The organism is Sphingopyxis selenitireducens, assembly GCF_051550705.1.
Classification (GTDB): domain Bacteria; phylum Pseudomonadota; class Alphaproteobacteria; order Sphingomonadales; family Sphingomonadaceae; genus Sphingopyxis.
On sequence record NZ_JBPULG010000002.1, the window covers coordinates 795,535 to 879,879 of the forward strand.

At 62.3% G+C, this 84,345-nt stretch carries 80 protein-coding genes and 3 tRNA genes (1 of these 83 only partly in view); 27 read left to right on the forward strand and 56 right to left on the reverse strand.

From position 1 onward, the window contains the following. The 5 genes in view from ACSYDV_RS09620 to ACSYDV_RS09640 are tightly spaced (at most 48 nt apart) and all read left to right on the forward strand, a layout consistent with a single transcriptional unit that may run on beyond the window. Nucleotides 1-123 carry the final stretch of an aspartyl protease family protein gene (locus ACSYDV_RS09620; protein WP_438323572.1) on the forward strand. The gene continues 849 nt to the left of window position 1, outside the view, so only the last 123 of its 972 coding nucleotides appear in the window; its start codon lies beyond the left edge, outside the window; the stop codon is at nt 121-123. Between the two features lie 15 nt (nt 124-138). Further along, nucleotides 139-1,293, forward strand: coding sequence for a hypothetical protein (locus ACSYDV_RS09625; protein ID WP_438323573.1), 1,155 nt, complete (start codon nt 139-141; stop codon nt 1,291-1,293). Nucleotides 1,294-1,321: 28 nt separating this feature from the next. Then, nucleotides 1,322-2,176, forward strand: a complete 855-nt coding sequence (locus ACSYDV_RS09630; protein ID WP_438323574.1) for a hypothetical protein — start codon at nt 1,322-1,324, stop codon at nt 2,174-2,176. Beyond that, nucleotides 2,176-4,095: a TonB-dependent receptor domain-containing protein gene (locus ACSYDV_RS09635; protein ID WP_438323575.1), complete on the forward strand. Its 1,920-nt coding sequence runs from the start codon at nt 2,176-2,178 to the stop codon at nt 4,093-4,095. The genes ACSYDV_RS09630 and ACSYDV_RS09635 overlap by 1 nt, the downstream gene beginning before the upstream one ends. A 48-nt stretch (nt 4,096-4,143) precedes the next feature. After that, entirely contained in the window at nt 4,144-4,794 is a 651-nt protein-coding gene (locus ACSYDV_RS09640; RefSeq protein ID WP_438323576.1) for a hypothetical protein, read from the forward strand. 170 nt (nt 4,795-4,964) lie between these two features. Here the strand turns inward: ACSYDV_RS09640 and ACSYDV_RS09645 are convergent, their stop codons facing one another. Then, on the reverse strand, nt 4,965-5,651 hold the full coding sequence (locus ACSYDV_RS09645; RefSeq protein ID WP_438323577.1) for an MgtC/SapB family protein: 687 nt from the start codon (nt 5,649-5,651) through the stop codon (nt 4,965-4,967). A gap of 198 nt (nt 5,652-5,849) precedes the next feature. Continuing rightward, entirely contained in the window at nt 5,850-6,911 is a 1,062-nt protein-coding gene (locus tag ACSYDV_RS09650) for a L,D-transpeptidase family protein (protein ID WP_438323663.1), read from the reverse strand. A gap of 370 nt (nt 6,912-7,281) precedes the next feature. On the opposite strand from ACSYDV_RS09650, the gene ACSYDV_RS09655 reads away from it, so the two are divergent. Continuing rightward, complete coding sequence (locus ACSYDV_RS09655) at nt 7,282-7,695, forward strand: hypothetical protein (protein ID WP_438323578.1); 414 nt, start codon at nt 7,282-7,284, stop codon at nt 7,693-7,695. On the opposite strand, the gene ACSYDV_RS09660 is transcribed toward ACSYDV_RS09655, so the two are convergent. The 4 genes from ACSYDV_RS09660 to ACSYDV_RS09675 all read right to left on the reverse strand — a co-directional run bounded on the left by ACSYDV_RS09660 (nt 7,696) and on the right by ACSYDV_RS09675 (nt 12,521). Continuing rightward, nucleotides 7,696-8,616, reverse strand: a complete 921-nt coding sequence (locus tag ACSYDV_RS09660; protein WP_438323579.1) for a hypothetical protein — start codon at nt 8,614-8,616, stop codon at nt 7,696-7,698. 19 nt (nt 8,617-8,635) lie between these two features. After that, entirely contained in the window at nt 8,636-10,948 is a 2,313-nt protein-coding gene (locus ACSYDV_RS09665; RefSeq protein WP_438323580.1) for a fimbria/pilus outer membrane usher protein, read from the reverse strand. Between the two features lie 148 nt (nt 10,949-11,096). Then, complete coding sequence (locus ACSYDV_RS09670; RefSeq protein ID WP_438323581.1) at nt 11,097-11,831, reverse strand: fimbria/pilus periplasmic chaperone; 735 nt, start codon at nt 11,829-11,831, stop codon at nt 11,097-11,099. 135 nt (nt 11,832-11,966) lie between these two features. Further along, on the reverse strand, nt 11,967-12,521 hold the full coding sequence (locus tag ACSYDV_RS09675) for a hypothetical protein (RefSeq protein ID WP_438323582.1): 555 nt from the start codon (nt 12,519-12,521) through the stop codon (nt 11,967-11,969). A gap of 455 nt (nt 12,522-12,976) precedes the next feature. Here ACSYDV_RS09675 and ACSYDV_RS09680 point away from each other — a divergent pair, with 455 nt between their 5' ends. Both ACSYDV_RS09680 and mazG read left to right on the forward strand, forming a co-directional pair. Continuing rightward, on the forward strand, nt 12,977-13,561 hold the full coding sequence (locus tag ACSYDV_RS09680) for a helix-turn-helix transcriptional regulator (protein ID WP_438323583.1): 585 nt from the start codon (nt 12,977-12,979) through the stop codon (nt 13,559-13,561). Nucleotides 13,562-13,774: 213 nt separating this feature from the next. After that, on the forward strand, nt 13,775-14,548 hold the full coding sequence (gene mazG, locus ACSYDV_RS09685) for a nucleoside triphosphate pyrophosphohydrolase (protein WP_438323584.1): 774 nt from the start codon (nt 13,775-13,777) through the stop codon (nt 14,546-14,548). On the opposite strand, the gene hflX is transcribed toward mazG, so the two are convergent. The 7 genes from hflX to dusB all read right to left on the reverse strand — a co-directional run bounded on the left by hflX (nt 14,526) and on the right by dusB (nt 23,791). Beyond that, nucleotides 14,526-15,872, reverse strand: coding sequence for a GTPase HflX (gene hflX, locus ACSYDV_RS09690; RefSeq protein WP_438323585.1), 1,347 nt, complete (start codon nt 15,870-15,872; stop codon nt 14,526-14,528). The two genes, mazG and hflX, sit on opposite strands and share 23 nt — an antisense overlap. After that, complete coding sequence (hfq, locus tag ACSYDV_RS09695) at nt 15,862-16,392, reverse strand: RNA chaperone Hfq (protein WP_438323586.1); 531 nt, start codon at nt 16,390-16,392, stop codon at nt 15,862-15,864. Before hfq ends, hflX begins: the two co-directional genes overlap by 11 nt. Before the next feature lie 117 nt (nt 16,393-16,509). After that, complete coding sequence (gene ntrX, locus ACSYDV_RS09700; protein WP_438323587.1) at nt 16,510-17,889, reverse strand: nitrogen assimilation response regulator NtrX; 1,380 nt, start codon at nt 17,887-17,889, stop codon at nt 16,510-16,512. After that, nucleotides 17,879-20,170 carry a sensor histidine kinase gene (locus tag ACSYDV_RS09705; protein WP_438323588.1) on the reverse strand — a complete coding sequence of 764 codons (2,292 nt, stop codon included), beginning with the start codon at nt 20,168-20,170 and terminating at the stop codon, nt 17,879-17,881. The genes ntrX and ACSYDV_RS09705 overlap by 11 nt, the downstream gene beginning before the upstream one ends. A 104-nt stretch (nt 20,171-20,274) precedes the next feature. Next, entirely contained in the window at nt 20,275-21,696 is a 1,422-nt protein-coding gene (locus ACSYDV_RS09710; RefSeq protein WP_438323589.1) for a sigma 54-interacting transcriptional regulator, read from the reverse strand. A 5-nt stretch (nt 21,697-21,701) separates the two neighbouring features. Further along, the gene (locus tag ACSYDV_RS09715) at nt 21,702-22,796 is read right to left on the reverse strand and encodes a two-component system sensor histidine kinase NtrB (RefSeq protein WP_438323590.1); all 1,095 of its coding nucleotides are present in this window, start codon (nt 22,794-22,796) and stop codon (nt 21,702-21,704) included. Next, entirely contained in the window at nt 22,793-23,791 is a 999-nt protein-coding gene (gene dusB / locus ACSYDV_RS09720) for a tRNA dihydrouridine synthase DusB (RefSeq protein ID WP_438323591.1), read from the reverse strand. Before dusB ends, ACSYDV_RS09715 begins: the two co-directional genes overlap by 4 nt. Before the next feature lie 98 nt (nt 23,792-23,889). Here dusB and ACSYDV_RS09725 point away from each other — a divergent pair, with 98 nt between their 5' ends. Together ACSYDV_RS09725 and ACSYDV_RS09730 are read left to right on the forward strand one after the other, a co-directional pair. Beyond that, complete coding sequence (locus tag ACSYDV_RS09725; protein ID WP_438323592.1) at nt 23,890-25,071, forward strand: bifunctional 2-C-methyl-D-erythritol 4-phosphate cytidylyltransferase/2-C-methyl-D-erythritol 2,4-cyclodiphosphate synthase; 1,182 nt, start codon at nt 23,890-23,892, stop codon at nt 25,069-25,071. A 3-nt stretch (nt 25,072-25,074) separates the two neighbouring features. Continuing rightward, on the forward strand, nt 25,075-25,632 hold the full coding sequence (locus tag ACSYDV_RS09730; protein ID WP_438323593.1) for a CinA family protein: 558 nt from the start codon (nt 25,075-25,077) through the stop codon (nt 25,630-25,632). Here ACSYDV_RS09730 and ACSYDV_RS09735 read toward each other — a convergent pair. Both ACSYDV_RS09735 and lipA read right to left on the reverse strand, forming a co-directional pair. Next, entirely contained in the window at nt 25,575-26,054 is a 480-nt protein-coding gene (locus ACSYDV_RS09735) for a type II toxin-antitoxin system RatA family toxin (protein WP_438323594.1), read from the reverse strand. The genes ACSYDV_RS09730 and ACSYDV_RS09735 overlap by 58 nt on opposite strands. Before the next feature lie 7 nt (nt 26,055-26,061). Next, nucleotides 26,062-27,006 carry a lipoyl synthase gene (gene lipA, locus ACSYDV_RS09740; RefSeq protein WP_438323664.1) on the reverse strand — a complete coding sequence of 315 codons (945 nt, stop codon included), beginning with the start codon at nt 27,004-27,006 and terminating at the stop codon, nt 26,062-26,064. Between the two features lie 62 nt (nt 27,007-27,068). On the opposite strand from lipA, the gene ACSYDV_RS09745 reads away from it, so the two are divergent. The 3 genes from ACSYDV_RS09745 (at nt 27,069) to ACSYDV_RS09755 (ending at nt 29,119) form a co-directional block, all read left to right on the forward strand. Then, nucleotides 27,069-27,707, forward strand: a complete 639-nt coding sequence (locus ACSYDV_RS09745) for a carbonic anhydrase (protein ID WP_438323595.1) — start codon at nt 27,069-27,071, stop codon at nt 27,705-27,707. A 14-nt stretch (nt 27,708-27,721) separates the two neighbouring features. After that, nucleotides 27,722-28,303: a DUF2846 domain-containing protein gene (locus tag ACSYDV_RS09750; protein WP_438323596.1), complete on the forward strand. Its 582-nt coding sequence runs from the start codon at nt 27,722-27,724 to the stop codon at nt 28,301-28,303. A gap of 102 nt (nt 28,304-28,405) precedes the next feature. Next, nucleotides 28,406-29,119 (forward strand): DUF899 family protein, encoded by a 714-nt coding sequence (locus tag ACSYDV_RS09755; protein WP_438323597.1) that lies wholly within the window; start codon nt 28,406-28,408, stop codon nt 29,117-29,119. Here ACSYDV_RS09755 and ACSYDV_RS09760 read toward each other — a convergent pair. Then, nucleotides 29,104-29,433 carry a PaaI family thioesterase gene (locus ACSYDV_RS09760; RefSeq protein ID WP_438323598.1) on the reverse strand — a complete coding sequence of 110 codons (330 nt, stop codon included), beginning with the start codon at nt 29,431-29,433 and terminating at the stop codon, nt 29,104-29,106. The two genes, ACSYDV_RS09755 and ACSYDV_RS09760, sit on opposite strands and share 16 nt — an antisense overlap. Nucleotides 29,434-29,567: 134 nt before the next feature. Further along, nucleotides 29,568-31,247, reverse strand: coding sequence for an energy-dependent translational throttle protein EttA (gene ettA / locus ACSYDV_RS09765; protein ID WP_438323599.1), 1,680 nt, complete (start codon nt 31,245-31,247; stop codon nt 29,568-29,570). A gap of 524 nt (nt 31,248-31,771) precedes the next feature. On the opposite strand from ettA, the gene ACSYDV_RS09770 reads away from it, so the two are divergent. Next, a complete protein-coding gene (locus ACSYDV_RS09770) occupies nt 31,772-32,029 on the forward strand; it encodes a hypothetical protein (protein ID WP_438323600.1) in 258 nt (85 codons plus the stop codon). A 132-nt stretch (nt 32,030-32,161) separates the two neighbouring features. Next, nucleotides 32,162-32,238 (forward strand) — tRNA-Pro (locus ACSYDV_RS09775). 63 nt (nt 32,239-32,301) lie between these two features. Here the strand turns inward: ACSYDV_RS09775 and ACSYDV_RS09780 are convergent. The 4 genes from ACSYDV_RS09780 to ACSYDV_RS09795 all read right to left on the reverse strand — a co-directional run bounded on the left by ACSYDV_RS09780 (nt 32,302) and on the right by ACSYDV_RS09795 (nt 36,706). After that, on the reverse strand, nt 32,302-33,777 hold the full coding sequence (locus ACSYDV_RS09780; protein ID WP_438323601.1) for a M20 family peptidase: 1,476 nt from the start codon (nt 33,775-33,777) through the stop codon (nt 32,302-32,304). A 60-nt stretch (nt 33,778-33,837) separates the two neighbouring features. Next, nucleotides 33,838-33,913, reverse strand: a tRNA-Ile gene (locus tag ACSYDV_RS09785). Between the two features lie 55 nt (nt 33,914-33,968). Further along, nucleotides 33,969-35,021: a polysaccharide deacetylase family protein gene (locus ACSYDV_RS09790; protein WP_438323602.1), complete on the reverse strand. Its 1,053-nt coding sequence runs from the start codon at nt 35,019-35,021 to the stop codon at nt 33,969-33,971. Between the two features lie 8 nt (nt 35,022-35,029). After that, complete coding sequence (locus tag ACSYDV_RS09795) at nt 35,030-36,706, reverse strand: histidine kinase dimerization/phospho-acceptor domain-containing protein (RefSeq protein ID WP_438323603.1); 1,677 nt, start codon at nt 36,704-36,706, stop codon at nt 35,030-35,032. A gap of 169 nt (nt 36,707-36,875) precedes the next feature. Here ACSYDV_RS09795 and ACSYDV_RS09800 point away from each other — a divergent pair, with 169 nt between their 5' ends. Beyond that, entirely contained in the window at nt 36,876-37,349 is a 474-nt protein-coding gene (locus ACSYDV_RS09800) for an Lrp/AsnC family transcriptional regulator (protein WP_088470710.1), read from the forward strand. Between the two features lie 74 nt (nt 37,350-37,423). Here the strand turns inward: ACSYDV_RS09800 and ACSYDV_RS09805 are convergent, their stop codons facing one another. Further along, the gene (locus ACSYDV_RS09805; RefSeq protein WP_438323604.1) at nt 37,424-38,710 is read right to left on the reverse strand and encodes a tetratricopeptide repeat protein; all 1,287 of its coding nucleotides are present in this window, start codon (nt 38,708-38,710) and stop codon (nt 37,424-37,426) included. Between the two features lie 164 nt (nt 38,711-38,874). Then, complete coding sequence (locus ACSYDV_RS09810; protein ID WP_438323605.1) at nt 38,875-39,084, reverse strand: hypothetical protein; 210 nt, start codon at nt 39,082-39,084, stop codon at nt 38,875-38,877. 155 nt (nt 39,085-39,239) lie between these two features. Between ACSYDV_RS09810 and ACSYDV_RS09815 the strand changes: the two genes are divergently transcribed. Then, nucleotides 39,240-41,606, forward strand: a complete 2,367-nt coding sequence (locus tag ACSYDV_RS09815) for a hypothetical protein (protein WP_438323606.1) — start codon at nt 39,240-39,242, stop codon at nt 41,604-41,606. Between the two features lie 486 nt (nt 41,607-42,092). On the opposite strand, the gene ACSYDV_RS09820 is transcribed toward ACSYDV_RS09815, so the two are convergent. Genes ACSYDV_RS09820 through ACSYDV_RS09915 form a run of 20 tightly spaced genes read right to left on the reverse strand, consistent with a single transcriptional unit; the run spans nt 42,093 to nt 60,337 of the window. Then, nucleotides 42,093-42,353: a DUF1467 family protein gene (locus ACSYDV_RS09820; protein WP_438323607.1), complete on the reverse strand. Its 261-nt coding sequence runs from the start codon at nt 42,351-42,353 to the stop codon at nt 42,093-42,095. A gap of 11 nt (nt 42,354-42,364) precedes the next feature. After that, a complete protein-coding gene (locus ACSYDV_RS09825) occupies nt 42,365-43,999 on the reverse strand; it encodes a ribonuclease J (RefSeq protein ID WP_438323608.1) in 1,635 nt (544 codons plus the stop codon). Further along, nucleotides 43,996-44,781 carry a type III pantothenate kinase gene (locus ACSYDV_RS09830; protein WP_438323609.1) on the reverse strand — a complete coding sequence of 262 codons (786 nt, stop codon included), beginning with the start codon at nt 44,779-44,781 and terminating at the stop codon, nt 43,996-43,998. Before ACSYDV_RS09830 ends, ACSYDV_RS09825 begins: the two co-directional genes overlap by 4 nt. A 2-nt stretch (nt 44,782-44,783) precedes the next feature. After that, on the reverse strand, nt 44,784-45,587 hold the full coding sequence (locus ACSYDV_RS09835; protein WP_438323610.1) for a biotin--[acetyl-CoA-carboxylase] ligase: 804 nt from the start codon (nt 45,585-45,587) through the stop codon (nt 44,784-44,786). Next, entirely contained in the window at nt 45,509-46,942 is a 1,434-nt protein-coding gene (nuoN, locus tag ACSYDV_RS09840) for an NADH-quinone oxidoreductase subunit NuoN (RefSeq protein WP_438323611.1), read from the reverse strand. The genes ACSYDV_RS09835 and nuoN overlap by 79 nt, the downstream gene beginning before the upstream one ends. After that, nucleotides 46,939-48,486: an NADH-quinone oxidoreductase subunit M gene (locus ACSYDV_RS09845; protein WP_438323612.1), complete on the reverse strand. Its 1,548-nt coding sequence runs from the start codon at nt 48,484-48,486 to the stop codon at nt 46,939-46,941. Before ACSYDV_RS09845 ends, nuoN begins: the two co-directional genes overlap by 4 nt. Then, the gene (gene nuoL, locus ACSYDV_RS09850; RefSeq protein WP_438323613.1) at nt 48,483-50,540 is read right to left on the reverse strand and encodes an NADH-quinone oxidoreductase subunit L; all 2,058 of its coding nucleotides are present in this window, start codon (nt 50,538-50,540) and stop codon (nt 48,483-48,485) included. Before nuoL ends, ACSYDV_RS09845 begins: the two co-directional genes overlap by 4 nt. Before the next feature lie 4 nt (nt 50,541-50,544). Then, nucleotides 50,545-50,850: an NADH-quinone oxidoreductase subunit NuoK gene (gene nuoK, locus ACSYDV_RS09855; protein WP_088470721.1), complete on the reverse strand. Its 306-nt coding sequence runs from the start codon at nt 50,848-50,850 to the stop codon at nt 50,545-50,547. Further along, nucleotides 50,847-51,458 carry an NADH-quinone oxidoreductase subunit J gene (locus ACSYDV_RS09860; protein WP_438323614.1) on the reverse strand — a complete coding sequence of 204 codons (612 nt, stop codon included), beginning with the start codon at nt 51,456-51,458 and terminating at the stop codon, nt 50,847-50,849. The genes nuoK and ACSYDV_RS09860 overlap by 4 nt, the downstream gene beginning before the upstream one ends. Before the next feature lie 12 nt (nt 51,459-51,470). Further along, on the reverse strand, nt 51,471-51,959 hold the full coding sequence (nuoI, locus tag ACSYDV_RS09865) for an NADH-quinone oxidoreductase subunit NuoI (protein WP_093511087.1): 489 nt from the start codon (nt 51,957-51,959) through the stop codon (nt 51,471-51,473). Next, nucleotides 51,956-52,999 carry an NADH-quinone oxidoreductase subunit NuoH gene (gene nuoH, locus ACSYDV_RS09870; protein WP_438323615.1) on the reverse strand — a complete coding sequence of 348 codons (1,044 nt, stop codon included), beginning with the start codon at nt 52,997-52,999 and terminating at the stop codon, nt 51,956-51,958. Before nuoH ends, nuoI begins: the two co-directional genes overlap by 4 nt. Then, nucleotides 52,996-53,133 (reverse strand): hypothetical protein, encoded by a 138-nt coding sequence (locus ACSYDV_RS09875; protein WP_438323616.1) that lies wholly within the window; start codon nt 53,131-53,133, stop codon nt 52,996-52,998. The genes nuoH and ACSYDV_RS09875 overlap by 4 nt, the downstream gene beginning before the upstream one ends. Beyond that, entirely contained in the window at nt 53,130-55,142 is a 2,013-nt protein-coding gene (gene nuoG, locus ACSYDV_RS09880; protein WP_438323617.1) for an NADH-quinone oxidoreductase subunit NuoG, read from the reverse strand. The genes ACSYDV_RS09875 and nuoG overlap by 4 nt, the downstream gene beginning before the upstream one ends. Further along, nucleotides 55,142-56,431 carry an NADH-quinone oxidoreductase subunit NuoF gene (gene nuoF, locus ACSYDV_RS09885; protein ID WP_438323618.1) on the reverse strand — a complete coding sequence of 430 codons (1,290 nt, stop codon included), beginning with the start codon at nt 56,429-56,431 and terminating at the stop codon, nt 55,142-55,144. The genes nuoG and nuoF overlap by 1 nt, the downstream gene beginning before the upstream one ends. 3 nt (nt 56,432-56,434) lie before the next feature. Next, nucleotides 56,435-57,103 (reverse strand): complex I 24 kDa subunit family protein, encoded by a 669-nt coding sequence (locus tag ACSYDV_RS09890; protein WP_438323619.1) that lies wholly within the window; start codon nt 57,101-57,103, stop codon nt 56,435-56,437. Further along, nucleotides 57,096-57,275 (reverse strand): hypothetical protein, encoded by a 180-nt coding sequence (locus ACSYDV_RS09895; RefSeq protein ID WP_438323620.1) that lies wholly within the window; start codon nt 57,273-57,275, stop codon nt 57,096-57,098. Before ACSYDV_RS09895 ends, ACSYDV_RS09890 begins: the two co-directional genes overlap by 8 nt. After that, entirely contained in the window at nt 57,275-58,492 is a 1,218-nt protein-coding gene (locus tag ACSYDV_RS09900; RefSeq protein ID WP_438323666.1) for an NADH-quinone oxidoreductase subunit D, read from the reverse strand. The genes ACSYDV_RS09895 and ACSYDV_RS09900 overlap by 1 nt, the downstream gene beginning before the upstream one ends. A gap of 35 nt (nt 58,493-58,527) precedes the next feature. Continuing rightward, nucleotides 58,528-59,379: an NADH-quinone oxidoreductase subunit C gene (locus ACSYDV_RS09905; protein ID WP_438323621.1), complete on the reverse strand. Its 852-nt coding sequence runs from the start codon at nt 59,377-59,379 to the stop codon at nt 58,528-58,530. After that, a complete protein-coding gene (locus ACSYDV_RS09910) occupies nt 59,379-59,933 on the reverse strand; it encodes a NuoB/complex I 20 kDa subunit family protein (RefSeq protein ID WP_438323667.1) in 555 nt (184 codons plus the stop codon). The genes ACSYDV_RS09905 and ACSYDV_RS09910 overlap by 1 nt, the downstream gene beginning before the upstream one ends. A 29-nt stretch (nt 59,934-59,962) precedes the next feature. Continuing rightward, the gene (locus ACSYDV_RS09915) at nt 59,963-60,337 is read right to left on the reverse strand and encodes an NADH-quinone oxidoreductase subunit A (protein ID WP_438323622.1); all 375 of its coding nucleotides are present in this window, start codon (nt 60,335-60,337) and stop codon (nt 59,963-59,965) included. Nucleotides 60,338-60,554: 217 nt separating this feature from the next. On the opposite strand from ACSYDV_RS09915, the gene ACSYDV_RS09920 reads away from it, so the two are divergent. Next, nucleotides 60,555-61,046 carry a YbjN domain-containing protein gene (locus ACSYDV_RS09920; RefSeq protein ID WP_438323623.1) on the forward strand — a complete coding sequence of 164 codons (492 nt, stop codon included), beginning with the start codon at nt 60,555-60,557 and terminating at the stop codon, nt 61,044-61,046. Nucleotides 61,047-61,085: 39 nt separating this feature from the next. On the opposite strand, the gene ACSYDV_RS09925 is transcribed toward ACSYDV_RS09920, so the two are convergent. From ACSYDV_RS09925 to thiE, 5 genes are all read right to left on the reverse strand, one after another. After that, nucleotides 61,086-61,904 carry an inositol monophosphatase family protein gene (locus ACSYDV_RS09925; RefSeq protein WP_438323624.1) on the reverse strand — a complete coding sequence of 273 codons (819 nt, stop codon included), beginning with the start codon at nt 61,902-61,904 and terminating at the stop codon, nt 61,086-61,088. Nucleotides 61,905-61,906: 2 nt separating this feature from the next. Next, nucleotides 61,907-62,365 carry a GNAT family N-acetyltransferase gene (locus tag ACSYDV_RS09930; RefSeq protein WP_438323625.1) on the reverse strand — a complete coding sequence of 153 codons (459 nt, stop codon included), beginning with the start codon at nt 62,363-62,365 and terminating at the stop codon, nt 61,907-61,909. Nucleotides 62,366-62,368: 3 nt separating this feature from the next. Further along, nucleotides 62,369-62,932 (reverse strand): elongation factor P, encoded by a 564-nt coding sequence (efp, locus tag ACSYDV_RS09935; protein ID WP_438323626.1) that lies wholly within the window; start codon nt 62,930-62,932, stop codon nt 62,369-62,371. Nucleotides 62,933-63,041: 109 nt separating this feature from the next. Beyond that, nucleotides 63,042-65,000, reverse strand: a complete 1,959-nt coding sequence (locus ACSYDV_RS09940; RefSeq protein ID WP_438323627.1) for an OPT family oligopeptide transporter — start codon at nt 64,998-65,000, stop codon at nt 63,042-63,044. A 283-nt stretch (nt 65,001-65,283) separates the two neighbouring features. Beyond that, nucleotides 65,284-65,922, reverse strand: a complete 639-nt coding sequence (gene thiE, locus ACSYDV_RS09945; RefSeq protein ID WP_438323628.1) for a thiamine phosphate synthase — start codon at nt 65,920-65,922, stop codon at nt 65,284-65,286. A gap of 35 nt (nt 65,923-65,957) precedes the next feature. On the opposite strand from thiE, the gene ACSYDV_RS09950 reads away from it, so the two are divergent. Further along, entirely contained in the window at nt 65,958-66,362 is a 405-nt protein-coding gene (locus ACSYDV_RS09950) for a hypothetical protein (protein ID WP_438323629.1), read from the forward strand. 52 nt (nt 66,363-66,414) lie between these two features. On the opposite strand, the gene ACSYDV_RS09955 is transcribed toward ACSYDV_RS09950, so the two are convergent. The 5 genes from ACSYDV_RS09955 to tkt form a co-directional block, all read right to left on the reverse strand. After that, nucleotides 66,415-67,071, reverse strand: a complete 657-nt coding sequence (locus ACSYDV_RS09955) for an O-methyltransferase (protein ID WP_438323630.1) — start codon at nt 67,069-67,071, stop codon at nt 66,415-66,417. Then, the gene (locus tag ACSYDV_RS09960; RefSeq protein ID WP_438323631.1) at nt 67,071-67,961 is read right to left on the reverse strand and encodes a fructose bisphosphate aldolase; all 891 of its coding nucleotides are present in this window, start codon (nt 67,959-67,961) and stop codon (nt 67,071-67,073) included. Before ACSYDV_RS09960 ends, ACSYDV_RS09955 begins: the two co-directional genes overlap by 1 nt. A 78-nt stretch (nt 67,962-68,039) precedes the next feature. Beyond that, nucleotides 68,040-69,236: a phosphoglycerate kinase gene (locus ACSYDV_RS09965; RefSeq protein ID WP_438323632.1), complete on the reverse strand. Its 1,197-nt coding sequence runs from the start codon at nt 69,234-69,236 to the stop codon at nt 68,040-68,042. A gap of 16 nt (nt 69,237-69,252) precedes the next feature. Beyond that, nucleotides 69,253-70,260, reverse strand: coding sequence for a type I glyceraldehyde-3-phosphate dehydrogenase (gene gap, locus ACSYDV_RS09970; protein ID WP_438323633.1), 1,008 nt, complete (start codon nt 70,258-70,260; stop codon nt 69,253-69,255). A gap of 36 nt (nt 70,261-70,296) precedes the next feature. Beyond that, entirely contained in the window at nt 70,297-72,264 is a 1,968-nt protein-coding gene (tkt, locus tag ACSYDV_RS09975) for a transketolase (RefSeq protein WP_438323634.1), read from the reverse strand. Nucleotides 72,265-72,444: 180 nt separating this feature from the next. On the opposite strand from tkt, the gene ACSYDV_RS09980 reads away from it, so the two are divergent. From ACSYDV_RS09980 to ACSYDV_RS09995, 4 genes are all read left to right on the forward strand, one after another. After that, the gene (locus ACSYDV_RS09980) at nt 72,445-72,651 is read left to right on the forward strand and encodes a hypothetical protein (protein WP_438323635.1); all 207 of its coding nucleotides are present in this window, start codon (nt 72,445-72,447) and stop codon (nt 72,649-72,651) included. Then, entirely contained in the window at nt 72,644-73,090 is a 447-nt protein-coding gene (locus tag ACSYDV_RS09985) for a cell division protein ZapA (protein ID WP_438323636.1), read from the forward strand. The genes ACSYDV_RS09980 and ACSYDV_RS09985 overlap by 8 nt, the downstream gene beginning before the upstream one ends. 262 nt (nt 73,091-73,352) lie before the next feature. After that, on the forward strand, nt 73,353-73,946 hold the full coding sequence (locus ACSYDV_RS09990; protein WP_438323637.1) for a 5-formyltetrahydrofolate cyclo-ligase: 594 nt from the start codon (nt 73,353-73,355) through the stop codon (nt 73,944-73,946). Next, nucleotides 73,943-74,173, forward strand: a complete 231-nt coding sequence (locus ACSYDV_RS09995; protein WP_438323638.1) for a DUF2842 domain-containing protein — start codon at nt 73,943-73,945, stop codon at nt 74,171-74,173. Before ACSYDV_RS09990 ends, ACSYDV_RS09995 begins: the two co-directional genes overlap by 4 nt. Nucleotides 74,174-74,371: 198 nt before the next feature. On the opposite strand, the gene ACSYDV_RS10000 is transcribed toward ACSYDV_RS09995, so the two are convergent. Next, nucleotides 74,372-74,448, reverse strand: a tRNA-Asp gene (locus ACSYDV_RS10000). Nucleotides 74,449-74,491: 43 nt separating this feature from the next. Then, entirely contained in the window at nt 74,492-75,691 is a 1,200-nt protein-coding gene (locus ACSYDV_RS10005) for an AI-2E family transporter (RefSeq protein ID WP_438323639.1), read from the reverse strand. A 198-nt stretch (nt 75,692-75,889) separates the two neighbouring features. On the opposite strand from ACSYDV_RS10005, the gene ACSYDV_RS10010 reads away from it, so the two are divergent. The 4 genes from ACSYDV_RS10010 (at nt 75,890) to ACSYDV_RS10025 (ending at nt 83,676) form a co-directional block, all read left to right on the forward strand. Continuing rightward, a complete protein-coding gene (locus ACSYDV_RS10010) occupies nt 75,890-76,912 on the forward strand; it encodes a hypothetical protein (RefSeq protein ID WP_438323640.1) in 1,023 nt (340 codons plus the stop codon). Between the two features lie 11 nt (nt 76,913-76,923). Then, the gene (locus ACSYDV_RS10015; protein WP_438323641.1) at nt 76,924-77,388 is read left to right on the forward strand and encodes a hypothetical protein; all 465 of its coding nucleotides are present in this window, start codon (nt 76,924-76,926) and stop codon (nt 77,386-77,388) included. Nucleotides 77,389-77,462: 74 nt separating this feature from the next. After that, a complete protein-coding gene (locus ACSYDV_RS10020) occupies nt 77,463-78,518 on the forward strand; it encodes a hypothetical protein (RefSeq protein WP_438323642.1) in 1,056 nt (351 codons plus the stop codon). A gap of 70 nt (nt 78,519-78,588) precedes the next feature. Beyond that, on the forward strand, nt 78,589-83,676 hold the full coding sequence (locus tag ACSYDV_RS10025) for a hypothetical protein (protein WP_438323643.1): 5,088 nt from the start codon (nt 78,589-78,591) through the stop codon (nt 83,674-83,676). 89 nt (nt 83,677-83,765) lie between these two features. On the opposite strand, the gene ACSYDV_RS10030 is transcribed toward ACSYDV_RS10025, so the two are convergent. Next, nucleotides 83,766-84,345: dihydrolipoamide acetyltransferase family protein (locus tag ACSYDV_RS10030; protein ID WP_438323644.1), on the reverse strand; the 580-nt coding region annotated here is incomplete at its 5' end.

Here is an 84,345-nt window from a genome sequence, read left to right on the forward strand (position 1 = left end):
ATCGACCAGCCTGCGGCAATCCTCGGAATCGACATGTTCGCCGACCGGCGCTTCGTCATCGATCATCCGGGGCTGCGTCTGCACATCTCCCCGCCGGTCAGCCCGGCACCGAAGCAGCCATAAGAGGGAATTCGTACCATGAAGACGATGATGACCGGCGGGCTCACTGTGAGCGCGCTCGCCCTTGCGACCGCCGCCTTTGCCCAGCAGGCCCCGAAGCCCAGGATCGAAGCCGTTTACTGGCTGTCCGCCGAAACCGTGTCGGGCATGGCAACCGGCCAGCCCGCAGGCGTCGAGAAAAACCTGTCGCTCCAGCTCGGATCGACACGCCCCAATTCCGCGCCGGTCGCCGAACATCTGCCGCCACAGGCATTGCGCGCGGGCGACCGTCTGCCACTTGTTTCGCCTCGGGGGGCGGCGCCGAAGGAAGACGGCAAGCCCGACTACCGGCCCGGCCCTGCGGACGCCCCCAAGGGACGGATCGAACTTTATTGGGGTTGTGGTGAAAATGCGCCCGCAGGCCAGCCGGTCATCATCGATCTTGCGACGATGAAGCCCGGTGGGGCGTCACCCTTTGGCACGATCCCCAATGTGAAAGCGATGGTGCCGCCGTCGGCAGGGCGCCACGCGACCTATGGCGAATGGCCCGGGGGGAAGAATGGGACGCGGGTACCGCGCGCGGCATCGCTCGTCGGCGATCATGTCGTGCAGGGCAATTATTCGCCTGAGATGCGTTTCGCCGTTGCCGGCGGGAATGACTTCCTCGCGCCGCTCGCCCCGCGCAGCGCCGATCTCGCGTCGGGGGCGGTCAAGGTCAGCTGGCCGGCGCTCGCCAATGCCCGAGGCTATATCATGACCGTGACCGGCGCGCGCGAGAACGGCACCATCGTCATGTGGACGTCAAGCGCGGTGCGCATGCCCGGCATGGCGCTGCCAGACTATCTGGAGCAATTCGACATCGCGCGGCTTGTGCAACAGCGCATCCTTCTCACCCCCGAATCCACCGAATGCATCGTCCCGTCGGCGGTCGGCAAGGCATCGGAATCGGCGATGCTGATGATGACGGCCTATGGCCCCGAGACAAATTACGGGTCGCCGCGCGAAGCGCCCGCCGGATGGGGGGTCAAGCTGCGCACCAAGGCAACGCACATGGGCATGCTGGGCGTCGATCTCGCGTCGCTGATGAGCGGAGCGGACACCGATTCCGACGCGCCTGCGGCCGATGCCAAACCGAAGAAGAAGCGCGGCCTGCTGCGCGGAATCGTTGGCGGCGCGCTTGGCTTGCCCGGCTGACTTTGACCCCATCCAGAAAGCCAATCTCATGAAACAATCGCTGTCCAAACTCGCCATGCTGGGCCTTTTTGTCGCAACGCCGACCATTCCCGCTGCGCTGGCCGCACCCGGTGACAGTCGCGCCCCGAAGAAACTGATGGAGCGTTGGGCCACCGGTACGCCGGGGCCGGGTGCCGGCCTGCCCGGCTGGTATTCCAAAACACCCGACATCCATGTTCATCAGCCGAACAACCTCGCCCGCATCCCGGTTGCCGAAATCGATTTGCTCCGCCGCCGTGCGATGGTCGTTTTCGATGCACTGATGCAGCAGCCTTCGCTGCGCGACGTGCGCGGCACCAGCCTTCAAGCCGACATCAACATTTCGGTCGTTCCAACGCTCGAAGATGTCCGGCTGGTGGGCGCTACCTTCAGCATCATCGCAAAAAGCGTTGTCGAGGGCAGGGCGGGAACGATTTTGCGCGACGGTCGGCATATTACGCCATCGGAAGAAGGGGCCGTCCTGCGCGTCTTCCTGAACCCTTATGACATGATGGCGCGCCGACAGGTGCAGGCCGAGGGCGTACAGGGCGGCGGTTTCCAGATCCGCACCGGGGCGGCCTATGGACTCTATGTCGCCGACCAGCTTCCCGCATATGACGCCGATTCCGAATATGCCTGGGTCCCGCGACCACTCGCGCTGGAGTTGCAGCACGATCGCAGCTGGTATCAGCCGGGTGCGAAGGGCGTGCATCCGCTTCTCGTCCACATGTCGAGCTATTCGCAGGAGAATGACAATCTGCGCGGCGACCGGCTCGATCCCGAGCGTCCCGCAGCGCGTCTTGCCGCAGCGATGTTCATGACCGACTGGGAAGATGTCCGCCGTCGTATGAAGGCGGTGATCTGATGCGCCGTGCCTCCATCACTGCGCTCGCGCTGACGCTTGCCGTCGCGCCGAACGCCGCCTCCGCCCAGCGCGCCGACGATAATGCGACCACGAGCGCCGAGGACGCCTTTGGCACTTCGATCGGCGGCGAGCAGATCGGTATCTATAACCCCAATTATGTCCGCGGTTTCTCGGCTGCAGAGGCGGGCAATATCCGTCTCGATGGCCTCTATATCGACCAGCAGGGTAGTTTCACCGACCGGCTGATCAGCAGCTTGCAGATGCGCGTCGGACTTTCGGCGCAAAGCTATCCTTTTCCTGCGCCGACGGGCATCGCGGACTATGGCCTGCGCACCCCGGGCGGCAAATCACTCGTCAGTCTCGGCGCGCGGCTGGGTCCGCTGGGGTCGGCGGCGCTGGAGGTCGATGCGCAGCTTCCGGTCACCGACCGTCTCGCGGTCGGCGCGGGGCTGGGATTGATCGCCGACAGGACGCATACCGGCGGGCGCGCGGACTATCGCACCGCCGCACTCATCGCGCGCTGGGCGCCGGTCGACGGTGTTACGATCACCCCTTTTTGGAGCCGCACCGGAATTTCTGACGAAGAAAGCCAGCCCTTGTTGCTGACGGGTGGCGATTATTTGCCCCCGCGGATCGAGCGCGTGAAGCGGCTCGGCCAGAAATGGGCAACGAACGATGGTCAAACGGTCAATACCGGCGTGATCGCATCGGCGGTGATGGGCGATTGGACACTGAAGGCAGGTGCTCTTCGCTCGATCCTCGACCTCGACCGTTCGCACACCCAGCTTTTCCTCCAAGTGGGGGAGGATGGTACAGCCGATGAACTGGTGATCGCGGAACCGGGCCGCCGTTCGGCGTCGACAAGCGGGGAAGTCCGGTTGTCGCGGCGCTTTTCCGAAGGGCCGCGACTGCACGCGCTGCACCTCTCCTTCAAAGGCCGCAATCGTGTGCGCAGTTATGGCGGCGATACCGCGATCTTCGTCGGCAATCATCCACTCGCGGAACCGGTCGTCTTTCCCGAACCCGTGTCGGTCTTTGGCGTGCAGACGCGCGACACCGTGCGTCAATGGACTGCGGGAATTGCTTATGAGGGCAGGTGGAAAGACGTCGGTGAGATCAGTCTTGGCCTCCAGAAGACAGATTATCGCAAGCGCGTACTCGATCCCGATGCCCCGGTGATCAGGACGACCGACGATCCGCTGCTCTTCAACGCCACCGCCGCATTCCATGCCTCGCCCTCGCTCGCATTCTATGCTGGCTATACCCAGGGTCTCGAAGAAAGCCCGGTCGCCCCCGGCGTCGCGGTCAACCGGGACGACGCGCCCCCTGCCATCCGTACACGCCAGATCGACGGCGGCGTTCGCTGGTCGATCACGCCCGACATCCGTGTCGTGGCCGGCTTGTTCGACGTGACAAAGCCCTTCTATTCGCTGGATGCCGCGCGGGTTTTTCGCCAGCTGGGCGACGTGCGCCACCGCGGCGCGGAATTCTCGCTTTCGGGCCAACTTGCACCGGGGCTTACCGCCATTGCCGGGACGGCGTTGATCGACGCCAAACTGTCGGGCGACGCCGTCGACAGCGGGCTGGTCGGGCGCAAACCGCTGGCGAGTTTCGGCCGGCTTTCGACTGCCGTTCTTGACTACCGACCGACTTTCGCCCCCGATTTTTCGATCGACCTCGTGGTCGAAAGCACGTCCGACCGCATCGCCAGCACCGATGGCAAGCTTGTCATCCCGGCGCGCGCGATCGCATCGGTCGGCGGGCGCTATCGTTTCCACATTGGCAAGGGGCCGGCCACGCTTCGGGTCCAGCTGGCGAACATCGGTAACAAGTTCGGTTGGGCGAACGGCTCGTCGGGGGTCTATCTTTATAATTTCCCGCGGCGGCTCACCGCGACACTGACCACCGATTTCGGCTGACTTTTTGCTGTATCCTAAAGAAATCAGGAATTCATCATGCAATATATCTTGCGCGCCGCCGCCGCCGCTACTGCTCTTCTGGCCTTCGCCAATGGAGCGCAGGCCCAGGGGTTTTTGAAACGCCTCGCCGATCGCGCGGTCGAAAAGGTCGAACGAACCGCAGAGAATATCGTGGAGGATGCGGTCAATGATGCGGTCGCTCCACACCCGGACGGGGAAACGAGCGAGGAAGTTTCGCGTCCCCCTCAGGATGCGCAGGCGACGGCGCCCGCCTCGGCCAGCTCCGCGCCGCCGACGGCGGCCAAGGTTCGCTATATCGACGACCTCAAAACGCCCCCCGATGTCGAGGCAAAAAAGGCCGAATATAACAAGTTCGGCGAAGTCAGTTGCAATGATTGCGAAGGCGGGATCGCGCTCGATGGCCGGCCCACTTTCCCCTTCGACGAGTTTAGTGGGCGATATAACGAGCGGGCCAAGCGTGCGGGCAGTTGGCCGGTTGGCCACATGCATCGCTGGCAGGGAAAGGCCTCCAAGGGCACGTTGACTGTGACGTCTGAAGAGCGCGTTGACGGCTTTCAGTGTCGACGATTGGAATATCGGCTTGAGCGGCTCGGCACCTCCGTCGCTCGGCCGGGCTTGATCTGCCTGGGATTGGCAAATAGCTCGTCGGAAGTCGAAAACTGGCATGAGATATATTGAGTGCCGGCGATTTTCGCTTTTTGGGCCGAAAAAGGTAAGCCCCGTTACATCGCTGCAACGGGGCTTTCCTAAAGTCCGTCCGAAGACGGTACTTAAATTCTGCCATTCCGTCGAATGGACAGATATATGAAACGCGCACGGCCGCTATTGGTTCCCTAAGGCAGAGCGCATTACGCCTGTTGCGGACGGATTTCGAAGCCGGTGACCGCGGGGTCGGCTGTCCAACTCGCCGCGAGACGCTCGCCTCGCTCCTCCTCATAGCCATGCGCAGTTGCGCCATATTCCATGATATCGTCGACCAGTTGCTGGTCGATCGTAATCGCGTCGAGGCCGTGCGCCGTGAGCGTCGCGCCAAATGCCGACAACGACGTACCAGCCGACCTGCGATAGCGCGCCTTGAGATGCACGACCCGGCGCTGCGGCGCGCGCGTTTCCGTGATGGCCACGGCAGCCAGAACCAGAAGCGATGCCAGCGCGCCAAAAATCGCCAGCTCGTAGAAACCGATTCCGAACAAGATACCAAGCGTAGCGGTCGTCCAGAGCGACGCAGCCGTGGTGAGCCCGCGGACATTGAAACCTTCGCGAAAGATCACCCCGCCGCACAAAAAGCCAACGCCGGTCAATATCCCATGCGCCATGCGCACCGGATCAATCCGGATAACCTCAGGCGGCGCATCATTGAGCCATGCCATCTGATGCACCGCCGACAGCATCAGCAGGCAGCAGGAGAGGGCGACCAGAATGTGGGTACGCAGTCCCGCGGGACTGGCGCGATACTCGCGTTCGGCACCCAATATACCTCCCGCGACAATCGCGCCGAAGATTGGCCATAAAAGATCGGGACTGAACAGCTGCATATCATCTCTTCCTGAAACGCCGGGCCGACGGGATCGGAAAGCTCTTGTCGCGAGAAACCGAGGTCTCGCAGGAGATGAACCCGCGAATGGGGCGTCCGGTTTCGCCGATGACCGGGCGAAAGGGCGGGGTGGAGCGAAAACGCGCGTCGATATGGTTTAATTACGGCAACGCGGCCCGGAGTCCTTCCCTCAGCTAGGCTAATCCTGGAATATCGCGGGCGTACCTGGCTTGACCATCTGCGCGAGCCGGGCCGCGTCCCAATTTGTCAGCCGGACACAGCCATGGCTCTCGGCACGGCCGATCGTATGCGGCTCGCTCGTTCCATGAATGCCATAGTGCGGCTTGTTGAGATCGAGCCACACGACGCCGACCGGGCTGTTCGGGCCGGGCTGCAGCAAAACAGCTTCTTTGCTGTTGCTGACGTCCCAGAAGAGCTTGGGATTATAATGAAAATCGGGATTACGGCTGACGCCCTGGATCTTCCACGTCCCGATCGGAAGCGGGTCGCGGCTGCTTCCCATGGTGGCCGGGAACTGCGCGACGAGTTTATCGTCCGCATCATAGACTTTCAGCACGCCCTCGGATTTATCGACGACGACCTTTGCGGCGGCGGGTTGCGTGGGCGCGACACCCAGCCGTTCGAGCGTCGCGTTCCAGCCCCGCGCATCCTCGCCCAGCGTCGCACGGTCGATGTCGGGAATATTGGGAACGCGGAAGGGGAGGCCCGCGCCAACAAGGGTCGACGGGCTGTTCAGGGCAACCAAGGTTTCGGGCGTGGTATGGAAACGTTCGGCCAGCGCTTCGGTCAGATTGCGATAGCCAAGCGCGGGCAATTTGGCCTGCTCGGCAGCGTCTTTTGGGAAGGCCGGCACGAAGGGCCCCTTGGCGAAGCCGGCAGGAATGATCACGAGCCGCGTTGCGGGTATCTGGCGCCAGCGTTGCAACGCCTGTTCGGTTGCTGCGTCGAGTTTCCCGGTCTCATCGAGGCCATGAGCCGTCTGGAATCCCCGAAGTGCCCCGACATAGGATGCGCCTTCCTTTCCGTCGATCACGCCGGGCGAGAAGCCGAGATGGTCGAGCAGGACCTGCGCGCGCAGGACGGGGGATGCATTGAAACCGGTCGCATCATCCTTGGCAGCGATGAATGCGAGGCTATCGCTATCCTGAGCGACGTTGACCGGCGCCGATGTGTCGGCCTTTTCGTCTGATGGCGGATTGCAGCCTGCCAGCAAAAGCGCACCAGCAAAATAATATGGAATTTTCACGTGTTGGTCCTTCCGGTTGAGAAGGATTAACGCCTGTCCGTGTCAAAGGATGCGAGTTGGACGAAGCCATTGGTGTCATGCGGGGGGCCGCGTCCATGGTGGAGAAACAGTCAGCCGATCGCTCCACTTCCCATACTAATTTAACATAATATATATTATCGGATAATTGCAGCTTGATCGGATCCTCGAAATCGCGTGTGATGGATTATCGATTTTCTCCGACGCTCTCCCCCGACCGCTGATGACACGTCCTCTAACAGCCGATCCAGATCGTCTCCCTGTTGAGAGACCCGAATTCGCCATCCATCAATTTTTAATCCATCCCTCGTAGAGCGGAGCGCATCAACCGGCCGGAAGGATATACATGCGTCCGCTATCTTCAATGATCGCCATCCTCGCCTCCCTCACGCCGGCAGGGTTTGCTTACGCGCAAGATAATTCCCGCGGCAACATGCGCATTTCGGTCAATGTTCCCGAGTCTTGCCATATGCAGGCCAACACGATCGCAATCGCTCCCGGCCACAGCCCCATTTTGGCGACGATCACGGAGGCCTGCAACAGCGGGCGGGGCTTCCGCGTAATGGCCTCGCATCGTCCACTCCTTTCTGATGAACGGGTCGAAGTGATCTATGCAGGGAACGCGGTGATGCTTGCCTCGTCAGGCGTAAGCGATATCGTATTTCGGTCGGGGCCTTCGTTCGAGCACGTAGCGGTGGCGGTAAATGTCGCTGAACTGCGGTCAGCATTGTCCATCAGCTTCGGGATGACCGCAATCTAACTAAATAGCAGTAACCTGAACGGTGACCCGATCCCGGTAAAGACCGGCAGCAGGCTTGGCGTTTGTCGCCGGCACGATCACTTGCAAGGGCCGTACGTCACCCGAGGCCGGTGTGTGAGACGGCTCCGGGAAAAAATTGGCGCCTTTCAGATCAACCAGCTTTCCCTCGTAGAAGAGACGATAAGGAATGCTGCCAGAACCATTCACATTGAGAAGCGCCCCGGAGTTTTCTGACCGGAATGATACGCCGTAGGCCGTTGTGCTCAAAATGCGCGCGCCGAAAGGCTGCGAACGCATATCCTGTGTCGATGATATATTTCCCAGATCGATTCTGGCACCGCCGCCGCCCCTGCTCCCTACCGCCCCGACGATACGGATTGATACGGCAGCCGGGATATTGATCGCCACATTAGCCGTCGCCTGATCCCGCAGCGTCCCGCTCTCATCGTACAACGATAACAAAAGCTGTTCGCTATAGAATCCGGACTTCAAACCCCATTCGGTCGGAACGATGATTTGCAAAGGAACGGCGCGCCCCTGTCGCCCAGCCGGTAAACCGCCCAGGATGATATCGCTCCGGCTGGTTTTCCCTAGGGAGGTAGTCGCCAGAATCTCCACGTCGGGATTGGCGGGCGCGCGCAGCTGATAGGTGGGAAAGCCAGGCAGGGTCATGGCATCCGGTCGCGATATGCGAAGCACGGCAGCACAGTTCCCCGCATTTTCAGCTGGCGTGCGGCTGACATCGGTGCCGTTCAGCACGCGCAGCTGAAGATTCTCGACGGCAACCGATCGAGCGTCAATTTCGACTGCGCGAACCGTTACCGAATAGGACCGCTCCGCAAACGTCGGGTTGCATTCGCGAGCATCTACCTCGTGCTGCGTAACCAAGGCCAATGCCAGGAAAGTGATGATGTAACGCATAATCCCCGCCCTTCTTCTGTTATTTGCTGACCGAGATGCGATCGAGGCGCAACAATCCCCGATTATCTTCGGGAACTTCGAGGTTGAATACGCCTCCCCCGTTCAGGGTTACGACGTAATGTTTGCCAGGAGCCAACCCGATGATGCCAAATCGTCCGCTCGAGTTGGTAAAGAACAGCTGCGAGACGAAACCGTCATCGGTTTGCGATGTTATCCTTCCGGATACAAGCGAAGCTGGCGCCCCGTTTATTTCCAAGAAACCCACCGCGCTGACGAACCGGTCATTACCCACCTCGATCGAATAACCTGCCCTGTAAGGTGGAATGACGCGCTCGACACCCGATCCAATATCGTAACCCGTGGCACCATTTTTGAGGTCGTATTGAATCTCCTGAGGACTGTAGGAGACCAGGCGATTGACGACCGCCGCACCGAAAATTCCGCTGGATGCCTCATACTCGTTGGAGCTCAGGTTGCGTCCTGCGATTACCTCGGACTCCACGGTCTTGTGCGCACGGACAACCGCAAAAGCGTCGTTGATTGGCCGACCGACCCCCAATATTCCATCGGCGAACGCGATCGATGTACCGACCTGCAATCGGCCCACCTGACGATTGGTTATATTCCCCAAGCCGTCGCCCTCGCTCGCAACGGAAAGGCGCGCGTCAAAACGATTGCCAATATAATCGAACGATCCGTCAACTGAATTTATGCCAAGTGAGCGCTGGACCCCAACGGAATAGCCAAAAGCTCCGGCATGATTGTCCGTCGCCTTCGAATAAGTCGCCCGGGCATAGTCCCGCCTGCTCTGATAGGAAGCGTCGACGCGCTGTTGACCGCCCAGCGCCATCGTCAGCCCCAGCCGAATGCCGAAACTTCTACCGAAAATGGAGCCAGTTCCATACTCAGCCCCGCCTGTCAGGTTAACCGTCGGCGTCAGCCTGCGGGTTACGTCGGCGTAAATGGTTGACTGGTCGCTTCGCCCACGGATTTTGCTGTACGCTGCGCCCACGGACATGAACGTCCGCGTCGTAAAGGATTGGGAGTAGCTCGCAGTCGCGGTGAGACGCCCGACTGTCGCCAGGTCGAAATCAGCCAAGGAACGAAATCCGTCGCTTTGGTAGTCGACCGTGATACTGGCGACTTTTCGCGTTTCCGCCCTCCCGCCATACCATCGATAACCGGCGGAGAGAGCGACGCCCTCGCCCTTTCCGACACTCGCTGCAGCGGCAAGCTGGAAACTACCGGGAATAAGCTGCGGGACAATCTGGCTCTCGAAGGACAGAAGTTGGACGTCCTTCGACAACTGAACGCCCCCTCCCAGCAGCAATGTCCCACTCAATGCTCGGCGATAATTGAACATGGCAACCGGATCATTCGAATATTTGGGCTGAAAATCGATCTCGTCGGAGCGCACACCGACTGCCGCGGAATATTCATCCTCGCCCGCAATCAGGTCCAGAGGGTCAAAGAATGTCGAAAAGTCGCTTACCTGCCGACGCCCTGCAGCGTCGCGAACAACCATCTGGATGTCGTTTGCGCCAAACTCCACAGGAAGATCCGAAATGTCATATCGGCCCGGCTGCAGATCGACCGAGCGGTACGGCGCACCGTTGACCAAAATATCGACCGTCGACGGACTGGTAAGGGTGATCTGCCGTCCCCCCAATACGCCTGTCGGATAATATGGATCAAAAACGCGCCGGGATTTCTGAACGGCCGCCCCGGCAATCAAGGGCGCCGCCAGCAACTGCGTTCCGGGAAGCCTGAGATCGCCCACGCTCCACCTCCGGTGAGCCTCTGGCTCATCATAAATGGCGCGGACCGCTTGGCGATAGAAGCGGTAGTTGTCGTCGAAACTGTCCGAGAACCCCGCCTCCGCTTCGACCACAATGCGGCCGTATCTTGCCGCACCGGAAAGATACAACTCCGGTGAGAGGGATTTCTGATCCTCCCGGTAAACCAGTCCGAGATTGGTGTTGAGATAAGCGCTGAAGCGAGCAGGATTGATCGTGGGCGGAAGTCGATCTGGTCGATTCGCCAATCCATCAAAAGACTGAACGGGCACCAGATCGGGATCTACCTCTTCGGCAACCAGCTCCAGCCGGTTCAGATTGAACGAGAATCGGAAGCCGGTATCCTTCATCTGTTCGGGCGTTACAAAAAGCTTGCCGGCCAAAACATCCGCCAATCGGCGTTGGCCCAATTCGTTCAGAACCGGACGCAACTCCGCCTCGAGCGACTTGGCTTCAATTTCGTACTCGCCCTCCGGGCTGGCGCGAATGTAAATGTCATTCAGGGCGCGATTGCGCCAGATCAGCGGCACGGTCATTGGCTGAAAGCTGTCGGAAACCGGACCCACCAATGGCGTTTGAGCGACGCCCGGCGCAGGCAAGATCGCGCCGTATAATATGGTCGCTGCGGCCAACCGGTAACTGAGGCGGGAGGCGCCGCGTTTAATTCTGCATGCTTTGCGCATATTATAATACTGGCGCTGCGCTTATCGTGGCTGGCTCTAAAACCTGATCGAAAGGAATGAAGAAACGGCGAGATTTGTCCGGTGCTACCACGCCGACACCCACGGCCTTGGCCATTTCTTCAGGAGTGCGGCGAACCTTCACCGCGACGCCTTCGACTGTACGACCGGCTATGTCCCACGCGATATTGCCAGCCAGAAAAAAGCGGGTTCCTCGATTGGTGACGCGAACGTCGATACCGGGCTTGCCTTCACGTGTCACAGGACCAATGATCTCGACAATCGGTTCCGCGCGCGTGTTTTCAGGAACCACGTTCACAAGGACATTGAAATTCACAACGACCTGAACCTGAGATTCTCCCGGTTCAAATTCCACGGGCAGTTGGCGGACGGCGGCGTAGTAGATTTGTGATTTTGCCAGATCGGCATCGCCCACATATTGGACGCGAAGCACTTGCTGGCTTCGTGGTTTCACGACGATTTGCGCAGGAAATACCAGAAAATCCTGATCTGCGGGGGTCATCGTCAGTTCCCCCTCCTCGCTGATGTCGCCCCGCATCATCATGACTTCGACCGGGAATTCGCGATCGGCAGGGTTGGCCAGTTCGATCCGGGCAATCGACCCGCGACCGGACGGCGTGACGTTCACTACCATGGGCGACACTCTCGCGGCTTCTGCCTGGACAGGAAGGGCGACGAAGAACAGCACCGCAAGTGCGGTCAGCAGGTTTCGAAACATCTAAAAAGCCCCCCGGCCCAAACGCGGATGATCGCGCAGGATGATTCAACCAGTCGGCTTGCGAAGGTTGAGCAATTGGATCAAGAAAAAGGAGGGAGTCTCCTCCCCCCTTTTCCCTTCATTCAGTCGACGCGATCAGAGTGCGCCGAGCGTAACCGTTGCAACAGCGGTATACTGGCCGGCAACCGGACGCTTGGGATTGTCGCCCGGAGCAATCACGACGTTCAGCTTCGCTTGATCATGGAAAGCGCCGACAGCATTGCCCGAGGTAGTGTTCGAGGCGTTCTTCGTGTTCATCGTAACCTGCGGGATCGGACCACCAGCTGCGCCGGGTTCGAGCTTGATGAAATAGTTGATGACGTTCGTGAAGTCATTCGGATCATTCGCCGCAGCCGCTGCGCCGCCGGCGTTGGTCAGCTTGGTACCCGAAACGGTGAGGGTCGTTGCATAGTTGCAGCTGACCCAGATGCGCTGCTGATCCGAAGAATTCGCGTTGATCAAAAGAGCGTTGGCGCCCGAATCTTCGTTGATGTTGATGTTGAACGTAACGTCCTTGGGATCATCGATGCTGCACTCATTCTGGACATTGCCAGTGATGTTGAAGCTGTCCGAAGCCGTGGCGCTCTGCGCATACGCCGGAGTTGCAAGGACGGTGGTGGCAGCAAGCGCTGCGATGGCAAATTTTTTCATTAATTTTCCCCATATTCGTTCGAATTGACGAGTGGCTGCGTTGCAATCACGCAACACCAGCCGCCCTGGGGGAACATGCGACCCTCGATTCGCCCCCCAGTGGTAAGCAAATTCTTAATGGCCGGGCCGGGCTAACACGTCCCCAAGGTTGGGGATGTAAGATTTATTAATTTTGATTAACCATCGCCGGGGGCCGCCGAGCGTCCCTTTGGAACGATTTTGCGCCACCGCCCGCGGTGCGCTTCTCCACCATGTGTCATAGTGGGACAGTTGAAAATTGTTCAATTAATATAAGGCAGTGGCGGCTGAATTTATTTTGTTAATTTCCGAGCGTTAAGTGATTACCAGGGCTGCAGCGGCAGCACATCGAACAGCCAATCCGCAAATGTTCGTTCGCAAAAACTGGCATTTCCTTAACTTAGACAAACCCTTTGCGGCAGAGTCACGGCAAAATTATGGATTTTACAAATATTAGCTCGAAGAACATCGAGCTAGCAGTCAAATTTTTGTATAATGACAGGCTGCCACGCTTGTTTGTTAGCCATGATTTGCGCGTAATATGGGAAAATCGTAGCGCAATTGAACTAATTTCTTCAATTAATCAAATAAACATATCCGATGGAAATTTAACTCTGTCAAACAAGCAAGATCAGAATTCACTCATATCTCTTCTAAACAATAGCGATCTCGAAAAAAAGATACCCATGCTTCCCATATCGGTCCAGGATGGTCATTTGCTAATTTCTATCGACCCTATGGATCTCAGTTCACCTGCCCCCATTTATTCACTGTCTTTAGTTTCGACAGAATTCTCTCAGGCGACCACCTATCCGCATCTCGAAGAGATTTTCGGCCTCACCGCAGCCGAATATCGTACTCTCGCGCGGATGCTCGATGGCGCTACGGCAGATATGCTCGCGGAACGGGGCGGCGTGTCAGTGGAAACCGTGAGAACGCATATCCGCCGAATATATACGAAGCTTGGCGTATCGTCGCGCGAAGGTCTTTTTTCCAGGATCCGGCCATATTTGATCTCTTAACTTAATCCGCCGCCTGATCAGCGCCGCCTGACGTGCGCTCGCTGCCCGTCATCCGTTTGCGGATTGCCCGATCCCTCCCCAGGAGTTCGCGTTGCGCTATGGCGGTATCGACGCTCCGGCCCCAGTTCTTCGCGAGGGCCGCATGGGCTATATGTTAGAGTCTCATTTCGAATATGCTCAAAAGACTCTCTTTTCAAAGTTGGCTTGACACACATGACCTCCAGCACTTCGCCCTCTCCCATTGACCGGCTGCGTGCCATCATGCGCCAATTGCGCAATCCCGATGGCGGCTGTGAATGGGATCTCGCGCAGGATTTTGAATCGATCGCCCCCTATACAATCGAGGAAGCCTATGAGGTTGCCGACGCCATCGCCAGCGGGCAGCCCGACGCCATTTGCGACGAACTTGGCGACCTGTTGCTCCAGGTCGTCTTTCACAGCCAGATCGCGACCGATCGCGGCCTATTTGGGTTCGACGATGTCGCCACCGCGATCAGCGACAAAATGGAACGGCGACATCCGCATATCTTTGGCGATGCCAAGACGGACGACGTTCGCCAGCAATGGGAACAAATCAAGGCCGCCGAACGCGATGCCGATGGTCCGACGAGCGCGCTTGCCGGCGTCGCGCTATCGCTGCCGGCTTTGCTGCGTGCGCAGAAATTGCAATCCCGCGCGGCGCGGGTTGGTTTCGACTGGCCCGATGTTGAAGGGCCGCGGGGCAAGATCATCGAGGAACTGGCAGAGGTCGAGGCTGCGACCAGCGAACTGGAGCGCGCCGAAGAGATCGGCGACCTGCTGTTTGCTGTGGTCAATTACGCGCGGCACCTTGGCGTCGATTCCGAAGGCGCGCTCCGCGCAGCGAACGACAAGTTCGCGCGCCGTTTCGCCGGGATTGAAGATCGCGTCGGTGGAAACCTGTCCGGCCTGTCGCTCGATACGCTCGAAGCGCATTGGCAGGCAGTCAAGGCGTCGGAGCGGCTTTAGCCGTCGGCCAAAGCCGTTCGAAACGCGCACGGTCGGCCGGGTCGAGCCGGACGGTCAGCCAATGGCCGTCATCAACGGGTTCATCGGTCAGCACTTCGCCGCGCGCATGCAGCCAAGCCATCGCCTCACCCTGGCTATAGTTCAGAAATATCCGCTGCGTTTCGTGGAGCGCGGTCAATTGCGCCGCCATCAAGACCCGCGCCGCCTCCACACCTTCGCCTGTCACTGCCGATATGAGCGCGACGTCGGGGCGCCGCGCCGCCATTTCCTCGATCGCGTCGCGACGTTCGGAATACGCGGTATCAATCTTGTTCCAGATTTCGATTTGCGGAATGGCGGCAGGGGTGTCGCGATCCCCTTCCCCGTCCTGCGGTCCGTTGACACCCAAGGAGTCGAGGATCGCACGCACATCGTCATATTGCGCATCAGTGTCCGGATGGACGATGTCGCGGACATGGACGATCAGATCGGCGGTCGTCACTTCCTCAAGCGTCGCCCTGAAGGCCGCGACGAGTTCGGTCGGCAAGTCGGACACGAAACCGACGGTGTCGGACAGGATAGCCTTGTCGATGCCGGGTAGACGAATTTCGCGCATCGTCGGGTCGAGGGTGGCGAAGAGCATATCTTCCGCCATGACGTCACTACCCGTCAGGCGATTGAAAAAGGTTGATTTCCCAGCATTGGTATAGCCGACAAGCGCCACCACGGGCCAGGGTGCGCGTTGCCGCTTCGCACGTTGAAGTTGCCGCGTTCGCCGGGCATCTTCCAGGCTTCTCCGGATGCGTGCCATACGATCACGGATCATCCGACGATCGGCCTCGATCTGGGTTTCGCCGGGACCGCCGAGAAAGCCAAAGCCGCCGCGCTGGCGCTCGAGATGGGTCCAGCTGCGCACCAGCCGTCCCGCCTGATAGTCGAGATGGGCAAGTTCAACTTGCAACCGCCCCTCGGCGGTGGCGGCACGCTCGCCGAAAATTTCAAGGATCAGACCCGTGCGATCGATCACCTTCGTCTCGAACGCGGTTTCCAGATTGCGTTGCTGGATCGCGGTCAGTGCCGCGTCGACGATCACCAGTTGAACATTTTTCGCCGCGATATCTGGCTTGATTGCTTCAATCTGGCCAACGCCCAGCAAGGTCGCGGCGCGCGTCTGCCGCAAGCGTAGCGGGTGCACCGCAACGACATTTAGCCCGATCGCGACGGCGAGCCCCCTTGCCTCTTCGGCGCGCGCATCCAGATCGCGCGAGAGGCGCTGGCCGCGCCATTCGGGCACGACCAGCAACGCGGCGGCGCCCCGCGTGACCTCTTCTACGCTATCCGTCATCTTGGGGGTCAGGGGATCGATCAGGCGTCGTCGCTTCGCCATCTTCACCACTGTCGGTGAGATTGATCGGACCGTTCGGCTGCACCGTCGAAATCGCGTGCTTATAGACGAGTTGCACTTGCCGCTCGCGCTCGAGCAACATGCAGAACAAGTCGAATGCCACGATATCGCCCTGCAGCATCACGCCGTTAACGAGAAACATCGTCACCGATTCGTCCGACCGCCGCACAGCATTCAGGAAGACGTCCTGCAACGCCTTGCCTTTCGTGGCAGGGACTTCGCGGATGTTGTTGCCAAGCAACGACAGGTCAAAGTCATGCGACGGCATCACCGTCGAAATCGCATGCTTATAGACCAGCTGCGACTGACCATCGCGGCGGAGGAGAAGCGAGAAATTGTCGAACCAGGTAATAATGCCCTGGAGCTTGACGCCCTTGACCAAAAACATCGTCACCGGTGTTTTGCTGCGGCGCAGGGCGTTGAGGAAAAGATCTTGGAGATTTTGATTTTTATCGGACACATTGGTCTCCTGTTCTTGGCGGCAAAGCCGCATTGCGATTCCGGTTGATCCGGTGTCTTTGATCTTCGTGACGGCAGCAATATGGGACAAAGCTGGTCACAGGTCTAGGGGCAGTCTTTACCCCTCTCCCTCCGAACTCTCGGTAAGCCCCAAAAGTTTCAGTTTGCGGTGCAGTGCCGACCTTTCCATGCCGATAAAGGTCGCCGTGCGCGAAATATTGCCAGAAAAACGGTTGATCTGAATACGCAGATATTCGCGTTCAAAATTCTCGCGCGCTTCCTTCAGCGGGATGGCAGTGATCGATTCGCTGTTGGGCAATATATCGGTTCCGCCGCGAACCAGCTCGGCTGGCAGCATGTCGGCGTCGATCCGCGCCAACCGGTCGCTCGGCGCCAGAATCATCACGCGCTCTATGACATTGCGCAGTTCGCGCACATTTCCTGGCCATTCATGCGCCTGCAGCGCCGCCATCGCGTCGGAACTGACCTCGGGCGGCGGGACACGGCGATCGGCGGCATAGCGGCGGATGAAATGATCGCAGAGGCTGGCTACATCATCGCGGCGCTCGCGCAGCGGCGGGATATGAACCGGGACGACGTTGAGCCGGTAATAGAGATCCTCGCGGAACCGGTTTTCGGCGATTTCGGTAACAAGGTCGCGCGCCGAGCCCGAAATGATGCGCACATCGACGCGGATCATCGTGCGGCCGCCGACGCGGTTGAAACTCTGATCGGTCAGTACCCGCAATATCTTGCCCTGCGTCGTCAACGGCATATCGGCCACCTCGTCGAGGAACAAGGTGCCACCGTGTGCCTGTTCGAGCAGACCGACGCGGATCGACCCGTCCTCGGCTTCCGATCCGAACAATTCGATCTCGACCGTCTCCGGATCCATGCGCGCTGACGAAATGACGCGAAACGGCGCATTTTGTCGTCCGCTCCAGCCGTGCAACACACGCGCCGCGACCTCCTTGCCGACCCCCGGCGCACCGGTAATCAATACCCGGCTCCCGGTGCCGGCGACGCGCTTCAGCGTCGCGCGGACATTGTTGATTGCGGCGCTGGTGCCGGTGAGTTCATCCGACCGGCCCGACTTTTCCCGCAACTGTTCATATTCGAATTTCAGCCGTTCATTTTCGGTAGCGCGGGCGACGAGGTGAAGCAGGCGTTCGGCCTCGAACGGCTTTTCGATAAAGTCGAAAGCACCGCGACGGATTGCTGCGACCGCGGTGTCGATCCCGCCATGCCCCGAGATGACGATGATCGGCAGGGTCGGATCGAACGCCTTGATCGCCTCCACCAGCCCCAGCCCGTCGAGCCGAGACCCCTGAAGCCAGACGTCGATCAGCGCCAAAGAAGGGCGCCGCTGACGAATAGCCTCCAGCGCGGCGTCGCTATCGGACGCCGTGCGCGCTTCATAACCTTCGTCCTCCATGACGCCGGCTACCAGTTCGCAAATGTCCCGTTCGTCGTCGACGATCAAAATATCAAGCGCCATAATCTTCTCTATCCTGCCGGTTCCTGATCCGCCCCGGTACGGATTCCATCTGTCCTGTCGTCATATCCCCGCCCTTGCCCGCAAGCGGACGCAGCCGGTCGGGGTGCAGGATCAGCGTTACGCATGTCCCCTGCCCCGTCGGATTGTCAGCGAAATCCAGTTCGCCATAATGCTGCTCGACGATCTTCTTCACGATTGCGAGGCCAAGCCCGGTGCCGCCCTGCCGGGTCGTCATATAGGGTTCGGCGATCGCTTCGCGTGCTTCGGGCAAGCCGATTCCGTCGTCGCTAACGCGGATGACCATTTCACCACCCGATGCCAGAACCAGTTCGGCATGGATACGGCCGACTGGCACTTCATCCGGATTTTTTGGCTTTTCTTCAATGGCTTCTACCGAATTTTTTACAATGTTCGTCAAGGCCTGTGACAAAAGTCGGCGGTCGCAGACCAAAGGTTCGATTTCGTCCGCCATGCTGATGCTGAACGCGATGTCGGGCTTGGCGACCTCGAACAGGAACACGGCCTGCCGCAAGATGTCGCGGACATCCTCGACCCCGAAGGTAGGCTTGGGCATGCGTGCGAAGCTGGAAAATTCGTCGACCATTCGCCGCATATCATGGACCTGGCGGATCACCGTATCGGTCAGGCGGCGGAAGGTCGCCTGATCGCCCTCGACCTTGTCGCCGAAGCGCCGCTGCAGTCGTTCGGCAGCCAGCTGGATCGGCGTCAGCGGATTTTTGATTTCGTGCGCAATCCGCCGCGCGACGTCGGACCAGGCGGCACGGCGCTGGTCGAGCAATTGCTGGGTGATATCCTCGAAGCTGAGAACGAAGCCGTCTCCCTGCACAACCGTCTTGGCTGCGAGCGTCGCGGGTTCTGCATCCTTACGCGCCAGCTGCACGATCGCCTCGCGCTCGTCACCGGTCAGCAGTTGGGCGAGCTCGGGTGCAACGTCAGCGAGCGATTGGCCGGTCAGCGTCTCCGCCGATTGGCCGATCAGCCGCTCTGCCGCCGCGTTGACCAGCAGGATGCGGTGATCCGTATCGACCGAAACGACCGCCGAGGATACGCCGCTCAGCACCGCTTCGATGAAACTGCGCCGGGCTTCCAGCTGCTCGTTCACGTTGACCAGTGCGCCGGTCTGTCCCTGCAACTGTTCGGTCATGCGGTTGAAAGCACGCGTCAGCACAGAGATTTCGTCATTACTGGCGGGCGGGGTCACGCGCACCGACAGATCGCCGCCCGCAGCGGTACGCGTCGCGCCGATCAAAGTGCCAAGCGGACGGACGATGCGATCGGCGACAACGATCGCTGCGACGACAGCAAGCGCCAGAAGCAGGAGCGAGCCGAGATAGAGCGCGCCGTTGAACTGCAACTGCAATTGCTGCGACCGCTGAAACAGCCCGTTGTAATCGGCAAGCACGGTGCGCGCGCGTTCGAACTGCTGAAGCCCCAGCACGTTGGCGTCGCGCGATGCATAAAGATAGGCACGGCGCGGACCGGGAAGCCGCGTGGCGGCCTCGATCCGGTCAGACTGGCGCGCCACCACCACCGCTTCACCCGCGTCCAGGCGGCTCACCATCGACGGCGAAATGCGACTTTCGGCGGCGCGATTGTCGGGATCGATCATCGCCGGCGTGCGTGCGACCCCGTCGCTGCCAATCTCGATGATGGCCGATTCATTCAGATTCCGGACGACCACCTGCTGAAGATAATAGTTCGAGAAATCGGGATCGTCGATCGGCACCCGCGACAGAAAACTGCCCAGATCCTTTGCCATGGCGATCGTGTTGGCGCCGACTTCGCGTTGATTTTCCTGGTAATAGCCCTGCGCGAGGCTGGCGGCGTTTTCGAACATGCCACGCGACCGGTCGGAAAACCAGAAGTCCACGCCATATTGGAACAGCAGCGAGGCAAAGATCACGACCAACAGCGTGGGCGCAGCAGCGATAAGCGAAAACAGCGCGACGAGCCGGACGTGCAGACGGCCGTTGCCCCCGGCCATCGACCGCACCGCGCGGGCGCGGGCGACGCGGCTGCCGACAAGGACGATCAACGCCATGGCGGGAACGAGATTGGCAACCATGATGGCTGCAACCAGCGCCGGCGTGAGCAACCGCTCGCTCTGCGCATCCCCGGTAACGAAAATATAGGTCGCGATCGCAACGCTGACGATGACTGCCAGCGTATAATATTCCGGCGCAGCGAACTGCCAGCCATTGGAATGCGCGTCCTGCTCATCGGAATCGCGGTCAATGGGCAAGGGGGCTAGAGACGCCATTGTTGCTTCGTTACGACAATCCTGTTGCATAGAAAACACACAAAGTGCGTTTCCGTCACGCATCGGCGCAAATTATGATCGGCCGATCGCCTTGCGCCGCTTTGTCAGGGGTTGGCGGGGTCGATATCGAGCTGACCAAGCCGCTTGCGCAACGTGTTGCGATTGATCCCGAGCCGCCGGGCGGCCTCGAGCTGATTGCCACGCACGTCGATGAGGATACGGCGGAACAGCGCCGCTTCCACAATAGCCTCGAGCTGACTGTGGATCTCGCCGTCGGATTCGGCGCCCGCGAGCTGCTCGCGCGCCCAATCGTCGACGGCGCGACTGATGCTATCGGCCGGCGCGGGGGGCAGCCCCCCTTCCCCGCTGGCGGTCAACACGGCCTCCACGTCGCCCGCGCTCACAATGGTATCGCGCGACAGGACCGCCAGACGCTGAACAACATTGCCAAGCTCGCGAACATTGCCCGGCCAGTCGTGGCGCTCGAGCAACTGCATCGCGGAAGGCGCGAACTGACGATCGGGAAGTCCCGAACGGCGCCCCGCATCGACAAAGTGCCGAACCAGCGCGGCAATATCGCTGCGGCGATCGCGCAGTGGCGGCAGCGTGACGGGAATGACATTGAGGCGGTAGAAAAGATCTTCGCGGAACCGGCCATCGGCGACCAGCGTGCGCATGTCCCGGTGGGTCGCCGCGATGACGCGGACATTGGCCTTCAGCGCCTGACTGCCACCTACGGTCGAATATTCGTTGCTTTGCAGCACCCGCAGCAGCCGCGTCTGCGCCTCCAGCGGCATGTCGCCGATTTCGTCGAGGAACAAAGAGCCGCCAGCGGCCTGCTCGAAGCGCCCTGCGTTGCGGCTATGTGCGCCGGTGAAGGCGCCCTTCTCGTGCCCGAACAACTCGGCTTCGATCAATTCGCGCGGGATCGCGGCCATATTGATCGCGACAAACGGCCCCGTCCGCCGGAGCCCTGTTGCGTGGATCGCCCGCGCGACGACCTCCTTGCCCGTCCCCGACTCGCCCAGAATGAGGACAGCCAGATCGTTCGACGCGAGGCGGGCGATGGTGCGATAAACCGCCTGCATCGCGGGCGCGCGGCCAACGAGCCCGTGGCTATCGGCCTGTCCCGGGTCGGTCTTCGCTGCGGGTTCTGCGCGCACGCGTTGCAACGCAGCGCGCACGCTGGTCGTCAGTTCTTCCAAGTCAAAGGGCTTGGGCAGATAATCATAGCTGCCGATGCCCGTCGCACGCACTGCTGTGTCGAGCGTGTTCTGCGCAGACAGCACGATCACCGGGGTGTCGGGATCAACCCCGGCGCCAAGCAATGAATCGATCCCGTCGCCGTCAGGCAGAACGACGTCCGTGATAATCAGATCGGGAAGGTGGTCGACCAGCCAGGCATTCCGCTCGGCAACGCTCGCGACCGCAGCGAAGATCGCGCATTCATCGACCAGCGTCTCGCGGATGATCATTGTGATCGTCGGGTCATCCTCGACCAGCAGGATCGTCTTGCCGTCGCTCACCCAGGTTACTCCTTCGCCGCCGAGCCGCGCGCAGCGGGCAGATGAACGCGAAAGCGCGTCCAGTCATCGTCGCGCATATGCTGGACCGTCCCGCCCATGTCGCGGGCCAGCTTGGCGACAAGCGCAAGGCCAAGCCCCCGCCCGTCGCGCTTGGTCGTCACGAACGGATCGAACAGGTCGCCCCGAATGTCGGCGGGAACCCCCGGGCCATTATCGCTGACGCTGACCTCGATCGGCAGCGCAATACGCCCGCGCCCGTCGCCATTGTCGATCGACAGTCCGTGGCGATAGGCGGTCGCGATCCGTACTATCCCGTCGTCGCGAGCTGCCAGCACTTCGCAGGCATTGGTGACAAAATTGAGCAAAATCTGCACCATGGCGTCATGATTGCCATGGACCAGTGGCAACGAAGGATCGAAGTCCTCTGCAAATCGAATGCCTGGCAGCTGGCGGGCGCGCACGGCCTCCATCGCCTGATGGATCGGCGGATAGAGGTTGATCGGGGTGCAGGCGATCGGCTGGCCGCGTGAGAAATGCTCCATCTGGTCGATCAGCGTCGTGATGCGATCGACCTCGGCGCAGATCAATGTCGTGAAGCGTTCGCCGTTCGCATCGCCATTGCGCGCGAGGAGCTGCGCCGCGCCCTTGATCCCGGCGAGCGGGTTCTTGATTTCATGCGCCAGCATCGACGCAGCCGCGCCTGCGGCGCGCCCCGACCGGCCGATCGCGCCGCCCATCAACTCGGCTTCGCTTTGCGACGGCAACAGCGCAAGGATGCGGTGGCCGCTTTGGCCATAGGGCACCATCTGCATGTCGACGAAGATGGATTTCCGCCCGCCGATCGTGATTTCAGCACGGTGCGCGAACAAAGCCGATGTTTCGGGATCGTTCATCCGCTGGCGATAGCTGCGATCCATGCCGATTACGTCATAGACGACGCGCCCGACCATCGCCGACCGGCTTACATTGCAAAGCTGTTCGGCGGCGGAGTTCACGAACAGGACGACACCGCCCTTGTCGATCAATAATGTTGCAACGGGATGCGACTGGATCAACTCGTCATGGTCGAACATCGGGATGCTCGACGTCGGCGTGGTCACGCAGCAGCCTTGCTGAGGACCGGGCCGTAAAATTCTTCGAGCGCGGCGAGCACGGCCTTGCTGTCGGGGATCTGGTTGACCCGGTTGCGGAACTCGGCCGACCCGTGGATGCCCTTAACGTACCAACCTAGGTGCTTGCGCGCCATATTGACGCCGGTCAGCTCTCCATAATGTTCGATCATCGCGCGATAGTGCGTTGTGATAACGTCATATTGTTCGTCAATGCCAGGGTTGGGGCGATCGGCCTCGCCGCGCAGCGCCGCCATCACCTGACCCAACAGCCAGGGGCGGCCATAGGCGCCGCGACCGATCATGACGCCATCGGCGCCGCTCTGCGCGAGAGCCGTGCGGGCATCGTCTGCCGAACAAATATCACCATTGGCGATCACCGGAATCGACACCGCATCCTTGACCTTGCGAATGAAGCTCCAGTCCGCCTCACCGCGGTACATCTGGTTGCGGGTGCGGCCGTGGACAGTAACGAGCTTTGCGCCCAGATCCTCGGCAATATGTGCGAGTTCCGGCGCGTTCAGACTGTCATGGCACCAGCCCATACGCATCTTGACGGTCACGGGCACGCTCACCGCTTCGACGCAGGCCTTGATCAGTGCCGCCGCCAGATCGAGGTCGCGCATCAGCGCCGATCCGGCGTCGCCATTGGTGACCTTGCGCACCGGGCAACCCATATTGATGTCGATGATTGCCGCGCCGCGGTCCTCGTTGAGCTTCGCCGCCTCGCCCATTTCATAGGGAGTACAGCCGACCAGCTGCATCGACACCGGCTCTTCGACCGGATCCCACGCCGCTTTCTGGATCGACTGGCGCGTTTCCCGGATCGCGGCCTGACTCGCGATCATTTCCGTGACATTCAGCCCCGAACCATAATGGCGCACAATCTTGCGGAACGGCAGATCGGTGACGCCCGTCATCGGCGCGAGGATCACCGGATCCGCGATGCGGATGTTGCCAATCTGAATGGGCCGCAGCGGCGCCATGGCGAGCGTCTTTCCGAAAATTGCCTAAAAAATGAGCAGCGCCCCTACACGTTAAGCGGCTTTCCCGCAAGCCGCGGCTGCGCTAACCGGCGCGCACGATGACCGAGTCTGCCATCCCTTCGGCCCCGCGTGTGGCCGTGCTGCTGCTCGCTGGCGGCCTCGGGACGCGCGCCGGCTTTGAAATCCCCAAGCAACTTGCGATGCTCGGCGGCAAGCCGGTGCTACGCTGGAGCATCGAAGCCTTTGCTGCGCATGACGCCATATCGGGCGGCATACTGGCGGCAAGCAACGATGTCGCAGCAAAAAACGGCGATTTGCCGGCTGGTTGGACCTATGCCGCCGCAGGAGCCGAACGCCAGCAATCGGTCGTGAACGCCCTCGCCCGCCTGACGAATTGGGACGATGACGCCATGGTGCTGGTGCATGACGCCGCACGCCCAGGCGTAACGGCGGCGGTGATCGACCGGCTGATCGCGGCTTTGCAAGACGGCGCCAAGGCGGCGATCCCGACGCTCCCCGTGCCCGACACGCTGATCGAACAAGCCGGCAGTAAGGCTGGTGAAGTCGTCGATCGCAGCGCCTTGGCGCGGGTTCAGACACCGCAGGCGTTTCATTTGGGGACATTGCGGCGCGCTCATGCCGCTGCCGACGGCGCGACGGCCACCGACGATGCGCAACTCGTGCGTCGATTGGGCCTGAGTGTCACCGCCGTTGAAGGCGAAGCCCGGCTCCACAAACTGACATATGCTGAGGATATGGACATACTCTCGGCACTCTTGGGGACAAAGGCGATGACACGAACAGCTGTCGGCATGGGCTATGATGTCCATCGGCTTGTCGCCGACAAACCGCTGTGGATCGGCGGCATAGAAATCCCCTATAGTCATGGGCTTGAAGGACATAGTGACGCCGACGTCGCACTTCATGCCCTGACCGACGCGATTCTGGGCGCGCTCGCCGACGGCGATATCGGCGATCATTTCCCGCCGAGCGATCCTCAATGGCGCGGCGCGGCGTCGCACCGCTTCCTCGCCTTTGCCGCCGACCGCGTGGCATCGCAGGGAGGACGGATCGAGCATGTCGACCTCACGATCATCGCCGAAGCGCCGAAGATCGGACCACACCGCCCCGCCATTCGCGCGCGCATCGCGGAAATCCTTGCGATCCCCGTGACAAAGGTTAGTGTGAAGGCCACAACGACAGAACGGCTGGGTTTCACCGGCCGTCGCGAAGGGATCGCTGCGCAGGCCGTTGCGACCCTGCAACTTCCGGAGATTTGAACCGTGCCGTCCAACGATGAAACGCGCCTTGCCGCGCGCGACGATCTTGCCACGAGCGTACTCGCCAACAACCGGGCTGCGGGTCGCCGCGTTGCCGTCGCTGAAAGCTGCACCGGCGGCATGGTCAGTGCGGCGCTGACCGACATTGCGGGCAGCTCCGACGTGTTTTCGGCGGGCTTCATCACCTACTCAGGCCACGCCAAGCAATCGCAGCTAGACGTCAGCAGTGAAATTCTCGAAACCTTTGGCGAAGTCTCGCTCGCGACCGCCTGGGCGATGGCCGCAGGCGCACTTACGAACAGCGACGCCGATGTGGCGGTCGCGATCACGGGGATTGCCGGGCCGGGCGGCGGCTCGGAGAAGAAGCCTGTCGGCATGGTTGTCTTCGCCCGTGCATTGCGCGGCCAGGATCCCGACGATTATTTCAGCCAGCGGGTGCAGTTCGAATCGACCGATCGCGCTGCGATCCGTCATCATGCCACGCTGTTCGCGCTCGACCTGCTTCAGCCCGACAAAGATTCGCTGCGGCCGTCGGAGGATATCACCCTCCCGGCGCCATAAAGTTCGTCGGCGCGCGTCTCGAACGCTGCGATCATCTTGCGCAGCGCCTTGTCGAACATCTGCCCCGCCAGCGCTTCGAACATGCGGCTGCGAAACGAGAAATCGACCATGAAGTCGACGCGGCAGCCGCCGCCCTCGGCTGGCTCGAAATGCCATTCATTGCTGAGGTGGCGCATCGGGCCGTCGATATAGCTCACGGAAACTTCGCTCGGTCGCTGTTTGTGAACACGGCACGAAAAGCTTTCGCGCAATCCCTTAAAGCCCACGATCATGTCGGCAACCGCCTCATGCTCGTTGTCGCTGCGCAGACGCAGCGCGATCACCCACGGCAGAAATTCGGGATAGCGCGCGATATCGGCCACCAGCGCGAACATCTGTTCGTCGCTGTACGGCATGACGCGGGTTTCGTGGTGCCGTGGCAAGAAGGCGTCAGCCCGCCGCGCGCGCCAATTTCGCCTCACGCGCGGCGCGCATGCGTTCGAAATCGTCGCCGGCGTGATAGCTCGACCGGGTCAGGGGCGACGAAGCGACTTGCAGGAACCCCTTGGCGCGCGCGATCTGCGCATAAGCGTCGAACGCCTGCGGGGTCACGAAATCGATCACCTTCGCATGCTTCGGTGTCGGCTGGAGATATTGGCCCATCGTCATGAAGTCGATGTCGGCGCTGCGCATATCGTCCATCACCTGATGCACCTCCATCCGCTCCTCCCCAAGGCCGAGCATCACGCCCGACTTGGTGAAAATTGACGGATCGCGGCGCTTGACGCTTTCGAGCAGGCGGAGCGACGCATAGTAGCGCGCGCCCGGACGGATCGTGGGATAGAGGCGCGGGACGGTCTCGAGGTTATGATTATAGACGTCGGGCCGCGCATCGACGATCGCTGCGATCGCGCTTTCGGGCTTGTTGCGAAAGTCGGGAGTCAGAATTTCGATCGTCGTCGTCGGCGTTTCACGGCGCAACGCCTGAATGACTTTCACAAACTGGCTCGCGCCGCCGTCGGGAAGGTCGTCGCGATCGACCGAGGTGATCACGATATGGCTCAGCCCCATCTTTGCTGCGGCAATCGCGGTATGTTCGGGTTCGAGCGGGTCAACCGCGCGCGGCATCCCGGTCTTGACGTTGCAAAAGGCGCAGGCTCGGGTGCAGGTGTCGCCCAGGATCATCACCGTCGCATGCTTTTTCGTCCAGCATTCGCCAATGTTCGGGCACGCGGCTTCCTCACACACCGTGTTGAGGTTGAGCTCGCGCATCAATTTGCGCGTTTCGGCATAGCCGGGACTGGTCGGCGCCTTCACGCGAATCCAGTCGGGTTTGCGGGCGCGTTGGCTTGGTGTGGTGGCGGTGGCCTGCTGAGGCTGGGCGGGAGCGTTCATCCCGCCCACATAGTCGTGCACGCGCCTCTTCTCAACCCGCGATCCTGTGCTAAAGCGCGCGCATGACTCACTTTGCCGACCTGATCGAGGGCTATCGCCGTTTCCGCGCCACCGGCTGGAAGCAGCAGCGAGAACGATGGGAGCAATTGGCCGAGGGCCAATCGCCCCGGGTCATGGTCATCGCCTGTTCCGACAGCCGTTCCGAGCCGGCGGATATTTTCGACACACATCCCGGCGAGATCTTCGTCGTCCGCAACGTCGCCGCCCTCGTGCCTCCTTTCGAAACGACGCCGGGGCGCCACGGCGTTTCGGCGGCGCTCGAATTTGCGGTCCAGTTCCTCAAGGTCGACGAGGTCGTCGTGATGGGTCATGGCATGTGCGGTGGCTGCCACGCCGCGCTGCACCGCTCGATGGTGGGCGCCGAGCCCGGTCGCGGCGGCTTCATTGCCGACTGGATTGCGATGCTCGACGATGCGAGCGCCGAAGTGCGCGCGTCGCACAGCGAAATCGACAACCGCGACGCCGGGCGCGCGATGGAAATGGCGGCCGTGCGCGTCAGCATTGCGAACCTGCGCACCTTCCCCTGCATTCAGGAGAAGGAAAAGCGCGGAAAGTTGAAACTGCGCGGCGCCTTTTTCGCGATCAACGATGGAATTCTCCATATATTGGACGAGGCGACTGGAGAGTTTTCTCCGGCCTGAAATAGGAACCCGCGATGAGCAAAAATGCGCTGTGGCTGACGCTGATTTTCGCGGCGGCCATTTTCGGCGCCCTGATGGGGCCGTCGCTCGCCAGTCTGATGTCGCCCGACAAATCGCTGATCCTCGCCGTCCTGCTGATCGGCGGCATTATCATCTTCATTTTCTGGGCACTGTCGAGCAACAAGGGCGGCGCAAAGGCCGATCCGGCAGCGCTCGCCGCGGCCCGCGCAATGCGGGCACCTGCGGACAAGGCACGGATATATGTCACCCGCCGCGGCTTTGTCGCGGCGCTGCAGGGCATGGATGTGACTCTCGACGGCACGGCAAAAGGCCAGATCAAATCGGGCCAGATGCTGCTCGCCGACGTCGCGCCGGGGGTACATCATATCCATGTCGCCACCGCCAAGGCGAAGCTCGCCCGCCCCGCCGAGCTGGAGATTGACGTTGGCGCGGGCGGCGTGGTCGTCATCGATGCGATGATCGAAATGGGCGCGCTCAAAGGCAGCGTCAAACTGACCCGGCTCGACAGCGCAAAGGCGCGTGAGGATGTTCACGCCACCAAGCTGATCCTGTGGGAACTCCCGCCCGTCAGCTGAACCCGACGCCGCGCGACCAACGGACGCATGGTTGCGAGCAACCGTGAAACGGTCCGGCAACAATGGCGTTAACGACACGTTCTCCCCCGAAAGGAGAATTTGATGGCTGTTCGCCAAACCCTGTCGGCTGCGCCGGCGCTTGCTTCCCGCCGCCGCGCGTTTCCCGGCGAAGATGAAAATTACGCCAAGGCCCGAAAATCCCTGCTTGCCGAAGAGATCGACCTGCGCCGCAAGATCGCGCGGGTGGCCGCGCAGCGCCGCGCGCTTCCGCCGGGACCGATAATGGCGGACTACCGCTTCCAGGATGCCGACGGTTCCGAGCGGAGTCTTTCCGAACTGTTCGGCAATCACGACGTGCTCGTCACCTATTTCTGGATGTATGGCCCCGAACGCGAACGTCCCTGCCCGATGTGCACCAACTGGCTCGGCGCGGTGAACGGCAATGCGAATGACATCAAGCAGCGCGTCGCGCTCAAAATCGTCGGCCGCAGCCCGGTTGCGCGGCAACAGGCCTTTGCGCAGGAACGCGGATGGCAAGCGCTCGACTTCATCCAGACCATCGGCGACGATTATGCGCGCGACTTTGCGCTGCTCAACCCCGACGGCACCGAGAATCCTGCGCTTGCGGTCTTCAAACGCAGCGGCAGCGACATCCGCTTGTTCTGGAAAAGCGATATGGCACCGCAAATGGCCGACCCGGGACAGGATCCGCGCGATGCTCCCGATGTGGCCAGCCTGTGGACGATCCTCGACCTCACGCCCGGCGGGCGCGGCACAGACTGGTATCCATCGCTGGAATATCAGGGGATTGCATAGGTCACATTGGCCTGACCGACAGGCTTGGCGGCATCATCGGTCCAGATTCGAATGTCCATCACCGCCAGCCTTTTGCCGAGGCGCAGCATATACGCGTCGGCGAACAGCGGTCCCGGGCGGCATGGGCGCAGGAACTGATAATTGAGCGCGCTAGTCACCGCCATCGCGACGGGGCCGATATGAGCGAGGACGAGCGCATAAGCCGCCATGTCGGCAAAACCCATCTGAGTCGGCCCCGAAATCAGGCCACCGGGGCGTAGCGCTTTTTCATTGGGGTCGAGCCGCGCCTGAATATGGCCAGGCACGGCTGACACCACATGCCCCCGCGATCCCGGTGCGGAATGCGGGAAGGCCTCCGCCATGAAGGCGTTGAGCGCCTCCGCATCCAAACGGATCGCGCTGGACGAGATTGGCTCCGATATAGATGCAGCCTCCCCGGCCATACTGGTCAGCGAGTGAGCTTCTTGTACGACGTTGCATGCGGACGCGTCGCATCGTCGCCAAGGCGGCGAATCTTGTCCTCTTCATAGGATTCGAAATTGCCCTCAAACCATTCGACGTGGCTGTCGCCTTCGAACGCGAGGATATGCGTCGCCAGACGATCGAGGAAGAAGCGGTCATGGCTGATAACCACGGCGCAGCCAGCGAAATTCTCGAGCGCTTCTTCAAGTGCCGCCAGCGTTTCGGTGTCGAGATCGTTGGTCGGTTCGTCGAGCAGGAGGACATTGCCGCCCTGCTTCAGCATCTTGGCCATATGGACACGGTTGCGCTCACCGCCTGACAGCTGGCCGACCTTCTTCTGCTGGTCGACGCCCTTGAAATTGAACGCGCCGACATAGGCACGGGTCTGCATCTCATGCTTGCCGATGTTCATCATTTCGGCGCCGCCCGAGATTTCCTCCCAGACATTCTTGTTCGGATCGAGCGCATCGCGGCTCTGGTCGACATAGCCGAGGCGGACGGTGTCGCCGATGCTCACAGTGCCGCTATCGGGGGTTTCCTGCCCGGTAATCAGCTTGAACAGCGTCGATTTACCGGCACCGTTCGGGCCAATCACCCCGACGATGCCGCCCGGCGGCAGCGTGAAGGACAGGTCCTCGAACAGCAATTTGTCGCCATAGGCTTTCGAAATGCCCTCGACCTCGATCACCTTGCCGCCAAGACGTTCGGGGACCTGAATGACGATCTGCGCCTTGCCCGGGATACGCTTTTCCTGCGCTTCCATCAGCTGATCGAAGCTCTTGATGCGCGCCTTTGACTTGGCCTGCCGCGCCTTGGGCGACTGACGAATCCACTCCAGCTCGTCCTTGATCGCCTTCTGGCGACCCGCGTCTTCGCGCGATTCCTGCTCGAGGCGTTTGCCCTTCTTTTCGAGATAGGTCGAATAATTGCCTTCGTAGACAAAGTAGCGGCCGCGATCGAGCTCGAGGATCCAGTTCACGACATTGTCGAGGAAGTAGCGATCGTGGGTGACGAGGATGACGTTGCCCGGGTAATCGACCAGATGCTTTTCGAGCCAGGCGACGCTTTCGGCGTCGAGGTGGTTGGTCGGTTCGTCGAGCAGCAGGATCGAAGGCTTTTCGAGCAGCAGGCGGGTCAGCGCGATACGGCGCTTTTCGCCGCCCGACAGATTCTCGACGCTCCAGTCGCCCGGCGGGCAGCGCAGGGCCTCCATTGCGATTTCGAGCTGGTTGTCGAGCGTCCAGCCATCGACAGCGTCGATCTTTTCCTGAAGCGTGCCCATTTCTTCCATCAACGCGTCGAAATCGGCGTCGGCCGGCGGATCGGCCATCAGCGTGCTGATCTCGTTGAAGCGCTCCATCATGTCGGCGACGCCGCGGACGCCGTCCATGACGTTTTCCTTGACCGTCTTGGTCGGGTCGAGCTCGGGCTCCTGCGCCAGATAGCCGACGCTGATATTCTCGCCCGGCCATGCCTCACCCGAAAATTCGGTATCCATGCCGGCCATGATCTTCATCAAGGTCGATTTACCGGTGCCGTTCGGGCCGACGATGCCGATCTTGGCATCGGGATAAAATTGCAGACTGAGGTTGTTCAGCGTGGGCTTTTGCGCGCCGGGATAGGTCTTGGTCAGACCCTTCATCACGAAACTATATTGGGCGGCCATGGAAATTTGCTCCGAAAGCTGGACCTGACTCACGCGCGCGCGGCCAGAGGAATAGGGAATTGGGGGCCGGTTAGCGAATAGGCTGCGCCTTGGCAATCGACGCGTGTCGCGCGCTCAGGCCAAATCGTGCGATACGTCGGTCATGCCCCGCGCCGAAGCGATCCTTCCGCCACCCGACGCCCCTCGCCATGTCGACCTGCATCCCCTATTCTCTGGCCCACGGCATCGGCTCGATCCGCCGTCATCGGGTCCAAAAATCGTCGGCCCGATGGACATTCTGGCGATTCTCGCCAATCATGACGTGTTTGCGAGCCCCATATTGTTTCCGGGAAATGACAGATTTCCGCGCGCTGCGGCCAACTCAATTATTTTTGTTGACGATTCATGCGGAAAGGCTAAATCCCGCGGCTCGCGGAACGGGAAAGTTTCCCCGACGCGTTAAGGCATTTTAGGGAGCCCACACACCATGAAGAAGTTTGCTGCTATCGCCGTTGCTGCCAGCATGTTCGCCCTCGCCGCTTGCGGTGAAAAGGCTGCTGAAGAAGCAACCACCGAAGCTCCTGCTGCTGAAGCAGTCGCAGAAGAAGGCGCTGACGCCGCTGCTGCTGGCGCCGATGCCGCTGCTGCTGGCGCTGAAGCCGCTGCTGCTGGTGCCGACGCTGCTGCTGCTCCGGCCGCTGCTGCTCCGGCTGACGCTGCTGCTGCTGCTGCCGCTCCGGCTGACGCCGCTGCTGCTGCTCCGGCTGAAGCAAAGAAGTAAGTCACAGCCCCTCGGGGCATGACTGAAACGAGATCAGGGCGGCCTTCCTTCGGGAAGGCCGCCTTTTTCTTTGCCTGATTTTTTTGTTCCCGCGCATCGGAACGCAGATGGCGGATAGACTTCGCGCGCCAGCCTGTCTAAGGCGCGAACCAGTCGGGGAGTAGCGCAGCCTGGTAGCGCATCTGCTTTGGGAGCAGAGGGTCGTAGGTTCGAATCCTATCTCCCCGACCATTTTCACGGCAAGGTAGAGCGATCAGGGAATTTGGCCCTTCACGCTCCCCTGCCCCATCATCCTCATCCCGCCGACGTCGCGATCAGACGGGCGTAGAAGTCGATCATACGGCGAAAGCTGTCGATTTTCATATGCTCGTTGGTGCCGTGGATCATAGCAGATTCCTTCACCGTGAAGTGCATCGGCATGAAACGGTACACATCGTCGGATACCGGCTCCATGTTGCGGCTGTCCGTTCCACCAACCACCAGCATGGGGGCGAGGACCGCATCGGGTGCATCGGCGCGCGCAGCGGCGGCGATCCATTTCCAGCCTTGGGAGCTGGTCGACGACACGCGCGACGGTTCGCGCGGCGGCCGATCCCAAGCGAACTCGATCGGCGCATCGCCCACAGCTGCTTTGGCACGCGCCAATATATCAGCCGACCGATCCCATGGCGCGATGCGATAATTGATCAAGGCGTTGGCCGATTGCGGCAGGACATTTTCCTTGGGGCTTCCCTCCAGCATCGTCGGGGCGATCGTGGTGTGAAAGCCGGCGGCACTCGTCGGCGACGCGGCGAGTTGCTTCTTGACCTGCGATCCCAGCAACCACTGGTTCGCTACCGCAATCTTTGTCATGCCGCCCTTGGCGGCCGCCAGCGATTCGAGCATTAATGCGCCGGGCCCCCGTATCTCCATCGGGAAGGGCTTCTCAGTGATCGCGATGATTGCGCGGGCCAGCGTTTCGACGCCGGTTTCCGGCGGGGGCATCGAACTGTGCCCGCCCGGTGTATTGGCGGTAACCTTCAGCGTCGCATAGCCTTTTTCGGCAATACCGATAAGGATGGCCGGACCGCCAATCACTGGCGTATCGGTCAAAACGATACTGCCTTCGTCGAGGGTGAAGATCGCCTTGACGCCATCGGCCTTCAGCTTCGCCGCTGCAGCCGCCGCGCCGGTTCCCCCGACCTCTTCATCGTGACCCGACACGAGATAGATACCACGTTTGGGCCGAAAACCCGCCCTGGCAAGCGCCTCGGTCGCCTCGAACAGGCCAACCAGCGAGCCCTTGTCGTCCACCGTGCCGCGACCCCATACCGCCTGTTCCGCGATTGTCCCAGCAAAGGGCGGATATTTCCAGTCGCCCTCGGTCCCTGCAGTGACGGGCACGACGTCCTGATGCGCCATGACGATGATCGGTTGCAGCGAAGGATCGGAGCCGGCCCAGTGGTATATCAAAGTGCGGTTGGGCAAGATCGTGCGCGTCATCGCGCCGTGGGTCGCCGGATAAGTCGCCGCGAGCCAAGCGTGGAGCTTGTCCCATTCGGCCGTTTCATTTTCGGCCGGGTCCTGATGCGAAACCGTCCGGAGTTGCACAGCGGCGCTGAGATGCCCGACCGCAGCCTCCAGATCATAGGCAGGCACGGCAGCGAGCCGTACATCGCTGCCATCGGCAATTCCTGTGGGTTCAAATGTCGCGGTGCGAACCGCTACGACGCCCGCCGCTATCGCTACGACCGCCAGCCCGCCCAAAAGGATATTCCGACGCTTTCCCATGTCCCTCTCCCTCTGTTGAGAGACGTTGGAACGCCATAGTCCCTGGAAGGCAAGGGAAAATGGTGGGCCCGGCAGGACTCGAACCCGCAACCTAGCCGTTATGAGCGGCCAGCTCTAACCGTTGAGCTACAGGCCCCCGTGGGGGATGAGCGGCGATAGCGGAGGCTATGGCGCGTTGGCAAGCGCAACGATCAGCTGATCGCAGCCTTGGCTTCGGCCATCTCCAAAATCTCTGCCGTCGTCGTCGCTTCGACGCCCCGGAGGGCGAGATGGTCGAGCACAACGTCCCACCAGCGATAGAAGCGGTCAAGATCGGTCTGACTGCGGACATAGGGCGTATTGCCCGGTTGCAGCGAAGGCGAATGAAAGGAGAAGGTCAGCACGGGCAATCGCAAGTCGATGGCGATGTCGATCGCCCGGCACGCGCGCTCGGCCGGGATGCCTTCGGGGGTCAACGCGATCCGCTCGACCAGACCGAAGCGCGCGAGCGCAGCACCAGCCCGTGATCCCGGTCGTGCAAGACGGTGATACAGTCCCGGTCCCGCACGGCCGAGCAAGCCGCCGAACAATGTTGTCACGGGCACTTCGAGCACCGCCGCATGGGCTGTCCGGACGCGCCACGGATGAAGCGGCGCCGCACGATAATCGGGGCCATGACCGCCGCGATAATCGAATCCCGCCCGCACCGACGTGTCGCAGCGAAAACCGAGTTCGGCGAGCATTTCAGCCGTGTCGATGCCCAAGCCATAGCGTCCGGCACGGTAGACGGTCGGGGCAACCCCGAATCGATCACGAATCGCGCCGTGCAGTGCCGTCATTTTGGCGCGCTGCAGATCCGCCGGAAGGTTTCCGGTGTAACTGTTATATGCGTTTACATCTTCATCGTGCGGCGGCGTCACCCAAGGATGGAGCTGCGCCCCGATTTCGCAGCCGCCGGCGGCTCGCGCCTCGCCCAATATCGCCACCGCACGGTCGTCGGCAACGATCGGCCAATCGACCAGATAGACAGGCCGAACCGCCGCGCGATCGAAATAGGCTTGGCATTCGGCGAGCGCGGGGACCGAATCGAGACGATGGCCGGTGCGCGCAAAAGGCGCGTCCCAGTCGAAATCCTCTTCGGTATCGATCGTAATCCAAAAGCGCGGCCGTTCGCCCTCAGCCAACACGACGCGATCGCGCGCGGCCGGATATGCAAAGAAACTGCCCGCAGACTCCACCGCGCCTAACCCCTTGGCCCTGCCCATCGGCCCCGCTATTCGCCGAGTTGGGCGTCCAGCTCGACATGGTCCTTCGGGTTGGCGGACGGCAGGTGCAAGGTCAAGGCGTTATGCCCGATATCGAGCCGACCGCCGACGCCGCGCGCGAGGCTGTCGACCAGCCGCAGCGAAAAGCCGAGGCTGAGAATCGCGGCGCCCGGCGCCTCTCCGTCAGGGCTGAACCCCGGATCGAGCAGGTCCGTCGCGGTCGCAAAGCGAATCGCGGCAGGCCGAACAATGCGCAGTTGCAGCATGTCGCCATGTTCATGCTCGATCAGCAATTGTCCCACCAATATCGCGCCCGGTTCGGATATATCGACCAGCGCCGTCAGAAGACGGCCGATCATCCGCCGTGAATTGGCGTCGTCCGACCGGGCGAGAAAGGGCCCGCCCACGCGTGAAATACTAAGGTCGATACGCTCTTCGGCCAGCAAGGGCGCGAGATCGCTTTCGACATGCGCCATGATCATATTGATATCGATCATTTCGCCCGTCTCCGGGACGTCGAGCGGGCCTCGGTCGGCGCGGGTCGCCGTGTGGAGATCGTCGATAATCGCTTCAATCGAGGCAGAGTCGGCAACGATCGTTTCGGCCATCGCGCGATAGGCACCACTGACCGGCCCGAACATCTGGCTCGAGATGATCTGCGAAAAACCCGATATCGCGTTGAGCGGGCTACGCAATTCGTGGATCAGCTGGCGGATCGAATCGCCCGGGTCGACGGCATCGACCGAAGCCGGGCGGCCATAGGGAATTTCATTGCCGCGCGGACGCCGCGCGCTGCCGCGATAACCGCGAAACTGGCCCGTCGCTGGATCAAACCAGGGCAAGGCCGAAAAGCGCCATTCGCCCGATTCTGCAGCCGCGCCCGCCAGGACCATCCGCGCGTTGATGATTTCTGCGCGATGGCGAAAGGAGCCCGCAGCGACGCCGTCCGTGCCCGGCTCATCCCCGAACGTCGCCTCTGCGATCGACAGGCCAATCGCGGCGCCGCGCATGACACCATCGACCCAATTGATGACGCCGTCGGCGCCGGTTTCGAACAGAAAGACCGCGCGCGGTGCGCCAGACTCCGGCGAAGCGCCAATACACGCTGCCGGCAGGCTGCGCGTCGATTGATATTTGTCGATGCGGCGGACCAGTTCGCTGATCTGGCTCGGCCCCGTCCCGGCGGGCGCAGCCGCGGCGACGTGCTGCGCGATTGGCGGCAAAGCCGCCTCATGCATCGCCTCAGGTTGTGGCAGCGCAACCGATCCCGCACCCAGGCTGACCAGTGCGCGCCGGACCGCATCGGAAAGATCATTACGTCCCGCCAAAATCGAGCGCGCCATGGCCCCGGTTGCCGGCAAAAGCGCAGCCCAGTCGGCGTCGGAGAGCCGCGCCTGACGCAGCATAGCGGCCGAAACCGCCGGTACATCATTGGCGTAAAAAGCGACAAGCGGCGCGAAACGGCCGTGCCGAGCAACGGCCCGAGCGCAATCGCGGCGAATATTTTCGGGAACCTGGGGGCGCAGGACGGCGAGCGCATGGAAACTGCGCCGAATATCATCGTCGCCCAGTCGATTGCCCCGCTGGGCGAGAATGTCTGTCAGTTGTCGCCACGCAGCGATGCCAGCGCGTCGATCCGCCGGCGCCTCGCGCAAAATAGTCTCGATCATCGTGTCAGCAGTCACGCAAAGCCGGCCCCACACCTGCTAACGTTGGTTAGCGTAAAATTAGTGGCTAGCGCGAAACCCCCGGTCGTGAAAGTGCCTTCCCCCCCCACGTCACATTGTGGGACAATTGCAATCGGCTGAAATAATATTATGGTCGCCGCAGTTTTAGAAGGCGGATGTTTCAAAGATGGCAAGCCAGAAATTCGACCAGATCGATTTACAGATACTCGGCGAACTCCAGAAGAACGGACGAATGACCAACGTCGAGCTGGCCCAGATGGTCGGTTTGACCGCTCCCCCCTGCCTTCGCCGGGTGAGGGCGCTGGAAGAATCGGGGGTGATCCGATCCTATCATGCCGACCTCGACGCCGCGAAGCTTGGCTATGGCATCACCGTCTTTGCGATGGTCAGCCTGCGCAGCCAGGCCGAGGCGGACCTCAAGGCATTCGAAGATTATGTCGGCGAACTCGCTGAAGTCCGCGAATGCTATATGCTCAACGGCGAAATCGACTTTCTGCTGAAGGTCGTCGCGCGCGATCTACAGAGTTTCCAGTCGTTCCTGACGGCGCATCTGACGTCGGCGCCCAATGTCACCAGCGTGAAGACATCGCTGACGATTCGCACCGCGAAGCAACTCGCCGGAATTCCGGTCGAATCCTGACCCGCGGGCAAAACAAAAGGGCGCCGCTCCCGACGGAGCGGCGCCCTTTTTCATTTGCGTCGAAACGAAGCGGATCAGCCGCCCGTTGCCGGCGCCGCCGCAGGAGCTGCTTTGCTCTTGACGTGGATCGTCCAGAGCTGGGCAAGCCGCTGGCGGGGGCCCTGCACCTTGGCAAAGCTGGCGAGCGCCGCGTCATTCTGCCCGGCGAGCGCCTGAGCGACGCCAAGACGATATACGACAAGCGGATCCGAACCGCCGCCAGCCTTCAGCGCCGCTTCATAGAGCGGAATAGCCTGCGCTGCCTGACCATTGCCGACCAGCGCATCGGCTGTGGCGCGTGCGGTCTTGGGATTGCTGAGAGTCGCAGGTTTGCTGGCGTCTGCGGTGACGGCGGCAGCATCGCTGGCCGCGCGGGGTTCCTGCGAACTCAGGATACCCGAGAAATGGGTATCGCTCTTCGGAATGACGCCCTTGGCCTGCCCCTGTTTCACGACAGCCACGACTTCGCTCGGATAACCCGCATCGATCGCCAGTGCAGCATATTCGGCATATTCGGGCCGATCGGTCATGGAGTCGGTGGCGCGCATCAGGCGGAGGACGTCGAGATTGAGGTCCTTGTCACCACCCGCCTGCTGCAACATGATGTAGAGCAGGTTCCGCCACGTCGCGGGGGCCGGATAATCCTGAACGCGCATCGACAGCGCTTCGAGCATGTCATTGGTCCGCTTGGCCTTTTGGAAAGCCTGCGCCGGGCGGACGAACAATTCTTCCGACGGGCGCTTGCCCGCGGCACGATCGGCCTCAATCGCGGCCTTGGCGAGTGCCCAGCCCTGATCAACCTGTCCGGCGTTGATATAGCTGTCCATCAACATCGCCGGCAACGCGGCCTCGGTCGAGCCTGCAGCGCGGGCAGCCTCCAGCCGCTGGATCGCCTTGGCGTAATTTTTGGCGCCATAGGCAAAATTGCCCGAGAAGAAATTATAGACCGCGACATTCTCCGGGGGAGTGATTCCGGAATCGATCATGGCGTCGAGACCCTGCGCCTGCAGCGCAGTGTCCTTGTTCAAAATGCCGAGCTGCAGCTGATAATTGGCGAGCAGATATTTGTCTTCTGCGGTCGTCGCGGTCGACTGGCCTTCGGTCAGCGCAGCTTGCAGCGCGGCCGCATCCTTCGCCGTCGTCGCGTCCATCATCTTCTTGACCGCCGGCGAAAACGCCTTGCTGGCGCTCATTCCGCCCTTTTTGGTTTCTTGCTTCTTCGGCTTTTCTTTCGCGGCGGCGGGGGTCGCAGGCGCCATCAGCGCGAGGCCGAGCACGGCAGCCATGGCCGTCGCGGGCATCAGGCGGAAACGGTTGAACATCGAATACTCTCCTTTGTATCGGCCGCCTCGCCTGGACGCAATTCGGGTTCGGCCGCGGTTCCTAAACGCGGCTAAACGCCTCGCGTTGCCATGGCAAGACAGCGGATGTTGATATTTCCCTGGCACCGAACGGCTGAACGGAAATTGAACCCGTATCGGCGGGTTCAGACGATAGCGTCGATGGCCGCGTTGATCTGACGGAGCACGGCGGGATCCCCGGGAACGCCCGCCATCGCCTGTTCGGCGAGTTCGATCAGCGATATGATGCCAAAGGTTGCCGCAAGGCTTTTCAAACGCAGCGCCGCGACATTCCAATTAGCGTCACAGCGCGCCCGGCGCATCAGATCGGTGAGATCGCGAGCATTCTCTGCCAAGACGCCGCGCAAATCCATCGCCATCACCGGATCGTCCCCGATCGCGGCGGTAAGATATCTGTCCAGGGGGCCACTATCGAACGACATTCCACAGGATTGACATTGCGCGGTTAAGTTTCCGTTTCGCGGGGAGCATTTGATGCTAAGATGTCGGGATGACCGGAGAAAAGAAAATCGTTGGATTGTGGCGGGATTCCGCGACAAATCAGGAAGCTGGCCAGCAGGCGCCGATAGAAGCTGGCGCGCCCGATACCGCGTCGGCGCCCGAGGCCGAAGTCCCTGCCGAACGCGACTGGCTCGACATGTCGGCACTGGCCGACACCGGGGTCGCGGACCATAGCACCGACATCGCGGAACCGTCGCAGTGGCGCGATCGCACCGCTCCGATTTTGCTGCTTCTGCTCGGCCTTGGCTGGACGGTCTTTGCACTGGCGGCATCGACCGGAAATTTCGCACACAGCCCGGTGCTTGCCGAATGGCCCGGCCTGCTCGCCGTCATCGCCATGCCGCTGACGTTGCTCGTGGTGCTGTGGATGGCGCTGCTCCGCTCGAGTCGCTCGGAGCAGGCGCGGTTCGCGCGTGTCGCGACGGCGCTGCGTAATGAGAATATGGCGCTCAACCAGTCGATGCATTCGCTGGGACTGCATCTGGTCGATGCACAGCGCCAGCTCGGTGACCAGGCGAAGCTGATCCAGAATATGGGCCTCGACACCGTCGCACGGCTCAACGAGAGCAGCGACAAGCTCGCCAGCAATGCCTCGGTCATCGCCAATGCGCATGACCAGCTCGCACGTTCGGGCGATGTTGCTTTGCAGCGGATGGACGGCCTGCTCGCCGGATTGCCGCGTATCGACGATGTCGCACAGCGGCTGGCAGTGAATTTCCGTGAGGCCGGGCTCGTTGCGCATCAGCAAGGGGCGAATCTGGAAGCCCAGCTGGCGTCGCTCGCCGAGGAAGCCGCAAAGACTGCCCAGACCGGCGAAGCATCGGCGGCCAGCCTGCACGAAGCCATGTACGCGCTCGAAGAACAGGCCAGATTGGCCGAAACCGGGCTGCTCACCGCATCGGCGCAGGTTACGGGCGCCCATGGAGCAGCGCTCGCACAGATGACGAAACTCGCCGCGTCGGCGCGCGACGATATGAATGCGACCGTCGCGACGCTCACCGGCCAGATGGGCGCGACCTGGCAGCAATTCCGCGAAGGCGTTGACGATGCCGCCACGCTGATGGACGCCCGGCTGGCGACGGCGCGCGAGGCCGGCGATGCGATGAGCGTGCAGCTTACGACGCATGGCGAGGCCAGCGAAGCGCTGGCGGCGCGTATCGCCGCACATGTCACGCAGGTCGAACAGCAGCTCGAAGCGCTGGACGCGAATGTTTCGGCGAGCACCGGCGTTATCGGGCGCGCGATCGAGGACACCAGAACCCAACTCACCGCCTTCACCGGCGAAGTGCAGAACGGAAATGCGTCGGCGCACCAGTTGATCACTCACGCCGAATCGCTGCTGCTGGCGCTCGATGCGGTGACCCGCGAAATCGACGAAACGCTGCCGCACGCACTCGACCGCATCACCGCACACGGCGCAACGACACAGACCGCATTGTCTCAGCTCCGCCCACTGCTCGATGCTTCGGAACTTGTTGCCCAATCGACGCTGTCGCACGTCAATGCCGTGCACGCGACGCTCCAGACGAACGAAGCGCAGATGACCGATCAGGCGACCAGCCAACAGGCGCTGGTCGAACGGATCAACGCATCGCTGGCCGATGCCGACGGCGCGCTGGCGAAGCTGCGCAGCGGTGCCGACGACTTCTCCGACCAGAGCGGAGCCCGGATGATCGCGACGCTGAACGAGGTTCGCTCCACCGCCGAAGCCGCCGCAGACGAAGCGCGCCAGACGCTTGACCGGCTTGTCGCCGGCGCCCGCGAAACGATGGAAGCGACCGCCAGCGAAGCCATCGACGCCGCTTTCAAGACCGAAATCATGGCGCAGCTGAGCGCAATCGAAGATGCATCGCAGCGCGCAGTTGCCGCCGCGAACGGCGCGGCCGACCGTTTGATGCGCCAGCTTATCACGGTGATGGACACAAGCGCGAGCGTCGAGGCACGCGTTGCCGAGGCCGAGCAGGCGCTCGCGGCATCGGGCCGCGACTCGCTCGCGAAGCAGGTCGGACTGTTGACCGAAGCGCTGAAATCGACGGCGATCGACGTGACCAAGATCCTGTCGCACGAAGTCAGCGACGCCGCATGGGACGCCTATCTGAAGGGCGACCGCGGCGTTTTTGCGCGGCGCGCGGTCAAGCTGATCGAAAATGGCGAGGCGAAGGAAATCCTGCGCCTGTACCAGAGCGACGACAGCTTCCACGCCGCGGTGAACCAGTTCATCCATGATTTCGAAGCGATGCTGCGCGTACTGATTGGCGCGCGCGACGGATCGGCGATCAGCGTCACCTTGCTGTCGTCGGACATCGGCAAGCTTTATGTCGCGCTGGCGCAGGCGATCGATCGCCTGCGGAACTGACCAGATCGAGAGGGCATTCTGATCCTCCCTGTGGCGAAGCCATGGGGAGGTGGCAGCGCGAAGCGCTGACGGAGGGGCGTTGACGCTGCCGTCGCGGCCCCTCCACCGCCGCCTGCGGCGGCGCTCCCCCCTCCCCATGGCTGCGCGACAGGGAGGATCGATTCGGGTCGCGAGCGACGGTTCATGCCCCGGAATAGCGCGTGTAATTTTATTCCAAAGTATAGGAAGTACAGGGCACGTCCCCCCTTGTTCCCCCTCCCCCACGACGATTTCGCACGACAGGATGGCGGATGCGGCGCGCACGCGGGAAAGGAGGAAAAGCGTCACAAAGGACAGGTTATGCCCGCGCAATATTGTAGGACAGCATTTTCCGGGTGCTGATTTCCCTATTTCGTCGTTTCCCTTTTCTCGTCACCCCGGGCTGACCCAGGATGACGATGAAGGAGAGGCCGCCAGATATCAAATAAACGCAGTTTTCTCGTCGTCTTACGCCCGGCCGCTGAACACTTCAGGATCGGCCCAGCCGCTCGTGAAGGCGACATAGTAAAGCGCGAACAGGCCAGTGGCGACGATTGTGATCTGGAGCAGAACCCGACCCGGGCGGAAACTGGCGGGCGCGCCTACATCCTGTCCTTTGACCATCGGTACGGCGTCGTCGTTCGCGCGGCGGCCATGGAACGGCAGCACGAAGAACGCGCTGAGTGCCCAGAAGAGCAGATAGATGGCGAACGCCGAAGTCACATTCATTGCGTCTATCCTCAGATATCGACGAGCATCACGTCGACGATGGGCTTCTTGCCCGTCCAGTCGGTCGCCACGCGGCGCACGGCAAGACGGATCGCCTCGCGAAGCCGGTCGATATCCTTCGCCGGACCATTTGCGGCCTGTTCGGCGGCCTCACGCATTTCGTCGATGAATGCCTCGCGCTCATCCTCGACCGGAACGCCGCGATAGCTGACCGAGCTTTCGACGAAGCGCTTTTTGGAGAAGATCGCAGCGACGGTGATATGGCCATGAAGCGCGATCTTGCGCCGCTCGTTGATCGTCTCGCCATCGGCGGGCATGATCACATCGCCGTCGAGGATCAGCCGTCCGGCGCGAACGCGCTCGACGATTTTGGCCGGGCCGGGCGACAGGCGGCAAAGATCGCCATTTTCCTGCACCAGCATGCCGGGCACGCCCTGTTCGAGCGCAAAGCGCGCCTGTTCGTGCATGTGGCGGATCTCGCCATGCACCGGCAGCACCAGTTTCGGGCGCAGCCAGCCATAGAGCGCCGCAAGCTCGGGCTGTCCGGGATGGCCGCTGACATGGATATGCGCCTGCTTCTCCGTGACGGTCAGCACGTCGCGGGCGGCGAGCTGGTTCATGATCCGTCCGATCGCGACCTCGTTGCCGGGGATCTGCTTCGACGAGAAGATGACCGTATCGCCGGCCTGCAGCTTGATCTGATGTCCGTCGGACGCCATGCGGCCGAGGGCCGCGCGGGCTTCGCCCTGCCCGCCCGTCGCAATCACCATCAGCTTGTCGCGCGGCAGGCGCATCGCCTCGTCGAAATCGACCGTCGGCGGGAAATCCTTCAAATAGCCTGCGGCCCGGGCGACGCCGAGGATGCGGTCGAGCGAACGCCCCGCAACGCACAGGGTGCGTCCGGTCTCGACCGCCACGCGGCCGAGAGTTGCGAGGCGCGCCGCGTTGGAGGCGAAAGTGGTCACGATCACGCGGCCCCGCGCCTCGCCGACGGCCTTCAGCAAGCCGTCGTGGAGGTCACCCTCGCTGCCCGATGCATCGGCGTTGAAGGCGTTGGTCGAATCGCAGACGAGGACGTCGACGCCCTCGTCGCCGATCGCGGTCAGTGCAGCAGCGCTCGACGGGGTACCGAGCACCGGATCGGCGTCGAGCTTCCAGTCGCCCGTGTGGAAGACGCGGCCATAAGGGGTGTCGATCACCGCCGCGCTCATTTCGAGGATCGAGTGGGCGAGCGGCATCAGGCGGATGCCGAAGGGACCAAGCTGGAACTGCGCGTCGATATCGACGGTCTTGATCTTGACCTCTTTCTCCAGCCCCTCTTCGGCGAGCTTGTGCGCGATCAGCCCCGCGGTGAAGCGGTTGGCATAAAGCGGCACGCCAAGGTCCGCGGCGAGATAGGGCAAGGCACCGATATGATCCTCATGCCCGTGGGTCAGGATGATGCCGAGCAGGTCCTTCTTGCGATCCTCGATGAATTCGAGGTCGGGCATGATGATGTCGATGCCGGGATAATCATGGGTACCAAAGGTCACGCCAAGATCGAGCATGATCCATTTGCCGTCGCAGCCATAAAGATTGGCGTTCATCCCGATTTCGCCCGATCCGCCGAGCGCGAGGAAGAGAAGTTCTTTGCCGGGGACGCTCATGCTGCAGCACCCCGCTGCGCATAGAGGTGCATCAAACCATTGAGGGTCAGATCGGGTTCGATCCGGTCGAAGAGATGCGCCTGTTCCTGGAACAGGGTCGCCAGACCGCCGGTGGCTATCACCGTCAGCGGCTTGCCGATCTCGGCCTTCATACGGCCAATCAGCCCTTCCATCATCGATACATAACCCCAATAGACGCCAATCAGCATCTGACTCTCGGTAGTGCGACCGATAACGCTGTTCGTGGCGGGCGCTTCAATCGCGATGCGCGGCAGCTTGGCCGCGGCAGCGACGAGCGCCTCGAGAGAGAGATTGACCCCGGGCGCGATGATCCCGCCCATATAGGCGCCGTCGGGCCCGATATGGTCGAGCGTCGTCGCGGTGCCGAAACTGATGACGAGCTTGTCGGTTCCGGGCGCCGCCGCCTGCGCCGAGATCGCATTGACCGCGCGGTCGGCGCCGACCGACTGCGGCTCGTCGACCTTGAGCGCGATGCCCCACGTCACCGGCGCGCGACCGGCGACGAGCGCGTCGACGCCGAAATATTTGACCGACAGCAATTGCAGATTGTGCAGCGCGCGCGGCACGACGGTCGAGATGATCACCGCATCGACATCGCCGCGCTCATAACCTTCGATCCGCAGCAACTGGTCGAGCCAGACCGCATATTCGTCGGCGGTGCGGCGGTCGTCGGTTGCGATGCGCCAGCGTGTCAGAAGGTTGGCGCCGTCGAACAGCGCGAATTTGGCGTTGGTGTTGCCGACATCGATCGCGAGAAGCATCGTCAATTCCTTCCCGACACGGGCCGTTGCAATTCGACATCGCCCGCATGGATCAGCATGATCTCTCCGCCCGCGCGGCGCAAGCGCATCGCACCGTCGGGCGCGAGGCCGTCGAATGTCCCGTCGATCCCCTGTTCTGACACGCGCAGCGGCGTTCCGATGGGGTGTGCATGGGTGGTCCATGCCGCGACGATCTGGTCAATCCCGCCCTGCCGCCACGTCCACAGCGCGTCGGTCAGCGACACCGCCAGCACCTCGGCAAAACGGTCGCGGTCGATCGTCACGCCCTTGTCGGCGAAGCAGACCGTCGGGCGGTCGGGCAATTCGGGCGACGATACCAGATTGATCCCCATGCCGATGACGATGCTGTCACCGACGCGCTCGAGCAGGATGCCGGTGCATTTGACGCCCTCGATCAGCAGGTCGTTGGGCCATTTCAGCTTGGCGTCGACCCCGGGGGCAAGCGTGCCCACCGCTTTGGCCAGCGCGACGCCGGCAACGAGCGACAGCCCCGCCGGCGACGGATCACCTGCGGTCAGATGCACCACGGTCGATCCCATGAAATTGCCGTGCCCGTCGCCCCAGGCGCGCCCCAATCGGCCACGCCCGGCGGTCTGGCGATCGGCGACCAGCCAATGCCCTTCCCCGACATGCTCTCCGCCTGCCAGCCGCGCCAGCAGGTCGGCGTTGGTCGAACCTGTCTGCGCGATCCGCTCGATGGGCGGGATCAGAAGAGCACCGCTGCGGCGCTGGCCGAAATCACCGCCAGCACAGGGATGAAGAGATAGCCGATGACCGAAAGCCACAGCGCGCTCGCGGTGATCACCGCATCCTCGACGATCGCGCCGCTGCCCGTCGGAATTTCCGTGTCGGACTTGTCATCAAAATACATCGTCTTGATGATGGAGATATAATAGAAAGCGCCGATCACCGAGGCGACGATACCTGCAACCGCCAGCGGCACGAGGTTCGCGTTCACCGCAGCCTCGAACACCAGATACTTCGGCCAGAAGCCGAACAGCGGCGGGATGCCGGCAAGGCTGAACAGGAACACCGTCATCGCGGCAGCAATTCCCGGGCGGCGCTGCGACAGCCCTGCCAGTGCCGGAATGCTTTCGATCTGATTGCCCGCCGTGTCGCGCAGTTGAAGCACGACAAGGAAAGCGCCCAGCGTCGTCACGACATAGACGAGCAAATAGGTCAGCACCGCCTCGACACCCTGCTGCGTTCCGGCAGCGAGGCCGACGAGCATGAAGCCGACGTTGTTGATCGACGAATAAGCAAGCAGGCGCTTGATGTTCTTCTGTCCGATCGCGCCGACTGCACCGAGGATGATCGAAGCGAGCGCGAGGAAGATCACGATCTGCTGCCACGCGCCAACCGCCGGGCCCATCGCCTCGATCACGACCCGCGTCATCATCGCCATCGCCGCGACTTTCGGGGCGCTGGCAAAGAAGGTGGTCACCGGGGTCGGTGCACCTTCATAGACGTCCGGCGTCCACATATGGAACGGCACGGCGCTGATCTTGAAGCCAAGACCCGCGAGTACGAAGACGATGCCGAAGATCAGCCCGATGTTGAGTTCGCCGCCCATCGCCTTTGCGATACCGGTGAAATCGGTGGTGCCCGAGAAACCATAGAGCAGCGAAATGCCGTAAAGCAGCATGCCCGATGCCAGCGCGCCGAGGATGAAATATTTCAGGCCCGCTTCGCTCGACCGGTCGTCGTTGCGCATGAAGCTGGCGAGGACATAGGCGGCAAGGCTGTTGAGTTCGAGCCCGACATAGAGCGTCATCAGGTCGCGCGACGATGCCATGATCCCCATGCCGAGCGTCGCGAACAGGATCAGCGCCGGATATTCGGCGCGCATCCCGCCAGCGAAAAAGCGCGGTGCGATCAGGATCGAGACGAAGCTGGCAGCATAGATCAGCAGCTTGGCGAAACCGCCGAAGCTGTCCACCGACAGCGTTCCCGAAAAGACCGAAGCTTCGACCCCGAACAGTGCAACCACGGCAGCCGCAGCGGCGGCCAGCGTCAGCAAGGCGCTGAGCTGGTAAACCCCGACCTGACGGTCACCCATGAAGGTGCCGAGCATCAGCGTGATGAGCCCGCCGATCGTCAGGATCAGTTCGGGCCAGATGAGCATGAGATCGGCGGTCATTGGACGCCTCCCGCATGATGCGCTTCGCCGTGGTGGGCCTCGGCTGCCTTGGGCTTGCCAGCGGCCAGATGCGCGTCACCTGCGGGCTTCGCGGGCGCCAGGCGCGCGACGACGGTGGTCACATCACCGCGCATCGGCGCGAGGAAGCTTTCGGGATAGACACCCATCCACAGCGCCACTGCGGCCAGCGGTGCCAGGATCGCCCATTCGCGGGGGTTGAGATCGGGCATCGCCTTCACATCGTCCTTGGTGAGTTCGCCGAACACAATCCGGCGGTAGAGATAGAGCATATAGGCGGCCCCGAGGATAATCCCGGTGGTGCAGACGAAGGCGACCCAGCTGGAGGCTTCGTAAATGCCCGCAAGGCTCAGGAATTCGCCAACGAAACCGCTGGTGCCCGGAAGACCGATCGACGCCATGGTGAACAGCATGAAGAAGATCGCATAGGCCGGCATGTTCACCGCGAGCCCGCCGTAACGGTCGATCTCGCGCGTGTGCAGCCGGTCATAGATCACGCCAACGCAGAAGAAGAGCGCGGCCGACACGACACCATGGCTGAGCATGATGATCAGCGCGCCTTCGATACCCTGCTGGTTAAAGGCGAACAGACCCGCGGTGACGATCGCCATATGCGCGACCGACGAATAGGCAATCAGCTTCTTCATGTCGCTCTGCACCAGCGCGACGAGGCTGGTGTAGACCACTGCGATCATCGACAGGCCGAAGACGACCCACATCAGCTGCCCCGACGCATCGGGGAACATTGGCATCATGAAGCGGATGAAGCCGTAAGCGCCGAGCTTCAGCAGCACGCCCGCCAGGATCATCGAGCCTGCGGTCGGCGCCTGAACGTGCGCGTCGGGAAGCCAGGTGTGGACGGGCCACATCGGCATCTTGACCGCAAGGCTGGCGAAGAAGGCAAGCCACAGCCATGTCTGCATCTGAACCGGGAAGTCGTAGTTCAGCAGGACCGGGATAGACGTCGTTCCCGCCTCCGCGATCATCGCGATCATCGCGATCAACATCAGCACCGAGCCGAGCAGCGTGTAGAGGAAGAATTTGAACGCCGCATATTTGCGGTTCGCGCCGCCCCAGATGCCGATGATGAAATACATCGGGATCAGGCCAGCTTCGAAGAAGATGTAAAAGAGCAGCAGGTCCTGCGCCATGAAGACGCCGATCATGACCACTTCCATGACGAGGAACATCGACATGTAGAGGCCAACGCGGCTCTTGATCGATTCCCAGCTCGCCAGAATGCAGAGCGGCATCAGGAAGACGCTGAGCATGATCAGCATCAAGGCCATGCCGTCGATGCCGAGCGCATAGTCGAAGCGGCCGAAGATGCCCTCGTGCAGTTCCTGGAACTGCCACTGTGCGCCGCCAATGTCGAAATTGGCCCACAGCACACAGCCGAGGACAAAGGTCACCAGCGTTGCGCCCAGCGCAACCCAGCGCGCCATTTTGTCGCCGACGAACAGACAGGCGATGGAAGCGATCGCGGGGACGGCCAGCATCAGCGAAAGGATGGGAAAGCCGCTCACAGGAAATTCACCATGGCCCAGCTGGCAAGGCCGACAAGACCCAGCAGCATCACGAACGCATATCCATAAACATAACCCGATTGCAGTCGTACCGCGAGCCGTGTTCCCCCCTGGACGAGCGCCGCGGCGCCGTCAGGACCAAAGCGGTCGATCGTCTGTTCATCGCCGCGCTTCCAGAAGAAGCGGCCGATCGCGAACGCCGGCTTGATGAAGAGAATATTGTACAGCTCGTCGAAATACCATTTGTTGTAGAGGAACTGGTGCAGCAGCTTGAACTGCGCCACGAACCGCGCCGGCAGCGTGGTGTTCCGGATATAGCTGTTCCACGCAAGGAACAGGCCGATCGCCATCACCGTGAACGGCGTCCATTTGACCCACGTCGGCACTTCGTGCGCGGCGTGCATCAGATGTTCGTCGAACGCCAGCATGCTGCCCTTCCAGAAAGCCATGCCTTCCTCGGGATAGATGAACGGGTGCGCGAAGACAAAACCGGCAAAGATCGCACCGATCGACAAGACGCCCAACGGGATGAGCATCGAAATCGGGCTTTCGTGCGGGTGGTAGCCCGCCGTGCCGTCGCCATGTGCATCGCCATGATGGGCGTGGTCGTCGTGTGCCGCATGCGCGTGCGCATGGTCGCCGTCATGGCCATGATCGTCGTGAACCGCGTGCTGGATATGCTCGCTCTGTTCCCAGCGCGGCTTGCCATAGAAGGTCAGGAAGATCAGGCGCCACGAATAGAAGCTCGTGAGCAGCGCGGCGAAAATGCCGACCCAGAAGGCAACCTGACCGCCGCCACCCGCAGCGAAGGCTGCTTCGAGGATGCCGTCCTTCGAATGGAAGCCGGCAAAGCCTGCGACCCCAGCAATACCGACACCGGTGATCGCCAGCGTGCCCGCCATCATCGCCCAATAGGTGAGCGGGATATGCTTACGCAGGCCGCCATAATAACGCATGTCCTGTTCGTGGTGCATCGAATGGATCACCGAACCCGCACCAAGGAACAGCAGCGCCTTGAAGAAGGCGTGCGTGAACAGGTGGAACATCGCCGCGCCATAGGCGCCCACGCCCGCAGCGAAGAACATGTAACCAAGCTGCGAGCAGGTCGAATAGGCGATGACGCGCTTGATGTCCCACTGCGTCGTGCCGACCGTCGCCGCGAACAGGCAGGTCGCCGCACCAACAAAGGTAACGACGCCAAGCGCGATCGGTGCGGTTTCGAACATCGGCGACAGGCGGCAGACCATGAACACGCCCGCGGTGACCATCGTCGCGGCATGGATCAGCGCCGACACCGGGGTCGGGCCTTCCATCGCGTCGGGAAGCCAGGTGTGCAGACCAAGCTGCGCCGACTTGCCCATCGCGCCGATGAACAGCAGCAGGCAGAGGATCGTCATCGTGTCGAGACGCATGCCCAGGAAAGTGATCGTCGATCCCGCCATGCCCGGAGCAGCCGCCAGAATCTCGGGGATCGAGACGGTGCCGAAGACGAGGAAGGTGCCGAAGATGCCAAGCATGAAACCCAGATCGCCGACGCGGTTGACGACGAACGCCTTGATCGCGGCGGCATTGGCGCTGGGCTTTTTATACCAGAAGCCGATGAGCAGATAGGACGCGAGACCGACGCCTTCCCAGCCGAAGAACATCTGGACCAGATTGTTCGCGGTCACGAGCATCAGCATCGCGAAGGTGAAGAGCGAGAGATAGGCGAAGAAGCGCGGCTGGTCCGGGTCTTCGTCCATATAGCCCCAGCTATACAGATGGACGAGCGCCGAAACGGTCGTGATGACGACCAGCATCACCGCGGTCAGCGTATCGACGCGCAGTTCCCAGTTGAACTGAAGCGCACCCGACGACACCCAATGCAGTACGGTCACGACTTCGGCCTGGCCGGTTCCGCCGACGAACGACAGGAAGATCGGCCAGCTCAAAGCGCAGCTGGTGAACAGCGCGCCCGTCGTGACGATTTTCGACGCGGTATTGCCGATAACGCGCTGGCCGAGGCCTGCGACGAGGGCCGCCAGCAGCGGCAGGAAAACGATCGCCTGAATCACCGGCTTATCCCTTCATCCGGTTGGCATCGTCGACGGCAATTGTGCCGCGGCCGCGGAAGTAAATGACGATGATGGCGAGCCCGATCGCCGCTTCACCAGCGGCCACCGTCAGCACGAACATCGAGAAAACCTGCCCGACGAGATCGCCGAGCGCGGCGCTGAATGCGACAAGGTTGATGTTCACCGCCAGCAGGATGAGTTCGATCGCCATCAGGATGACGATGATATTCTTGCGGTTGATGAAGATGCCGAGCACGCCGAGCGTGAACAGCACCGCCGAAACGGCGAGATAATGGCCGACCGAAATCACAATTCCATCCCCTGCCCGACGCCTGGATCGACGAGACGCGTCGCATCCTCCGGACGGCGGCGATTCTGTGCCGAGATATTCTGAATGCGCGCGCCGCCGCGTTGGCGATGCGTCAGCACGATCGCGCCGATCATCGCGACGAGGAGGACGATGCCCGCCGCCTCGAACAGGAAGATATAGCGCGTATAAAGAAGCTCACCGACCTGTTCGATATTGCTCTTGTCGGTCACCACCGGTGCGGCACGCGACGCGAGGTCGATCCCGCCGGCGCTCCATGCGCCCAGCGCAAAGATCAATTCGGCAACGAGAATGATCGCGACAAGTGCACCGAGCGGCAGATAGCGCACGAAACCCGCACGCAATTCGGCGAAATCGATGTTGAGCATCATCACGACGAACAGGAAGAGAACCGCGACCGCACCGACATAGACGATGACAAGCAGCATCGCGATAAATTCGGCCCCCGCGAGGAGCATCAGCCCCGCCGCGTTGAAGAAGGCGAGGATCAGCCACATGACGCTGTGGACGGGGTTACGGGCGAAAATCACCATCGCACCCGACGCGATTACAAGCGTCGCGAAGAGGTAAAAGGCAGCTAGCTGAATCATATGCGCCGCCCCCTAGCGGTAGGGCGCGTCAGCGGCAAGATTTGCCGCGATCGCGCGTTCCCATTTGTCGCCATTGGCGAGCAGTTTGGCCTTGTCATAAAGCAGTTCTTCGCGGGTTTCGGTCGCGAATTCGAAGTTCGGCCCCTCGACCACGGCATCGACCGGGCATGCTTCCTGGCAAAAGCCGCAATAGATGCACTTGGTCATGTCGATGTCGTAACGCGTCGTGCGGCGCGAACCATCGTCGCGCGGCTCGGCCTCGATCGTGATCGCCTGCGCCGGGCACACCGCTTCGCACAGCTTGCACGCGATGCAGCGTTCCTCGCCGTTCGGATAGCGACGCAGCGCATGCTCGCCGCGGAAACGCGGCGACAGCGGGTTCTTCTCGAACGGATAGTTGATCGTCGCCTTGGGCTTGAAGAAATATTTCAGCGTGAGGGCGTGCGCCTTCACAAACTCCCACAAGGTGAAGCTTTTGATGAGGTGGGCAATGGTACTCATGAATACCTCGTCAGCATCAGATAGCCGGAGATCAGGAAGATCCAGATCAGCGAAATCGGCAGGAAGACTTTCCAGCCCAGCCGCATCAGCTGGTCATAACGGTAGCGCGGGACGGTCGCCTTGACCCAGCTGAAGACGAAGAAGAAGAACAGGATCTTCGCGAACAGCCAGATGACGCCCGGAACGGCATAGAGCGGCGCCCAGTCGATCGGGGGCAGCCAGCCGCCCCAGAACAGCACCGCGTTGAGCGTGCACATCAACAGGACGTTGGCATATTCGCCGAGCCAGAAGAGCGCGAAGGCCATCGACGAATATTCGGTCTGATAACCCGCGACGAGTTCGCTTTCCGCCTCGGTCAGATCGAACGGCGCGCGCGCGGTTTCGGCGAGCGACGAGATCAGGAACATCACCGCGAGCGGGAAGAGCAGCAGGTTGAAGCCAAAGGCGTTGACGACGCCCAGCCCGTGCCCCTGCTGCGCTTTGACGATCTCGTTCATGTTGAAGCTGTCGGCGAAAAGCACGACGCCGACCAGGATGAACCCGATCGAGACTTCATAGCTGATCATCTGCGCCGAGGCGCGCATCGCCGAGAAGAAGGGATATTTGGAGTTCGACGCCCAGCCCGACAGGATCACGCCATAAACGCCCAGCGACGAGATCGCGAGAATGTAGAGCAATCCAACGTTGATATCGGCCAGCACCGCGCCCGAATTGAACGGGATCACTGCCCATGCGAGCAGCGCGACGGTGAAGGTGATGATCGGCGCGATCAGGAACAGGCCCCGGTTCGCGCCGGACGGGACGATCGTTTCCTGAAGAAAGACCTTCAGACCATCCGCGAACGACTGAAGCAGGCCGAAGGGGCCGACGACGTTGGGACCACGGCGGAGCGCGATCGCCGCCCAGATCTTGCGGTCGGCATAAATGATCATCGCCACGCTGAGCATCAGCGGCAGCGCGATCAGCAATATGCCGGCGACCGTCGCGACGCCCCACGCCCATTCATAGGACATGCCAAGGCTCTGGAAAAATTCGGTCATTTCCCTGCCCCGTCCTGGTTGCGCCAGTTATTGTGCGGGCCGGGCTTGTCCGATTTGCGCGGATTGAAGCCGCGCCAGACCGAATAGCCCATTCCGGCCAGCAACAGGCTGGCGATCGCATGTACCGGGGTCATTCCGCGGCCTCCGCATAGTCGGCGCCATGGAGGATTTCCTCCGAGCAGCGCTGCATCGTCGGCGACGCGCGGCAAATGGCGTTGGTGAGATAGAAATCCTTGATCGGCGACGGAATTTCGCGCGCTTCAGGCTTGGCAGGCAGCTTCGGCGGCGCCCAGCCGTAATCGGCGAGGCCTTCGACGCCCAAAGCCGGCACCGCAGCGATCATCGCCGCGCGGCACGCATCGAAGCTGTCGAAGCCGACCGACACGCCCAGCGTATCGGCAAGCGCACGGAAAATGCTCCAATCCTCGCGCGCGTCACCCGGTGCGAACACCGCCTTGTCGCTGCGCTGGATGCGGCCTTCGGTATTGACCGTCGTGAAGTCCTTTTCGGTCCACGCCGCGGCCGGCAGGATGACGTCGGCGGCATGCGCGCCCTTGTCGCCATGATGGCCGACATAGACCTTCAGCGTGTCGGCGAAGTTGGTGAAATCCACCTCGTCGGCGCCGAGGAAGAAGGCGAGCTTCGGCTTCGCCGCAACCACATCCTTGATCCCGCCCGGCAAACCATAGCCCAGCATCAGCGCACCCATGCGCGCGGCCGAGAAATGGACGACGTTGAAGCCGTTCCAGCCGTCCTTGATCGCGCCGACCGACTTCGCAAGGTCGAGCGCCGCGCCGTGGACGCCGGGGACCGACAAGGCGCCGCCGCCGAACACCAGCATCGGCCGCTCGGCACCCTTGAGCGCATCAAGAGCCGCCTTGGGCAGCTTGGCAACCAGCGAGGCATCATTGCCCAGCCATTCGACCTTGTAAGTCAGGTCGGTTTCAGCGCCGATCCCGTAAACCTTCGCGCCCTTCTTCCACGCCGCCTTGCGGACGCGCGTGTTGATGAGCGGCGCTTCCCAGCGCAGGTTCGTACCGACGAGCAGGATCACATCGGCATTTTCAGCCTCGGCGATCGTCGTGTTGAAATTGACCGCCGACAGGCTGGTGACATCATAGTCGAGCCCGGTCTGACGCCCTTCGAGCAGATTTCCGCCGAGTGCATTCACCAGCGCCTTGGCGGCGAACATCGTCTCGCAATCGGCCATGTCGCCCGCAATCGCGGCGACCGACGAACCGGCGTTCGCGGCCTTGATGGCGTCGAACGCTTCGGCCCAGCTGGCTTCGACCAGCTGGCCTTCGCGGCGCACATAGGGCTTGTCGAGGCGGCGACGGATCAGGCCGTCGACATGGTGGCGCGTCTTGTCGCTCGCCCATTCCTCGTTCACATCGTCGTTGACCCGCGGCAGCACGCGCAGGACCTGACGGCCGCGCGCATCGATACGGACATTGGTGCCGACGGCGTCCATCATGTCGATGCCGAGCGTCTTGGTGAGCTCCCACGGCCGCGCTTCGAACGCATAGGGCTTCGAGGTCAGCGCGCCGACGGGGCAGAGGTCGATCACATTGCCGCTAAGCTCGCTCGCGACGGCGCGTTCAAGATACGACGTGATCTGCATATTCTCGCCGCGACCGATCGCGCCGATATCCTCAACGCCCGCGACTTCCTCCGCAAAGCGGACGCAGCGCGTGCACTGGATGCAGCGGGTCATCACCGTCTTGACGATGGGGCCCATATATTTTTCGGTGACCGCGCGCTTATTCTCGTCATAGCGCGTCGCGCCGCGACCATAAGCGACCGACTGGTCCTGCAAATCGCATTCGCCGCCCTGATCGCAGATCGGGCAGTCGAGCGGGTGGTTGATGAGCAGAAACTCCATCACCCCTTCGCGGGCCTTCTTCACCATCGGGCTGTCGGTCTTGATCACCTGCCCCTCGGCGGTCGGCAGCGCGCACGATGCCTGCGGCTTCGGCGGTCCCGGCGACACTTCAACAAGGCACATGCGGCAATTGCCGGCGATGCTCAGGCGTTCATGATAGCAGAAACGCGGAATTTCCTTCCCCGCCAGCTCGCACGCCTGCAGGACGGTCGCGCCCTGCGGAACGTCCAGTTCTACGCCATCTACGGTAACTTTAGGCATTATTCGGCTGCCTCCAGAGCGCCACCATTCTCGCGAATGCGGCGTTCGATCTCGGGACGGAAATGCTTGATCAGGCCCTGGATCGGCCACGCGGCGGCATCGCCGAGCGCGCAGATGGTGTGGCCTTCGACCTGCTTCGTCACGTCAAACAAAGTGTCGATCTCGCTGACGTCGGCGTCGCCGGTGCGGAGTCGCTCCATCACGCGCCACATCCAGCCGGTGCCTTCGCGGCACGGGGTGCACTGACCGCAGCTTTCATGCTTGTAGAAATAGCTGATGCGGCTGATCGCCTGAACGACGTCGGTCGACTTGTCCATGACGATCGCGGCAGCGGTGCCGAGCCCCGATCCGACGGCTTTGAGGCCGTCGAAATCCATCGGGCAGTCCATGATTTCGGCCGCCGGAACCAGCGGAACCGACGAACCGCCGGGGATGACGGCGAGGAGATTGTCCCAGCCGCCGCGAATGCCGCCGCAATGCTTGTCGATCAGCTCGCGGAAAGTGATGCTCATCTCTTCCTCGACGACGCACGGCGTGTTCACATGGCCGCTGATCTGGAAGAGCTTGGTGCCCTTGTTATTCTCACGCCCGAAGCTGGAGAACCACGTCGCGCCGCGCCGCAGGATCGTCGGGACGACCGCGATGCTTTCGACATTGTTGACCGTCGTCGGGCAGCCATAAAGGCCCGCACCCGCCGGGAACGGCGGCTTCAGGCGCGGCTGGCCCTTTTTGCCTTCGAGGCTTTCGATCATCGCGGTTTCTTCGCCGCAGATGTATGCGCCGGCGCCGCGATGGACGAAGACGTCGAAGTCATAGCCCGACTTGGCGGCATTCTTGCCGAGCAGGCCGGCGTCATAGGCCTCCTGCACCGCAGCAAACAGCGTCTCCGCCTCGCGGATAAACTCGCCGCGAATATAGATGTATGCGGCGCGCGCGCGCATCGCGAAGCCCGCGATCAACGCGCCTTCGATCAGCTTATGCGGATCGTGACGGATGATTTCGCGGTCCTTGCACGAACCCGGCTCGGATTCGTCGGCGTTGATGACGAGGAAGCTCGGGCGATCGGCGCGCGGCTCTTTCGGCATGAACGACCATTTCAGGCCGGTCGGGAAACCCGCACCGCCGCGGCCGCGCAGACCCGACGCCTTGATCTCTTCGATGATCGCGTCCTGGCCGCGCTGGATCAGCGCCTTGGTATTGTCCCAATCGCCACGCGCCTGCGCGGACTTCAGGTTCCACGGCTGATAGCCATAGAGGTTGGTGAAGATGCGGTCCTTATCGGCGAGCATCGCTTACCACTCCTTCCGATAGTCGTGGTTGGCCGACACCATATCCTTCAGCGACGTCGGGCCGCCCTCGGGATCGCTCGTCAGGCGCTTCGGATTCTGCGTACCGGTCTTGGGCTGCTCGCCCGCCGCCAGCGCTTCGAGAATGCGCGTCATGCTGTCATAATCGAGATCTTCGAAATTATCGTCGTTGATCTGGACCATCGGCGCGTTGGTGCAGGTGCCCATGCATTCGACCTCGGTCAACGTGAACAGGCCGTCGGGCGTGGTCTTGCCCTTGGTCATGCCGCGATTCTTGCACGCCGCCATGACATCGTCCGACCCGCGCAGCAGGCACGGCGTCGTGCCGCACACCTGCACATGATAGCGGCCGACCGGCACGAGATTGTACATCGTGTAAAAGGTCACGACCTCATAGGCGCGCATGAACGGCATATCGAGTTCGGCCGCGACATATTCGATCACCGGCACGGGCAACCAGCCCTGCGTCTGCGTTTCTGCACCGACCTGACGCTGTGCGAGGTCGAGCAGCGGCATCACCGCCGAACGCTGACGCCCCGCAGGATAGCGCGCGATGATCGTCTTTGCCTTTTCGGCATTTTCCGCCGTCCATGCAAAGGCGCCCCAGCGGGCGCGGGTTTCGGCTTCATCGGGAATTTGGGGTGCGTCAGCCACGGACCAGACCTCGTTCAATATATCGTCCGACATACAGGCCGAGCGTCGCCGCAACGGCCGTAGAGACGATTTCCTTTATCGGCGCTTCGCCATGAAAGGCGGCGAGATAGGCCGCAACGGCAGCCCCGAATCCCGCCAGCGCGAGAGCAAAAATTGCAAGCTCACGCAGCATCACCGGTCGCACTCCCCGAACACAACGTCGATCGCGCCGATGATCGCGGTCGTATCCGCGAGCATATGGCCCTTCGACATCATTTCCATCGCCTGCAGGTGACTGAAGGCGGTCGGACGGATCTTGCAACGATACGGCTTGTTGGTGCCGTCGCTGACCAGATAGACGCCGAATTCGCCCTTCGGGCTTTCGGTCGCGACATAGACTTCGCCCGCAGGGACGTGGAAGCCCTCGGTGTACAGCTTGAAGTGATGGATCAGCGATTCCATCGACTGCTTCATCTCGCCGCGCTTCGGCGGGACGACCTTGCGGTCGAGGCTGGCGACGGGGCCGGTCGGCATTTCGTTGATGCACTGCCGGATGATGCGCGCCGACTGATAGACTTCCTCGACACGGACCATGAAGCGATCATAGCAATCGCCGCGGGTGCCGACGGGAATGTCGAATTCCATCTTGGCATAGGCGTCATAGGGCTGCGACTTGCGCAAATCCCATGCGATGCCCGATCCGCGGATCAGCGGGCCGGAGAAGCCCCACGCCAGCGCATCTTCCTTGCTCACCGTCGCAATATCGACGTTGCGCTGTTTGAAGATGCGGTTGTCGATGACCAGGCTCATCGCGTCGCCAAACAGCTTCGGCAGGCGCTTGTCGACCCATTCGCCGATGTCATAGAGCAGTTTCTCGGGAACATCCTGATGGACGCCGCCCGGACGGAAATATGCGCTGTGCATGCGCGCACCCGAAGCGCGCTCGAAGAAGTTCAGGCAATCCTCGCGCAGCTCGAACACCCACAGGTTCGGGGTCATCGCGCCGACGTCCATGACGTGCGACCCGATGTTGAGCATGTGGTTGCAGATGCGCGTCAGCTCGGCGAACAGCACGCGCAGATACTGGCCGCGCTCCGGAACTTCGAGGTCGAGCAATTTCTCGATCGCGAGCACATAGCTATGCTCCATGCCGAGCGGCGAGCAATAGTCGAGCCGGTCGAAATAGGGCAAAGCCTGAAGATAGGTCTTATACTCGATCAGTTTCTCGGTGCCGCGATGGAGCAGCCCGACGTGCGGATCGACGCGCTCGATGATTTCGCCATCGAGTTCCAGCACCAGACGCAGCACACCGTGCGCCGCCGGATGCTGCGGACCGAAGTTGATCGTGTAGTTGGTGACGGCCTGATCGCCCGCGGTATCTGCGGTATCGACCGGATAGCCTTCGAACATGTCGCCGCCATAATGTTTGACGTTCGGAGCGTCGGTCATGCCTTATCTCCCTTGGGCTTGCGCGGCGCGCGTGGCTTGGCAGCGGCTTTCGCCTTCGCGCCATCGTCGCTGGGCTTGGCCGCGGCCTTGTTGGCCTTCGCGCCCGCACCCGTTTGCGCGGTGCTTTCAGTGGCCTTGGGTGTCGGCGGCGGCGGAGCCTTCGCCTTATCGTCGGACGCCTTGACCTGCGCGGCAGTCATCGGGGTCGGAGCCCCCTTCCCCGGCGCTTCGCCCGTTCCGCCAGCCTTTTCGTCGCCGGGCAGCACATAGTCCGCACCTTCCCACGGCGACATGAAGTCGAAGTTGCGGAAATCCTGCGCGAGACGGACGGGTTCGTAAACGACGCGCTTGTCTTCTTCGCTGTAACGCAGCTCGGTATAGCCGGTCAGCGGGAAGTCCTTGCGCTGCGGATGCCCCTGAAAACCATAGTCGGTCAGGATGCGGCGCAAATCGGGATTGCCCGCGAACAGCACGCCATACATGTCGAACACTTCGCGCTCGAGCCAGCCCGCGACGGGCCAGACCGGAACGATACTCGGCACCGGAGTCGCCTCGTCGGTGCAGACGCGGACGCGCAGCCGATGGTTTTTGGTGACGCTGAGCAGGTGATAGACGACTTCGAATCGCTCGGCGCGGTCGGGATAATCGACTCCGGCGATTTCCATCAGCTGCTGATATTCCAGCTTGTCGCGCAGCGCGACCATCACACCTGCGACCGCTTCGCGGTCGACGGTGATGCTGTCTTCATCGGCAGCAAAAACATGGACGAGCAGGTCCGCGCCAAGCGCAGCCTTGATCGCGTCGCCAAGCCCCGAACGGGGTGCGACGAGGGGAGCATTATGGGCCATCAGCGTTCGATCGTCCCGGTGCGGCGAATCTTCCGCTGCAACTGCATCACGCCATAGAGCAGCGCCTCTGCGGTCGGCGGGCATCCGGGGACATAAATGTCGACAGGCACGATACGGTCGCAGCCACGGACGACGCTGTAGCTATAGTGATAATAACCACCGCCATTGGCGCAGCTGCCCATCGAGATGACATATTTCGGGTTCGACATCTGGTCGTACACGCGGCGCAGCGCCGGAGCCATCTTGTTGCACAGCGTGCCGGCGACGATCATCACGTCCGACTGGCGCGGCGATGCGCGCGGTGCAGCGCCGAAACGCTCCATGTCATAGCGCGGCATGTTGACGTGGATCATCTCGACCGCGCAGCAGGCAAGGCCAAAGGTCATCCACCACAACGAGCCGGTGCGCGCCCAGTTGAACAGATCCTCGGTCGAAGTGACGAGAAAGCCCTTGTCGCCGACTTCGCTGTTGAGGTCGTCGAAAAAGCCAGCGTCGGGGTTCGTCCCCGGCGCCACGGGCATGAAACCGGGGTTGGTCCCCGGGGCCACCGGCATCTGGCCGGGCATCAAGATGCTCGAATTGCTCATTCCCAATCCAAAGCCCCTTTCTTCCAGGCATAGACAAGGCCGATCGAAAGCTCGGCGAGGAAAATCATCATCGTGGCCCAACCGGCCCAGCCGATATTCTCGAGGCTGACCGCCCACGGGAACAGATAGGCCGCTTCAAGATCGAAGATGATGAAGAGGATGGCGACAAGATAGAAGCGGACGTCGAATTGGCTGCGCGCGTCCTCGAAGGCCGGGAAGCCGCATTCATATTCGGTCAGCTTCGCGGGATCAGGCTGGTGCGCGCCGGTCAGCCTCGCAACGCCCATCGGCAAGAAGACGAAGGCAGCGGACAGACCGAGCGCGATCGCAAGAAAGATCAGGATCGGCAGATATTGCGTCAGATCGACCATGGGGGGCTCGCAGTTCAGTTGTTCATAATTGGGGTGTCTCGGCACCCTTGTTGCGGGCGCTTTAGGCCAGCGAGCCGCGCCTCGCAAGCATATCGGGCAGGAAATTTCGGCCTCCGATGGCCAAAAGCTGGTGACAGGCCCCAAGCCTGTGATACGCGGGCCAAAGTGGGTCGGTTCGCTGCGCATTGCTGGCGCCGCTTCGAATTGAGGAGTTTCCATGAAATCATATATTTCTCGCGCTGCTTTCGCACTGGGTGCGGCCGCCATTTTTGCGGCAACGCCGGCGCAGGCCGAACTGGTCAACGCCAAGAACCCGGCAAAAATCAAGGAGATCGTCGAGTCGCAGGGCTGGCCCGCGACCCTGATCTCCAAGGCGGGCGACGATCCCTATATCGAAAGCAACCGCAACGGCCTGAAATTCCTCGTCCTGTTCATGAACTGCGAGGACAATAAGGACTGCAAGACGCTGCAATATTATATGGGATTCAGCGACGCGAAGGACGTCACGATCGAAAAGCTGAACTCGTGGAACAAGGACAAGCGCTTCGCGCGCGCCTATCGCGACGATGCGGGTGATCCGGTTCTCGAAATGGACGTCGATCTCGACTTCGCGGGAATCCCGCGTGAGAATGTCGGCGAAACGCTCAACACCTGGGCTTCGCTGATGGACAGCTATCGCGAATATGTCTTCGGAAAAGAAGACGAGTAAGAACGGACGCCCCTCCCTCGTCGAGGGAGGGGCCCGCCGTCAGGCGTTGCGCAGCGCGCCCGCCACCAATTTCTGCAACTTGCTATGCACCGCGGCACTGCCGGCAATATATTCGCTGCGCTCGATCGCGCGGTCGCCGCCACGATAATCGCTGACGAAGCCACCGGCCTCACGCACAAGCAGCATGCCTGCAGCAACATCCCAGACCTGAAGATCGCTTTCCCAGAAACCGTCGTAGCGGCCTGCCGCGACCCATGCGAGGTCGAGGCTGGCCGCACCGAAACGGCGAATACCGGCGACTTCTGGAGCAATGGCACCGAAAATCCGACTCCACTGGCCCATATTGCCATGCCCCATGTACGGGATCCCGGTCGATATCAGGCATTCGTTGAGATGGCGGCGCGATGCGACGCGAAGGCGACGGTCGTGGAGCCACGCGCCGCGGCCACGCTCGGCCCAATAGCTTTCATCGGTGACGGGCTGATACACGAGTGCTGCGGTCACATCGCCCCAGCCGCCACCGGGCTTCGGTTCCTGCACCGCGATCGAGATTGCAAAATGCGGAATGGCGTGAAGGAAGTTCGAGGTGCCGTCGAGAGGATCGATGATGAAGCGCGGCTTACCCGGATCACCTTCGATCTCGCCGGCCTCTTCCATCAGGAAGCCCCAACCGGGACGCGCGTAGCTGAGTTCGTCATAAAGCGTGCGCTCGGCCGCCTGGTCAGCCTTGGACACGAAATCGGCGGGTCCCTTTTGCGAGACCTGCAGATGCTCGATTTCGCCGAAGTCACGGCGGAGCTTGGTGCCCGCCTTGCGCGCTGCGCGTTCCATGACGGTGATGATGCCGGATATGGCCATGATCAATCCACTAGTTTGAGGTTATATGTATAGAAATCGGCTTCGCGCTGCCAGCCGCCAGCTTCATAGACGTGCTGCGCGCGTATGTTGCCTGTCTGCGTCGACAGAGTCAGCCTGACAGCGCCCTGCCCCCGTGCATAATCGGCCGCTGCGTCGATCAGGCCCTTACCGACCCTGCTGCCGCGTGCGTCGGCCGCGACATAGAGGTCGTTCAGAACATAGATCGGTGCCATGCCGACTGAAGTGAAGCTCGGGAACAATTGGGTAAAGCCAACTGCCCGATCATTCCGCTTGGCGAGCAGGATGACCGAATCGTTCCGGGTCAGGCGAGCCTCGATGAAGCCCGCACTGCCCGTCGGATCGGGCTGGCGTCCGTAAAATTGCCGGTACAGGTCGAAAAGCGGCGCGACGCTTTCAAGATCGCTCAGCGTTGCCCTTCGTATGTCCGGCGCATCGGTCACGGATTATTCCGCGCGACGGACATATTCGCGGTCATAGACATGCACGACGATGCGAGTGCCGCTGGTGATGTGCGGCGGGACCATCACGCGCACGCCATTGTCGAGGATCGCGGGCTTGTACGACGACGAGGCCGTCTGCCCCTTCACCACGGCGTCGGCCTCGACGATCGTCGCTTCGATCGTTTCGGGCAGTTCGACCGAGATCGGGCGTTCTTCCCAAAGCTCGAGCACGACGTCCATGCCGTCCTGCAGGAATTCATGCGCTTCGCCGACAACATCCTTCGAGATGTTGATCTGTTCGAACGTGTCCTTGTCCATGAACACCAGATCATCGCCCTCGGCGTAAAGGAACTGGAAATCCTTGGTGTCGAGACGGATCTTTTCGACCGTATCGGCGCTGCGGAAACGGTTGTTGAGCTTGCGCCCGTCGATCAGGTTCTTGGCTTCGACCTGCATATAGGCTCCGCCCTTGCCCGGCTGGGTGTGCTGGATCTTGGTGACCTTCCAGATCCCCTTTTCAAATTCGATAATATTGCCGGGACGGATTTCAACGCCGGTGATTTTCATCGCGCACACTCACAGTTCAAGGATGGAAAGAGCAAAGCAGCGCCCCACCGGGCACAGCTATCAGGTGCGCGCCTTTAACCGCGCAGACGCCGAAGGGCAAGATGCCGCATCACGGCGTCGCCACGACCATGGCGCGCGTGCGGCGATAGCTGTGCCAGACGAGGCCGACGAACAACAGCAATCCGACCCACGGCGCATAGGGCGCATAACCGTCGCCGACGACCGCGAGCGGAGTATCGCTGCCGCTGCCCGCGACGATCCCGGCATAAAGAACGCCGAACAGGCTTTCGCCGACGATCATCCCGGTCGCGGTGAGCACGCCCATGCGGTGCGCGAAGCCGGCGTTCGGCCGCTTCGACGCCCAGCGGTCATAAAACCAGCCGCCAACCGCGCCGATGATCACCGGCAGGATCACCGACATCGGCAGATAAATGCCGATCCCGATGGCGAGCGGCGGAAGCCGCAGCTTGCCGGAGCGGCCGAGCAATTCGTCGACAATGATGAAACCGACACCGGCAAGCGCACCATATCCCAGCATCGTCCAGTTGAGATTGCCGCCGAGTACGCCTTGCGCCAGCGACGAGATCAGCCCCGCCTGCGGCGCCGCAAGTGCATTCGGTCCGGCGCCCGGTGCACCGACAAAACCCAATGTCTCGTTGAGTACGTTGAGGACCGGCGGAACGACGAGCGAACCGAAGATGACGCCTATGATCAGCGCGACCTGCTGTTTCCACGGCGTCGCGCCGACCAGCTGGCCAGTCTTCAAATCCTGGAGATTGTCGTTGGAAATCGTCGCGATGCCGAACACGAGTCCCGTGACGATCAGGGCATAGGCGACCATCGCGTTAATCTCTTCCTCGCCCCCCGCACGCCCGAGCAGGCCGAGAAGCAGGAGCGAAGAGGCGATGATCGCGAGAATGCCGATTCCCGATACCGGCGAATTCGATGCGCCGATCAGGCCCGCCATATAGCCGGTGACCGAGGCGATCATCAGCCCGACGACGATGATGAACAGGATCGCACCCGCGATCAGAGTCATCGACGACCCTGCAAGCGGTCCGCCAGCAAGCACCGACCAGAGCAGCCAGCCGATCGGCAGCATCAGCGCTACCGATCCGCCGAATACCCATGCGATCGGCATATCCTGTTCCTCGATCGCCAGCGCGTGACCGCCCTGCCGCGCGCGCGATGCCGCCATCGCCGAGCGGATGCCGCCCAGCACCGGTCCCGCGATCTTCATCAAGGTCCAGATGGCCGCAATCGCGATGACGCCCGCGCCAAAGAAGCGCACATCGGCACGGAACACCGTGTTCGCCAGCGTTTCGGGATCGCCCACCCCGCCCTGCGTCAGGATCGGCAGCAGCACCCACCAGCCGGTGATGAGGCCGACAAGCTGCGCCATGCCGACCGACAGGCCGACCAGATGACCGACGCCGAACAGAGCGAAGGCAAGCCCGCCCGCGACGCCCGTCGCGCCGGTGCCGACCGCAAACCAGCGCGCGACTTCGGCGCCCGCAAGCTTCATCTGGGTGAGCAGCGTAAAGCCCGCGGCGACAATCGAATTCCACAGCAATGCCGACAATCCGGCGCGATTTTCAGCCGCGCCCTCGGCGCTCCCTGCACCGACCTGCAGCACTTCGGCAGCGGCGCGCCCCTCGGGATATGGCAGGTCCGAATCGACCACCAGCGCCCGCCGCAACGGCACCGAGAAGAGCACCCCCAATATGCCGCCGAGCATCGTGATCGCTGTGGTCGTGACCATCGGGAAGCCTTGCCAATAACCGACCATCACCAGCCCCGGCAGGACGAAGATGATCGCCGCGAGCGTTCCCGCGGCGCTGGCGATCGTCTGGACGATATTATTTTCAAGGATTGTGCCACCCGACATCAGCCGGAGCAGCGCCATCGAGATCACCGCGGCGGGGATCGAGGTGGCGAAGGTCAATCCGACCTTCAGCCCCAGATAAACGTTCGCCGCAGTGAACATCAGCGTCAGAACGCCCCCGAGCAGGATTGCCCGCAGCGTGAGTTCGCGCATCTTGGTGCCCGATGTGCTGGTGTCAGTCATCAATATTTCCCCGTCGGCTGTCCGGCGACGCGCCGCTTTTTTCACAAATCAAAAGGCGATGAAGCGAAGCTGTTTTGACGCATCGATCCAATATGTTCGCCTTCACCAATGGCATCAGAGATTCCATGATGAGCATCGAGCTTCCCGAATTGACGCCCCCGTCCCGCCACACGGCGAAAGCTGCGCCCCGTCGTCCGACGCCGTGCACAGGCCTGTTCGGCTGGCGTAAGGACGACGCGCCGCCCGGCGCGGAAGATCGGACAGAGAAACCGTCCAACCGCAACTAGCTCGCCGATTGAGGCGACAGCAGCGCATCAAATGCACGCACCGCGGCGCCCGGTCCTTGGGGATGAGCCCACACCGCCGCCGAGACCGCCAGAAAATCGGCCCCCGCTTCGATCAGCACAGGTGCATTTTCAGGCGTAATCCCGCCGATCGCAACGCAGGGCAGTTCGAACATACCCTGCCACCATTCAAGGATTTCCGGATCGGCGTGATGCTCGGTCGCTTTGGTCGTGGTCGGATAAAAGGCCCCGAACGCGACATAATCCGCGCCCGCTTCGCCCGCCTCCATCGCGAAGTGGCGGCTGTTGTGGCAGGTGACGCCGATTTGCGCTTCGGGACCAAGCAGCCGGCGCGCTTCCTTCACGTCGCCATCATCCTGCCCCAGATGCAGGCCGTCGGCGCCGAGTCGTTTGGCAAGCGCCATGTCGTCGTTGACGATGAAGGCGACGTCGTGGTCGGCACAGATCGCCTGCAAAGGCGCGGCGAGTCGCGCGGCTTCGTGCTGGTCCATATCCTTGACGCGAAACTGAAAGGCCGCCACCGGCGCGGCGCTCAGCGCCTCTTCCAGACGGGCGGGAAAATCGCCGCCAACGTCGAGCGGCGAGATCAGATAAAGCTGGCAATCGGATATGGTCATGGCGGGTTCATAGCGACGCCGTCAGATACGGGCAAATGCAGAACGCTCCCCGCCTCGCCCTTTCGCTGGCCACCGCCGCACTGGCCCTCTCGGCCTGCGCCACGACGAAACCGCAGACACCGCTTCCCGACGCGAAGAATGTGGCGCTCGGACAGCAGGCCTTCGCCGACGGCCCGATCGTCCAGCCCGTCGAAGTTCTGGAAGACAGCCGCTGTCCGGCGAATGTCATGTGCGTCTGGGCAGGTCGGGTCCGGGTGAAAATGCTGTGGATACGCCCGGGCGGACGGCAGCAGGCATTCGAGGTCACTCTTGGTCAGCGCACCCAGCTCGCCGACGGATCCATCCTGCTCGAACACGTCACTCCGGAGCGGACGAAATCGGGCAAGGTCATCGAACCTGCCGATTATCGCTTCGATTTCCGTTTCGACGGCGGATATTAGCCCGCGACAGTCAGTGCTAGCGGCGCAGCGATGGCGCAGAAAATGAGCAGCGCTAGCTCACCCGTGCAAGGACGAAACCGTCCCACTTTTTGGTGCCAACGGTCTGTACGGCGGTCGCATCGAGTCGCGGATTGGCCGCCAACATATCGAACAGCGCCCGTGTGCCAACGATGCGCTCGTCCTCGCTGTTGGTTTCCAGCACTCCGCCTTCGCGCACGACATTGTCGACAATGATCGTCGTGCCGGGGCGGCCCAAACGGATCGCCTCGGCGACGTAATGGGCATTATTCTGCTTGTCGGCGTCGATGAAGATGAAATCGAAAGGCGTTTCGCCCTTCATAGCGGCAAGGCTTTCGCTCGCCGGGCCGACGCGGATGTCGACCTTGGCCGACACCTCTGCGCGTTCGAGATTTTCGCGCGCGACGTGTGCGTGATGCGGCTCGAGTTCCAGCGTTACGATCTGGCCGCCCTCGGGCAGCGCGCGAGCCAGCCAGATCGTCGAATAGCCGCCGAGTGTCCCGATTTCGAGGATGCGCCGTGCGCCCGCAATTTGCGCCAGCAGGTAAAGCATTTTTCCCTGCGCCGGCGACACATCGATCGGCGGCAGGCCCTGTTCGTGATTATGGGCCAGTGCGGCGGCCAGCGCGTCGTCGTCGCCGAGCAATTTCCCGGCGATATAATCGTCAACGGCGCGCCAGCCGTCCGCCATCAGGCGACCGATGCGGCGTGGATCTCGTCGATCGCACCGCCGAGCGAAGCGTCAAACTCGTCGTCACTCATCTGGTGGCGTAAGTCTTCGAGCAGCGCGCGGCTGAAGCTGGCGATGATGCCCGGGTTCTTGGCCAGTTCGACGCAGGCTTCGGGACGCGCGAAACCGCCCGACAGTGCGACAACGCGCAAAACCTTGGGGTGATCGACCAGCGGCTGGAACAGGCCGGCTTCGGTCGGCAACGACAGTTTCAGCATAACCGGCGCGCCGTCCCATGCGTCAAGCGCGGCCAGCGTTGCGTCGAGCAGCAGGCGATCCGCCGCGTCGCGCTCGGTGCTCTTGATATTCACTTCGGGCTCGATCATCGGCATCAGACCGTGCGCAGCGATGCGCTTCGCTTCGGCGAACTGCTGTGCGACGATCGCCTTGATGCCGGCTGCATTGGCGAGATTGACGACGCTGCGCATCTTGGTGCCGAACACGCCCTTGGCGACCGCACGTTCGCATAGCGCGTCGAGTTCGGGGTTCGCCTTCATCAGCTGGACGCCATCGGCTTCGTCTTCAAGACCCTTGTCGACCTTCAGGAACGGAACCACGCCGCGCTCCCACAGCAGCGCCGGAACGGGCTTGCCGCCCGCTTCACCGTCCATCGTGCGTTCGAACAGGATCGCGCCGATCACCTTGTCCCCGTTGAAGCAGGGCGACGTGACGATGCGGCTGCGCATCGCATGGATCAGGCCGAACATTTCCTCATCGTTCGAAAAAGCATCCGCTTCGATACCGTAGCCCTTCAATGCCTTGGGCGTTGACCCCCCGCTCTGGTCGAGTGCGGCGATAAAGCCCTGACCCGATTTAATCTGTTCGAGCATTGCGGCATTGGCGGTGGTCATAACATCTCCGATGATTTGCATACGTATGTGGCGGTCCGCATAGCCATCCCGCCAGCGGGATGCAAATGCGCGCAAGGTTCAGGCTTTTAGGGCGTCGACCCCGGGCAGCGGCTTGCCTTCCATCCATTCGAGGAAAGCGCCGCCAGCCGTTGAAACAAAGGTGAAATCCCGTCCGGCGCCTGCATGATTGAGCGCCGCGACGGTATCGCCGCCACCTGCGACCGAAACCAGACTGCCCTCGCGGGTCAGCGCTGCGGCGGTCCGGGCCAGCGCGACGGTCGCCGCGTCGAACGGCGGCGTCTCGAACGCGCCGAGCGGCCCGTTCCAGACGAGAGTCCGGCAGTTTTTGAGCACGTCGGCAAGGGCTTCAACAGCAGCCGGACCGACGTCGAGGATCATTTCGTCGGCCGCGACTTCATGGACGTTGACCGTGCGCGTCGGCGGATTTGCGGCGAACTGTTTCGCAACCACGACGTCATACGGCAGATGGATCGTGCATCCGGCCTTGTCGGCCGCGTCGAAGATCGCATTGGCGGTATCGACCAGATCATGCTCGCAAAGCGATTTGCCGACATTGACCCCGCGCGCGGCGAGGAAGGTGTTCGCCATGCCCCCACCGATGATCAGATGATCGACCTTGCCAACAAGATTGCGCAGCACGTCGATCTTGCTCGACACCTTGGCGCCGCCGACAACCGCGGCCACCGGATGCGCCGGATTGCCGAGCGCGGCGTCGAGCGCCTTGAGTTCGGCCTCCATTGCCCGGCCTGCATAAGCGGGCAAACGGCGCGCAACGCCCTCGGTCGAGCCATGCGCGCGGTGCGCGGCCGAGAAGGCGTCATTGACGTAGAGATCGCCGATTTCGGCAAGCGCGTCGGCGAACGCCGGGTCGTTCTTTTCCTCGCCGACATGGAAGCGCGTGTTTTCAAGCACCGCAACATCGCCCGCGGCGAGCACAGCAACCCCGGCCTTGGCGCCTTCGCCGACGCAATCGGGGATGAACATGACCGAATGACCAAGCACATCCTCGAGCCCGCCCATGACGAGGCTCAACGATTGAGTCGGGTTCTTCGCGCCCTTCGGCCGCCCGAAATGGGCGAGCAGCAGGACGATCGCACCCTTTTCGGACAGCTCGCGGATCGTCGGCACGGCGGCCTGGATCCGCGTCGCGTCGCTGACCGCGCCTTCGAACATCGGAACATTCAGGTCGACACGGACAAGCACGCGCTTGCCGGTGACGTCGCCGATATCATCGAGGGTCTTGAACGCGGTCATCGCTTTTCCTTCCGGTTCAGAGGAACTTGGCGATCACGCCCGCAGTGTCGATCATGCGGTTCGAGAAGCCCCATTCATTGTCGTACCAGCTGAGCACGCGCACCAGCTTGCCGTCGATTACGGCCGTTTCGAGCGCGTCGATGGTCGAGCTGTCCGCATTATGGTTGAAGTCGATCGAAACCAGCGGCTCTTCGGTATAGCCCAGCACGCCCTTGAGCGGACCTTCGGCAGCGGCCTTGAGCAGTGCGTTGACTTCTTCCTTCGTGGTGTCGCGCGACGGCGTGAAGGTCAGGTCGACGACCGAGACATTCGGGGTCGGAACGCGGATCGACGAACCGTCGAGCTTGCCCTTGAGTTCGGGCAGAACCAGACCAACGGCAACCGCCGCCCCGGTCGAGGTCGGGATCATCGACATCGCGGCAGCGCGGGCACGGCGCGGATCGTCGTGGATCTGGTCGAGGATCTTCTGGTCGTTGGTATAGGCGTGGATCGTGGTCATCAGGCCGCGCTCGATACCGATCGCCTCATGCAGCACCTTGGCGAAGGGCGCGAGACAGTTGGTGGTGCACGACGCGTTCGAGATGACCAGGTGATCGGCGGTGATCTTGTCTTCGTTGACGCCATAAACGACGGTCAGATCGACTTCCTTGGCAGGTGCCGAGATCAGCACGCGCTTCGCGCCGGCATCGAGATGCTTCTGACCGCCGGCCTTGTTGGTGAAGAAGCCGGTGCATTCCATCACAATGTCGACGCCGTTTGCGGCATGCGGCAATTTGGCGGGGTCACGCTCGGCAGTCACCTGAATGCGCTTGCCATTGATGATCAGGTCGTTGCCGTCGACTTCGACAGTGCCGTTGAAAGCGCCATGAACCGAGTCATTGCGGAGCAGACGGGCATTCGCCTTGGCATCGCCCAGATCGTTGATCGAGACCAGTTCGAGATCATGGTCGGCACGCTCCAGAATGGCGCGCGCCACGTTGCGGCCGATTCGGCCGAAACCGTTGATTGCGACTTTTACTGCCATATCGAAAAATCCTTTCTGAAGAGAGTATCGGTCGGCTTATGCGCCGAGCCGTGCCAGGATCCGGGGGGTGATCTTTTCGACTGTCAGGCCGAAATGATCGTAAAGATCGTCGATCGGTGCCGAAGCGCCGAAGCTGTCGATGCCGAAACGCAGGCCGTCGCGGCCGGTGTAGCGTTCCCAGCCAAAGGTCGCCCCCGCCTCGATCGAAACGGTCAGCACGTCCGCGGGCAAAACATCAGCCTGATAGGCGGCAGTCTGTTCGTCGAACAATTCGGTCGACACCATCGAAACGACGTCGGCGCCATGACCGGCGGCTTCGAGCTTGTCGGCGATATCGAGCGCCAGTGACACTTCCGAGCCCGTCGCGACGAGGACGACCTTGCGGTCGGCCGTCGCTCCGCGCAGACGATAACCGCCTTTCGCGCAAAGATTTTCGCTGACGTCATGACGCAACGCCGGAAGATTCTGGCGCGTCAGCGCGAGCAGTGAAGGCCGGTCGGCCTGTGCCAGCGCGAGCGCCCAGCATTCGGCGGTTTCGACCGCGTCGGCGGGGCGCATCACGAGCAGGTTCGGCATCGCGCGCAGCGATTGCAGATGCTCGATCGGCTGGTGCGTCGGACCGTCTTCGCCAAGCCCGATGCTGTCGTGCGTCATCACATAAACGACGCGCTGCTGCTGCAACGCCGACAGGCGGATCGCGCCGCGGCAATAATCGGCAAAGACGAGGAAGGTGCCGCCATAAGGAACGACGCCGCCGTGCAGCGCCATGCCGTTCATTGCAGCGGCCATGCCGAACTCGCGGATACCATAATAGATATAGCGACCCGAATAATCGTCTTTCGTCAGCGGCTTGGTCGACGAAGTCTTGGTGTTGTTCGAACCGGTCAGGTCGGCGCTTCCGCCGATCAGGGCCGGAATGTCGGCGGTCAGTGCGCCCAGCGTGTTTTCCGATGCCTTGCGCGTCGCTACCTTCGGCGGCTCGGCGACGAGACCGTCAAGATAGGCTTTGAACGCATCGCCCGGAACAATTTTGCTAGCGATCCGGTCAGAAAATTCCGTTTTCTTTTCGTTGCTTGCGAGACGAGCACCCCATTCGGAATGAAGCGCCTGACCGCGTGCGCCGAAACCGGCCCAAGTCGCCGCAATATCGGCGGGAATGACGAAGGGTTCGGACGTCCAGCCCAGCTCGTTGCGTGCAGCCGCAATCTCGTCGGCGCCCAGTGGCGAACCGTGGGTGGCCGAAGTGCCCTGCTTGTTCGGCGCGCCGAAACCGATGATCGTGCGGCACGCAATCAGCGACGGGCGCGGATCGGCGAGCGCGGCGTCGATCGCGCGGCGAATGTCTGCGGGATCATGCCCGTCGCAGCTTTCGACATGCCAGCCGGTCGCCGCATAGCGCGCCGCGACATCTTCGCTGCTCGACAGGTCGACCGATCCGTCGATGGTGATCTTGTTGTCGTCCCATAATACGGTCAGACGGCCGAGGCCCAGATGCCCGGCCAGACCGATGGCTTCATGGTTGATGCCTTCCATAAGGCAGCCATCGCCGGCGATGACCCAGGTGCGGTGATCAACCAGATCGTCGCCGTAGAGCGCGTTCAGGTGACGCTCGGCAATCGCCATGCCGACCGAGGTCGCGAGACCCTGACCCAGCGGCCCCGTCGTCGTTTCGACGCCTGCGAGCTCAAAATTCTCGGGATGCCCCGCGCAGGGGCTGCTCAGCTGGCGGAAATTGCGAATATCTTCGATCGTCGGCCGCGCATAACCCGCGAGGTGGAGCGTCGCATAAGCGAGCATCGAGCCATGGCCCGCCGAAAGGACGAATCGGTCGCGGTCGGCCCAATGCGGATCGGCCGGATCATATTTCAGATAGTCCGAATAAAGGACCGTCGCGACGTCGGCCATGCCCATGGGCATCCCCGGATGACCGCTGTTTGCGGCCTGTACGGCGTCCATCGCAAGTGCGCGGATGGCATTGGCGAGCTGACGTTCGGGCTGTGTCATTATTCCCCCGGAATGGATGGGTAAGCGCCCGGGCCCAAATAGACTCTGGGCGTCCGGATCGGATGCGGACAGCCCTTTGCGGCGCGGGGGTCAGGAGTCAACCGCTGGCGGCAGAAAATCGACGTATTTTGGACCGACAGGGCAATTGCACCCCCTCGGCTGCGCTGCTAACCCATGCATATGGAACTCGATCTCGACGAATCCAGCCTGGCCATCGGCCGCATCGAGCGCGCGCTCAGCCGCATCGAACGGGCTTTGACCGAGCGGGCCAATCGCCCCGCACCTCCCCCTGCGGCTCAGGAGGCCGACCAGTCGGCGCTGAAAGCCGAAGTCACCGCCGTCATCGGCGAACTCGATCGATTGATTGCGGAGGCCGATCGTGGCTGATGTCAAACTGACCATCGCCGGGCGCCCTTATGACGTCCATTGCGCCGACGGACAGGAATCGCAGCTGGTCCAGCTCGCATCGGTCGTCGATGAGAAGGCGCGCGGCATTCAGGGCGGAACCGAAGTGCGCCAATTGCTGTTCGCGGCACTGATGCTCGCCGACGAGGCGCAGGAGACCAGGGGCAAGATCGCAAAGGCCGAACCCCAGTCCGACTCGCTCCGCGCGGCGGTCGCGCTCGCGGAGAGCCGCGAGGCCACGGCACGCGACGAACTGCGCGCGGCGATCGAGCGCGAACAGGCGGCGCTCAAGGAACTCGAATCCATCAGGCAATCGGCGTCGGCCGCTCCCGCGCAAGTTCGCCCAGCACATGAGCGCGCACTGCTGCAAATCGCCGACCGGATCGAGGCGCTGGCCACGAAAGCCGAGCAATTGCCCTGAGCGCACCAGCCGCGCTCCAGCTTCCCCCTTGAGCGAGAGCGTTCGCGCCCCTACATAGGGGGCGGCGGGTTCTGCCCGGCACGAGCTTTTGCGAAAATCCCTGAGGCGATACATCATCCTAGGGAGCTGTCCCTGCCCGGACCCTGGTCCGACGCACATGGTTCCCACCTGACGTTACTGGCGTCAGAGGATCTTCCAGCAAACGACCTCGGTGGTCCCGCCAACCCATTCTGAACAATCCCGAGGAGGCCCGGAGAAGGCGATGCCCGACCTGTCCGCCGACCTCATTCAGCAAAAGCAGAAATTGCGCGAGAGGCTGCGTTTCCGCCGCCGCCATTTCGCTGCGAATCTCGACGAGATGACGCGACTCATCGCGTTCCGCGCGCCGCCGGCGCCACTTGCCGATATATTGAACGCGCACGGCGGCATCGGCGCCTACGCTGCATGCAGCGGCGAACCCGACATATTGCCGATGCTCGCGCCGTGGGGCGAAGAAGGCAAAATCGCCCTGCCCCATCACCCCGGCCGCATCGACACCATGACCTTTCGTCGCTGGCAAAGCGGCGACGCGTTGGTGAAGGGGCCGTGGGGCACGCCCCAACCCTCCGACACTGCAGAATCGACCAGCCCTGGCCTGATTCTCTGCCCGCTGGTCGGATTCGATCGCCATGGCGGACGGATCGGTCAGGGCGGCGGTCATTATGACCGCTATTTCGCCGCGCACCCTGCCGCCCTGCGGATCGGTATCGCCTGGTCGGTGCAGGAAGTGGACGCGGTGCCGTCCGAGTCAACGGACATCGCGCTCGACGCGGTGCTGACCGAACAAGAATTTGTCATCTGTGGAGACCGTCTGTGAGCAACGACCCCGCCCATCATCAGCCGACGTGGCGTAAGCCTGCCGGCATGGCCCTGATCCTGCTGCTGATCACGGTGTGGGCGGTCATCATCGTCAGCCTGTCGCCGTGGGTCGGCACATGGCACGTCCTGCTGCAGGGTGTTTTCTATCTGGTGACCGGGGTGATCTGGATCATGCCCCTGAAGCCGCTGCTCCGCTGGATGGAACTGGGCACCTGGCGCGATTAGGAATGGGGACTGCCTGGCGTGTCGAAGCGCGTCCTCCTATTACGGCAAGAACAGAGCTTCGACGCGAATGAATAAATTAGTGATGAGGGCCGTACTGACACCGCCATAGAGCGCGCGCCCTACGGCGCATCCAAGCACTTGCGATATCTGATATTCGAAAAGAGAGGCTGCGGCATTCCGGCCGAAATCGGCAGGGAATGGCGCGAGTGACGGGGCTCGAACCCGCGACCTCCGGCGTGACAGGCCGGCGCTCTAACCAACTGAGCTACACCCGCTTGCGCTTGGGAGCCGCGCCAATATGGCCCCCGCCCCGACCTGTCAACCGTCGCTTTCGGACTTCGTGCGATTTAAACGATCGCGCATCTCGTCAACGGCCGTCAATGTGCCCCGTTCGAACAGGAAGCCTCCCAAATCCGGAGTCCCTGTCGACTGCAAAACGGTCTGCAAAATCAACAGCAGCGGCACGGCCAGCAAAGCCCCCGGGGCACCCCACACCCAACCCCAGAAACTGAGCGAGACGAGAATCAGCAACGGATTGATCGTCAGACGCTTTCCCAGCACCAAAGGCGTGATCAAATTCGCCTCGACCGTATGGACGCCGATGAAGATGATTGCAGGCAATAGCGCGATACCGACGGCATCGAACGTCATCAGCCCGCCCAGCCCCAGCAGTACCGCGGCGACGATCGGGCCCAGATAGGGCACGAAATTGCACAGCGACACGATGCCGCCCCACATGAAGGGGGATGGCATACCCAGCGCCCACAGCATCAGCGCGACGGCGAGTCCCAGTATCGCGTTGATCATCGTGATCGTCGCCAGATAGTCGGCGGTCGCATCGACAACATTCTGGATCACCCGCGCTGTCTGCATCGCGCCGTCAAAGCTGCCGCGACGGCGAATCGTCCCCTTGCGCAGCCGGGTCCAGCCAGCGAGGAAGAAAAAGATCACCAGCACCGCAAAGAAAAGCTGGATCGCCGCGGCGGGGGCCGCCGAGATGAAATAGTCGAAGACCGACGTCGGCGCCGTCGCCGCCACCGCCTGCGCCGTCGCTTCGGTCCCGCTTGCCACTGAGGTCAGCGACCGATCGACGAATCGCTGCAGCGTCGAATAAAAATCGATCAGCGGCGCGAGGTTGCTTTGAATCCGCGGGATCGATTCGGGAAGCCGTGCGAACCAGCCCGTCGCCGGGACGACGATGATTGCCAGCGCGGCGTTGACCAGCATCAGGAAGGTGGTGAGCGAGAGGAAGGATGCGAGCCCCGACGGCACCCCGCGCCGCTCGAGCCATTCGAGCAGCGGCACCAGTGCGATGGCGATGACAATCGCAGCGGTTAGCGGCAGAAAAAACTCGGCGCCCGCCTGCAAGGCAAAGGGCAAACCGAGGCAAAGCGCCGCCCCCATGATCAGCGCAAGCGCGGCGAGCAGGCGGTCGCGGCGAAAATCGTCGATCTCGATCTGATGCAGCGGATTGACGCGCGGTGTGCGTGCTTCTTTCCCCGCCCTGTCTTCGGCCACCCCGTGCTTCTCCTGCGCAATTTGGTGCATCCTACGCGAGCTTTATCCGCCGCACCAGCACATGGATTTCGGCCGATTGGCGACGGGCCGCTGTCCCTCTTTGGGGCAGTCCCGGCAATTTCGTTCACGTCCTTAACCTGAAATTACCCTTTTTCTCCGATTGCGGACTTCAAGGACCAGCTATCGGAGTATCTCATCATGATGAAAGCGCCTGTGGGGGGCGCGAAGCATCATCGGCTTCTTCCCTCTTGTTCGTTTATCGGCCTGCTCGCCGCGCTCGCGCTGCCGGCACCGGCCCAGGCACAGACGTCGCCGCCGCCCGCCACCCGTGCGGGCACGACGATCAGCAACACCGCAACCGCGACCTTCGATGCCGGGGGCGGCGCTCAAACGGTGGATTCAAACCGCGTCGACCTGCTCGTCGACGAATTGCTCGACGTCACCGTCGCGTCGAACAATCCGACCGATGTTCCGACGACGCCCGGCTCGACCGGTCAGGTGCTGAGTTTCCGCGTTACCAACACCGGTAATGGCCCCGAGAATTTCGCGCTGAACACGATCGCCAATGCCGGCGGTGACAATTATGATCCCGCCGTCACCCAAATCTATATCGACGCCAACGGCGACAACGCGTTCGATGCCAATATCGATACGCTCTATACGCCCGGCACCGGCGATCCGCTGCTCCAGCCGGAGACCGCCATCACGGTTTTCGTCGTCGCAACCACGCCCGGTACAGTCGTCGACGGCAATCGCGGTATTGTCAGTCTTGTTGCTGCGGCCAAGACCGGCACCGGCGCGCCGGGTTACAGCTTTGCCGGTCAGGGCGAAGGCGGCGGCGACGCGGTGGTCGGCTCGACCGGCGCCGATGCCGACGACGATGGCGCTTTCATCGTATCGGCCGCTACGGTCACGCTCGTCAAATCGGCGGCGGTGACCAACGCCCTCGGCACGACCGATCCGGTCCCGGGCGCGACGATCACCTATACGATCGTCGCAACCGTCGCGGGCAGCGGATCGGTCAGCGGCCTCGCGATTACCGACAATATTCCGCCGAACACGCGCTACGCCCCCGGATCGATCACCCTCGGCGGCGGGGCGCTGTCCGACGCGTCCGACGCCGACGCCGGCGATTACAATGGCACGCGGATCAATGTCGCGCTCGGCACCGTCGCCGGCGGCCAGACCCGCACCGTCACCTTCCGCACCACAATCCAATGATGGAGAAGTCCATGCGTACCACCCTTGTCCTGCTTTTGACCGCGCTCCTGCCCGGTCAGGCGCTCGCCGCCAATCAGGTCGCGCTTAATAACAGCGTGTTCGTCGAACGCGTCTCGACCGACGCCGCCGGCAAGCAGCGCGTCCTGCTCGAGGAACCCAAAGTCGTCGTGCCGGGCGACCGCCTCGTCTTCGTGCTCGACTATCGCAATGCCGGCGCCCAGCCCGCCGACAAATTCGTGATCACCAATCCGATGCCGTCGGCGGTTCGCTTCGCCGATGCGGGGAACACGCAATCGCTCGTCTCGGTCGATGGCGGCAAGCAGTGGGGACTGCTTTCCGCCCTGACCGTTGCGATGGCCGACGGCACCCGCCGGGCCGCGCAACCCGCCGACGTCACGCACGTCCGCTGGGCATTTCAAAAGCCGATACCCGTTGGAGGGTCCGGCAAGCTCATGTTCCGGGGAGTCGTCAAATAACTCTTTAAAACAAGCCGCTTAACGGCTGCCGGCGGTGGGGATCAGGCAGCCAGTCCATGTCCAGGAGCTCAGCTATGACCAGTAAGCTGAACTATATGGGCCTCGGTATGGCGGCATGCGCAAGCATCGCCGCAACCCCGGCATTCGCCAATGGGACGACCGCAGGCACATCAATCACCAATACCGCAACCGTCGATTATCAGGTCGGCGGCGTCGCCCAGGGGCAGCAAAGCGCCTCGAACAGCTTCGTCGTCGATCGCAAGGTCAATCTGCTCGTCGAAGAAGTCGGTAACGCGACCACCGAGGTCTCACCGGGCCAAACCAGCGCAGTGACCACGTTCCAGTTGACCAACAGCTCGAACGAGGTCCTCGATTTCCTGCTCACGGCGTCGCAGATTACGGGCGGGACCGCCACGCACGGCGGCACCGATACGTTCAATGCGTCCAATATCCGCATTTATCGCGACGCGGCGACCGGGACGGTGGGCAGCTATGACGTGGGCGACGCGCTCGTCACCTATATCGACGAACTCGCGACCGACACGCCGATCCGGCTGTTCGTCGTCGCCGACATTCCTGCGGGTCTTCCCACCGGGGCGGTCGCGGGCATCCAGCTTCGCGCCACTGCGCTCGAAGGCGGCACGGCGGGAACGCAAGGTGCGGCGGTCACGCAAACCGCGGGCGCCAACACGGCGGGCAAGGATACCGTCTTTGCCGATGGCGTCGGCGTCAATGACGCCAACCGCGACGCCTCGCACAGCGATGCCGACGACTATACGGTCAAGACGGCGACCCTGACCGTCACCAAATCGAGCCGCGTCGTTTCGGACCCGTTCAACGGCACAACCAACCCGAAACTGATACCGGGCGCCACGGTCGAATATTGCATTGCCGTGGCGAACGCCGCGGGAGGCGCCGATGCGACCGCTGTCGCAATCAACGACAGCGTGCCGGGGCAACTCGCCTTCGTCGCGGGGTCGATCCGGCTGAACGGGACCGTCACAGGCGGCACCTGCAACGCCGACGGTGCGACTGGGGGCAGCTATGCCGCGCCCGTCGTGTCGGGGACGATCGCGACAATCGCTGCGGGCGCTGCGCGCACGCTGATCTTCCAGGCCCTCGTCAACTGATCGGCGTACCGAAGGGGGCAGAGGGCGCGGGCTGAACAGGCCGCCACCGCTGCCCCCTTCGGGGCTTGCCATGCGCATCACCCGAACACTTCGGACCCTCGCGACCACGCTGGTTGCGGCAGCGATGCTGCCTGCGACAACCACGGCGCACGCGCAGGTGATTTCCAACACCGCTGCGGCGCGCTGGATTCAGGGCGCCAATGGCGGGGAGACGCTGTCGAATCGCGTCGACGTGACGGTGAAAGAACGGCCGTCCGAAGCGCCGACGATCGCCACCTATCGGATCGTCGACCGCGGCGGCGACAAGTCGGCGCCACTTGCCCCGACGCCGTGCGGCAACAGCAACGCGCGCGGCGGCGGCTTGATCCAGCTTGGCGGCGCCTACACCGGCCTCGCGACAAACCCTGCATCGCTGCAAAGCAGCAGCAGCTTCCGCGCGGGGGAAATGCTGGTCGTCGGCGTCACACTCGCCTCTGCCAATGTCGATGCGCAGCAGCGCGACGCCCTGCCCGTCACGCTCGAACTCGAAAACGGCGACCGCGAGCAGATCACGCTCACCGAAACCGCGGCGAACAGCGGCGAGTTCATCGGCATCATCAACACGATTGGCGTTCCACCTGCGGTCGTGGCGGGCGACTGCCGTCTGTCGGTCACCCCCGGCGCGCCCTTGACACTGAAGGTCGCCGACCGGGCGAACGCCAGCCTCGTCGCGCTCGCCAAGATCGACTTTCTCGTCGACCCGTTCGGGATCGTTTTCGACAGCGGCGACGGCGCTCCGGTAGCGGGAAGCCGCGTCACGATCGTCGATGCAGCAACAGGCCAGCCCGCGCAGGTCTTCGGCGACGACGGCATCTCATCCTATCCCGCCAGCATGATCACCGGACAGAGCGTCACCGACTCAAGCGGCATCGTCTATAATTTCCCGGCGGGCGATTACCGCTTCCCCTTTGTTGCTCCCGGCACATATCGCCTCGTCGTCGAGCCGCCGTCACCCTTCACCGCACCCTCGAAGTCGAGCCCAGCCGATCTGACGGGTCTGCGCCGTCCCGACGACGGCCTTCCCTTCACGATCACCGCTGCAAGCTATGGCGATATCTTCACCCTCGACAGCCCGGCCCCCGTCCGCGTCGACATCCCCGTCGACCAGCCCGGCCTGCCGCTGATCCTGCGCAAGACGACCTCGACGCAGGTCGCAGTGCCCGGCGACGTGGTCCAGTATCGCATCGAAGTCGCGAACCGCGACACGCGCCGCAGCACAGGGTCCGTGACAGTGCGCGACATATTGCCCGCCGGAATGCGCCTGCGCGCCGACACCGTGCGCGCCGATGGCGTCCGCGTCACCGCCGATGCCCGCGCCAACGGCCGCGAATTCGCGGTTACCCTGCCCGCCATCGCTCCGGCTCGTTCGATCCTGCTCACCTATCTCGCTGAAGTCCTTGTGTCGGCGCAGCCCGGCAACGCGCTCAACAGTGCCACCGCCACCGACAATCGCGGTTCGACCAGCAATGTCACCGAGGCGACGATCGCGATCAAACGCGACCAGCTCGGCGACCGGATGACGATCATCGGCCGGATCACCGACGGCGGCTGCGGCGTCGATCCGGGCAAAGCAAACGGCATCGCTGGCGTGCGCGTGATGCTGCAGGACGGCAGTTACACCGTTACCGACCCCGACGGCCGCTATCACTTCGAGGGGGTGCGCCCCGGCCTGCATGTCGTCCAGATCGACCCGTCGACCTTGCCCCTCGACCGCGAAGCGATCGATTGCGCGCGCTCAACGCAAAGCGCCGGCAGCGCGATCTCGCGCTTCGTCGAGGGTCGCGGCGGCGCCTTGAAGCGCGCCGATTTCCGTGCCCGCGCGGCCGCACCGCGCGCCGCGCCGACCACGGCGACGATCGAGGCGCCGGTGATTCTCACCGACCCCGATGCTGCAGGCGCCAATCGCGACTGGCTGGCGGGCCAGACGCCGGGCATCGCGTGGCTGTTTCCCGATCTCGACCACAATCCGCGCGCCAAATCGGTCCGCGCTGCGATCAAGCACGCGCCGGGCCAGACCGTCGCGCTGTCGATCAATGGCAAGCCGGTCGATCCGCTGACCTACGAAGGCATCAGCAAATCGGCCGACGGAAACGTGGCGGTCAGCCTGTGGCGCGGCATCGAAATTCGCGAAGGCGAGAACAGCCTGGTTGCGGTCGTAAAGGATGCGGACGGCGCGACGATCGAAACGCTCGAACGGCCGGTCCATTATTCGATCACCCCGATGCGTGCAGAGTTGGTCCGCGAAAAATCGGTTCTGATCGCCGACGGCGTGACGCGCCCGGTAATCGCGGTGCGCCTGACCGATCGCGACGGCAAGCCCGTGCGTCATGGCCTGACCGGCGATTTCAGCGTACCCGCACCCTATTATCCCGCCGTCGAAGCCGACGCGCAGCAGGCACGCCAGCTCGCCGGCCTCGAGCGCGCGCAACCGGTGTGGAAGATCGATGGCGACGACGGCATCGCCACTATCGAGCTGGAGCCGACGACCGCTTCGGGCACGCTCGCGATGGATTTCACCTTCCGCGACGACAAGGTGACGCGCAAACAGACGATCGAAACCTGGCTCGATCCCGGCAATCGCCCGTGGACCGTCGTCGGCTTCGCGGCAGGGACACTGGGCTACAACACGCTCGACGACCGGATGGAGCCGGTGGCGGAAACGCTGGACGACCTCAATGCCGATGCGCGCCTCGCGCTTTATGCCAAGGGCCGCGTGCGCGGCAAATGGCTGATGACGCTCGCCTATGACAGCGACAAGGAAAAGGACGATGCGCGGTTCAGCGGCGTGATCGATCCGCGCGCCTATTACACCATCTATGCCGACCGCAACGAGACCCGCTATGACGCGGCCTCGGTGCGCAAGCTCTATCTCCGCCTCGAACGCCCGCAATTCTATGCGATGTTCGGCGATATCGAGACCGGCATTTCAGAACCGCAGCTCGCCCGCTACCAGCGCGCGCTGAACGGCGGCAAGGCCGAGTATCGCGGCCGCAATGTCGCCGCGACCGCGTTCGTCGCCGACACCCCCTATCGCTTCCGCCGTGACGAAATCCAGGGCAATGGCCTGACCGGCCCCTATCAGCTCGGCGCGAAGGATATCTTGCCGAACAGCGAACGGATCGTCATCGAAACGCGCGACCGCCTGCACAGCGAACGGATCATCGACAGCGTCAGCCTGTCGCGCCATGTCGACTACGACATCGATTATCTGTCAGGCACGATCCGTTTTCGCGAGCCCGTGCTCAGCCGGTCGTCAAACCTTGATCCGCAGTTCATCGTCGCCGAATATGAGGTCGATGGCGTCGGCCAGCGTGTGCTCAACGCCGGCGGCCGCGTCAGCTATCAATCGACCGATGAAAGAGTGCGCGTCGGTGCGACGTTCATCCATGATGAGGACGGCAACGCGAAAACCAATCTCGGCGGCGTCGATGCCCGCTATCGTCCCGACATTGATACCGAGGTTCGCGCCGAGCTCGCCGTCAGCGACGCCAAGGCGGTGAATGGCGGGGCGGCCGCCGCCGGCTCCGCCAAGGCATGGTTGATCGAGGCCGAGCATCACAGCAGCAACGCCGATTTCCTCGCCTATGTCCGGACACGCGAAACGGGCTTCGGCACCGGCCAGCTCAACAGCGGCGAAAACGGCACGCGCAAATTTGGCGTCGATGCGCGGCTGCGCGCAACGCGCAAGCTCTCGCTGACCGGCAGCGCGTGGCAGGAAGATTATCTCGACACCGGCGCACGCCGTCGCGCCGCGCGCGCGCTCGTCGAATATGACAATGGCACCAGTGTCGCACGCGCTGGACTGACTCACGCCGACGACCGGCTGAGCGACGGCATGCGTAACACATCGAACATCGTTCAGCTTGGTGCGACCCAGCGCCTGATGAACAAACGCCTCGAACTCGATGCACAGACCGAATTCGCCTTGGGCGGGAAGGATGCGAGCGTCGATTTCCCGACTCGCCACCGCCTCGGCGCGCGCTATGCGATCACCCGCGATATCAATCTGGTTGGCAGCTATGAAATCGCCGACGGCGACACGGTCAAGGCACGCACCGCGCGGCTCGGCTTCGACCTCTCACCATGGGCTGGGGGGCGCCTGCTCGCGACCGCGAACCAGCAGGAGATCGGCGAATATGGCCCGCGCAGCTTCGCCGCTTACGGCCTGTCGCAGTCGCTACGGCTCGGGACACGCTGGTCGATCGATATCTCTGTCGACGGCAATCGTACGATCGGCGGGGTGCGCGCAAAGGATGTGCTCAATCCCGATCACCCGGTGGCGTCGGGCGGTTTTCTCGGAGGCAATGGCACTCTGACCGAGGATTTCCTCGCGATCAGCACCGGCGCCACATATCGCGCGGACCGCTGGACCTTCACGGGCCGCGCCGAATATCGCGACGGTGAACTCGCCAATCGTACCGGCCTGACGCTTGGCGGCCTCCGCCAGCTCGGCGAGGGCCGCGCTCTAGGGGCACTTTTTACCTACGCCAGGGCGAGCGGCAGCGGCGCGGTGCCGACGACCGAGGTGATCCAGTTAGAGATGAGCTGGGCGCACCGTCCCGCCGCGTCGCGCGTGTCGTGGCTCAACAAAAGCGAGCTTCGTTCAGACAAGGTGCGCGGCGCAATCGCGGGTCAGTCCGGCCCGATCGGCGGCGGCGCGCTGACGATCGACGGCGATGCGACGAGCCGCCGTCTGCTCAACAGCCTGTCGGTGAACTGGGCCCCGCTCGGCGAGCGCGGCGGGGACGGTATGTGGTACGAGCGCGCGGAAATCGGCTTCTTTTGGGGCACCCGCTATAATTTCGACCGCTTCGGCGCCGATGATGTGCAGGGTTGGTCGAACCTGATCGGCGCCGACCTCCGCTTCAATCTGAGCGAGCATATCGATGTCGGCGCCTCGGGCACCGCACGCGTCGGCACCGACGCCGATACCGTAAGCTGGGCGGGCGGACCGACCGTGACGCTGGCGCCGATGAAAAACGCCAACATCAGTTTCGGCTATAATTTCGCGGGCTTCCACGATCGCGATTTCGAGGAAGCGCGTTATTCGCGTTCGGGCGCCTATGTGACCTTCAAGCTGAAGTTCGACCAGACGAGTTTCGCTGGGCTGGGGCTTTAGACCAGCCGTCGCCCCCGCGAAGGCGGGGGCCGCCATCGGCCTAGCGCAAGGTTGCCAGCGGCCCCCGCCTTCGCGGGGGCGACGGGTTATCAGTCCGCGAACAGCAGCACCGGCGTTTCGACCAGCTTCTTGAGCGCCTGAACATAGCTTGCGGCATCCCAGCCATCGACGACGCGGTGGTCGCAGCTGATCGACAGGTTCATCAGCTTGGCGCGGCGGATCTCGTCGCCGTCAAAGACCGGACGTTCGACGATCTTGTTCGGACCGATGATCGCGACCTCGGGCCTGTTGATCACCGGCGTCGTCGCAATCCCGCCGAGCGGGCCGAGCGAGGTTATCGTCAGCGTCGAGCCCGACAGCTCGTCTACCTTTGCCTTGCCGGTGCGCGCAGCTTCCGCGAGACGCCCGATCTCGCTCGCGAGTTGCCAGACATTCATGTCCTGCGCATCGCGGATCACCGGGACCATGAGCCCCGCGTCGGTCTGCGTCGCCATGCCGAGGTGCACCGCGCCATGGCGCGTCACGATACCGGCCTCGTCGTCATAGCGCGCGTTGATCATCGGGAATTGGGGAATGGTGCGGCAGATGGCGACGATCAGGAAGGGCAGCATCGTCAGCTTGGGCCGTCCGCCACGGTTCGAATTGAGGTCGGCGCGCATCTCTTCGAGT

What these genes read in the sequence shown, in the direction of transcription:
- lipA (WP_438323664.1), bottom strand. Translation starts at nt 27,006, where the DNA reads ATGAACGCTCCCGCCCAGCCTCAGCAGGCCACCGCCACCACACCAAGC.
- ACSYDV_RS09950 (WP_438323629.1), top strand. Translation starts at nt 65,958, where the DNA reads ATGCAGAACGCTCCCCGCCTCGCCCTTTCGCTGGCCACCGCCGCACTG.
- ntrX (WP_438323587.1), bottom strand. Translation starts at nt 17,889, where the DNA reads ATGGCGCTTGATATTTTGATCGTCGACGACGAACGGGACATTTGCGAA.
- ACSYDV_RS09645 (WP_438323577.1), bottom strand. Translation starts at nt 5,651, where the DNA reads ATGCAGCTGTTCAGTCCCGATCTTTTATGGCCAATCTTCGGCGCGATT.
- ettA (WP_438323599.1), bottom strand. Translation starts at nt 31,247, where the DNA reads ATGGCCGCCCAATATAGTTTCGTGATGAAGGGTCTGACCAAGACCTAT.
- ACSYDV_RS09630 (WP_438323574.1), top strand. Translation starts at nt 1,322, where the DNA reads ATGAAACAATCGCTGTCCAAACTCGCCATGCTGGGCCTTTTTGTCGCA.
- ACSYDV_RS10015 (WP_438323641.1), top strand. Translation starts at nt 76,924, where the DNA reads ATGCGTACCACCCTTGTCCTGCTTTTGACCGCGCTCCTGCCCGGTCAG.
- ACSYDV_RS09980 (WP_438323635.1), top strand. Translation starts at nt 72,445, where the DNA reads ATGGAACTCGATCTCGACGAATCCAGCCTGGCCATCGGCCGCATCGAG.
- nuoI (WP_093511087.1), bottom strand. Translation starts at nt 51,959, where the DNA reads ATGAGTACCATTGCCCACCTCATCAAAAGCTTCACCTTGTGGGAGTTT.
- ACSYDV_RS09635 (WP_438323575.1), top strand. Translation starts at nt 2,176, where the DNA reads ATGCGCCGTGCCTCCATCACTGCGCTCGCGCTGACGCTTGCCGTCGCG.
- ACSYDV_RS09625 (WP_438323573.1), top strand. Translation starts at nt 139, where the DNA reads ATGAAGACGATGATGACCGGCGGGCTCACTGTGAGCGCGCTCGCCCTT.
- ACSYDV_RS09655 (WP_438323578.1), top strand. Translation starts at nt 7,282, where the DNA reads ATGCGTCCGCTATCTTCAATGATCGCCATCCTCGCCTCCCTCACGCCG.
- ACSYDV_RS09800 (WP_088470710.1), top strand. Translation starts at nt 36,876, where the DNA reads ATGGCAAGCCAGAAATTCGACCAGATCGATTTACAGATACTCGGCGAA.
- ACSYDV_RS09750 (WP_438323596.1), top strand. Translation starts at nt 27,722, where the DNA reads ATGAGCAAAAATGCGCTGTGGCTGACGCTGATTTTCGCGGCGGCCATT.
- tkt (WP_438323634.1), bottom strand. Translation starts at nt 72,264, where the DNA reads ATGACACAGCCCGAACGTCAGCTCGCCAATGCCATCCGCGCACTTGCG.
- ACSYDV_RS09665 (WP_438323580.1), bottom strand. Translation starts at nt 10,948, where the DNA reads ATGACCGTGCCGCTGATCTGGCGCAATCGCGCCCTGAATGACATTTAC.
- thiE (WP_438323628.1), bottom strand. Translation starts at nt 65,922, where the DNA reads ATGACCATATCCGATTGCCAGCTTTATCTGATCTCGCCGCTCGACGTT.
- ACSYDV_RS09790 (WP_438323602.1), bottom strand. Translation starts at nt 35,021, where the DNA reads ATGGGCAGGGCCAAGGGGTTAGGCGCGGTGGAGTCTGCGGGCAGTTTC.
- nuoN (WP_438323611.1), bottom strand. Translation starts at nt 46,942, where the DNA reads ATGACCGCCGATCTCATGCTCATCTGGCCCGAACTGATCCTGACGATC.
- ACSYDV_RS09780 (WP_438323601.1), bottom strand. Translation starts at nt 33,777, where the DNA reads ATGGGAAAGCGTCGGAATATCCTTTTGGGCGGGCTGGCGGTCGTAGCG.
- ACSYDV_RS09960 (WP_438323631.1), bottom strand. Translation starts at nt 67,961, where the DNA reads ATGACCACCGCCAATGCCGCAATGCTCGAACAGATTAAATCGGGTCAG.
- ACSYDV_RS09955 (WP_438323630.1), bottom strand. Translation starts at nt 67,071, where the DNA reads ATGGCGGACGGCTGGCGCGCCGTTGACGATTATATCGCCGGGAAATTG.
- ACSYDV_RS09940 (WP_438323627.1), bottom strand. Translation starts at nt 65,000, where the DNA reads ATGACTGACACCAGCACATCGGGCACCAAGATGCGCGAACTCACGCTG.
- ACSYDV_RS09825 (WP_438323608.1), bottom strand. Translation starts at nt 43,999, where the DNA reads ATGAGCGTCCCCGGCAAAGAACTTCTCTTCCTCGCGCTCGGCGGATCG.
- ACSYDV_RS09900 (WP_438323666.1), bottom strand. Translation starts at nt 58,492, where the DNA reads ATGTTCGAAGGCTATCCGGTCGATACCGCAGATACCGCGGGCGATCAG.
- ACSYDV_RS09705 (WP_438323588.1), bottom strand. Translation starts at nt 20,170, where the DNA reads ATGGCGTCTCTAGCCCCCTTGCCCATTGACCGCGATTCCGATGAGCAG.
- ACSYDV_RS09670 (WP_438323581.1), bottom strand. Translation starts at nt 11,831, where the DNA reads ATGTTTCGAAACCTGCTGACCGCACTTGCGGTGCTGTTCTTCGTCGCC.
- ACSYDV_RS09965 (WP_438323632.1), bottom strand. Translation starts at nt 69,236, where the DNA reads ATGACCGCGTTCAAGACCCTCGATGATATCGGCGACGTCACCGGCAAG.
- ACSYDV_RS09860 (WP_438323614.1), bottom strand. Translation starts at nt 51,458, where the DNA reads ATGATTCAGCTAGCTGCCTTTTACCTCTTCGCGACGCTTGTAATCGCG.
- efp (WP_438323626.1), bottom strand. Translation starts at nt 62,932, where the DNA reads ATGAAAATCACCGGCGTTGAAATCCGTCCCGGCAATATTATCGAATTT.
- gap (WP_438323633.1), bottom strand. Translation starts at nt 70,260, where the DNA reads ATGGCAGTAAAAGTCGCAATCAACGGTTTCGGCCGAATCGGCCGCAAC.
- ACSYDV_RS09660 (WP_438323579.1), bottom strand. Translation starts at nt 8,616, where the DNA reads ATGCGTTACATCATCACTTTCCTGGCATTGGCCTTGGTTACGCAGCAC.
- ACSYDV_RS10010 (WP_438323640.1), top strand. Translation starts at nt 75,890, where the DNA reads ATGATGAAAGCGCCTGTGGGGGGCGCGAAGCATCATCGGCTTCTTCCC.
- dusB (WP_438323591.1), bottom strand. Translation starts at nt 23,791, where the DNA reads ATGGCGCCGCTGCGGCCCATTCAGATTGGCAACATCCGCATCGCGGAT.
- nuoF (WP_438323618.1), bottom strand. Translation starts at nt 56,431, where the DNA reads ATGCTCGCCGATAAGGACCGCATCTTCACCAACCTCTATGGCTATCAG.
- ACSYDV_RS09815 (WP_438323606.1), top strand. Translation starts at nt 39,240, where the DNA reads ATGACCGGAGAAAAGAAAATCGTTGGATTGTGGCGGGATTCCGCGACA.
- ACSYDV_RS09905 (WP_438323621.1), bottom strand. Translation starts at nt 59,379, where the DNA reads ATGGCCCATAATGCTCCCCTCGTCGCACCCCGTTCGGGGCTTGGCGAC.
- ACSYDV_RS09805 (WP_438323604.1), bottom strand. Translation starts at nt 38,710, where the DNA reads ATGTTCAACCGTTTCCGCCTGATGCCCGCGACGGCCATGGCTGCCGTG.
- nuoH (WP_438323615.1), bottom strand. Translation starts at nt 52,999, where the DNA reads ATGACCGAATTTTTCCAGAGCCTTGGCATGTCCTATGAATGGGCGTGG.
- ACSYDV_RS09895 (WP_438323620.1), bottom strand. Translation starts at nt 57,275, where the DNA reads ATGCTGCGTGAGCTTGCAATTTTTGCTCTCGCGCTGGCGGGATTCGGG.
- ACSYDV_RS09820 (WP_438323607.1), bottom strand. Translation starts at nt 42,353, where the DNA reads ATGAATGTGACTTCGGCGTTCGCCATCTATCTGCTCTTCTGGGCACTC.
- ACSYDV_RS09920 (WP_438323623.1), top strand. Translation starts at nt 60,555, where the DNA reads ATGAAATCATATATTTCTCGCGCTGCTTTCGCACTGGGTGCGGCCGCC.
- nuoG (WP_438323617.1), bottom strand. Translation starts at nt 55,142, where the DNA reads ATGCCTAAAGTTACCGTAGATGGCGTAGAACTGGACGTTCCGCAGGGC.
- ACSYDV_RS09675 (WP_438323582.1), bottom strand. Translation starts at nt 12,521, where the DNA reads ATGAAAAAATTTGCCATCGCAGCGCTTGCTGCCACCACCGTCCTTGCA.
- ACSYDV_RS09830 (WP_438323609.1), bottom strand. Translation starts at nt 44,781, where the DNA reads ATGCTTCTCGCGATCGATGTCGGCAACACCAACGCCAAATTCGCGCTG.
- ACSYDV_RS09910 (WP_438323667.1), bottom strand. Translation starts at nt 59,933, where the DNA reads ATGCCGGTGGCCCCGGGGACCAACCCCGGTTTCATGCCCGTGGCGCCG.
- mazG (WP_438323584.1), top strand. Translation starts at nt 13,775, where the DNA reads ATGACCTCCAGCACTTCGCCCTCTCCCATTGACCGGCTGCGTGCCATC.
- hflX (WP_438323585.1), bottom strand. Translation starts at nt 15,872, where the DNA reads ATGACGGATAGCGTAGAAGAGGTCACGCGGGGCGCCGCCGCGTTGCTG.
- ACSYDV_RS09755 (WP_438323597.1), top strand. Translation starts at nt 28,406, where the DNA reads ATGGCTGTTCGCCAAACCCTGTCGGCTGCGCCGGCGCTTGCTTCCCGC.
- ACSYDV_RS09990 (WP_438323637.1), top strand. Translation starts at nt 73,353, where the DNA reads ATGCCCGACCTGTCCGCCGACCTCATTCAGCAAAAGCAGAAATTGCGC.
- ACSYDV_RS10025 (WP_438323643.1), top strand. Translation starts at nt 78,589, where the DNA reads ATGCGCATCACCCGAACACTTCGGACCCTCGCGACCACGCTGGTTGCG.
- ACSYDV_RS10020 (WP_438323642.1), top strand. Translation starts at nt 77,463, where the DNA reads ATGACCAGTAAGCTGAACTATATGGGCCTCGGTATGGCGGCATGCGCA.
- ACSYDV_RS09725 (WP_438323592.1), top strand. Translation starts at nt 23,890, where the DNA reads ATGACCGAGTCTGCCATCCCTTCGGCCCCGCGTGTGGCCGTGCTGCTG.
- ACSYDV_RS09925 (WP_438323624.1), bottom strand. Translation starts at nt 61,904, where the DNA reads ATGGCCATATCCGGCATCATCACCGTCATGGAACGCGCAGCGCGCAAG.
- ACSYDV_RS09915 (WP_438323622.1), bottom strand. Translation starts at nt 60,337, where the DNA reads ATGGTCGATCTGACGCAATATCTGCCGATCCTGATCTTTCTTGCGATC.
- ACSYDV_RS09745 (WP_438323595.1), top strand. Translation starts at nt 27,069, where the DNA reads ATGACTCACTTTGCCGACCTGATCGAGGGCTATCGCCGTTTCCGCGCC.
- ACSYDV_RS09875 (WP_438323616.1), bottom strand. Translation starts at nt 53,133, where the DNA reads ATGACCCCGGTACATGCGATCGCCAGCCTGTTGCTGGCCGGAATGGGC.
- ACSYDV_RS09680 (WP_438323583.1), top strand. Translation starts at nt 12,977, where the DNA reads ATGGATTTTACAAATATTAGCTCGAAGAACATCGAGCTAGCAGTCAAA.